The sequence below is a fragment of the Candidatus Blochmannia vicinus genome (genome assembly GCF_023586525.1).
Classification (GTDB): domain Bacteria; phylum Pseudomonadota; class Gammaproteobacteria; order Enterobacterales; family Enterobacteriaceae; genus Blochmanniella; species Blochmanniella vicinus.
Map to the genome: position 1 here is coordinate 634,385 of NZ_CP097763.1, position 115,343 is coordinate 749,727.

Sequence of the window (115,343 nt, forward strand, 5' to 3'; positions counted from 1 at the left end):
CGAAGGATTTTTATTACGCGTTACAATAACTAAAACAACAAAATATTCAACATACGTTACTCCCACACTTAAAAAGAAGCCCAATGTATTAGTATGTTGAAACTAAATTATATCGTTATGCCGATAATAGGATTTGAACCTATATCCTTCGCATTACGAATGCGCTGCTCTGCCTATTATATGAGCTATATCGGCATACATTAATTTAATTTACATAAAAAATTAACACATTTTAATATTACTGAATATTATATTTTACAATTGAGAAAAATTACCAATAAGATAATTAATTACTCCCTGCTGAGATGCTTCCAATCCCTCTTTATTTTCACTCCATTGCGCGGGACATAAAAGACCATGAATCTCATGGAACTGTAATGCATCTACCATACGAATCATCTCGTCAAAATTTCTACCAAATGGCAAATCGTTCACCACCTGATGTCGTATAACTCCTAATTTATCTATTAGAAAAGAAGCACGTAAAGCAACTCCTTTATCTAAATGTTCAATACCGTATTTTTTTATAATTTCGTGTTTTACATCAGAAACCATAGTATACTGCAACGATCCAATCCCTCCCTGGCTTATAGGGATTTTTCTCCAAGCACTGTGTACAAAAACTGAATCTATAGAAACTCCAATAACTTCTACATTCCGTTTCTGAAACTCAATATAACGTTTATCACAAGCAATTAATTCTGATGGGCAAACAAAAGTAAAATCCATAGGCCAAAAAAACACTATTGCTTCCTTTTTATCAATATAATCTAATAAATTAAAATTATCTATAATTTCACCGCTTCCTAATACTGCAGAAGCAGTGAAATCTGGGGCACCACGACTAACCAATACCATATTGACCTCTCAAACTTTTTTAAAATATTAACATATTAAATACATAAATTAATGTGATACTAATAGTCAATGTCTTATTTTACCGGCTAACCTAGCTTTATGCAAATGATATCAATAGGAAATATTATTGAATAAAAAAGCTACTATTCTTGTTAAAAAATGTAATTGTTGATAATTTTAATTATTTTTATAAATAAATTATCTTATTAAAATTAATATATACAAATATATATATTGTCGATGCAATGTATACGCTGTAAAAATAAATTTATTTTTAGTTATTAAAATAACAATTTTTTTATATATTAAACTATCTATATATAGATTATCTTAATCAATTGTTTATACATTAAATTATTAATTTAAAAATTAATAATTAGCCATAACAAATTTTGATTAAAATATATAGATCACTTTATAATGAAACTATTTAAACATTTTCAGATTTTTATTTAAATTGCTTATAAACTAAATTATTAAATATCTATATTTAAATAAAAATATAATCAATTATAATCACATCACAAAAAATAATTTAATTAAATTAATAGGTACATTAGATTGTTTCAAATATTCTAAAAATTAAGATTAAAACATTTTAATATTTAATTATATTAAAATAATACCAATTAGATTGTATAAATGTAATAATGGAAAATTAAAATTTTCATAGCAATACTGATTATATATAATCTTTCAATTAATAAAATTTATGTCTGATATGATACAGCATCATTAAATAACGAGAATATACATGCTACAATATAGAATACATATACTTAATAGTTTCTATAAAATATTTTATAAAATTTATTTATTAATAAGAACAATTAATAATCATACGCATGATATTAAATAATACCAACTATATCCACTTATCTCATTATGCCTTAATACATAAATGCAACAGATTATAAATAACAGATCAAAAGTTATGATATATAAACTAAATTTAGATGACTATTCAATAGTCAAGTGATATTTCTGATAATTTTTATTGCCCAAGTTACACAACGATATGAAAACGGTTTCGTACTCTTGTATAATCATTTTATTACGTTAATTAATACAAAAACCATATCGAGATAAAATTATGCTAATGTAATAAACATATACAGATATTCATAAACGATGGCTAACTACTATATTGAAATAAAAACATATATATCAAATAATCGATATAAATTAACTAACATAAAGTAATCGTATACTACATCAATATGTAGTATCAAATATAATATAATTACTAATTTCTTTTAATGATATATTTAAAAATTTAGTCTATTAAAATCAATAACAATTATATCAAAAAATAAAAATATCATCATATATTCACTGAGAATAGTAAACTATATCATATATAGTACAAGTATGTAATTATACAAACCAATATATTTGTTATTTACAATATATCTAGACACAAACTCATAATAAATTGTATAAGTTTATAGTCAGTTTCCATCATACCCGTATTTGATTGATAAAAATTTATTTAATTAGGATAAAAAATAGTGACATTTCAATTATTACAAACAGATGGCTACGCTCGACTTGGTAGACTTATTTGTAACCGAGGAATAGTGGATACGCCTGCCTTTATGCCCGTAGGAACCTGTGGATCTATAAAAACATTAACTTCAGAGGAAATTAAAGAAAGCGGAACACAAATTATTTTAAGTAACACTTTTCATTTATGGTTACGTCCCGGCTCAAATATCATAAAATTACATGGTAACTTACATAAATTTATGAATTGGATGGGCCCTATAATTACAGATTCAGGAGGATTTCAAATATTTAGTTTAAGTAAAATACGTATGATTACAAAAGAAGGAGTATACTTTAAGAGCCCTATCGACGGGCATCTTGTATTTTTAACTCCAGAAAAATCTATAGAAATTCAACATGATTTACAATCTGATATAGTTATGATATTTGATGAATGCACATCTTATCCTAATACTTGGGATTACATAAAAAAATCAGTAGACCTATCTTTACACTGGGCTGAACGCAGTCGTTTGCGTTTTGATGCGTTAAATAATTCAAATATGTTGTTTGCAATCATTCAAGGAGGGATGTATGAACACTTCAGAGATATATCAGCAAAAGAATTAATAAATATCGGTTTTGATGGATACGCAATAGGAGGGTTATCAGTAGGTGAACCCAAAAAAGAAATGTATCGTATTTTATCTCACATATGTAAAATAATTCCTAAAAATAAACCACGTTACTTAATGGGTGCTGGTAAGCCAGAAGACTTGCTAGAAGCTGTACGGCAGGGCATTGATATGTTCGATTGTGTTATACCAACTCGTAATGCTCGTAATGGATATTTATTTGTTTCTGATGGAATAATTAAAATTCGTAATACACAATATAAAAACGATACTACTCCGGTAGATAAGAACTGTAATTGTTATACTTGCCGATATTATAGTCGTTCGTATCTGCATCATTTAGATCGTTGTAAAGAAATCCTTGGTGTACGTTTAAACACCATTCACAACTTACGATATTACCAGAATTTAATGGAGGAATTACGCCAAGCCATAAAAATGAAATCATTAAAAAATTTTATTGATATCTTTTATCGGCGCACTAATCGTATTTAGTATTAAATTACAAAATTAGACATTTTTAAATTAAACTAATAACGCAACTATTTTATATCATAGGAAACATACATGAATATATTTATTAAAACTGCTTGGGCAAATGCCAATTCCAATTCCCAAAGCAACCCATACTCTTTAGCAATTATGGTAGCAATATTTGCTGGGATTTTCTATTTTATGATTTTTAGACCACAACAAAAACGTAATAAAATTCATAAAGAATTATTAAGTTCTATCTCCAAAGGAGATGAAATCTTAACCAATGGAGGGCTAATAGGGCGTGTAGTCAGAACCACAGAAACGGGCTATATTTTTATTATTCTCAACGAGAAAAATGATACCAGTGGTAATGAAATATTAATTAAACGCGATTGTGTTACTGCCATTTTACCTAAAGGTACGATGAAAGCATTATAATTCTTAATATTATGTACCTTGAGATAAAAATTGGTGTTAAATCATTATTCTTTATGGAAATATCTTGCAATTACACTAGTGTTTGCTACTGGTATAATCTATACATTACCTAGTTTATATGGAAATAAACCTGCAATATATATTACTCAATATATTGCAGAAAAAAATCATCAAGCACTTAATAATATCTTATTATCCCAAATAAAAAAAATACTAGAAAACGAAGGAATAACTAATAAATCCATTTCATTACACACAAATAAAATTTTAATACAATTTTTTTATGAAAAAGATCAACTAAAAGCTTATCAAAAATTATCAACTATTTTTACAAATAAATATCAAGTATTTCTTTGTACTACTCCGGCAGCACCACATTGGTTATCTGTAATAAAAGCCAAACCTATAAAATTAGGATTAGACTTATGTGGAGGAATATATTTTGTAATACATGTAAATACAGAAATTATACTAAATAAATTACAAGAACAATATATTGATACTTTAAAAGCTACTTTATTTGAAAAAAAAATTCCTTATATAAAAATGTATAAAATTAAAAATCATGGAATTGAAATTAATTTCAAAAATTCTAATTTTAGAAATAAAGCAATTGTGCCGCTATCCGAAATAAATCATGATTTAGTAATACGTAGAGTAGAAGAGAACAAACTAGAGCTTATTTTTTCTGAAAGGAAAAAATATGAAATTTGTGAACATGCAGTACAACAAAATTCTACTATTTTATATCATCGTATACGCCAATTAGGTATTACCGAACCATTAATACAACGTCATGGAATTGATCATATTATTATAGAATTACCTGGCACTCAAGATATTAAAAAAGTTAAAAAAATACTTAGCACAACAGCAAGCCTAGAGTTTCGTCTAGTTAATTCAACAATAAGTGACTTTGAAATAAATAATAATTTAATTCCAGAAGATTCTGAAATAAAACTAACTAACAATGGCTATTTAGTGCCATTATACAAAAAAATAATTTTATCTGGAAATTTTATTGTACATTCCAATACTAGTTTAGACGAATATAACCGTCCTCAGGTAAATATTACTTTAGACAAAATAGGCAGTGCTATAATTTCAAACTTTACTAAAAACAATATTGGAAAAACTATAGCTACTTTATTTGTAGAATACAAAGATAGTGGAGAAATAGATTCTAAAGGTCATCCACTTCTCATCAAATATGAAAAAATTGTTAATATCGCTACTATTCAATCCCAATTAAGTAATAGTTTCCGTATTGTTGGAATCAATAATTTAAGCGAAGCACGCCATCTGTCGCTATTATTACGTATGGGAACTCTAACAACACCTATTCATATTGAAGAAGAACGAATTCTTGGCCCTATGCTTGGTAAACAAAACATCACACAAGGATTGACTGCATGTACTTTAGGAGTATTAACTTCTATATGTTTTATGATTTTATGGTACCATTATTTCGGATTAATTGCTAGTATTGCGCTCATTGCTAATTTAATGCTTATGATAAGCACAATGTCTATAATTCCAGACATGGTATTAACTATGCCAAGCATAGCAGGGATTATATTGACTTTATCCGTGGCTGTAGATGCAAATGTATTAATTAATGAAAGGATCAAGGAGGAATTAAAACAAGGTAAACCGGTGCAATATGCCATACATACAGGGTATCGTAAAGCATTTACTAGCATTGTAGACGCAAATATTACAACTATTATTACCTCTGTTATATTATATTTAATTGGAATAGGACCAATTAAAGGCTTTGCTATTACTACGATCATTGGAGTGGGAACATCAATGTTTACTTCTATTATTGGTACTCGCGCTATTGTTAATTTAGTTTATGGAAAAAAACACATTAATAAACTATCCATTTAATTTTATTGAATTTTGAAAACTATATATTATATTATCGATATAACTTTAATTTAATCTATTAATATGAACGACACTTACTATAAAATTTATAATTTTCTCTCATGGAGACGTATAATATTTTTTTTATCAATATTTTTATTTCTTATTTCATGTTGTACTATGGTAGTACGTGGTTTTAATTGGGGATTAGATTTTACCGGGGGTATATTAATTGAAATTGTTTCAGAAAAAAATATAGATCCCATTGACATTCAAAATATTTTAGTTCAGTCAGGACTTAAAAATACTATAGTACAACATTTTGGTTCTCCCCAAGATATAGGAATACGAGTTCCATTAGATTCAAACAAAAATCAGATCAATCAAAGCACTATAAATAATGTCTTACATATTTTACAAAAGACTATTACTCAAAAATTTTTTATTAAACAAGCAAACTGGATTGGTCCAAGTATTAGTAATCAATTAATAAATACAGGGATCATGGCTTTATTAGTTGCATTAATATGTATCTTAATGTATATAACGTTTCGTTTTGAATGGAGATTAGCTACTGGAGTTGTTGTATCTTTAATATATGATATAATAATTATTTCGGGTACTTTATCTTTACTAGCTACTAAGATAGATTCAACTATTATTGCTGCTTTAATGTCAGCAATTGGTTACTCCATTAATGATAAGATTGTTATTTTTGATAGAATTAGAGAAAATTTCCGCCGCATGTCTATAGTAAAATCTATAGATATTTTTAATATATCATTAAGTCAAGTACTAAATAGGACTATTATAACTTCAGTTACAACTATTATGGTACTATTTATATTGTTGATTTTTGGGGGGACTATGTTACATGGATTTGTAACAACTTTATTGCTTGGCTCTATCATTGGGACAATATCTTCTATATACATTGCTTCAGCTTTAGCGTTTAAACTTGGTACTACACGTAGTCATTTTATTAAAAATAACTAAATAAAATAAAATATTTTACTGCTGACAATCAATATATAATTATACCTTAAGAAATTATATCTATGATAACATAGATATCATGTATATGATATCTATGTATAATTACAATTTCAACTTTCACTAAATGTTAGTAATAACACAATAAAATATTTAAATAAATGTGTTCTTATAGTATCGATGTAAATAGTTGTTGTTATTAACATAATCAAACTCATATAAAAAATTACATTTAGTTTTACAATCTCAGGATACTATGACAGATCCATATCATCATGCTACATGACAAAAAATATTTAAAACGAGCATTACAATTAGCATGGAAGGGACGCTTTACTACAATGCCTAATCCTAATGTAGGGTGTGTTATTGTTCATAATAACAAAATTGTAGGAGAAGGATATCATATACGAACTGGAGAAGCACACGCTGAAATACATGCATTACGTGTTGCTGGAAATTTATCAAAAGGAGCAACTGCCTATATTACTTTAGAACCATGTAGCCATTATGGACGCACTCCTCCCTGTACTTCTGCATTAATTAACGCAGGAATTAAACGTGTTGTAGTAGCTATGCTAGACCCGCATTTCTATGCTAGAGGTAGAGGATTGCGTTTATTAAAACAAGCAGGTATTGAAGTACGACATAATAGTCTTATGTTATCTGAAGCCGAATCAATAAATCGAGGATTTATCAAACGTATACGCACTGGGTTACCGTGGGTCAAATTAAAATTAGCCGCATCTTTAGATGGTAGAACGGCTATGTCCTCTGGAGAAAGTAAATGGATTACATCTGTGCAAGCACGTCAGGATGTGCAGCACTTTCGTGCAGAAAGTGACGTCATTCTTTCCACTGCTAACACTGTTTTAGCAGATAATCCAAAATTAAATGTACGCTGGTCATGTTTTTCAGATGAAATAAAATATATTTATGCAAATAATAAGATTAGACAACCATTACGAGTAATTATTGATAGTACAAATAGAGTACTTCCAACACATCGTGTTATACGATATGAAGGAAAAATTTTACTTGTTCGCTTAAAAAAAGATCATCGAAATTGGCCTCCAACAGTAGAACAACTATTACTACCATCGATTAATTATTGTGGCCGCCGTCGCGTGAATCTTAGAGAACTAATGCAATATCTTGCGTATCGAGAAATTAATAATGTTTGGGTAGAAGCAGGCGCTACCTTTTCGGGAATATTGTTAGATATCGGGTTGGTAGACGAACTTATTTTGTACCAAGCCATAAAATTTTTAGGATCTGATGCACGACCTTTATGTTTATTACCGAACATTAAATGTCTTAATGATATTAAATCTTTTGATCTAATTGATATAAAAAATATTGGACCAGATATTCGTTTAAGATTAATACCAAAAAATATATAATATGTTGTGCTTATCAGTTATTTTAATGTTGTGTTACAATACGCCTGTACGCAAATATAAATAATATAATTTACATAATAGATAAATAGTCAGGATCATTATGAATATTATTGAAGGCAGTACCACGGCAAATGAGGCAAAAATTGCTATCGCTGTAGTTAGATTTAATCGTTTCATTAATAATAATTTACTCGAAGGCGCTTTAGACATTTTAAAAAGAACTGGGCAAATAAAAGATGAAAATATAACTATAATATGGACTCCGGGAGCATATGAATTACCATTAATTGTAAAGGCATTAGCTATTAGCCATAAATATGATGGAATAATAGCTCTAGGAACGGTGATTCGAGGAATTACTTTGCATTTTGAATTAATTGCAAGAGAATGCAGCTCTGGTTTATCTAATATTTCAATAGAAAACACATTGCCTATTGGATTTGGATTACTTACTACAGACAATATTAGTCAAGCTATAGAACGTTCAGGTATCAAGGCCAATAATAAAGGATCAGAAGCTGCTTTAGCCGTCTTAGAAATGATTAATATATTACAAATAATTAAAAAATAATTTTTACTATATAGCTGATAAAAGGAATTATGTGAAAACAATTAGCCGAAGACGTGCTCGTGAATGTGCGTTACAAGCATTGTATTCTTGGCAACTGTCTAAAAATAATGCCAAAGAAATTGAAAATTATATTATAACAGAACGAGATATTCAAAACTTAAATGTTTCTTACTTTCATAAATTATATATTGGAGTAATTAATTTTGCTGAAGAGCTAGATAGATTAATGATACCACATTTATCCAGAAGTTTAGAAAAATTAGGATATATTGAACATGTAGTATTACGTATTGCATTATTTGAATTGATAAAATGTAATGATATACCATATAAAGTTGCTATTAATGAAGCAATTGAGCTCGTAAAAATTTTTGGGGCTGAAAAAAGTCATAAGTTTATTAATGGAGTATTAGATAAAATAGTTACTCAGATTTGTATTAAAAAAAATAATCGAACTATCGACGTATGATTTAATACTTATAAAATAAAAAATTAAATTTCAATAAAACAATAATTTATTTTATTACTTATATCTCTCTCTAAATGCGATAAAATTAATATGAAATCATATAAGATATGGTATTTATTCGCCACTGGATTCGGGTTAGGAACAATTGATTATATGCCTGTAGGAACCGTAGCATCTTTATTAGCAATACCAATATGGTGGATGCTAATGTATTTATTTCCATATCAATTTTATTTTTTGTTTCTGATTACAGGAATAGGGTTTGGTGTATTTTTTTGTGATCAAGCTACTAAAATAATTGGCATTCATGATCATAAATCGATCGTTTGGGATGAATTTATTGGTATGTGGACCATATTAACTATAATCCCTACAGACAGTTGGCTATGGATAATTGTTGCTTTTTTATTATTCAGAATATTAGATATCACAAAACCTTGGCCAATTTCCTGGTGTGATCATACGATAAAAGGTGGATTTGGAATTATTATCGATGATATATTAGCAAGTGTCATATCTGTTGGTATTATTTTATCTTTGATGAATTTATATAATTGAAATACTTTATAAAATAAAAACATCTATAATTTTGAAGGCTAGTTTATTATTTGATATATTAACATCACATCATAATTAATAATAATTTAATATATCCATGTCATAATCTTTTTATAAATTCCTATACTATCTAATCCAAGCTCAGAAAGCATTTCTGATTGCGAACCTTGAGGAACAAAAAAATCAGGTAACCCAATGTTTAAAACCGGAACTGATAATTTATTCTGCATAATAAATTCATTTACACCACTTCCTGCTCCACCTATTATTGTATTTTCTTCCAAAGTTATTAGAAATTGATGATTTTTAGCAAGAGTCTTTATCAATACCCCATCTAATGGCTTAATAAATCTCATATCTACTAATGTCGCATCTAATTCAGATGCGACATTAGTAGCTGATCGTAATAAAGTTCCGAAATTAAGAATAGCAATATAATTTCCCTGACGACGTATTACGCCTTTACTTAATGGAAGGGTATATAACTTTTTCTTATCGGCATCGCCGGGGATAGCCAATCCTTTAGGATAACGCACAACACTAGGCCCATATTGATAATTATATCCTGTATGCAACATTAGTTTGCATTCATAAGCATCACTTGGAGCCATGATTATCATATTTGGAACACAACGCAAATACGATAAATCAAAAGCACCTTGGTGAGTTTGTCCGTCTGCTCCAACAATACCTCCTCGGTCAACAGCAAATAAAACAGGTAGGCTTTGAATGGCCACATCATGAATTACTTGATCATATGCACGTTGCAAAAATGTTGAATAAATAGCAACAACTGGTTTATATCCTGCAATAGCCAATCCAGCGGCAAATGTTACAGCATGCTGCTCAGCAATCGCAACATCAAAATACTGTTTTGGATATTTCTGAGAAAACATATTCATTCCAGAACCTTCTCGCATAGCAGGTGTAATCCCTATAATTTTATTATCATGAGCTGCAACTTGACATAACCAATCACCAAAAATTTCGGAATAAGTTATACTTTTAGTATTCTCTATAGGTAATGATCCAATTTTCAGATCAAACTTTGGCACTGCGTGCCATTTGATAGGATCTTTTTCTGCAGGTTTATATCCACAACCCTTTTTAGTAATAACATGTAAAAATTGAGGTCCTTTCATATTACGTACATTTCTTAAAGTATGTACTAATTCTAATACATTATGCCCATTGATAGGTCCAATATAATTGAAACCAAGTTGTGAGAATAATGAACTTGATGTACTAAAGTGTTTAATTTTATTACCCGTATGTTCAATTAATTTTTTAGCCATAAACCTATTAGATAACATTTTATTACTATCTGATTTTAAACTAGAATATATTTTTTTTGAAAAAATATGAGCATAGTGCTTATTTAACGCTCCCACATTTTTTGAAATAGACATTTCATTATCATTTAATATAACTAATAAATCAGATTTGACAGATCCAGCATGGTTCATTGCTTCAAAAGCCATGCCAGCAGTTATTGCTCCATCTCCTATCACGCATACTGTACGACGCCCTAACATTTCTCGTTCTGCAGCAATTGCTAATCCTAATCCTGCGCTAATAGAAGTAGAAGAATGTCCTACCGATAATACATCATATTCGCTTTCATCACGACAAGGAAATGGATGTAATCCATTTCTATTTCTAATACTAAAAATGAGCTCACGACGTCCTGTCAGAATCTTATGAGGATACGCTTGATGTCCAACATCCCAAATTAAATAATCAAATGGAGTGTTATATATATAATGTAATGCTACAGTAAGTTCTATAGCTCCCAATCCAGACGCAAAATGTCCACTAGATCTACTAACACTAGTTAAAAGAAATTGACGTAATTCATTACATAATTTCATTAACTTATCTTCAGATAGTTGTCGTAATTCCTTTGGAGTATTGATTAAATCTAATACAGAGTATTTATTTAAGCTGCAGTTCATATTAAATTATTTAATATATTATTTTGAAAAAATTAATCACTACGCTTAATAATATAGCGTGAAAATGCAGATAAAGTACTGATATTATAACCTAATTTAGCAATATATTTTAAAGATGCTAATGATTCACAATATAATTCTTCAGCTTTAGAGCGAGCTGTATTTAACCCAAATATTTTTGAATAAGTATTATCATGTTTCGATCGTATACTCTTTACTCGCTCCCCTTTCTTATTATCATATGCATATGATGAAGTATCTATAATATCATCTCGTATCTGAAAAGCTAAACCTATGGTTGTAGCATAATGATCGAGAGATTCCAATGCATCACGACTTTTATTTCCTGCCGATAAAGCTCCGATACGAACTGCCGCGCGAATTAACGACCCTGTTTTATATTGGTATATAGTTTCTAACTGTGTAGCTGATATATTTTTATTATTTTTATTAATTAAATCTAAAGACTGTCCAAAACACATTCCGTTAGCGCCGCTGGCAGCAGCTAATGTGGCAATCATTTTTAAACGATCTTGGTCTGTAATTGTTGGCATATGTGCTTCTGAAAGAATAGTAAAAGCTAATGTATGTAAAGCATCGCCTGCTAAAATAGCAATAGCTTCACCAAACTTAACATGACATGTCGGATATCCTCTACGTAGTTTATCATTATCCATAACAGGTAGATCATCATGAATTAAAGAATAAGCATGCATACATTCAATAGCTGCTGCTGGAGCATTAAGCTTTGACGATTTAATACCAAATAATTTCCCCGTTTGATAAACCAAAAAAGGACGTAATCTCTTTCCACCTAATAAAACACTATAGCGTATTGCTTGCGCAAGAAGAGATATATCCCGATTAAGAAACATAACCAGATAATGTTCAATAGCACTATCTACTTGTTTGTGGCTATCATGCAACTCATTAATAAAATCAAGCATAAATATAATATTTCAATATATCATAAACCAAAACATTAACTAATCTGTTCTGACTGGAATTGGATTCATATATGTAGTTATATAATTATAATGATATTTAATATATTATTATAATTATAACTTATTTTAACAACTTTAAATATTATTTGCATATCTCCTACAATAAACTATAAAATAATATATTAAACTTCTTGTGTTCATACAAGAAGTAATTAGATTATATTAAGATAATTAATGTTTATTTAATATAATAGATTTAATATAGAATATTAATTATCATGTTCTTTTAGAATACTACAAAGCATTAATATGAAAATAATCATTAAATTTTCACCGGAAATTACAATAAAAAGTCGTGCTGTGCGAATATTTTTTATAAAAATTCTTATTGTTAATATTAAGACTATTTTAAAAAAAAATAAAGAACCAACATCAATTATACGTCATTGGGATTATCTTGAAATAAGATCTAATAATAACCAAAAAATATGTGCTATTTTAACGAATATTCCTGGTATTCATCATTTTTTATTAGTTAAAGAGAGTGTATTTAATTCTTTAAAAGACATTTACAAAAATGTTACACTTAATTTAAACTGTAATATTGAATTATCAGGAAAGGATTTTTGCGTACGAGTTAAACGTCATGGCGCACATAATTTTACTTCTCAGGAAGTCGAACATTATTTAGGAAAAAAACTGTGTCAACATATAAACAATACTAGAGTCAATTTAATAAAACCTGACAGAATTGTATATTTAGAAATTAAGAATAATCAACTTTTTATAATCCTCGAACGTTTTGAAGGATTAGGAGGATTACCAATAGGTACACAACAAGAACTTATATCATTAATTTCAGGAGGATTTGATTCAGCAGTTGCTAGTTATATGTTAATCCGACGTGGATGTAAGGTTAACTATTGCTTCTTTAATTTAGGAACACCTATGCATACTATCGAAGTATCTAGAATAATATATTATTTATGGAATAAATTTAGTAGTTCTCATAAAATAAAATTTATTTCTATTGATTTTTCAGAAGTCATTAAAGAAATCGTTTCTAAAATAAAAGATAATCAAATAGGAATAGTATTAAAACGCATGATGATACGTTCTGCATCATTAGTAGCTGATCGATGGAACATAACTGCATTAGTAACAGGAGAGGCACTAGGACAAGTATCTAGTCAAACCTTGACCAATTTAGCGCTTATTGATAGTGTATCTAATCACATAATATTTCGCCCTTTAATTTCTTATGATAAAGAAAAAATTATTAATTTAGCTAGAGAAATAGGAACAGAAACATTTTCAAAATCTGTTCCAGAGTATTGTGGTACAATATCTCAAAAATCAGCTGCAAAAACTACAAAAAAACGCATCGAACTTGAAGAAAATAATTTTGATTTTACTATATTAGACCGGGCAGTATCTCAATCTTGCATAATAGATGTGCAAAATATTCCCGATCAAATAACTAGTCAACATTTATTTGAAGTAGAAACTAAAAAAATATTAAATAATAACGATATAATATTGGATATACGTACAGAAACCGAACAGAAGAATAATCCTCTGTATTTAACTACTAACATAAAAATAAAAAAGATACCTTTTTACAAATTAATCGATCAATTTTCCAAATTAGATCCAAACAAAGTGTATGCGCTATATTGTGATCATGGAATAATGAGTCGATTACAGGCAATATATCTATATAAACAAGGCTTTCGTAATATAAAAATTTACCGACCTCCATTATCTCGTTAATTTATTAAAAGTGTAATATATACTATATGAATATATTTTATAATTCATGTGTGCATTAAGAAATTATTGATCCAGTACTTTTATACAAAAACAACTAAATTTTTCTTTTAATACTCAATACCATTAAAGGTTTAATCACAAATTTTTTACAATATATATTAAAAAATAAATTATCGTAATATGTAACTCATTATAATACACAATATTGATATGATTAATGCAGAAAATAATATTAACCATATTCCTTTTATTTCTAATAAAAATCCACCTAAAATTCCTCCACATCCTACGCCTAAAAATTGTCCAACAGAATAAATACTAATAGTAGTTCCTTTATATTTTTTCGGCGATTCTTTATTGATTAAAGTAGGCAATATTGCTTCAATTAAATTAAATGCTATAAAAAATAACTGCATACCCAACAAAAACATTCGATAATGACACATATTCGTTAACATAATTAATTCAGATAAAAATAAAATACTCATACAAATAATTAATATTTTTCTTGCATAATTTTTACCCTCACAACATATAACACACATTAATACTGTTAGTGCAGACGTTATCATAACAATACTATAAATCTTCCAATGCGCTCCAAGTGGGAATCCTAAATTTATTATCGCTTTAGGTAAAGCAATAAAGTTTAGTATTAAAATAGTATGTACGCAAAATATACTAAAATTTAGTTTTATTAATTGAGAATGAGTAAATATTTTTTTAATTTTATCAAACATAACAAATAAATTTTCATCATTTTTTATTGGACAAAAAGAAATTGGTGTGATTATAATATAAGTAAATATTATAGCTAATACAGCCAATATAGTAATAATATGAAATAACCCGTGTAATCCAAACATATCCGTAATAATCGGGCCAAAAATCATAGAAGTAGCAAAAGTGATACCAAAACTTATTCCAACTGCAGCCATGGCTTTGATATGATGTCGTTCTTGAACTGATTCTAGTAACAATGCTATAAGTGAACTGCTTATGGCTCCTGATCCTTGTAGTGCACGTCCAACAACAAGCCCCCAAATATTATTGGTGACAGCTGCTATTTCGCTACCAATAGCAAATAAAACCAACCCTCCGATAATAACAGGCTTCCGTCCAATTTTATCAGACATTAATCCAAATGGTAATTGAAATATTATTTGCATTAAGCCATATATTCCAATCGCTACACCTATTAAATATCCATTCGCTCCTGTAAGAGCAGAAACGTGAATAGTTAAGACGGGTAAAACCATAAATACACCCGACATACGAAGCGCAAATATTATTCCTAGTCCTAATATAGTATGCAGTTCTTTGTTAGTCATCAAAATAAAAATATATAAATATTCTGAACACAAATCAGTATGGTTTTTAATATCTATACATATAGATATTAAAATAAAATCTATAAATGTTTACAACATTAAACTATTTTTTAAAGTTATGTTCCAAAATATAGCCATAATTAATTTTACTAAAAATATGAATTTAATAATATACTATATGATAGTAAATCATTTATTTGTAAAATAAAATAGGATCTAGAGATAAGAGTAAATTTAAAGATACTACAATAATAATAGATAATTGAAACATTCTTTTTGCCCATAAACTATCATTGTTAATTATTTCGTACCCATATGATCCTATATATAACCACCATAAATTCATCATGCTAATTATTATTAAAAACGTATAACTAGTATATCCCATTATAGTAAATAATATAGTTGCTATAATAAATCCAATAATATATATCATCATATGATTCTTAGTTAACTTCACCCCCTTTTTAATAGGGAAAGTTGGAATTAAAGCTGCCTTATAGTCATGTAACCGTAAAATAGCAATAGAATAAGAATGTGGAATTTGCCACAAACTAAAAATCATTAATAAAATCAAAGCTCCCATATCAAATCTATTTGTAACAGCACAATATCCAATCACTGGCGGCATTGCTCCTGAAATACTCCCAACTATTATGCTATAAACAGACCTACGTTTCATCCATAAACTATATATTCCAACGTATGTGAACAAACCTATTGCCGCTAAATATACTATTAAAAAATTCTTTGTATAACTCAAACATAAAAAACCAAATACACTTAAAGTTACCGCATATAATATACTTTTATTTAAAAACAATCTACTATGTTGTACTAATACTCTATTTTTAGTTCTTTCCATAACCGAATCAATATCTCGATCAATAATGTTATTTAATAAGCAACCAGCAGCTATAACTAATGATATCCCTATAATCATTTTAATAAACAAAAGATAATGTATATGACCTCGTGATGCTATTAAAAATCCCCCTATAGCCGACATTAAGTTTCCTATAACAATCCCCGGCTTTATTAAGTTTAAATAATATTTATTCATAAAAATAAAATTGTCTTATTATTATTCAAATCATCAAATTATGATGCAAATGTGTCATAATCCATATACTTCCAAATATAAGAATAAAAACAATAAATACCGTAAACATTAAAGATATCAAATTCCATACTTTATGAGATGTGTTTCCTAAATGTAAAAAGAAAATTAAATGAACAAAAATCTGAATTACTGCACACGATATAATAATATTCATTAATATCTTTTTGTTGATTATATTATATGTAACCATAAAAAACGGAATGATTGTCAAAATCATAGATAATACAAACCCAATCAAATATGAATTATGTGTATAACCATTTTTCATAAATTACAATATTCCCAGTAAATATACTTCAGTAAATACACATATCCATATAATGTCAAGAAAATGCCAAAATAAACTTAAGCATTGCAATCGTATATAGTTAATTTTAGTCAATCCCTGGCATGTGACATGTAACATCATTACTACAATCCAAATAAGCCCAGCCATTACATGTATCCCATGGGTTCCTACCAAAGTAAAAAAAGAAGAAAGAAATGCATTTTGACGTGGATTGTGCCCTGACTTAATTAAATGAAAAAATTCATAAGTTTCTATTCCAATAAAAAATAATCCTAATAAAAAAGTCATCCCCATCCAAATATTTACTTTTTTCACATATAATTTCTCTGCATATATCATGACCTTACCATAAGTAAAACTGCTTAATAACAAGCAACAAGTCTCTATAAATATAAGAGGTAACTTAAAGATTTCCTTGCCTGAATAAAAATTTTCTGTGTTATTGCATAATACTGAGTACGTTGCGAACAAGCTTGCAAATAAAATACAATCACTCATTATATACAACCAAAAACCAAATATCGTTTTTTTATTTAAATTATTGTATTTATGCATTATTAATATGTTCAACTTCTTTAATTTTTTCTACTGATACAGTATACTCTGTATTATTATTAAATGTATAGATAATCCAAGTCGCAACAACTCCAAGTATACTAAAAATAACTAGCCACCATATATACCAAATCATACCAAATCCAAATAATAAACTGAAAAAAGATATTAAAATTCCAGCATAAGTATTCTTAGGCATATGTATTGATTTATATTGGTCAGAACAAAAATTGACCTTTTTATTATTTTTTACATACCAAAAGGCATCACGCTCATCATTTATTATAGGAATAATTGCAAAATTATAAAATGGTGGAGGAGAAAGGACAGACCACTCTAAAGTAGATCCATTCCACGGATTTCCATTCAAATCTTTGTACTTATCACGATTTAAAATACTAACTATTACTTGAATACATTGACATATAATACCCAACCCAATTAGTATAGTACCTATTGATGCTGTTATTAACATTGATGAAAATATTGGATCAATATGCTGACTTAATCGACGAGTCATACCCATAAATCCTAAAATATATAACGGCATAAATGCTACATAAAATCCAATAATCCAAAACCAAAAAGCTCTTTTTCCCCATTTTTCATTTAAAATATATCCAAAAGCTTTAGGAAACCAATAAGTAGCACCAGCAAAACAACCAAATAACACACCCCCAATTATAACATTGTGAAAATGAGCGATTAAAAATAAACTATTGTGTAATACAAAATCAGCCCCGGGTACAGCTAATAATACCCCAGTCATTCCCCCTATAGAAAATGTAATAATAAATCCAATAGTCCACAACATCGGAGAAGTAAAAATGATTTTTCCTCGATACATAGTAAACAACCAATTAAAAATTTTTACACCAGTAGGAATGGCAATTATCATAGTCATGAGACCAAAAAATGCGTTAACATTAGCACCTGCTCCCATGGTAAAAAAATGATGCAACCATACACAAAAAGATAATACAGTAATAGCGATAGTAGCCCATACTAACGAAGTATATCCGAACAATTTCTTTTGTGAGAAAGTAGAAACAACTTCTGAAAACACACCAAATACAGGCAAAACTAAAATATATACTTCTGGATGCCCCCAAGCCCAAAATAAATTAATATACATCATCATATTTCCACCCAAATCGTTAGTAAAAAAATGGGTTCCTAGATAACGATCTAGCGTTAATAATGCAATAGTAACAGTTAAAATTGGAAAAGCTGCAATAATTAACGTATTTGTACATAATGCAGTCCAAGTAAATACTGGCATCTTCATCATTGATAAACCTGGGGCTCTCATATATAAGATTGTGGTAAAAAAATTTATACCAGTTAAAGTGGTTCCTATTCCTGAAATTTGTATGCTCCATATCCAATAATCGACACCAACACCAGGGCTGTACTCTTTACTTGATAATGGTGGGTAACCTGCCCACCCTGTTTGTGCAAATTCCCCTATCCCTAAAGAAAGATTTATTAAAATTACACCTACCATAAACAACCAGAAACTCAAAGAATTCAAGAAAGGAAAAGCAACATCTCGTGCTCCAATTTGTAATGGAACTATCAGATTCATTAACCCTATTACGAAAGGAGTAGCCATAAATATAATCATGATCACACCATGAGCAGTAATTACTTGATTATAGTGATGAACTGAAAGAAATTCATACAAACCAGAAGAAGACAAAGCTTGCTGCGCTCTCATCATAATCGCATCAGCAAAACCACGTAAAAACATAACACATGCAACTACAATATACATAATCCCAATTTTTTTATGATCTACAGAGGTAATCCATTCATCCCAAATATATTGCCACTTGCTATAATACGAAATAATACCAACAAGTATTATTCCAATAAAAAAAACAATAACAATTGTAGACATAATAATTGGATCATTATATGGAATAGAATGTGTTGTTAATTTTCCAAACATTACTTTATTATCCTTATTATATTTATAATATCACTTAAAAATATATCATTCTTGTATCAAAAAATTAAATACTAAAAATGTTCTTGCTTTTGATGTTTGAATTTATTAATCACATTATAAAACAAGTTAGATTGTACATTAGAAAAATAAATTATCGGATGATGTTCACTAGGTTTAGCTAACTCTTCATAAATTGACATATTATTAATGTGATAAGATGATTTTTTAGCTTTTTGCACCCATTGTTCAAATTCTTTTTCAGTTTGTGTAACAAAGACAGTAAATTTCATATTAGAAAATCCCTGTCCACTAAAATTTGATGACATGCCTTTATATCGTCCTACTTCGTTAGCTATTAAATTTAATTCAGTATGCATTCCAGCCATAGCATAAATTTGTCCTCCTAATTGAGGAATAAAAAAAGAATTCATAACTGAATTAGAAGTAACATTAAATTTTATAGGTATACATGTTGGAAAAACAAGCTCATTAATAACTGCTATATTTTGTTTCGGATAAATAAAAAGCCATTTCCAATCTAATGATATAACATTAATAATTATCGGTTGCGCAGAGGAAGATATAATAGGTTTTTTTGGATCTAATTTATGAGTTGACTTCCAAGTTAGGACTCCTAAAAAAATAATAATTAAAATTGGAACAAACCAAATCACAAATTCTATTTTTCTAGAACTTACCCAATTAGGATTATACTGTATATTTTTAACATTAGATGCTCTATATTTTACAGTAAAAAAAATTGTCATTACAATCACTGGGACAACTATAGTGAGCATTAATCCGAACGCAGTCAATATTAGTGAACGTTCTTCTATCCCAATTTGCCCCTTAGGATACAATAATACTAAATCACTACACCCACTCAATGTTGTTATACAACTACACAGCAAGCAACAAAAAACATATTTTTTTATATTATATACACTGAATTTCATACAACAAATTTTAATGCAATTAAATATATTTATTTTTTAAACTACCTATTTTACAGCAAGCCTTTATTAATGTAAATAAATTAATACATACCTAAAAATTCTGCTATATTTGCAACTTCTTAATAACCATTAGAATATAATTCTACATGTTTATAACCGAGGTTAATTTCATTCTATAATATAAAAATTAATTAAATATTCAATCACTTAAAATGAGTCATCTAAATATTTAGATTTATAGATATAATTAATTCCAATATTACTACACTGTATAGTTTAAATTAATTCATTCAATTATAATTATATTATAGAATTTTTATATATGCTTATAACTTTACATAATTTCATATTTTCTTTATTATGTTCCATTTATAAAAGCTAATAAAAATAAATTAGATATACACGTAATTATTAAAAATATTAAAGATTTGCAAATACACTATACTGTCATTTATCTTGACATATTACTAATATAACACGCCGCGCTGGATTTAACATATCTTCCTAAAGATATATCTTTATAAATTTCATGTTAAAAATTCTTATTTCTTTTTAAAAAATTATAAAGTAATTATTTACTAGAAAGTGATACTAAAATTAGCGAATTATAATTCTATTTATTTTATTATTCAAAACACGTAACGGAACAAATACAGTTTGTATACTTGACTATATATTTAACGATGACAATAACAAAATTTATATACTATTATAATATATATACAACCATATATAAAATTAAAATTAAGAAAAATCAAAAATCATTAATAATAAAAATCTCAGAAATGAAACCAACATAATTTTTCAAATATATAAACACATTATATATTTGAAAAACAATGCTAAAAATAATCTAATTCTTTATCAACACATATTAAACCAATTTTTAATTATAGTGCACAAGACTATTTATTAATATAAATATTAATATTTTCATGAATATTATTAACAAAATCTAAATGAAAAATATTTCATCTTCCTTATTATTTTAAAGAATAAAAATCCTAAATTTTTTAGAATTTTATCGGTCTGACATTGAAGCAATCTAATTAATACAATAAAACAATATATATTTTCATATAAAAATCATAAATATATTAAATATCATTTAAAAACTATTATACACAAACAAAATATCAAAACAAAAATAATATAGCAATTTAATGCTATTAAATTGCTATATTATTAATAAATATATTTGATCATTTAAAACAACAAATTAATAAAACACATAGTATTAATAAATATTTGAAACAAAATTATTCTACACTTTTTAATAAAATTTGATTTTAAAGCCCGGGATAAATACAATATAAACCATATTATTGCTCAATAAAATTATCTAAAATATTGATGATAATTATTCATTTAATTTGTCATAAAAAAATCAGATCATTTAAAACCAACATTACAACCATGAAATTATATTTTCAATCTGTTTTTAACACAAAGAACAATTGATCTTTATTTTTAATCGGTCAAAATTTTAAAAAAGATACTACATTTAATAAATTTAAATATACGCTGCAATAATAAAAAACAACATATATATAAACTGTTCTATTATAATATCTAACAAATAGCAAGTTACTCAAAAAATTATAACACAACATAACTAATTTTAATTAATAAAAGCATAATCATAAAAAATTTAATTTGAAATTTTACACAAATTGTATTATATCAAGATTTAAAGAATACTTCTATTTTATAGACATCTAATAAAAGAGGATACAGTGCATGCCATGGAAATATTTAAACAATTTTAAAGCGCCTTATTGTTGTCGAAATATGGTAATAGTACCGACAGTAATAGAACAAACTATCCGAGGAGATCGTGTATATGATATATTTTCCTTATTACTAAAAGAAAGAATTATCTTTATGACAGGGACGATAGAAGATAACATAGCTAACTCAATCGTTGCACAGATAATGTTTTTAGAATCAGAAAACTCAAAAAAAGACATCCATTTGTATATTAATTCTCCAGGAGGATTAATAACTGCAGGAATGTCAATATATGACACCATACAATTTGTAAAACCTGACGTTAGTACATTTTGTATGGGTCAAGCTGCTTCTATGAGTGCTTTTCTATTAGCTTCCGGCACTAAAGGCAAACGATTTTGTTTACCGAACGCTCGAATAATGATTCATCAGCCATTAGGATGTTTTCAAGGCCAAGCTACTGATATTGCTATTCATACCAAAGAAATATTAAAAATTAAAAATAATATAAACGAGCTAATGGCAAAACATACAGGACAATCTGTTGATACAATCAGCAAAGATACAGAACGGGATTGCTTTTTATCTGCTGATGAAGCTATGAAATATGGATTAATAGATTGTGTATTATCCCAACGAACATAAATTCGCATCATTACTTATTTTATATTTTATTATTATCATTACCTGTAAACATAATTTATATCTGAATTTATTTTTTATTTTCAAACAGATTTGCAGTTCATGTGCATTGATTAAGAATTAAAAGTAAGGATATTAAACTGTGAACGATAATCATCAAAATCATTCAAAAAATACATTATATTGTTCATTTTGCGGAAAAGACCAAAACCAAGTATTAAAATTAATTGCTGGAGTATCAGCGCATATTTGTGATACATGTATTGGGTTATGTAAAGATATAATTAATCAAGAATTTAAAGATAAAGTAATTAACGAAAATTTGACTAAATTTCCAACACCCTATGAAATTAAAAGTCATTTGGATGATTATGTAATTGGTCAAGAACATACTAAAAAAGTACTTGCAGTAGCAGTATATAATCATTATAAACGTTTACGTAATGAAGATATATATGTGTGTGATAATGGTACAAAATTATTTAAAAGTAATATTTTATTAATCGGCCCCACAGGAAGTGGGAAAACGTTATTAGCAGAAACATTAGCTAATTTTCTTAATGTACCATTTGCTATATCAGATGCTACTACTTTAACAGAAGCAGGATATGTAGGAGAAGATGTAGAAAACGTTATACAAAAATTACTACAACGATGTAATTATGATGTAAATAAAGCACAACAAGGTATTATTTATATAGACGAGATAGATAAAATTTCTAGAAAATCAGAAAATCCTTCTATTACCCGAGATGTCTCTGGAGAAGGAGTACAACAAGCCTTATTAAAATTAATCGAAGGGACTATAGCTGCGGTACCCCCACAAGGAGGTCGTAAACATCCACAGCAAGAATTCATAAAAGTGGACACTACTAATATTCTTTTTATTTGTGGAGGTACTTTTTTTGGTTTACATCAAATTGTGCAGCAACGCACTACCAACAAACGCACAATTGGTTTTCAAATCTCAGAAAACAACGATACACTTAAAAATACTGAATATTTATTTTTAAAACAAATTGAGCCAGAAGATTTAATTAAATTTGGTCTAATTCCAGAATTCGTTGGAAGACTACCAATAATTTCTGCTTTAGATGAACTAGGAGAAAAAGAATTAATAAAAATTTTAAAAGAACCAAAAAATGCCTTAATAAAACAGTACGAAATATTATTCCACATAGATGGGGTAAAATTGGAATTTTCAGAAACATCATTAACTGCTATTGCTAACAATGCTATGAAAAGAAAAATTGGTGCCCGTGGACTGAGAGCTATTTTAGAAGACATATTACTAGACGTAATGTATGAATTACCCTCTCAAAACAATATAGATAAAGTCATAATTGACGAATCAGTAGTATTTGGAGATTCAAAACCATTATTAATCTATAACAAAGATAAATTCGTTGATCTTAAATAAAATGTTTATTTTCGATAAACGATATATAGCACATAAAAAATTAAAACAATAAATTATTTTAATATTAAATTACAAGTTAAGTAACAAAAATCCAAATGAGTATATATACTCATTTGGATTTTTGTTACTTAACTTGTAATTATAAAAAATTAATGCTACTTTTTAAAAAACAATTAAAAGGAAACTATTCAATTACTAATTCAATTAATAATTTTCGTGTCTAAAATCTTTTCCAAATAAAAAAAATTGCATTTCTCTTTCAAGTATCGCACGATCTGAAATATTCATCATATTCAATTTATTTTCATTTATTAAAATAATTTGTTTATTTTTCCATTTCAGCCATGCGTCTTTAGAAACGTGCTCATAGATATATTTTCCTAACGATCCTGGATAACACGGAGCATCTAATCCTTCGGCGTATTTTTTTAAAAAAACACAATAAATTATTTTAGACATGATTATAAATCTTTTTGTTATAATAATAACTTTTAATTTAAATTTTATTCAATATTTCTGCTATAATTATAACTACAATTTCTGTAATATATTAGAAATTGGTTTAGGCAACCCAACAATTGGAGGATCCATTAAATTATACCAGATTCCATCTTTCTGACAATTTATCTTTTTATTTATATTAAGTAATATTGGTCTAATTTCTAAATCAACATTACTTAATTTGTGTTTCAAAATAGGTAAGTCTATATATTGATCATTATGTAGATTACAATTCAATAACCATATATCCAACATATTAATATTAGAAAACTCAGGAAAACAAAATAATCCTCCCCAAATCGTCTGATATGATCTTTTTTCAAGCCATATAATTTTTACTGTACGACGTTGTAATAACAATAATAAAAACCAAATAGTTTTTTTTAATAACGTTTTAGGTGGTTCCTTCTTAGGATATTGATTAACTCTATGAGTTAAAAAAGCTTGACAATTTTCTTGAAGAGGGCAATCTTTGCAGGCTGGGCATTTATTAGTACATATTAATCTTCCCAAATCCATCATAGCTTGATTAAAAACTCCCGTTCCTGTATCAGGAAGTAATTGTTCACTTAATAACCACAGTTTATTATTTATTTTAGATTTGTTTCCTAACAAATAATCAAAAGCATAATATCTTGTTAATATTCGTTTTACGTTACCATCAAGAATAGGATGATGTTGATCTAATGTTAATGACAAAATAGCTCCTGCAGTAGATCTTCCAATACCAGGAAAAGAAATAAGCACATTAAAATCTTTTGGAAAATTACCACAATAATACTTAACAACAATTCTAGCTGTTTTATGCAAATTTCTGGCTCGTGCATAATAGCCTAATCCACTCCATAAAAATAATACTTCGTCTAATTCTGCTTCTGCCAATTGTACAATTGTTGGAAACCTTACAACAAATCGTTCATAATAAAAAATTACAGTTTTTACTTGTGTTTGTTGCAACATAATTTCAGATAGCCATGTTTTATACATTGTTTTATTCAATTGCCATGGTAAATTTGGCGTTCTATACTTTTGATACCATAGTAATATTTTTTTCGAAAAAATTAAATTTTGAGCCATATATATATTTTACAATATTAAATTTATATTACATATAACTAATATATTCTATAATCAATTTTAACTCTGCTAAAAGATATTTTACAAATTAAAAAATAAACCCAATATAGACACTCATTGATATACTTTAAAAGTAATTAAAACACTCTAATATAAATAAAATATAAAAACTCAACTTGAAAATTAATACATAATTCTACAAATATTTTATTTTTAAAAATAACAGCGCTCACGCAGAATAAATTAACTCTATAAAAACTTAATGACCGTATTTTTATAATTTATGAAACATAGTATCCGAGAATCAAAACATATTTTTTATTTTTGATAAAAAATCAATATTTACTTTTATAAAAAAATAATTAATTATTATTATAAACATTTACAAAAACTTAAACATATATTTATTAATATAATACTCATACTAATTTATATGTTAAACAAAATATACGTTTATTTTTATTTGTCATGAAGACTTCTTAATTTGATTTTTATTTACACATAAAACTCTGTAAGCAATATATATATTCGAAAAATAAATACCGCTAAACACCGTTTATTTAAGTGAAAAAGTTAATGCATAAACATATATGATTTAATCACCAATCTAAATTTGATATAGCCTTTTAACTTTGATTAAATCATAAATAACAACAGATATATGATTTCTTATAAAAATTAATAAATATTTTCACCGTAACATTAATATTCACTTCCATATAAAATAAATCTTTAAAACCATCTATATTTTCATTAAAAACATTAACTATATATACGTACTACAAATCATACTATTTATTTATAAGCGCACATATAGTAATATTATTCTTAATATTATTTATTAAAAACTCCCAAATAATAAATCACAAAATAATCATTAAATTTTAACATTATCATCATATTAAAGCTTCTAGTATTTAGTATTAACAATTCTTGTATACAAGAATAATGTTATTTCCTCATATTCGAAAAGACTGATTCAACCAACTTTTTAAAATTACTCCAGCTGCTATTGCATTTATTTTAATATCCTGTTGCGAGCGCAAATAATTGTGATGATTTTCAAAATAATTTAAGCGCGCTTCACTCGTACTAAACCGTTCATCATGCATCTCAACTACAACAGGAAACTGTTTCTTTAATTGTTTAGCAAACCTTCTTGCTAAAACAGTAATAGGCTGCTCATCTCCATTTATCTTCAAAGGTAATCCTACTATCATTACCACTGGTTTCCATATATTATAAATATCTTTAATTTTTTCCCAATTAGGTATCCCAGATTGCGATTGTAATACAGTAAGAGGCCTAACTGTACAAGTCAATTTTTGACCAATTGCCACTCCTATATTTTTAGTACCAAAATCAAAACCCATTATTATATTAACAATTAACATCAAGCATGACCTGTTTGATCAGTAATACTACGAATATCAATTCCTAATATTTTTGCAGCTTCACTCCAACGAGCAATAATAGGAGTATGAAATAAAATTGTTTCATTAGCAGGAACAGTAAGCCAAGCGTTTTCCATTAATTCATGTTCTAATTGACCTTTAGACCAACCAGAATAGCCAAGTGCGACTAATACATCTTTTGGTTGATTAGGAGTACCTAAAGTTTCTAAAATATCTCTAGATGTAGTGATCATAGCTTTTGAAGAAATATTAACACTAGATCCAAAACCTTTTTTAGGAGTATGTAAAATAAAACCCCGATCATCTAACAACGGACCTCCAGAAAATACTGGATTATCTAATCGAATAGACGGATCTCGTACAGGAGACACAACCTTCAAGTTATGTAATATAGTTTCTACTGTACATCTTTCAACTAGTTTATTGATGACAATACCCATAGCTCCCGTATCATTATGCTCACAAATATATACTACTGACTGTTTAAATAATGGATCTTGCAGAGTAGGCATAGCTATTAGAAAATAATTTTGTAAATTTGTGATCTCATGCATTAACATAAATTATTTTATAAATCTCTTTTATTAAAGATGAAAAATTTTAGACTTATTAATTAATTAATTAGCTTTTGTAAAAATGTTATAATTAATTTAAACTGTTGTATACAAAAAAATTTTAATCATTAGTAACAACTAACTATATAGATATAACCATCTCATCAATTTCTAATATAAATTTTTTTAAACAAACCACCTATCGATAATAAAACTATACATAGTTATTTCGCTAATAATAGTTTTATTTTTATTCTATAAATTCTTTATAAAAATACACTCTATAAAATTCATTCCCCTTAATCACAAAGATATATTATTACTATTTTATAGTATATAAAATATATTTATTTAACATACACATTAAAATAAACCTTTTAAACTCCACTGTATTTAAGAGAACAATTATTCAAAAACACAATAATAATTTGTTTATATTAATTTTTAATAAATATAAAAATTTATTTATATAAAATCCATTATCAACTTGTCATTGACATTGTCACAATCCCAATATTACTAATACCATTATATATTAATCAAACAATAAATATGTAAAATATTACGGAGATGTAAATTTTAACCCAGCCGCCTCACGAAGTAATTCTACTTTATCAATTTTCTCCCAAGGAAAATGCTCACGACCAAAATGCCCATATACAGCTGTATCTTTATAAATTGGTTTTAACAAATCTAACATAGTAATTAAACCATAAGGACGAAAATCAAAAAAATTATTTATTAACTTTATCAAAATATCATGTGAGGTCTTCTCTGTACCAAAAGTTTCAATACTAATAGATATTGGATTTGGTATTCCAATTGCATAGGAAACTTGAAGCTCACAACGATCTGCTAATCCAGCTGCTACAATATTTTTAGCAACATATCTTGCCCCATAAGCGGCTGAGCGATCTACTTTTGATGGATCTTTTCCAGAAAAAGATCCTCCACCATGCCGAGCCATTCCTCCATAAGTGTCCACAATAATTTTTCTTCCAGTTAAACCGCAATCACTAATAGGCCCGCCAACAACAAAACAACCGCCAGGATTAATAAAAAATTTAGTATTATCAGACAACCATTTTTTAGGTAATACTGGTTTAATAATTTCTTCCATCACAGCTTCTTGTAGATCTATTAACTTTATATCACGAGTATGTTGAATGGATAACACAACTGCTGCTATTCCAATTATCTTTCCATCTTCATAAGCAACTGTTACCTGACTCTTAGCGTCTAATCCTAACCAAGGTAACACCCCATTTTTTCTCATTTGAGATTTTCTTTTAATTAAAAGATTCGCATATGTTATCGGAGCAGGCATTAAAACATTAGTTTCATTAGTAGCATATCCAAACATTAATCCCTGATCGCCCGCCCCCTGTTTTAAAACATTACTATGATCTATGCTATGTTTAATCTCTGAAGATTGTTTATTAATCACACTTAATATCATGCAAGAATTTGCATCGAATCCCATATCTGAACGAACATAACCAATATCACGAATAGTATTTCTAGCAATTTCTTCCATATTTACCCAAGCAGTAGTGGTAATTTCCCCCCCCATTACTACTACACCTGTTTTAATAAATGTTTCACATGCAACACGCCCTCTCGGATCTTGTGCTAAGATAGAATCCAATACAGCATCAGAAATTTGATCTGCAATTTTATCCGGATGTCCTTCCGATACAGATTCAGATGTAAATAAATATTGAGCCATTCATTCTATCCTTTTAAATATAGAATATAAAAACTTATTATTAAAAAGATCTGTTATGCATATAAAAATATGTATGAAGCAAACTATACGTATAAATCCATCTATATATGAATACCGAGATAGTATAATGCATCTTATTTATTTGAAAATAATTTCAACGTTATTAAGTAATAAATTACAATCAAATATTTTCATGAAAACCCCTACCATAGATACTTTCATCTATTGTTTATATCAAAATCAAACTAATTTTTTAAAATTTACACTTATTCACTTCCATCATCAAATATGTATTTAAATTGATTTATTAAAAATGATAAATATTATCCCAACATAGCTTGTTTCATCCTGTAAATAAATCACCAAATTTTAATGAATACCCACTAACTGCTCAAATAAAAACTTATTGTATTTATCATTTTTCAAAAATATCTTTATTTTTTCTGTTTATAAAATAATTAAAATTAATAATAAAGTCGCAATGCACTTTATTTACAAATTTGATCGCCTATAAATCAATTTTTGAGTTATAGGCGATCAATATATCATATTATATAAATATAACTGCATATTTTAGTATAAATTAATTTGAATACGCCCCTAAAAATTTATAGGATATGAAACCAATATACATTACATTTATCGACAAGTTATAGAAGTTATTAAAATATTATCAATTTGTATTGATACTCTATTTAATTTTACTCAAAACTATATTTAGTATATAATAAGTTATTTATGCATTAATTAAGCAAAGGAAATAGATGCATACTTTAAATTATAAATATGATAACTCTTTGTTTTCAAATGCTTTTGGGTTTTTAAGATTTCCATTAGAATTTGATCCTTATAATAACAATAGTGATTGGGTAATTACTGGGGTCCCTTTTGATATGGCTACTTCTGGGCGATCAGGAAGTAGGTTTGGGCCAACCGCTATTCGACAAGCATCCATAAATTTAGCCTGGGAACATTGTCGTTGGCCTTGGAACTTTAATATACGAAAAAATTTACATGTAGTTGATTGTGGGGATTTAATATATAAATCTGGAAACATACAAGATTTCGTAAACTCTCTACAAAATCATGCTGAACATTTACTAATTTCTGGAAAAAAAATGCTATCACTTGGAGGTGATCATTACATCACATTACCTATATTACGTGCATATTCAAAAATTTTTGGAAAAATCGCAATCATACACTTTGATGCGCATGCAGATTACTATGACAATGATAATAAATATGACCACGGTGTTATTATATTACATGCACTAAATGAAGAATTAATTGACCCTACACATTCAATACAAATTGGTATTCGTACTGAATACAAAAATCATTTTGGATTTACAGTATTAGACGCAGAATATGTTAACGACATACATATAGATATTATTATAAATAAAATAAAATCAGTTGTTAAATCTTTCCCAATATATTTAACATTCGATATTGATTGCTTAGATCCAGCCATAGCGCCTGGCACTGGGACTCCAGTAATTGGCGGACTAACAAGTTATCGTGCTCTAAAGTTAATACGAAGTTTTACAAATTTAAACATTGTAGGCATTGATTTAGTAGAAGTAGCCCCAGCTTATGATTGCGCGCAAATCACCGCCTTAACAGCAGCTACATTGGGATTAGAAATGCTATATACTCAAGTGAAACTAAAAACTAAAAATTAATTTCATATATTATTAGTTATTTAACAGTTTTAATTGATAACCATACAAAAACAACAATATTAACTTATAAGGTTATATTACATTCTAAATTCTTAATACTGATATAACATCAATTACAGAATATTAGCTAACTACTATACTTAATCACTATATTATTAGAATACAAAATCCATAAATAATTTAAAAATTAAATTATTATTAAATAAGTCAAATATAACTATATTCCACAAAATATTTCATATTTCTGTATAAATACCAATACCATCAGTATATCATGTACTGCTTATAACACATTGATTTTTTAAGAGCTTTCATGTTATTAATTGATTAATTAATTACAATCTAAATTTATTCCAAATCATATACTATTATTAAAAATTAATTGTTAAAGAACAAACTTAATTGTTAAGTCCAATATATAGTAAAGGAAAAATATTTTTACTATTAATATATGATTCTTTTATTAATACGTTTCTTTATACATATAAAAGGTTTCCCGTCATGAATATCATAAAAATAAGTGATTTAGACCTAACAGATAAACGTGTTTTAATTCGTTCTGATTTAAACGTACCTATTAAAAATGGAGTTATTACTTCTAATAGAAAAATTAACGCATCATTACCTACTATTGAATTGGCTTTAAATAAAAGTAAATATGTTATGGTAGCGTCTCACCTGGGTCGGCCAATAGAAGGAAATTACGACGCACAACTTTCTTTACAGCCTGTAGTTGAATATTTAAAAAAACAATTAATTAGTCAAAACATAAAAAAAATCCGATTAGTTACAGATTATTTGGAAGGTACAACAAACTTTACGGAGAAAGAACTGTTAATTTTAGAAAATGTACGATTTAATAAAGGAGAAAAAAATGATGACGAGATATTATCAAAAAAATATGCTATGTTATGTGATATATTTGTCATGGATGCATTTGGAAGCGCTCATCGCACACAAGCTTCTACACACGGTATAAGCAAATTTGTTTCTTTAGCTTGTTCTGGGCTCTTACTACAAAAAGAATTAGAAGCTTTAAGTAAAGCATTATATAATCCTATGAGACCAATGGTTGCAATAGTTGGAGGATCTAAAGTATCCACTAAATTAACAGTTTTGGACTCCTTATCAAAGATTTCAGATTATCTCATAGTAGGAGGAGGTATTGCAAATACCTTTTTAGCGGCTCAAGGGAAAAAAGTAGGTAAATCTTTATATGAAGAAGAACTAATCCTTACAGCAAAACGACTTTTAGAAAATTGTGATATACCTACTCTTACTGACGTAAGAGTGAGCACAGAATTTTCAGAAACTGCTCAAGCAACTATGAAAGCCGTAATTGATATTAAAGATGATGAGCAAATTCTTGATTTAGGTGATGAGTCTATTGCTAGAATATTAGATATCTTAAAATGTGCTAAAACTATTCTTTGGAACGGTCCTATTGGAGTATTTGAATTTCCAAACTTTAGAACAGGTACAGAAATGATATCTCATGCTATTGCTAAAAGTAATGCTTTTTCTATTGTTGGAGGAGGCGATACTTTAATGGCTATTGATTTTTTTGGCGTTTCCGATCAGATTTCTTATATTTCTACCGGAGGTGGTGCTTTCTTAGAATTCATTGAAGGAAAAACATTTCCATCGGTAAAAATGCTTGAAAAACATGCTATTAAATAATTAAAGTATACATATTATGAATTAACTAGTATTATGTATGAAGATACATATAGAATGTATATAAATAATATTACATAAATATATATTTATCAAAAAAGAAGAAAATAAATGATTAAGATTATTGATTCTATAAAACCAGGGGTAGTCACTGGAAATGATGTACAGAAGATATTTGATCTTGCAAAGAAAAATAATTTTGCTTTGCCAGCAGTAAACTGTATAGGCATGGATTCAATTAATGCTGCATTAGAAGCTGCAGCTAGTGTACGGTCTCCGATTATTTTACAGTTTTCTAAAAAAGGATCTTCTTTTATGGCAGGATATGGTTTAAATAATCATAAAGACGATAATTCTACAGCAGTATTAGGAGCTATTTCTGGAAGTTTACACGTACATCATATTGCTAAACACTATGGTATCCCTGTTATTTTGCACACTGATCATTGCACTAAAAAGAATTTATCTTGGATCGATGCTCTGCTAGATTTAGGATCAAAACATTTTTATAAAACCGGTAACCCATTATTTTCATCTCATATGATAGACCTATCCGAAGAATCTTTAAAAGAAAATATAGAAATCAGTTCAAAATATTTAAGCCGTATGGACAAATTAAATATGACTTTAGAGATAGAGTTAGGCTGTACTGGAGGGGAAGAAGATGGTACTAATCATCATCATTTAAATCATGAACTATTATACACAAATCCAGAAGATATAGCTTATGCTTATGAAAAATTACATATTATCAGCCCACGATTCATTATAGCTGCATCATTTGGAAATGTACATGGTGTATACAAGCCTGGAAATGTGCGATTAGATCCAAAAATACTTCAGAAATCACAAAAATATGTTTCTAAAAAATTTGGATTGCCTAATAATTTTTTAAATTTAGTATTTCATGGAGGGTCTGGATCTACAGAAGAAGAAATTAAAGAAGCCATCAGTTATGGTATTGTAAAAATGAATATTGATACCGATATACAATGGGCTACTTGGGAAGGAATTTTAAAATACTACCAATACAACAAATATTTTCTACAAACTCAATTAGGTAACCCACATGGATACGAGCAACCAAATAAAAAATTTTATGACCCGCGGGCTTGGATTCGTACAGGGCAAAAATCAATGATTAGATACTTAGAAAAAATATTTTCTACTTTAAACGCTATTAATATTTTATAAGAATCACTTTTATTCATAAAATTTTAAATATATTAATACAGATTATACGTCGACAAAATAAAAATTGTTTCAAATTAAATTCGATAAATACTGCTAATTATACCTATAAATGGTATTTAATTTAAATGTCAGTATAAATTATAAAATCTGTTGTTCAAATCAGAAAATCACATTAAATATCATTTTTGATCTATAGTAAATAAAAGTCCTTATCAGAAATTAAGCAATAATAGATTAAAAGTAATACGCACTAAATATATAATATACGTCACGTATAGGTGCAATATGACAAAAGAAAAATTAAAAAAATCAGTAGGTTGGGCAGCTTTAAAATACATTCAGTCTAGCAAAATTATAGGGATAGGAACAGGTTCTACTATTACGTATTTTATTGAAGCATTAAATAGTATAAAAGAAAAAATAGAAGGTGTAATTTCTAGTTCAAACTATTCATCCAATCAATTAAAAAAGTTAGGTATTCCTATATACAATCTTAATAATTTAAATGGACTAGATGTATATGTTGATAGTGCAGATGAAATTGATGCTCATATGCAAATGATTAAAGGTGGAGGCGGGGCCTTAACTAAAGAAAAAATTATTGCTGCTGCAGCTAAAAAATTTATTTGTATTGTTGATAGTAGTAAACAAGTAAATATATTAGGACGTGGACCACTACCAATAGAAGTTATTCCTATGGCTCGTTCATTAGTAGCAAGAGAACTAGTACGTTTAGGTGGTTTACCAGAGTATCGACATAACGTAATTACTGAAAATGGTAATAATATTTTAGATGTATATAATATGAAAATTTCTAATGCATCATTACTAGAAACAAAAATTAACAATATCCCAGGAGTTGTAAGTGTTGGTATATTCGCGCAAAGACGAGCAGATATCGTATTAATTGGAACAAAAGAAGGTATAAAAACAATTGTCTAATTCATTTATACACTTAAAGTTTAATTTTAAATAATATATACACCATAAATAATTCTGATTTTTAGTCATGCATAACAAGTATGCATGCTCGTTAGTATGGCTAAAAATCAGAATTATTTAGAAATACACTGAATTAATTAACATTCATTATGAAAATTATAAAAATTAACTATTTATATTTAAGAAATATAACCTATTTATAGCAGTAAAATATTATAAATAATAATATACGCTGCGCAGAACAACAATATATTTAATAAACATCTGAAATTAAATGATAAGATGGGGTGACAATTTCTGGTAACGTAAGATCCCATTCATCCACAGGAAGTAATTGAGTAGGTATTCTTTGAAAGTCATATGCTAATCCTATAGGTATATAATTACTTTGATTTTTCCAATTTTGCAAGGTTCTATCATAAAAACCACCACCCATGCCTAATCGATTTCCGTAATTATCAAACGCAACTAACGGAACGAATATAATGTTTAGTTTCTCTACAGGTACAATAGAATTAACATTCCATTCAGGTTCATATATATTTAAACGATTATATATAAGAGGCGTTGAAAACGTATATCGTAAAAAAAATAAACATTGATTTTCTGAATAAGGTAAAACTGGTAAATATACCTGTTTATGCATATATAACAAATTTCGAATAAGTAAAGAGGTTCTTATTTCTCCATCAAAAGCAATAAACACTGCTATACGTTCTGATTTATGTACATAATCCATAGTCATAATCTTATTAGTAATTAGTTGAGCTGCTGTATATTGCTCTCGAAATGTCAAAGAACGTCGTACAATACGCATATACTCACGAATAGATCTTTTATATAATTTCTTATTATGACAGATGTACATATTGTCTATTGTCGTGAAATATAATAAACTTATATACTGTTTATTCTAAAACAAAATTAAATTAAAATATAACCCATGCAGCATATTTATTATTTTATTATTTAATACAACAAATATAATCTATATATGTTTAGAACATTCTAATGTTCCATCAGCTCGATCGGTAATATGAGCGTGCGTAATTAAAGCTTTTTCGATTGTTTTTTGCAATAACAAAATATGTTGCTCAATATTAGCTGCATATTCACGTGTTTTCAATTTTTCTTGAGCTAACTCATAACATATATTTAAAGCAGCTATAAATACTAATTGTTCAGCATTAGTCACTCTTGTCTTAATTTTTAAATCCTGTAAACGTTTAGTTAAATCTTCTACTGCCTTATTTAAAGCATCTTTTTTCTTAGACGGACAATTAATCCGTAATGTTCGGCCAAAAATTTGAATATCTATTGGTTTTTCAGGCATATTTCTTTCCTGGCATTATATCTTATATTTTCAATGATCGTATAATATACTAATATGTATCATATAGTTTATATACATGCAAAACTTATGTTTCATAAATCTTAAATAAAAAATAAAACCGCTTTCATTTTATCAAAAATTTTTTGAAAAAATTAACATAATTAATATTTATTTAAATATGATCTAAAAATCAAGTATTTGAAAATCTTACAAAACGTCTTATACAGACTATGCACAAATATGCAAATCACCTAATATAATCAAATTATCTTAACAGATGAATCAAGATAAATATATTAATATGTAAATTCTACAATATACTAAACAGTACCAAATAATTCGGTTATTACAAATGATCACTAATTTAACTTAAAACACAAGATCATTTTATATAAAAGATAATAACTCACAATTATATCCTGGCAATATATTATATTTTCATATATCATGTCATAATGGAGTGAATAGATTTTATCTTCTATTATAAATTGAAAATTCTGCCGAATTAAATTTAATTGATATATATTTTAAATTAAATAATTAATTTTTATCAAAATATTTTATATATATACGTTAAAATTTAAATATCATACTTAAATGAATATACTATACTATAACAAATATACTAAATATTAACAGATAAAATCTAATCATATTAATTTATATATTGTAGTGTTCAACATTAAATTTTTTTATATTTATGCGTTAAATAAATATTTTATGTCTATTATTATACATGGCGGAGGAATGACAGGCGCGATACTAGCGTTAATGTTATTTAAATTAACTAAAGGAGATTTAGAAATATCTTTAATAGAACAACATTCTCCTTACTGTTATGATACACAATTATCTTTAAATATATATCCTCCTCATGTAATAGCGTTATCACGAGGAGCTTATTATGAATTGATACGAATTAATAATATAGCTTCAATTTTGTCTTCTTGCGCTACTGTTATAAAACAAGTAGAAATTAGTGAATACCATAGACTTCATGAAGTATTCATTAATGCTCAAGATCATCAATTATCAGAATTAGGTTATGTTATTGAGTTAAATATTTTCAGAAAAAAATTATTTAACTTTTTAAAAAACAAATCAAACGTAACTATATATTGTCCCGCTACTCTAAGAAAAATTAAACGCGAAAAAAAAAAGTTATAGTTACTTTAGATAATGGTCATCAAATAGTTTCAAAATTAATAGTAGCAGCAGATGGTGCCTATTCAGCACTAGCCACTAACTGCGGTATGAAATGGTTTAGGTATAACTATCAACAAATTGCTGTAGTTTCTAAAATTACCACTGAAATACCTCATTTTGGCAGAGCTTTTGAAAAATTTACAGAACATGGGCCATTAGCTGTGTTGCCTATGTCTAATAATTTTAGTTTTTTAATTTGGTGCATATCTAACAAACAACATAAAGAAGTATCTATATGGAACAAAAAAAAATTTTCTCAAGAACTGCAAAATACATTTGGGTGGAAATTAGGAAAAATTTTAAATATAGAAACGCGATACTTTTATGATCTCTGGCTAACACGTGCGCAGAGCCACATTAGTCACAGACTGGCATTAGTTGGAAATGCTGCCCAAAATTTACATCCTATAGCTGGACAAGGATTTAATCTTGGATTACGTGATATTGTAGTTTTATCAAAAATAATTACGCAAGCATTATATCGAAATATAGATATTGGAGATTATTCCGTGTTAAATACGTATCAGAAACACAGATATTTAGATCAATATAAAACTATTAAAATCACCGATGGATTAGTACGTTTGTTCAGTAATCATTATCTACCATTAATCATTGCTCGAAACGTAGGTTTATTTTTTATTAAATATAGTACTTTTCTACAACATCTTTTAGTCACCACGATATTAAATTGGAAAACTGATTAATTTTTTATTAAGATAAACAATAATGTGGAAAATTTTGACATACTTATTATAAATCAAGGAATTTCTGGGCTAGCATTAGCGTGTGGACTAAATGATTGTTTTCGTATTGCAATCATAGAACACAGAAATCATTTGAATATTTCTGAAACAGATCAACAAAATATCAAAACTTCTTTAGTTAATATCACTAGTTTAAAAATACTTCAGTATTTAAAAATATGGAACCAAGACATAGCGAGTTTTTCTAGTTTATTATATAAATTAGAAATCCTTAAAAAAAATAATATAAAAAAAACTGTCTTTAATTCCGGTTATTTAGGCTATCCTGAACTAGGATACATTATCGATGACTGCTTAATATATCAGGCTCTAATCAATCGCGCACGACAATTAAGAAATATTATATTTATAGATTCAAGCTCACTTAATACAATAAGTTATCACGAAGATTTCGCGCTTATTACAGTAAATAATAACTATATATTCAAAGCTAAATTGGTAATAGGTGCAGATGGCATCAACTCTTTAATAAGAAAAAATACAAGTATTTCTTTGCTATTTAAAGACACAAAATATTATGGATTAACAACTATTATTTACACTGAAAAAAGTCATAAAAACACTCTTCGTTTTATTATTCATAATGATGGTTTGTTAATATTATTACCATTAAAAAACACACATCTTTCCGTTGTTTTGTGGCTATTACCACCACATACAGCCAAAAAGTATCTATACGTATCCAACCCTGATCAATATGTTAATTATGATTTAATTACAATCTGTAATATATTAGGTCACTGTATTATATATAATAATACAAAACATAAAATTTTTATACCGAGAATGCAATATGCTCATAACTTTATAAAACATCGTTTAATACTGCTAGGAAAATCTGCATATCTTGCATGTCCTTTATTTTTTCAAAATATTAATTTAGAACTTATGGATACAGCAGTTCTATTAAATTATCTAAAGACGCTAAGAAAAAATAATAAAGATATTGGGCATTATAATTATTTAAAATATTATGAACGTAGTATAAAATACAGGATAACTAAAAATCTTATAAACATTCCCTATCTTCACATGTTACTCCATGATAAAAATCATTTCTTAGAATACGCACAGTATTTTATTTTTTATCTCATCAACACCGTACCCAATTTTAAAATACGCATATTACATCATATTATGGGTTTAAATAATCTACCAAAATGGTTGCTACAGGATCATTATGATTTTTAAAAGATTTATATAAAATTTTAAAATTATTTAAATTTATTATAATCAATAATAGAAAAAATAAAACTATCATGAGTTTTCATATTTGTAATTCTTAACTCTGAAGAATTCAAAACTGACCTATTTAATACTGCTTGCAACCATACATTATTTTCTTTAATGCGACAAGATTGCAAAATAATACCAATATTTTTCCAATGTTGATTATTTAACTTTAATTCTATCCGATCACCAGCTGTAGGAAATGTTTGTTTATTCTTATAATAATCAATGACACCAATTAACCGATATAACTCTTTCTTATTGCTCCCACGATACTGAATACGTGCAATAGATTCTTGTCCAAGATAACAACCTTTGTTAAAACTAACGCCCTGTAACATATCCATGTTAACCGATTGAGGCATAAACAACTCACTAGTTGCTAATTCAATAATCGGATAACCTGCTTCTATATCTAATAATGCCCATTGACGACTATCATTAAATTGTATACAATAAAGTTTTTGTTTGCTCAGAAGATAATCTAATGTTGATTTATTATTAATAATCAATAAAAAACGTTCTGTTGGAGCATCAAAATATAGTAAAGTAACATCTTTATTATGTACTACTGTATAGTTTTTGGTTGGAATAACCGAAAAAAACATACTTAAGTACTGTCTCGCATTAATTCCAGCGATTCCAATAAGTATTACGTTATAATCAGGAGTAATAGAAACATTAGAAGATACTATATATTTTTTCATTTCTGTAATCTGTTTCTCGCATATGTTTAAACGTTCTATAAACGCCATTTCTTGATTTTTAACGTGAAAAACGTACATATTGCTGAGCATTTTCCCTTTTTGATTGCAATACGCTGAAAACTTATATTTATCTTTATCTAAATTTTTAATATCGCAAGTAAATTGGTTATGTAAATATTGTATAACATCTCGTCCGTATAATTTTACTAAGATCCATTCTTCTAAAGATATAAATGTCAGTGGTAAATCTTCTGAGGATACAGGATACTGCCTTGAAAAAAATATATTAGACAACATAATATGTCTCTTTATAAATAAAAATATCGATAAATATTATATACTATAAACTATGTTATCTTATTACATCAAATATTTACATACTTCAAAATAACAAGATTACATTTATCCCAAATATTGATTATTATGATTTTATAATTTAATTTTTATAATTAAATAAATTTATCAGTTTTCCACTTCATATAACGATTTTAAACAATAAATTATATACAAATATAATGATTAATATATATGATAATAATTGAAATAATATTTTATTGGTTATATATATAATTATTAGAAAATATTTTCTAATATAAAACAAACAAAAAATATAGACATAGCCTATGTATATTAAGACTGTAAAATAAATTTAAATAAACTATAATTAAAGATTAAACTAATCTTATATAATAAGATATCATAATATGAATACATCTATATACGTATATAAAAATTTTTATTTAACCATGTTGTATCATTCTACATATACATATGTAGAATGATACAACATGGAACCCATATCCTTTAAGGAACAAAATTTTTATGATAGATATAAAACTTATTAAACAAAATATTCAACTTATGTTAAATAGAATATTTAAGTTTAAGGATGATTTTTGACTATAATTTCAAAAAAAACCGTTTAAAAATAATTAACGCTAAATTAAAATCACATGATGTTTGGAAAAACCCTAAAAAAGCAAAAATTCTCAGTCAACAATCTTCCTCTTTAAAAATTTTTATTAACATTATTGATCAGCTTTATAAAAACTTAATGGATTTAAATGATTTACTAAAATTAACAGAAGAATGCGATGCCAACTTAATTTCTGAAATTCACAATCAATTAATTGCTTCAGAACGTACATTATCTCAATTGGAGATTAATCGTATGTTTATAGGAAAATATGATCATGCTAATTGCTATGTCGATATTCAATCAGGATCTGGAGGTATAGAGGCACAAGATTGGGCAGGTATGTTATTGCGTATGTACTTACGGTGGATGGATCACAAAGGTTTTATAACTGATATCACTGAAGAATCAACAGGAGAGATAACCGGAATAAAATCTGCTACTATTCAAGTTATTGGACCATATGCATATGGCTGGTTGCATACTGAATCTGGCGTACACAGATTAGTACGCAAAAGTCCTTTTGATTCTGCTAAAAAACGCCATACTTCATTTGCTTCAGTATTTGTATACCCAGAATTAGATGACAGTATCAATATTCACATTCGTCCAGAAGATCTGCGTTATGATGTCTACCGAGCATCTGGAGCAGGAGGTCAACATGTTAATCGCACAGAATCTGCAGTGCGCATCACACATATACCGACAAATACCGTTACTCAATGCCAAAGTGATCGTTCACAACATAAAAATAAAAATCAAGCAATGAAACAACTAAAAGCTAAATTATATGAACTTGAATTACAAAAGAAAAATTATGAAAAAAAAATGAGAGAAAATAATAAAGCAAATATTACTTGGGGCAATCAAATACGATCTTATATTTTAGACAATTCTAGAGTTAAAGATTTACGTACTGGTTTTGAAAAACGTAATATCAAAGCTGTTTTAGATGGAGAATTAGATGATTTTATACAAATTAGTATTAAAAAATATTCTAAGCGAGATGTATAATGTCTAAATACGTGCACTCAAAACATCAACTATATCAAAAGCTTAATATCGATTATGAATTAAGTATTCGTCAAAAAAAACTATCACAAATTAGAGAAAAAGGTATAGCGTTTCCAAATGATTTTCGTCGTGATTCCACTTCTAATCAATTACACAAAAAATACGAGCATACATCTAACTCAGAATTAGTACGATTAAACATTGAAGTAAATATAGCAGGTCGCATAATAAGTCAACGCATTATGGGGAAAGCATCTTTTATAACTTTACGAGACGTTGATGGTTGCATGCAGTTGTATATTACTGCTAATTCGTTAGCAACGAATGTATTGTATGAAGAGAATATAAAACAATGGGATCTAGGGGATATATTAGGAGTACGCGGTACATTATTTAGAACACGTACTGGAGAACTATCGATACATTGTAAAGAAATTAGATTATTAACTAAATCATTACGTCCATTGCCAGATAAATTTCATGGTTTGAATAATCAAGAAACAAAATATCGCCAAAGATATTTAGATTTAATTATTAATGAAGACACAAGAGAAATATTTAAAATACGTTCTCTAATTATTTACGAAATACGTCAATTTATGAAAAAAAATAATTTTATGGAAGTAGAAACACCAATGATGCACACAATTGCGGGAGGAGCCATAGCAAACCCTTTTATTACACATCATAATAAATTAGGAATAGATATATATCTACGTATTGCTCCAGAATTATATTTAAAAAAACTAGTGATAGGCGGGTTTGAGCGCATATTTGAAATCAATCGTAACTTTCGTAACGAAGGAATATCCTCATATCATAACCCTGAATTCACAATGATGGAAATATATATGGCGTATGCCGATTACCATGATATGATCGTTTTAACACAAAATTTACTACGTTCAGTAACACAGCGAGTACTAGGTAGAAATATAGTTCATTATAGAAATTATGAATTGAATTTCAATAATCCTTTTGCTCAAATGAGCATAAAAGAAGCAATTTATTATTATCTACCAGAAATTAAATCCCAAAATATAGACGATATACATACCGCTATTTCTATTGCAAAATCATTTGGAATTAAAATTAATAATTGCTGGACATTAAGTAAAATACACATGGTTATTTTTGAAGAAGTAGTAGAAAAAAAAATAATTCAACCAACCTGTGTTACTTCTTATCCAATAGAGATATCCCCATTAGCACGTCGCAACGATAATGACCCAACACTTGCTGATCGTTTTGAGCTCTTCATTGCTGGAAAAGAAATAGGAAATGGTTTTTCAGAATTAAATGATCCAGAAGATCAAAAAGAACGTTTTTTGAAACAAGCAAAAGAAAAAAAAGATAACAAAAATAATAACATTCACACAAATTATGATGAAGATTATTTAATTGCGTTAGAACACGGATTACCCCCTACAGCAGGGATTGGAATAGGAATCGACCGTTTGATAATGCTATTAACCGATAAACATACTATTCGTGATGTAATTTTGTTTCCTACACTTCGTCCAAAATAAAATCTATATGCTTTCTAGCATTAGTAAATGACAAAAAATTACTATGACACTAATCAATAAATTTGAGGTTTAGTGTGTATTAAAAACCAAACAATATTAATTAATTAATTAACATTTTAATAATACAGATCTATTATGTTCTGATTACGTTTAACTATATTCAGTGATAAAATTTTTTTTAAAATATTTCAATACTAAATCATATCTTAATAAAATAATAAATATAACATGATACATAATATCTTTACTCAAATGAATATCCTTAACTATAAAAACTTAATAAAATTGCATCAAAAATATAAAGGCCCAGTATGGGTATATGATGCATCAGTTATAATCAATCGTATTACGCAATTAAAACAATTCGACATTATACGATTTGCTCAAAAATCTTGTTCTAATATTCATATTCTACGATTAATGCATAATCATGGGGTTAAGGTAGATGCTGTTTCCTTAGGAGAAATTGAGCGAGCATTATTAGCTGGTTTTAATACTGGAAAAGAAAGTGACGAAATAATTTTTACTGCTGATATTTTAGAAGAAGAAACATTATTTAGAGTGTCAGAATTAAATATTACTGTTAATGCAGGATCAATAGATATGTTAGCGCAGTTAGGGGCTTGTTCCCCTGGACATAAAATATGGTTACGTATTAATCCTGGATTTGGACATGGACATAATCAAAAAACTAATACTGGAGGAGAAAATAGCAAACATGGTATTTGGCATGAAGATATACTAACTGCCCTTTCTTATATCTATCATTATAATCTACAACTAATTGGGCTCCACATGCACATTGGCTCTGGAGTACACTATAGTCACTTATCTAAAGTATGTAATGCTATGACCCAACAAATCCTAAAATATAAAATAAATATACAACTTATTTCTGCTGGCGGAGGGTTAACAATACCGTACCAAGATAATGATACGGTATTAAATGTAAATCATTATTTTCATTTATGGGATAACACAAGAAAACGCATTAGCCAATATTTAGGTCATACAGTAAAATTAGAAATAGAACCTGGTCGCTTTCTTGTTGCTGAATCAGGAATATTAATTACACAAATTAGAGCAGTAAAAGAAATGGGTCGTCGTCATTTCATATTAATAGATGCAGGATATAATGATCTAATGCGTCCAGTAATGTACGGTAGTTATCATCGTATCTCATTAATACCTGGAGATCATCGAAATATTACCTTAGAAGAATTACGCGATACTGTTGTTGGAGGTCCATTATGTGAATCTGGAGATGTTTTTACACAAAATATGAACGGAACAATATTAACACGTAAGCTACCTTATTCAGCAAAAGTAGGAGATTATTTAATATTTCACGATACTGGTGCATACGGTGCTTCAATGTCTTCTAACTATAATACCCGCCCATTATTACCAGAAGTTCTGCTTGAAAACGGACAAATACGGCAAATTCGCCGAAAACAAAAGTTAGAAGATTTATTAATGTTAGAAATAACAGAATAATTTTTACATAAAAAGTATTTTAATTATTAGATAATAATATTATACATTAACAAATTCAATGTCATGTAAATTTCTAATACACTAATTTAATTACTTAATCCCTTAAAACTTCAATTTAATAAATCAATATTTCACTGAACTTATTTTAAATTATATTTGAAAACAATTCTTTACTACATATTCTTTTAAATAAAAAATAATAAACTATAAAATAAAGTGTATGTATTCCATGTGTTTTGTGCTTTCTTATTTAGAAAACCATGAATCATTGCTATTAATAATTTTTTTACAAATGTATCATCCATAGATTTTATTAAATTTTTAATAACATTCATTATTTAAATAACAAATCTAAAATTGAATAATAATCAAATTTTAATTAAATATTTTTATAAAAATCATTAATTAATTAAGGCACATAAAGTTATATTCAAAATTCTTGAATTAAACGTGATTACAGGATAGCATACAATGTATGCATTTGATTATATGATGATAGTACTAGTAGATAAACAATAAATGACATACATGATTATTATATACTTTAATAATAATTTATGATATCTATTTTATTTTATATGATATAATCACACATTTTTCACAATATTTACTAAAATTAATACAATATTTCAATAAAACTGAGGAAACCTGGTGATTGACAGTGATGGTTATCGATTAAATGTCGGCATTGTACTATGTAATACTCATGAACAAGTATTATGGGCTCGAAGATATAAACAACATTATTGCTGGCAATTTCCTCAAGGCGGAATTAACGTCGGAGAAACCCCAGAGCAAGCAATGTATAGGGAACTATTTGAAGAAATAGGATTAAATTACCAAGATGTACGTATCCTATCTTCTACACAATGCTGGATACGTTATAAATTACCTAAACAATTAATCCGCTGGAAAATTAAACCAATTTGTTTTGGACAAAAACAAAAATGGTTTTTATTAAAACTTTTATCTCAGGATGCAAGAATCAACATAAAAAATAATAAAGATGATACATTTGATAGTTGGAAATGGGTTAGTTTATGGTATCCTATACGTCGCGTTGTATTTTTTAAAAGAAATGTATACAGAAAAGTCATGCAAGAATTTGTTAATAGAATAATATCCTAAAAATTAAATCAAAACATATTCTAAAAATAAGATATCATCAAGTATATTTAATAAAAAAATTAAACGATCTTTTCATTAAAAACACGTGAATATAAATTATAAATTAAATTTTTATTAATTTTAGACAATCTCAATATTACGATTGAGCGCCGACTCCAATAACAAATATGTTTCAGAACATTACACATCATCAAATATGCAGTACTTTTATTATCACTCGTGTAATCCAATAATTTTTACAATCGGGCCTGTTTCGTTACATTGGTACGGAATGATGTATGGATTAGGTTTTATTTATGCTATGTGGTCATTATTATATCGTGCGCATCATGCCAATGAAATTTCATGGACTAATAAAGATATAGAATATTTATTATGTTTATGTTTTTTTGGTGTTGTATTAGGCGGACGTATTGGATATATATTATTTTATCAGTGGTCTTTTTTCACTCAAAATTTACTGTGGATTTTTAATATATGGGAAGGAGGTATGTCTTTTCATGGCGGTCTAATGGGAGTGATTGTAGCAATAATGTGGTTTTCTTATAGAAAACATCTAACTTTTTTTCAAGTATCAGACTTTTTAATTCCAGCTGTACCGTTCGGACTAGGCCTAGGCAGATTAGGAAATTTTATTAATGGAGAATTATGGGGCCGAATAGCCACTGATATTCCTTGGGCTATGTTGTTTCCTAATGCTATATACCAAGATTTGCTAATATTACCAGATCACCCTAAATGGCAAGTACTATTTGATAGTTATGGCGCGCTACCTCGCCATCCATCTCAATTATATGAAATGTTTTTAGAGGGAATAATCTTGTTTATTATCATAAATAAATTTATTTGTAAACCACGTCCTATAGGTAGCGTATCTGGGTTATTTCTTATTTTTTATGGTTTGTTTCGTGTTATAGCAGAATTTTTTCGTCAACCTGACAGTCATTTAGGATTAATTTACAACATAGCTACTATGGGCCAAATTTTATCGTGTCCTATGATCATATCCGGAGTAATTATAATCTACCTTTCTTATAAAGGTTATCGAATATGATTAAAATTACAATAAATAAAACTAAAAATAATATGTTAGAAACATATATATAGAATATATCTTCTTTACTTTAATAATTTATAAAATAATGTTTACTATTTGTCATTCTAACCAAGCTAATTTATTCAAAAAACTATTAATCAACATCATGTCGAACAAACTATTATCTAATCCAATGCAATCTGAAATAATATTGACAGAACATAGTGTTATAGATCAATGGATACAAATTGAACTAGCTAACCACTTTGGTGTTGCATGCAATATCACATTTATGACTTTAACATCTTTTATACAGAAGAACATTGTTCATAACATAACATCTGATGATTCCATAATGAATAATTTTTCTCGTTCTATTATGTATTGGAAATTTATGAAAATATTATCTCAAACGCAAATTAAAAAAGATTGTCCGATTGTAGACAAATATCTAAATCATGATGTAAATCAGCAAAAAATCAGTCAATTTTCTGAGCAACTTGTTAACTTATTTACCCAATATTTAATATATCGTCCAGATTGGTTAAATAATTGGCAATCTCATAAAATAATAGATGATTTAGATAATACACATCAAATTTGGCAATCAAAAATATGGCGTTGTTTCTTAGAAAATACACAATATAATCAGCGAGCACCAAAGAGTAATATAAATCCTTTACAGCACTGCATCTATTTTCTTAAAAATGTAAAAAAAATAAATTGGAATCTGCCAAGTAGAATATTTATCTTTGGAATAACATCCATCCCTCCCATATATTGGAAAATTTTGAAATTTTTAAGTTATCACATCGATATTTATTTATGGTTTATAAATCCTTGTTGTCATAATCCTAATGATATATCCGACCAAAATTCATATGTTGCAAAACAACAAAAAAACCAATTATATAGCAATAATTCATTACATTCATCTTTATCTCTTCCTACGCATGTTTATAGCCACAATAATTATACTAACGTAAATCATCCTTTATTAAATTCATGGAGCAATACTGCTCGTAATACCTTGCTTCTATTTACTCAATTAAAAAACAAAATCGAACTAAAATCATTTACCATTCCTAAAAAAGATTCTGTACTTCACATTGTACAAAAAGATATTTTAGAATTTCATAATTGTAAAACAAATACACAAACTCATAATAATATTCCAACATTAAAATCTCGTCAACGATACATCTTAGCGCCGACAGATCAATCAATTACTTGTCATGTTTGTCATAGCATTCAACGAGAAATAGAAGTCTTACATAACAATTTATTGTTAATGATTACAAATGATCCATTATTGACTCCAGGAGATATCATAGTAATGGCTGCTGATATACATCGATATGCCCCAGCGATTCAAACTATATTCAATAACACACAAGGTCGGCACTTACCATTTAATATTGCAAATAACCATAAAAAAATTACACATCCGATTATATCAACTTTTCTTAATATACTTAACATACCATCTAGCAGGTTTACTTCTGAAGAAATGCTATCATTTTTAACAGTACCATCTGTCGCTGCTCGGTTTAACATAAATAAAGAAGAAATTGAATTATTAAGCCAATGGATAGTTAAATCTGGTATTAGGTGGGGTCTTGATAATTTCACCATGCACAACTTCAATTGTCCTATTACTAATCAAAATACTTGGAGTTTTGGATTAACTCGAATGCTATTAGGTTATGCTATAAAAACCCAAAATAAAACATGGGAAACAATTTCCCCATATGATGATACAACAATCAGAGAACATACTAATATTATTAGTCAATTAGGGGAGTTTTTAACAACATTAAAAAAATGGAGAGATCGATTAAATCACTCTTACACACTAAAAAAATGGAAATTTTATTTAAAAGAGATAATTGACGATTTTTTTTATTATGATCATCTAAATGCATCAAAAGATAACAAAATTTTACTTTTATTAAAAGATTGTTGTAGAAATATATTAGAATCAGGTATACAAGCAAAATATACTCAAGCTGTTAGTATAACAGCTTTACGAGAAAAATTATGTTATAAATTACATCAAAATAAAATAATACATCGATTTATTCCAAATGTGATTAATTTTTGTGATATTACTCCAGCTTTCTGTATTTCTTGTAAAGTAGTGTGTTTTTTAGGTATGAACGATAATTTATTTCCTCGCAATACAATACTTCCAGACTTTAACTTAATACCTAAAAATCCACGTAAAAATGATAATAACATGTACGAAACAGATTGTTATTCATTTTTATTAGCACTTTTAATAGCTCAAGAACGAATATATATTAGCTTCATTGAACACTCAATTTATGAGAATACCACAAATTATCCTTCTTCATTAATTAATGAACTTTTTGAATATATTGCTTTAAATTTTTGTTTAGAAGAATCTAAGAATATAGAAATAGATATTAATATAAAATACATACGTCAACGCTTATGTCAATGGCACAATCCATTTCCTTTTTCTCCCGAAAATTTCAATCCTAACAGTGACAAACAGAGTTTTGCCAAAGAATGGCTGCCCACTCTAAATACTAATACATCTAACTCTCCAGCGCTTTACCCAAATTTTAATACCTCACTTCCTCATTGCGCCATTAAAAAAATAATATTTCAAGACTTGTATAATTTCTATCGCCATCCAGTAAGGATGTGGTTTCAGAAACGTTTAAATGTGTTTTTTGATCAAAATACATTAAAATTATTAAATGATGAACCTTTTTCTGTAGATGGATTAGATCGCTACAAACTAAATACAAGATTAATTAATTACTTAATTCATGACAAAAATATTAATGAATTATATTATAGTATATGTGCTTCTGGTATTTTACCTTATGGTGCATTTGGAGAATTATTTTGGGAGAAACAACACTCAAAAATGGCAATGTTAGCAAATCAAATAAAAGAGCACCATCGTATCGAAAAACATAATTTAGATATTTATTTGGTATTTGATACGATTGAACTAGTTGGACAATTAACTACAGTTCAAAAAAATGGATTAATACGTTGGAAAACTCAATATTTATCCATGACAGACATATTATTATTATGGTTAGAGCATATAACATATTGCGCCATCGGTGGAAAAGGAGATAGTAGGTTATTTGGTATTGATGATGTGTGGCATTTTCCTAATTTCTCAGAACCGCATGCAAAAAAATTGCTACTAATTTTAATACTAGGTTACTGTACTGGGATAAACACACCAATACTATTATTATATCAGTCTGGAGGAGCTTGGATGAATCATGTATTTAACTGGGATACTAGAACGATATCTTCAAACCCTTCTCGTCAAAAAAAAGCATGTCAAAAACTAATACAAATCTGGAAGGGTACCAAATATTCTCTGTTTAGAGAGAGTCACGATCCTTATTTACGTAAAATTATCCCATTTGATTTAAATGCAGAATATATTGAAAAAATTACTAAAACTGCAGAACATTACTTTTTAAATTTTATGAAATATAGAAAATAATGTAATAACTCAGAACATTTGATGTGCCAATTAAAAATATTAAATTGCTATACATTAAATGACATTTAATACCACATAATAAACTCTATCAACAAAACATAAAAAATTTTAATTTATTACATCATATATAAGATTATTCATTTTTCTATTCTATCATACAAACCACTATAACGTTTCGTGACAAGATTGATGCTACGTATAATTACATGATCTGTTGCATATAAAAAAAGACATTGACGAGATCTAGTAACAGCAGTATATAGTAATTCTCGTGTTAATATTGGCGTGTGCTTATTGGGTAATATTATTGCAATATGGTTAAACTCAGATCCTTGTGACTTGTGTATAGTCATAGCAAAACAAGTTTCATGTTCCGGTAATTGATATAACCGCACAACCTTTAATCTATCTTCTGGTAGAATAAAATATGCAGACAATTTATTTTGATCGTTTAGTAACAACACTCCGATATCTCCATTACATAATCCTAAAGATGGTTTATTACGTAATATAATGATGGGTCTACCTATATAATTACCAGAATTATTTAATTTAATTAATCCTTTCTCACTTAAAATTTGCTCAATGAAATAATTAATTCTTATCACACCAAATGGACCATCACGTAATGCACATAATATTCGATAATGATTAAAAGATTCTAAAATATTTGTTTTAGATATCTTAGTATATTGCAATTTTTGTAAATAATTAGAATATTCCATTGCGCAATTAAGAATCATATTCATATAACTTTCTTTTTCTACAATATAAATATAATGCAAATCTTTATATATGTTTGAAGTCAATAACGATAAAACGCGGGTACAATCTCCTAAATTTATAGCAACAGCCAATTGATTAATTCCTGATCTTTCATTAAATCGATAATTTTTCTTCAGTATACACATACCATCAATAATACTGTTGTAATTATAATGTGTGGATAGCTTAGAATAAGATACAATAGGGAATTCGTAACCTGTAAGATTTACAATTTCTTGATAACGTTTATAAGAGTATTGAAAACTAGAAAATTGACATATATCTTTAAATACAGATCCAGGCTCTACTGGATATAATTGATATTGATCACCAAAAAAAATAACTCTTGTTTGAGGTGAAATTGTCAAAAATAACTGAGCAAACATAGATAAACTAACCATAGAAGCTTCATCAATAACCAAAAGATCTAAGTGCATAGGATCTAAATAGTCATATTGAATATTTTTATTATAGAATCGTGTTTCTAGTAAACTATGTAAAGTGGTAGCTCTTTCCGGTAAATTATGTAAATAAGTTTTATCTAATTGTGGGATATTATTTATATTTATTTTAAAAGATTCAGTTAGAAGGGCTGCCGCTTTTCCCGTTGGGGCAATCATTTTTATTTTTAGGTCGTCATTACGATTACTACATAGCAATAGTGCCGCTATTATTTTAGCTATAATCGATGTTTTTCCAGTACCAGGACCTCCAGAAATTAACACTCTTTGATGTGTTATTCCAATAGCAGTAGCAATTTTGTGCCAATCGATTTCTGTATAAATTATAGGAAATAATTGATTTAACACAGAAATTATTTTTTCTTTTTGAAGAATATTTGACTGACATTTATAATTAAAAAACCGCGCAACTCTGCACTCATCTTCCCACATGTGATATAAATACAAACGCTTATTTTCTAATACTAATGGGGTAATTTTCGACCCATCACTAACTGCAGGACAAGAAAGTAATAATTCTTGCCAAGCATCTATCGATAATTTTCCTAATTTTTTGTATATTGCATAAACTAATTCAGGATGATTACCTTGAAATAATTTATCAAAAGTAATTAAACACAAAGGTAAACAAACATGGCCAAATCTAACATGAGCACTTAATGTCGCACTAGCCAATATTAACGCTTCTTTTACATTATATTTATTATTATTATCAGAAATAGGCAGAGTTAACACATTGGCAAATTGCACATCTAATGTATTCCATAACCCTAATTTTAAAGCTTTTTTAGTAATATCTTTCATTCGCAAAAATTATAAAAACTCATCTTATTAGAGTTAATAACATTACATATTTACATTAATTATAAAAAATTACACACTTTTTAATTAAAAACAAACATTTATTAATATTTTAATTTCACATCGCACTTAATTTATTTATACAAAAATATACTTTTGTAATTTTTTATCAAATAAATCAAGTATTATTTATTTAGCACTATTTTGATTGTTTCCAGAAAATAAACTATCTAATTTACTAACAAATATCGATAGTGGACGGAAAAAATAAATACCATTGCTAAATGATGTTCCATCCATTCCTCGTATAAATAAATAATATACTCCTCCAAAGTCTTTTTCATAATCATAAGATACAAGTTTACTACGTAGAAACCGATGTAATGCTAAAGTATAAAGTTGATATTGCAATTCATAATGATGTTTAACCATTTCTTGTTCTATCTTAGAACAAATATAAGAATTATTATTTGTTCCTAACCAATTAGTTTTATAATCTAATAAATAATAGCGATGATTCCAATAAAAAATTAAATCAATAAAACCTTGTAACATTCCTGTTAATCCTAAAAAATCAAGCGATTCAGATCTACGTGATAAGGGATCATAACATTTACATAAACGATCTAGTTCTTGTGGCATTAAATGTGTATTAATAGGTAAATAAAATTTAAACTCAGCTTTCTTATTTTCATTAATTATCTGTGAAAGAGTGAAATTCTCATTATCAAGCGGGGTATTAAGTATTATATATATCCACTCTCGAATGACATATCTCCAAATGGGATCAATATTATATCTTTCCATATGTATGCGCAACCATTTCATATCTACAAATTTTCTAAAATCTAAAACTTCAAAAATACTATGAAAAAAACTCCCACACACTTTTCCTTTAGGAAAAGTGTGTGGGGTCAATAAAATGTTCTTCCCCCGTAATTGAATATCTTTATTTATATCTAATTGTTTCTGAAAACCCAAACATGTGTCAACGCTTGTATTTTTTAGTGCACTAAAACTTGTTATATTCCATGGAATATAATTTGCAGATGCCTCCCATTTTTTTACAGATAAAAATTGATTAGACACAATAGATGGCGCATAAGAATCCAGTTTTTGAAATTGCGGAATAACACGGAAAGAAATGTCACCATTTGAACAAATACTTAACTTTTTTAAATTTTTCTTTAATGTTTCTATATTACCAGGGCTTTTTTTTTGAATTAAATATCCCACAGCACTATGATGTAAATCATTAATACTAGATTGCTTTTTATATCTACGCACTATTGAACCAATACCTATAGAGCAATGATAAATACTGCGAGTTATTGCTACATATAATAATCTTAAATCTTCTGCTAAACGCTCTTCATCTGCTAGTATTAAATTTGATTTTGATATATTAAAATCTAAATAAGTTTCATATGATTTCCTATCATGGAAAAAATAATTTTTTTTATAATTAAAGTCCGCTGCAAACGGTAAAAATATTAATGGAAATTCTAATCCCTTAGATTTATGTATTGTACTAATTTTTATAGATTGATAGTCATTACCTAATCGTAAGGTTTGGTCAGATGCTCTCTTATTTTTTGGTTGTGTTATTTTTAATGTTAACCACTCTATAAGAGAATACTCATCTTGTAGTTGTATTGAAACATTTTGCAATAATTCACCTAAATGTAAAATATTTACTAAACTAATTTCACCTCTTTGTGTAGATAATAACTTTTCGGGAACTTTATAGGAAAAAATTATTTTTTGTATCATTAGATACACGCCTTTTTTTTTCCAAATTGAATAATATTCAAAAAATTCTTCAAGTATTTTCTCCCATTTAGATTCGCTATTATTAATTTTTTCGATTTCAGCCGAATTTAATCCAAAAAAAATAGTTGTTAAAGCGGTACAAATTATATGTCGCTTTGGAAATAAAATTGCTTTTAACAACAATAATAATTCATAAGATTCTACTGTTTCAAAAATATTTTTATGACTAGATAAAAATACTGTTGATATGTTTACTTGTGATAAAGCAGCACGAATAAACGATGCTTCTTCATGATTTCTTACTAATACAACTATATCTGATATTTTTAATTTTCTTTTATGTTTTCCGTCTTCTAACCAAGCCGTCTCATTATATATTTCGTGTAATAAATTACATAAAACAGTGGCGCATTCTCTTGCCATTGCTTTTTTGTAGTTATCTATTGTAATTAGATTATCGGGATGTACCCAAAAACACATAGCTGTTTGTAGTTGATTATTTATCACAAATCGATACATACTATTTCTACTAGCTGCTACCGAAGGAATAAAAGGAATATCTTCAAAAATAAATGGATTAGGTATAAATTGAAATAATTGATTAATCGCATTAACTATACTTGATGATGAACGCCAATTAATATTGAGATTATATCTATTGTATATAGTTCGACGTATTTTCATATATGCAAATACGTCTGCTCCACGAAAAGCATAAATCGACTGCTTGGGATCCCCTATTAAAATAAGACCGTTTTCTAAATAATTATTATATAATATATGAAAAATTTTAAATTGCTGCTGATCTGTATCTTGAAATTCATCAATGATTGTTACTGGATAACGTGCACGTATTGTATACGATAATTTATTCTCTTTATCTTTAATTAAACTAGTAACTAAAACATTAACAAGATCATTAAAAGTAATTTCTGATCTTAAATGTTGGGTATCGTTTAGATTATTACTTACTTCATTTATTGCGATATTAAATATTAGTTCTTTAAATAATGACAACTGTCTATATAATTTCTCTATAGTATGAAATAAAGAATACATATAACTGAATCTATGATCGTTATGTATTTTTAACTCTGTCTCCCTAAAACGTTTTAGCTCATTAGGTATAGTATGATTAATTGTTGGTTGCGTAGCCCATCGATTAATTATATTTATCCAACGCATTAAATTTGTTTTGTTGTATATTCTATGATTAATATTATAAGCATTGATAACAACAGCTATACTATTTTCATTTTCACACCATTTCTTTTTAACACTATTAATGTAAATTAGGATCTTTTCATAATAAGTTACAATATTTTTTTTTTCTTCATGTGCATCATAATTATTAAAATTGAGCCGAGATCCATAAATATAAGGAAAAATATCATTTAAAAGAGCATTTGGATCATTCCAATATTCTTTAATTAAGCTCACTATGTTTAATGGAAGTACATAAAAATTCTGCCTCCAAAAATCAGTACACACCTGTTGGTATAATGTTGTTTCATTATCAATGATATTTGTATTAAACAACATATTTAATTCAATCGTATTATGATGTAGAATATTTTGACAAAAACTATGAATAGTGAATATAGACGCTTGATCGATTTTTTTTTCTGCTTCGAATAATTGATTTATAGCTAAACTCATATTAGATATTTTTGACAATAATTTATAAAATAAAAAATTACTGCTATATCCACGTATGCAATCCAATCGAAATTGACGAATATTTTCTCTTATTCGATGGCGTAATTCTTGTGCTGCAGATTGAGTAAAAGTAACTACGAGAATTTCTTTCACTGTTAAAGGACGGGAAAAATCTGATTTACTTCCTAAACATAATAATAATCTAAGATAAATTATTATTAGCGTATATGTTTTACCAGTTCCTGCTGAAGCTTCAATTAAATTAACTCCATACAAAGGCAATTCTAAAACATTTAAGTTATACATAATCTATAATTCATCATATCTAAACACAACCAAAGCTTATGTAATATGATTAAAAACCGTATTGTTATAATATTTTTTATCTGAAATAATATATAAAAATAAAATGACAATAAAATCAGAAATATCATCTGCTTATAGAATAAGCAGATGATATTTCTTAATAATAAAAAACAACATATTTTTAAAAATCATTTGTGAAGTTAGTTCATCAATCAAATTATATATATAAATAAAACAAATAAAGCCAAAATTTAATCTAAATAGAAAATACAAAAACACCCACAACACAAAATCTTAAATAAATAAAAATTATTTTATTAATATATATCGCGCAATAACTCATTGATCTTAACTTTATCTTTAGTTTTATCATCAACTGTTTTTACTATTACTGCGCAGTAAATATTAACACGACCATCTTTAGACGGTAGACTTCCAGGAACTACAACTGAACCCGATGGAACACGTCCGTAGTATATATTCCCACTTGCTCGATCATATATTTTAGTACTTTGTCCTATAAATACTCCCATAGAAATTACAGCTCCTTTTTCAACAATCACACCTTCGACAATTTCAGAACGAGACCCAATAAAACAATTATCTTCAATAATAGTTGGATTAGTTTGAATTGGCTCTAACACTCCTCCAATACCGACACCTCCAGATAAATGGACATATTTTCCAATCTGTGCACAAGATCCAACTGTAGCCCAAGTATCAATCATAGTTCCCGTATCAATATAGGCACCAATATTAATGTAGGAAGGCATAATTACTGCATTATCAGCAATATAAGCTCCATAACGCACAGTAGCTGGAGGAATTACCCGCAATTTTTTACTTTGAAAACATGTAGCAGACCATCCAGAAAATTTTACAGAAAACTTATCAAAAAAACGACCATCACCCCAAGTTATCAATTTGTTATCCAAAACATAAAATGATAAAAGAATTGCCTTTTTTATCCATTGATAAGTAATCCACCTACCATTAATTTTTTCTGATGTACGTAACTTACCACTATCTAATCCATCTATAATTTCACAAATAGCATCTCTGATAGTACAGTCGATATTACTTTTTGAAAGATATTCTTTTTTATCAAAAAAGCTTTCTATTATTTTCTGTAACTGATTCATATATTTCACATCCGTGACCTATAATTTATTTAAAAATCTTATTTTTAATAATTTTAAAAATAATTTCCCTGTTTGTATAATATACTAAAATTGATACTCAACATATCTGCAAATATTAGTTACATTCTATATCAAAAATCTGTCCATATCTGATAAAATAATCCATAATTCTGATTTATAGCTTTATCACATTATCATTTATATCTATTAGATAACATACTACGTTATTAATAAATTTATTAAACAACACATAGATAAATATCTGCATATATATCTGTAATATTACACTCATTCCAATTAATTTATTCAATTATAATTTATAATAAATTCATTTAAAAATTTTAAACACAAAATATATACTATTAACTATTATGATTAATAGTAGACGGGAAAGATTCATCAGAACGTAACGTTAAAACTTCACATCCATTTTCCGTAATAACAATAGTATGTTCATATTGTGCAGATAAATTATGATCTCTTGTCCTTACTGTCCATCCATCACTTTCAGTATAAATATGATGGCTACCCGCATTTACCATAGGTTCTATTGTTAACGTCATTCCAGATTGTAATATAACGCCTTCATCGTCAGCATCATAATGTAACACATGAGGATCCTCATGGAAAAATTTTCCAATGCCATGTCCACAATATTCCCTTACTATTGAAAAGTTTTGTGTCTCCACAAATTTTTGAATAGATTGACCTATACGTTTCAAACGTATCCCTGGTTTAATCATATTAATTGCCAAATAAAGACTTTTTTGAGTAATTTGACATAAGTCGTATCCCAACTTCGTTGACTGACCAACGGCAAACATTTTAGAAGTATCAGCATATAATCCATCTTTAATTACAGTAACATCAATGTTTATGATATCGCCTTCTTTTAATTTATGTAAATCATTTGGAATTCCATGACATACTACATCATTAATGGAAGTACAAATAGATTTAGGAAACCCGTGATAACCAAGAGGAGCAGAAATAGCATGTTGTGTTTTCGTAATATAATGATGACAGATTGCATCTAATTTTCCAGTACTAATGCCAGGTTGAATATAGGAACCAATCATTTCTAATACTTCTGCAGCTAACTTTCCAGCGATTCGCATTTTTTCTATATCTTCAGATGTTTTGATAATAATCGTCATAATATATAATCACAAATTTAGTATTAATAAATATACAACATCCTAACATTCCAACCATATAGAACATGTATACGAAATAATTTGCTGAATAAAAAATAAACTACATCAAATTAAACCTCTTATTTATAACTATCAAGAGCAAATAAATACACTTTATTTCAAAATATTTATTAACTATTTTCCTGTTTTATTTTATTGTAAAAACTATTCTTCATTATTAACTTAATAGGTTTAATATAACATATATAATACAATCTATCTATGTTTATAGATCAACAATTATCAATATTATAAATAATTTAATTTAACAACCAACCGAGGTGTATAATAATGGATAAACTTTCTATACGTAACCTGCTTCAGGCCGGTGTTCATTTCGGCCACCAAACTCGTTATTGGAACCCTAAAATGAAACCCTTTATTTTTGGAGTTCGTAATAAAATACATATTATTAACTTAGAAACAACTATATTAATGTTTAAACAAGCTTTAGTTGAACTAAACAAAATTGCTTCATTAAAAGGAAAAATTTTATTTGTAGGTACCAAAAGAGCAGCCAGTGAATCCATTAAAAAAACAGCACTTGCCTGTAATCAATTTTTTGTCAATCATCGTTGGTTAGGAGGGATGTTAACCAATTGGAAAACAGTACGCCAATCTATAAAACGTTTAAAAGACCTAGAAACTCAATCTCAAGATGGTACTTTTAAAAAAGTAACTAAAAAAGAAGCATTAATATTAAATCGTGAGCTTATTAATTTAGAAAATAGTTTAGGAGGTATTAAAAACATGGGTGGGCTGCCAGATGCTATTTTTGCTATCGGAGCAACACATGAACATATTGCTATAAAAGAAGCAAATAGTTTAGGCATTCCAGTCTTTGCAATCGTTGATACGAATTCTAATCCAGATGAAATAGACTTTATTATTCCAGGCAACGATGATGCCATACGTGCGATTAATCTGTATTTAGATATAATATCTAACGTAATACATATAGATTGCGCTCAATAGTTAATAATAGATAACTGCACGCAAATTATATTGGTTATAAAGCGTGTAGAATCATATATACTCTAATATGATGATATTACTATGGAAAAAAAATTAATTAACATTAATAATGACTTAATCAAAGAATTACGCAAACGTACTAGCATTGGAGTTGTAGAATGTAAGCAGGCTTTAATTAAAGCTAATGGAAATATTGAATTGGCCATAGACAATATGAGAAAATCTGGCCTAAAAACTGCTTATAAAAAATCTGGACGCGCAACATCATCAGGCTTAATCGCAGTAGAAATTACATCTAATAAACAATATGGTATTATGATAGAAATCAATTGTGAAACTGATTTTGTAGCCAAAGATAGCACTTTTCAAGAATTCGCTAAAACTGTTAGAATTACAGCATTAAATGAAAAAATTAACAGTATTGACGTATTAAAAACTAGATTTGAAGAACAACGTTCCAATATAATTTCACAAGTTGGAGAAAATATAAATATTCGTAGGTTTATTGTGTTAATGGGTAATTTTTTAGGATGTTATGTACATGGCTCTAAAATTGGTGTAATAGTAAATGTTAGTGGCGATGCGACTGCAGATTTAGTTAAACATATCGCTATGCATATTGCAGCTAAAAACCCCAAATACATTAATGTAGATGATATCCCAAAAGATGCAATGATTCGTGAGTATCGTATTCAAATGGATATTGCCGTAAAATCTGGAAAATCATATAAAATTGCAGAAAAAATAACTGAAGGACGCATGAATAAATTTTTAAATGACATTGTATTAATAAAACAAAACTTCATAATGGATGATAACAAAACAATAGAACAATTATTAACTGAATATCATATCAGAATTAATAATTTTGTTCGTTTTGAATTGGGAGAGAATATGTAAATTAATATTTGATAATTATCAATATGAACATTTAATTACTTAAATACAGCGGATTATCATTAATTTTTGAGCAAATATATTCAATATTTTGAGAATAGAAATTGTATTAATTATATTGATTAATCAGAATAATTATTGAGATACATATTTTACTTCAATAACTTAACTAAATCAGGGCCTGCGTCTATTTATACCATTTTTTGTGAGGAATGTAATTAATGGTAACTCACACAAAGCCAATTTATCGGCGTATCGTGCTTAAAATGAGTGGAGAAGCTCTACAAGGCGCCGAAGGTTTTGGAATAGATACCACTGCATTAAATCGGATGGTTATAGAAGTTAAAGAACTAGTTAATATAGGCGTTCAAATTGGTATAGTCATGGGAGGAGGTAATTTATTTCGTGGTACTGGATTAGCTCAAGCCGGTATAAATCGAATAGTTGGAGACCATATTGGAATGTTAGCAACTATCATGAATGGGTTAGCTATGAGGAGTGCATTACATCGCGCTTATGTCCATTCCCATTTAATGTCAGCTATTCCACTAAGTGGAGTATGTGATCATTATAATTGGGTGAAAGCCATTAATTTACTATCTAATAATTGGGTAGTAATTTTTGCTGCTGGCACTGGTAATCCTTTATTCACTACTGATTCTGCAGCTTGTTTGCGCGGTATTGAAGTTAAAGCAGATGTAGTACTTAAAGCAACTAAAGTAGACGGAGTATTTTCCACTGATCCAATCCAACATCCTGATGCTACACTATATGAACATTTAAGTTACAGAGATGTATTAGAACGTGAGCTGAAAGTTATGGATTTAACCGCGTTTACATTAGCACGAGAACATAACTTACCAATACGTATATTTAATATTAATAAACTTGGAGCATTAAAAAGAATAATAATGGGATATAAAGAAGGGACTTTAATAACCAAGTAATTTAAAAATTTACTCAGATTAAATACACAATTTACATAAATTAACTTTTAATAAAAAACATAAACCAGAGATATATGATGTGATGAATACAATTAATAATATTCAAACAAATTCAGAAACTGATATGAAAAGATGCATCAAAAACTTTAAAATCAATATAAATAACATTCATATAGGTCGTATTTCTCCAAATATGTTAAATAATATCCGAATAGATTACTATGGAACACCAACTCCATTATCTCAATTAGCAAATGCTATAGCAAAAAATTCGCGTACATTAACTATTACTGTTTTTGATCAGAAAATAATTAAATCAATAGAAAAAGCCATTTTTATGTCTAATTTAGGATTAATTCCTGTTTCTTATGGTAATATTATTCAAGTTACATTGCCTTCGTTAACTGAAGAGCGCCGTCATGCTTTAATAAAAATGGTACGAACTGAGGCAGAAAAAAGTAAAATCTCCATAAGAAATGTACGTCGCCTTGCTAATGATAAAATCAAGATTTTGATTAAAAACAAAGAGATTAATGAAGATGAAGAGCATGATTTTCAAAATAAAATTCAAAAATTAACCAATATTTGGATTAAAGAAATTGATGTTATCTTGACAAAAAAAGAATCAGAATTAATGCAATTCTAAATATTAGATTATTGACTATATACATCCCCGTATATACGAGCAACAAGTATAAATTTTTTAATTTATATATTCTATAAATACTATTGGCTTACACATATGCAATCTTTAACAATTTTAGGTAGTACTGGATCTATTGGAAAGGCCACTCTTTCCGTAATACAACAACACACTGATAAATTTTTTGTATACGCATTAATAGCTAAAAATAATGTTTCCGTAATGACAGAACAATGTATAATGGTGCGCCCCAAATTTGCATGTATGATCTGTGAAGATTCTGCAAAAAAATTGAAAAAAAATTTAATTACAGCTGGCAAACATAATATTGAAGTACTATCTGGCTCAATAAACGCCTGTGAATTAGCAGCGATTGATGATGTTGATATGGTTATGTCAGCCATAGTCGGAATTGCTGGATTAAAACCTACTTTTTCTGCATTACGTGCTGGTAAAAAAATATTGTTGGCAAATAAAGAAATTTTAGTTACTTGTGGAAAATTGTTTATGCAAGAATCTAGACGATATCATTCATGTATACTACCTATAGATAGCGAACATAATGCAATTTTTCAAAATTTACCAGTAACATGTCAAAAAAATTTAGGACATTTATCCATATCTGAGTATGGTATCTCTCGTATCGTACTAACCGCATCTGGAGGAATTTTTTTTAAAATACCACAAGAAAAATTAGCCACAATAACACCAGAACAGGCTTGTGTGCATCCCAACTGGTCTATGGGGCGTAAAATATCAGTAGATTCTGCTACTATGATGAATAAAGGATTAGAATATATAGAAGCGCGCCATTTATTTAATGCCGCACCTCATGAAATAGAAATTTTATTGCATCCTCAATCTATTGTCCATGCTATGGTATACTATAAAGATGGAAATATCTTAGCACATTTAGCTCCTCCAGACATGACAATTCCTATTGCGTATGCAATGGCTTATCCTAACAGAATTAAATTGAAACCCTCATCTAATATAAGTGTGGATTGTTTCAACAAATTAAGTTTTTATCAATTAGATAACCAAAAGTACCCTTGCTTGCAATTAGCAATAGATGCTGATAATTGTAGTCAAGCAGCAACTATTATTTTAAACGCAGCAAATGAAGTTGCCGTAGAAGCATTTTTAAACAGAATGATTTCCTTCACTGCAATTCCTAATATTATTCGTCATGTACTTGATAAAATAAATTTAGATGATCCTAATAATATAGAAGATGTTTTATATATTGATCAAAAAGCTCGTGAAAAAGCAATATCAATATGTATTGAATGATAACCGGTGTTGTATGAAACAAATTATCATATTATCACACTTTTAATAATGTAAAATTATGCAGAAACGTAATTCATCTATAATTATTAGTGTTTACTTTTATAAATAATATTTTTAAATTAACATATAAGTATCTAGTTTGGAAAATAAATAAGTGTGACATTATCTCAAAATAACCAAGACCTTAGCACTGTTTCATCTGATTTATTACCACGCCATGTTGCCATTATCATGGATGGTAATGGCCGTTGGGCAAGAATACGAGGGAAATTACGTATCATTGGGCATCAAGCCGGATTTAGCGCAGTGCGACGCGCTGTTCACTTTGCTGTTAATTATAGGTTTGATGCATTAACTCTATATGCATTTAGTAGCGAAAATTGGAAACGTCCCGACAAAGAAATTAATTCCTTAATGCAATTATTCGATCAGGCACTAAATAACGAAATCGATGTTCTACATAAAAATAATATTAAACTGCAAATCATCGGAGATACTAATCGATTTACTATTGAATTACAAAAAAACATACGCCGTTCTGAAAAACTAACCTCTAAAAATAGTGGACTAAAACTTAATATTGCTGCAAATTATGGGGGACGATGGGATATTGTTCAAGGAGTAAAACAACTCGCCATACAAGTGCAAAAAGGAATATTAAATCCTAACCAAATTGACGAAGATACTTTATGTAGATATGTATGCATGCATGAATTAGCTCCAGTAGATTTAGTGATCCGAACGGGAGGAGAGCATCGTATTAGTAATTTTTTGCTTTGGCAAATAGCGTATGCTGAATTATTTTTTACGGATGTATTATGGCCTGATTTTAATGATATTACATTTAAAAGAGCACTAAATACTTTTATGAAACGAGAGCGACGATTTGGTAACAGTGTATCGATTTAATTTAAACAAAACACAAGAATAAGGGAAAATATGTGTTAAGAAATCGTTTAATTAGTATGTTTGTCTTGATTCCTATTACTATTTCTGTAGTATTTTTATTATCTATTATACAATTCTCAATTATTGTATCTATTATCTGTTTAATCAGTGCATGGGAATGGAGTAAAATAATGAACTTCCCCATTTATATACACCGAACGTGGATATGTATTATCTTTGGATTATTGTGTACTATGGTAACAATTATAACATTTCAAAATTATTTATGTTTTAGTAACTGGCGTGTTTTTTGGTATATTTTCAGTGGCATTATTATAATGTGGTGGATATTAGCATTTATATTAATATTATCTTATCCTGCTTCCGCTGTTTTCTGGAGAAGATCTAACATATTGCAGTTTTTTTTCGGAATACTAACAATTTTACCTTTTTTTTGGGGGATATTAATTTTGCATCAATTTCATCATATCAACAATAACATTACTGGGAAATGGTGTGTACTATATATCATAACATTAGTCTGGATTAATGACTCAAGTGCATATGTCATTGGGAAAACATTAGGAAAGCACAAATTATTAAAAACTATATCTCCTAAAAAAACATGGGAAGGCTTTATCGGAGGTGTGCTAATATCAATAGGTATTGCGTGGTTATTTATAACACATATACCAATAAATATTATAAACCCATCTATCATGTTTGCTTGTTCTACAATTGCAATTATAGCCTCTATCATAGGAGATTTAACCGAGAGTATGTTTAAGCGAGAATCTGGTATTAAAGATAGTGGCAACCTAATCCCTGGACATGGAGGAATATTAGATCGTATAGATAGCTTAGTTGCTGCTGTCCCAATTTTTACTTGTCTAATATTGTTAAGTCACTTTTAATAATAATTAAAATAAAGAATGTATAAAAAATAATGTTATTACATTTTTTTTGGAATTTAGCTGCATTTGTCCTTGCATTAGGAATACTTATTACAGTTCATGAATGTGGACATTTTATAGCAGCACGGGTTTTCAAAGTAAAAGTAGAAAGATTTTCTATAGGATTTGGCCCCATTTTATGGAGTCGACGTGATTCAAATGATACTGAATACGCAATTTCCGCCGTCCTTTTTGGCGGATATGTAAAATTGTATAATACGCAAGAAAAATCAATCTATTACAATCAAGGACACAATAATGCTTTTAATCACCAACACGTTTGGAAAAAAAGTATTATCGTAGCCTCAGGACCTATTTTTAATTTCATTTTCTCCATTTTATCATATGTAATAATTTTTATGATAGGAATACCTGTACATAAGCCAATAATATATTCTATCATACCCGATTCCATTATTGCTCAATCGGGTATACAGTCTGATGTAGAAATTACATCAATTAACAATATTAAAACACATAATTGGAATTCAGTCCGATTAGAAATTTTTAATAGCATAGGTAAAGAAAAACTTATTATCTCTACAACATCAATAAATGATATGTGCATTAAAACCTATACCATTAATTTATCTCATAACTGGTTTAATAATCTTGATAATCCTAAAGACCCCATAATAACATTAGGTATTCTTCCTTTTAATACAAACATTGTCCCAATCCTGTCCAGGATACAACCTGATTCTGCCGCACAACAAGCTGGCTTAAAAATTGGAGATAAGATCATATCGATTGACGATCAATTAATACATCACTGGGAATCAGTGACCACAGCTATTAAAAATAACCCAGGAAAAAATTTTAAAATTTCTGTAGAACGGGAAAATAAAATAATAAATTTAAATTTAACACCAAACAAAAAAAATCTGATCCATTCTGATAAAGTAGAAAATATTATAGGTGTTTTACCAAAGATTATTAGTGACACTCCAACAAAATATTATACAATCCATCAATATAGCTTGCATGCAGCTATACTACAGGCCTTCAAAAAAACTTGGACATTAATATGCCTAACAACTAACACATTATTAAAATTGATTATTGGAGATATTAAAATAACCCACCTTGGAGGGCCAATAGCAATAGCAAAAGGAGCGGGAGAATCAGCTCAATCCGGACTAATTTACTATCTCATGTTTTTATCATTAATCAGTATCAATTTAGGAATTGTCAATTTATTACCTTTTCCAACACTAGATGGTGGGTACCTGTTCTTTTTTATAATAGAAAAAATAAAAGGAAAAGCAATATCAAAAAAAATACAAAATTTTGGTTACATCATAGGATCTATTATGCTCATAATAATAATGTGCTTAGCATGTTTCAACGATATATCCAGATTATGGTAATAAAAAATATAATTAAATCAAAAAGATTTAAATAATAATAATGTGATGAAAAAAATACTTATAGTATTATTATTGGTGATGAGTGACATAGCGTGCAATGCTGATTGCAGCGTAAACAAAATTTATTTTGATGGATTAAAAAGAATTTCTTCAGATACAGTATTGTTTAATTTACCTTTAAAAATTGGAGCTATTATTAATGATGAAGATATTGCAAATAGTATTAAAACACTATTTTCTACAGGATATTTTGAAGAAATTAACATATCTAACGATGAAAAAGGAATGATTATAATTCGAGTAAAGGAACGCCCAATTATTAATAGCATTAATTTTTATGGAAATAAAATAATTAAAGAAGATGTAATAAAAAATATATTAAATGAAAAAAAAATACAACCAGACCAACTATTTAATGAATTTTATATCTTTGAAGTAAAAAAAGAATTGGAAAACTTATACCGTAACTTCGGTAAATTTACAGCCACAATCAAAACTGTAGCTATACCACTATCAAGAAACCGGGTTGATTTACAAATAATATTTACCGAAGGTAAAACCGCTAAAGTGCAACAAATCAATATTTTTGGTAATCATGTATTCCATACAAAACAACTGTTATCACAATTTAAGTTATATAGAAAAATTAAATGGTGGAACATATTATCTTGTCAGAGATATCAAAAACAAAAATTATTTCATGATTTAGATGCGCTATATAATTTTTATGTAAACCATGGTTACGCCAAATTTCATATCGATGAAACACAAATTGATTTTACACCAGATAAAAAAAATATTTACCTATCTTTATATATTACTGAAGGTATGCAATATTCATTTGATTCTTTAGAATTATATGGAAATATATTAGATTATTTCTATAATATTAAAGAATATATTAAAATTTCTTCTGGAGAACTATATAATCATAATCAAATTCAAGAAATAGAATATAAAATACGATATTTGCTAAGCAAAAATGGTTATATTCAACCTATCATATCAATAAATCCCAAAATCGATGACAACAATAAAAAAATAAAATTATGTATATATGTTGATGTAGGACATCATTTTTATGTGCGTGAAATACGCTGCGAAGGTAACAACATTACTAAAGATGAAGTAATTCGAAGAGAAATACATCAATTAGAACAAACGCAATTAGATTATACCCGTATCATTCAAGATCAAAACCGACTTAAACGCCTTGGTTACTTTAAAACTGTAAATACTCATATTGAGTATGTTCCGAATACATTAAATCAAATTGATATTATTTATAAAATTGAAGAACACAATACTGGTAATCTAAATTTAAGTGTCGGATTTGGAACAGAAAGCGGTATGAATTTACAGTTTGGAATGTATCAAGAAAATATATTAGGTTCGGGAAATGCTATATCTATTGCCAGTACTAAAAATCATTATCAAACTTATTTTGAAATATCAGCTTTAAAACCTTACTGTAACATTAACAATATTAGCATAGGTGGAAAAATATTTCATAATAATTTAAATACGAATCATACGGGTTTATCAGATTATAATTTAAAAAATTGTGGAATTAATATTAATTATTTATATCCAATTATTAAATACAACACATTTAATATAGGATTAAACTATGCATCTAATCATCTAAGTAAAATAGCCCCTCAAGTAGCCATATGTCGTTATCTAAAATCTACAAAAATTCATCCAAAAACTCCAACTAATAATAAAATTTTCGATAACACTATCAATTTTAATACAAATGATTTTTTATTAGCCTCAGGATGGACTTTTAACAACACTAATCACGCCTATTTTCCTACGAATGGTGCACACATTAATGTATCCAGTACGTTGGCATTACCTGGTTCTGAGAATCAATATTATAAAATTATAATTAATAGCAAAAAATATATACCTTTAGATCAAAATTGTAATTGGATATTAATGAGCTCCATACATGCTGGTTATGCGGGAAGCATGAATAGAAAAGAAAGTCCTTTCTATGATAATTTTTACGCTGGAGGTATTGGAACAATACGTGGATTTAGATTAAATAGTATAGGTCCAAAAGCTGCATATTATCATTGTAACTACCCTGAAAAAAACTATTCTATGTGCTCAATACAAAACTCTCAGGATTCTGTTGGTGGAAATGCGATGACTCTTTTTAAAACCGAGTTGATTATTCCTATTACATTTTTTGATGTACAATACTCTGATACAGCACGTATTTCTCTCTTCTTAGACACAGGTACTGTATGGGATACGTTTTGGAAAAATACAGAAGCAACACAAAGAGCTGGTATTGTAGATTATAGTATTCCAAGTAATATTCGTATGTCTGGTGGTATGGCATTGAAATGGATGTCTCCAGTTGGACCGATAATTTTTTCTTATTCAAAAGTAATAAAAAAGTACTTTGGAGATATAAAAGAACCATTTCAATTTAGTATTGGAAAAACATGGTAAATTTATATATTGTACAAACACAATAAATATTATAATCAAAATAATAAATTTTTTGTATTTTATTAAACTAAGAGGTTTACAGTGAAAAAGTGGACATATATGTTAAGTATAATTATTTGGATCATACAAATTAATCCCGTTGGTGCTGCAAATAAAATTGCGATAGTTAATATTTCCAATATCTTTCAACAATCTTCACAGCGTGCAAAAATAATTAAACAACTTGAATATGAATTCAAAGATCGTGCTACCGAATTAGAAAAGATGGAGCATGATTTGCAAATAAAAATACAAACATTACAACAAGATGGCGCTACTATGCAAGCAATTGAACGTAATGAATTAGAAAAATCATTAATAAATCAACGCGAAATATTTTCTAATAAAGCTAAAGAATTTCAACAAGAAAATCATTCGCGTCAAACAGAAGAAAGGGATAAAATTCTTAATATAATTCAGAATGTAGTATCTAATGTAGCTAAAAAAGAAAATTATGACATAGTAATAGATACTAATGCTATAGTGTATTATAACGCTCATATTACAGATATTACTAATTCCGTAATGAAACAAGTTGGGTAAATTATGATTGAAATGCGACTATCTGACTTAGCGCTACAGTTAGGGGCTAAATTATATGGTGATAAAAATATAATTATTACTGGTATTGCTTCTATAAATAATGCACAAATAGGGCATATAACTTTTTTAAAAGATCAAAGATTTTTAAATCAATTAAGTTCTTGTCGTGCTTCAGCAGTAATATTATCTAAAAATAATTTAGTTTTCTGTAGAGTTGCGGCATTAGTAGTAAAAGATCCGTATCTTGCATATATCAAAATTGCACAATTAATGGATAATGCTCCTAAACCAACTAAAAATATCGCATCCGGGGTAATTATTGCCTCGGATGCGATATTAGGAAAAAGAATAGGAATCGGCGCTAATACAGTTATAGAATCCGGAGTAATTTTAGGTGACGATGTAATAATTGGACCTGGTAGTTTTATAGGAAAAAAAACGAAAATAGGAACAGGCACACGGTTGTGGGCTAATGTTACTATATGCCACGAAGTAGAAATTGGTGAATGTTGTTCGATACAGTCTGGAACTATAATTGGTTCTGATGGATTTGGATATATTAATGACCACGGTGTTTGGGTTAAAATTCCTCATTTAGGAAAAGTTAAAATTGGAAATAATGTAGAAATAGGCGCTTGTACTACCATTGATCGCGGGACATTAGATGATACTACAATTGAAAACGGAGTGATTATCGATAACCAGTGTCAAATTGCACATAATGTTGTAATTGGTGCACATACAGCGATAGCAGGCGGTGTTATCATGGCAGGAAGTTTAACTATAGGACGATACTGTATGATAGGTGGAGCTAGTGTAATCAATGGTCATATTAATATTTGTGACAAAGTTACAGTAACTGGAATGGGTATGGTAATGAAACCAATAACACAACCTGGTATTTATTCATCAGGTATTCCTGTTCAGCCAAATACAATGTGGTGGAAAACTGCCGCATTAATCATGCGAATTAGTAGTATAAACAAACGTATAAAAACCATAGAACAAAAACTAAAAAAGCTACTGTGCCTATAATTTTTTAAGATAATTAGGGCAGTTTGTTCTTTATCCTGTTAGGATGAACAGGATAAACGTTATGAATGCGACTTTTATCTTAAACAGGAATAAAAATCTTGATCACTGATACTTGTGTTTTGCATATTGAAGAAGTTTTAGAACTTTTACCACATCGATTCCCATTTTTACTAGTTGATCGTGTACTAAATTTTGAAAAAGGAAAATTTTTAAGAGCAGTAAAAAATGTTTCTTTTAATGAACCATTTTTTCAGGGTCATTTCCCAGGAAAACCTATTTTCCCTGGAGTATTAATTTTAGAAGCCATGGCTCAAGCTACAGGTATTTTAGCCTTTAAAAGTACAGGCAAATTAGCTCCAGGAGAATTATATTATTTTGCTGCTATCGATTCAGCTCGATTTAAGCGCCCAGTACAACCCGGTGATCAAATGATCCTTGATGTTGAATTTATTAAAGAAAGACGCGGTATTGCACGATTTAAAGGAATTGCTACAGTAAACAAAGAAATGGCTTGCGAAGCATCAATGATGTGTGCTCGCAGAAAGGAAATTTAAACTGATGATTAACCAATCTGCCATTATACATCCTAGTTCTATCATAGAAAAAGGAGCAATCATCCACGATGATGTGTATATTGGGCCATTTTGTTTTATTGGAGCACAAGTTGAAATAGGAGCACGAACTGTACTAAAATCTCATATTGTAATCAACGGAATTACTCAAATTGGAGAAAACAATCAAATCTATCAATTTGCTTCTCTTGGAGAAATAAATCAAGATTTAAAATATGCAAAAGAGCCCACTCGCATAGAAATTGGTCATTATAACAAAATTAGAGAAAACGTTACTATTCACCGCGGTACTATACAAGGGAAACAGATTACTAAAATAGGAAGTGGTAATTTATTCATGATCAATGTACACATTGCCCATGATTGTATAATAGGAGATCATTGTGTCATGGCCAATAACGTTACTTTAGGCGGTCATGTAAGAGTAGATGATCATGCCATCATCGGAGGGATGACCGCAGTCCATCAATTTTGCCTTATTGGAACTCATGTTATGATTGGTGGATGTTCTGGCGTAGTTCAAGATATACCCCCATTCATAATAGCTCAAGGCAATCACGCGACGCCTTTTGGATTAAATATTGAAGGTTTAAAACGACGAGGTTTCAGCCGTTCTTCCGTACACGCTATTAGAGATGCTTATAAAATCCTATATCGTAGCAACAAAACTATTGAATCAGCCAAAATAGCTTTAAAACTATTAGCCATTGAACACCCCATCATCAATAAATTTGTAGATTTTTTAATACATTCTCAAAGAGGAATTATTCGTTAATAATGTCTATGAGCCATCGCACTATTATTATAGGTATAGTAGCAGGAGAAGTTTCTGGAGATATGTTAGGAGCAGGATTAATTCGAGCATTAAGAAAACATCTAAAAAAAGTATGTTTTTTTGGAATTGGTGGGTCTTGTATGCAATCTGCGCATATGAAATCTTGGTATAATATAGAAGAACTATCAGTTATGGGCTTCGCTGAAGTTATTATGAAACTACCACGATTAGCATATATTCGTAGAAATTTAATTCGTAGATTTATTAACTTACAACCAGATGTTTTTATCGGTATTGATTCTCCAGATTTCAATATTTCATTAGAAACTCGTTTGAAAAAACATGGAATTCATACAATTCATTATGTTAGTCCATCAGTATGGGCATGGAGAAAAAACCGTATTTTTACGCTTAAAAAAGCTACCGATAATATTTTAACTATTTTCCCATTTGAAAAAAAAATATACGATCGTTTTAATATACCATGTCAATTTATTGGACATCCATTAGCAGATCAAATACCACTCAATCCAGATAAAACTTCTGCCCGTCAAAAATTAGGCATTCCGCGCGACATATATTGTTTAGCATTATTACCAGGCAGTAGAATCAGAGAAATTAAAATGTTAACTCATGACTTTTTAGCATGTGCTGAATTGTTAAAAAATCATTTTCCTAGTCTCGAAATTTTAGTACCATTAGCTAATCAAGTATCTATCAAACAATTTATTAAGTTTGCATCAAAATCGGTTAAATATCGTATACTACATAGCAAAACAACATGGGAAATAATAATGGCAGCAGATATTTCTTTGGTAACCGCCGGGACAGCAACTTTAGAATGCATGCTAGTCAAATGTCCAATGGTTGTCGCTTATCGAATGAATCCTCTAACGTTTATGTTAGCTAAATATTTAATAAATACCCCCTGGATATCATTACCTAATTTATTAGCAGGGCATGAATTAGTAAAAGAATTTATTCAAAACGACTGTCTCCCTAAAAATTTAGCGCAAACATTAATTAATGTATTAAATTATAATGACAATCAACGTATGATGTTACTAAAAAAATTTAGACAATTACATTACAGCATTAAATATAATGCAGATGATCGAGCGGCTCATGCTGTTTTGAAATTAATTAAGTGATAAGAATATTATTAAACACATAGGTATAAAAAATTTCATGAAACATCAAAAATACTATTTATCAAAAAAATCAAAATTAATTGCAGGCGTAGATGAAGCAGGATGCGGATCATTAGCTGGATCAGTAATAGCTGCAGCCGTGATATTACACCCAACACAACCAGTTTTTGGATTAGCTGATTCTAAAAAATTAAGTAACAATAAGCGATTTAATCTATATAAAAATATTATACAAAATTCATTAGATTGGGGTATTGGATCGGCTAACGTCGCAGAAATTGATCGCTTTAACATTTTACAAGCTCGATTATTAGCAATGAAACGAGCAGTACAAAATTTATCTATCACACCAGATTTGATTCTAATAGATGGGAATCATGCTCCAAGGTTTGTAGAAACACCTTATCAGTGTTTTAAAAAAGGAGATTCTAGAATCCCAATTATAAGCGCAGCTTCTATTATAGCTAAAGTTACTCGTGACCAGGACATGGTTATGTTAGATATACAATATCCAAAATATGGATTCGCTCAAAACAAAGGATATCCTACTGCTTTTCACCTAAATCAATTAGAATTATATGGTCCTATATCACATCATCGAAAAAGTTTTGCTCCTATAAAACATAAAATTTTTTCACATCAATAAATAACTTTTATTCAGATAAATCAAATATATATTATTGATTATAATTTTCTGAACTATGATAAAACCACGCTTTATTCATTTACATGTACATAGCGATTACTCCATGATTGATGGGTTAGCTACAGTAGATAAATTGATAAAAAAAGCAGCAGTCCTTAAGATGCCTGCATTAGCTCTTACTGATTTTAATAATCTATTTGGATTTATCAAATTCTACGATTACGCTTATAAAGCAGGCATTAAACCAATTATTGGGGCTGATTTTTTAGTACAAGATGCCGTCATCGGTAACGAACCTAGCAGGTTAACATGTTTAGTAACTAATCAACAAGGTTATTACAATTTAATTATGCTCATTTCAAAAGCATATAAAAATAAAAGCAATGATATTACTCCCATGATTAAACGCCATTGGTTCATAGAATATAATAATGGTTTAATTATCCTATCTGGAGGACATAAAGGAGATATTGGCAGATATTTACTAAAAAATAAAAAATCGCAGATAGAGAAATGTATATGGTTTTATACAAAATATTTCCCAAATAGATATTATTTAGAATTGGTACGAACTGACCGTAAAAATGAAGAATCTTACTTACAATTAGCTATAGAACTATCAACGCTCAAAGGATTGCCGATAGTAGCCACAAATGATGTACGTTTTCTTAACAAAAAAGATTTTTTAGCACACGAAATTCGTGTAGCGATACATGATGGTACCACGCTAGATAAAACTAAACAATCGCACAAATATAGTACACAGCAATTTATGAAAAATGAACAAGAGATGTGTGACTTGTTTTCTGATATACCAGAATCCTTAACAAATAGTGTAGAAATTGCTTACAGATGTAATTTTACTATTAATTTAGATAAATCTTTTTTACCACAATTTCCTACTGGATCTATGTCGGCTAAAGACTTTCTTATCATGCACGCAAAAAAGGGATTAGAAGAACGCTTGATTTTTTTATTTCCAAAATCTGAAGAACGTCTTATTAATCGCAAACCATATGATTTGCGATTAATACATGAATTACAAGTAATTAATAATATGGACTTCCCCAGTTATTTTTTAATCGTTATGGAATTTATTAAATGGGCTAAAAACAATGACATTCCAGTAGGCCCCGGAAGAGGATCTGGGGCTAGTTCATTAGTAGCCTATGCTTTAAAAATTACAGAACTTGATCCGCTGAAATTTGATTTACTGTTCGAACGTTTTCTTAATCCAGAACGTATATCTATGCCTGATCTAGATATTGATTTTTGTATGGAACGCCGTGACTCAGTAATTGACCATGTCTCAAAAACTTATGGATTAGATTCTGTATCTCAAATCATTACGTTTGGGACCATGGCAGCTAAAGCAGTAGTTCGCGATGTAGGACGTGTATTGGGTCATCCTTACGCATTTATTAATCGTATTGCTAAATTAATTCCATTAGAACCCGGAATAACACTTAAAAAAGCTTTCTCTATTGAACCTCAACTTAAATTGCTTTATAAGAATAATGAAGATATCAAAACACTAATAGATATGGCTCGTCAATTAGAAGGTATTGTTAGAAACGTTAGCAAACATGCAGGAGGAGTGGTAATCGCACCAACAAAAATTACCGATTTTTCTCCTTTATATTATGACAACGACAATATGCGCTCAATGACTCAATTTGATAAAGATGACATTGAACGTATTGGTTTAATAAAATTTGATTTTCTTGGTTTGCGTACCTTAACTATTATTAATCGTGCATTAAAAATGATTAATAATACGCATCTTAAACATGGTATTCCTCCTATTGATATACATTCAATATCATTAGATGATCAAAAAAGCTTTCATATGCTTCAATCTTCAGAAACTACTGCAATATTTCAGCTAGAATCACACGGTATAAAAGAATTAATTAAACAATTAAAACCAGATTGTTTTGAAGATTTAATAGCATTAATTGCATTATTTAGACCTGGGCCATTACAATCAGGTATGGTAGATAATTTTATTAACAGAAAACACGGATATGAAACTATTTCTTATCCTGATTCTAAATGGCAACATGAATCTCTACGTCCAGTATTAGAATCAACTTACGGAATTATTCTATATCAAGAACAAGTAATGCAAATAGCACAAGTATTATCAGGCTATACGCTAGGACAAGCAGATATACTAAGACGTGCTATTGGTAAAAAAAAACCAGAAGATATGGCTAAACAACGTTCTTTTTTCAATTCAGGTGCTATAAAAAATGGAGTTGATACTACATTATCAACGAAGATTTTTGATCTTGTAGAAAAATTTGCTGGTTATGGATTTAATAAATCTCATTCTGCCGCATATGCCTTAATATCTTATCAAACATTATGGTTAAAAACACACCATCCTTCTGAATTTATGGCAGCAGCATTAAGTTCCGATATGGACAATTTAAACAAAATAGCGCATCTAATAAATGAATGTAAAAACATGGACCTCACGGTCCTACCACCAAATATCAATACTAGTCAATATTATTTTTACGTCAACGAAAATAAAAAAATTGTCTATGGATTTGGAGCTATAAAAGGAATAGGAAAAGCTTCTATAGAAGCAATAATAACATCTCGTAAGCAAGATGGTGAGTTTATAGGATTATTCGATTTCTGTATACGCGTTGATAACACAAAAATAAATCATCGTATAATTGAAAAATTAATTCTCTCTGGAGCCTTTGATTCTTTTGGAATACATCGCGCAAAACTAATAGCATCCCTTAATGATGTACTAAAAAACGTACATCAAAATATTAAAAATAAATATAGCGGACAAACAGATATATTCGAAATATATTTAGATACAAGTCCTAAGACAGTATCTGCACATAGTCAAACCATACCGCAGTGGTCTAGTCAATTGTTACTAAAAAAAGAAAAAGAAACTCTTGGGTTATATTTGACTAATCATCCTACTGTTGAATACACAAGAATGATAAAACACTGTATACCTAATTCCGTCAAAATAAAAGATGTTTTGCTAGAAAAAAATAATAAAGTTATACATGTTTTTGGTTTAATTATATCAATGAGAACAAAATTAAATAAACAAAGTAAACATATTGTATTTTGTATTATAGAAGATTATTCAGGCCGATTAGAAATAATGATATTTGACAAATTAATTAATAAATATCAATATTGTTTAAAAGAAAACAATTTTTTATTTGTTACAGGAATAACAAGTATTGATAAGATACACAACCGTTTTAAAATAATCGTACAAAGATTAAAAGATATAAATGATATTTATAAAAAACATGCGCGCAGTTTATCTATTACATTAAATGATAAACAAGTTGATGACCAATTATTAACTAATATCCGTATTTTTTTAAAAAAAAATAAATTTGGAACTTTACCAATATATTTTTTTTATCAAAAAAATGGCATACAAATAAGATTACATTGTGGGGAAACATGGTATATTACCCTAACTAATCAATTACTAAATGATCTACGTAATCTTGTTGGAGATAAACAAATCAAATTAGAATTACATTAACTTAAGAACAGGAATCTTATGGGTTTAAATTTCATTGATTTTGAAAAACCTCTTCTAGATTTAGAAGAAAAAATTAATTCTTTAGAATCTATAGCACATCCAAATAAAAAATTAGAAATAAATATTAATGAAGAGATTAACCGTCTTCGTTCAAAAAAAATTGATCTTACTCAAAAAATTTTTTCTAACTTAAATTCTTGGCAAATTGCCCAGCTAGCACGACATCCCAACCGTCCATATAGCTTAGATTACATAGAACATATATTTAATGATTTTGATGAATTATCTGGTGATAGAGTGTATGCAGATGATAAAGCTATTATAGGAGGAATAGCAAGGCTCGATTCTCGTCCCGTCATGATTATTGGACATCAAAAAGGTCGCGATACTAAAGAAAAAATTAAACGAAACTTTGGTATGCCTGCCCCAGAAGGGTATCGAAAAGCGCTACGTATTATGAAAATGGCAGAACGATTTAAAATCCCCCTCATTACTTTTATAGACACCCCAGGCGCCTATCCTGGAATAGGAGCAGAAAAACGCGGCCAGTCTGCAGCAATAGCTAAAAATTTACGTACAATGTCAATATTAAAAATACCAATTATTTGTACTGTAATCGGAGAAGGCGGGTCTGGAGGAGCTCTAGCCATCAGTATTGGAGATAAAGTAAATATGTTGCAATACAGTACATATTCTGTAATTTCCCCAGAAGGATGCGCATCGATCTTATGGAAAAATGTTAAAAAAGCCCCTATTGCTGCCGAAGCAATGGGTATTACTGCTTTCCGACTAAAAGAACTTAAACTAATCGACAGTGTGATCCCTGAACCATTAGGAGGGGCGCATAGAGATATACTAGCTACATCTATTTCATTAAAAACACAATTATTATTAGATTTAACCGAATTAGATTCTTTTAAAGAAAAAGACTTATTAAATCGACGATATGATAGATTAATGCATTACGGATATTGCTAATTTTTAAATAATAACACCGTTAAAAATGATTATACATATACATAATATATACACTATTAATCAGATATTAAATGTTTAATATATTCACATTATTAGATTTATTAAATCACCACTATTTTATATAATCTATATTAATAAAAATTATGTTTGCAATAAATATATTTCCAGAAAGTTATGAACTATATCATAAAGTAACTAATTGTCTTATAGGGCATAAAAAATTACTGTTATCTTACAGTGGAGGTCTAGATTCTACAGTACTTCTAGATATTTTAACAACATTAAAAAACAGTACTAACAACTTAACGTCGTCTCCACTAATTTTTAGAGCGATTTATGTACATCATGGTATTAGTAATTCTGCTAACAATTGGGCCAACCATTGCTCTGAACAATGTAAAAAACGAAACATACCTTTTTCTATAATTTATATTAATTGTTATAGTTCAGAAAATAAACAACGAAATATAGAAGCATTAGCACGAAATCTTCGTTATAAAAATTTATATAATCATTTAAATTCAGAAGAAACACTTTTAACTGCACATCACATGAACGATCAAGTAGAAAGTTTATTCCTTGCATTAAAAAGAGGAAGTGGTCCGGCTGGGTTAAGTGGAATAGCCAAAAATGCTGTATATGCTAATAAACATAAATTATTAAGGCCTTTATTAGGTTGTTCTCGTGAACAATTAGAAATATATGCTTATAAAAAAAACCTTACTTGGATTGAAGACGACACTAATACTGATATGCGTTTTGACCGTAATTTTTTACGTATAAAAATTTTACCATCACTATATCAACGTTGGCCTCATTTTAATCAAGTTGTTGCTCGTACAGCACAATTGTGTAGAGATCAAGAAAATTTATTAAATGAATTGTTGTCAGAATTTTTGCAGAAATTAATTGACATATCAGATTCTTCTTTATTATTTAGACCATTATTCAGATGCAGTATACCAAAAAGGCAAGCTTTACTACGTCGTTGGTTAGCTAATTTTTCTATAAACATGCCTTCTTATCAACTTATAAATCGCATTTGGAAAGAAGTAGTATTAAGCCGAAAAGATGCGACTCCAATATTACAATTAGATACATGCTTATGTCGTCGCTTTCGAGAAAAGTTATATATTTTACCAATAAGTATGAAATATTCTTTAAATAAAATTAAATTATCTTGGAAAATAATACATAACACAATACTACTACCACATAACTTAGGCACGTTAGTATATCAACCATTAGAAATTAATAAATCTTTATCTAAAAATATATTGGAGCCTCATTCAAACATAAATTTTCCATTAAATACTTCTAATACTCTTGAAAACTCTAAAAAAATATTAACACATTGTTTTGTTCAAGCTCCAAAATCTGATGAAGAAATATCAATTATTTTTGGACATATAGACGGATTATTACATATTATAGGTAGAAATCATGGTCGGTGTTTAAAAAAAATTTGGCAAGAATTAAAAATACCTCCATGGTTAAGAAGTCGCATTCCTTTATTGTTTTATAATAAAACCTTAATCACTGCCATAGGGGTATTCATTACTAAAAACGGAAATATTGCAAACAAAAATAATACTGTATTATGGAAAATATCTTGGTTACAAGAAGACATTGTTTCTTATAAAATTTTTAGGAATAGTATCAGTTACTATCTTAAATAAGATGAATTATTACTATTATAATGAAAATAATAAATCCTAAACACAGAATACTAAAACTTATTTATTTATTAAAAATATAAATTACCGGATATAACCTAAATTACCAGTATCATGTATACATGTTTCTTTAATATTGATTAAAAATTTAATTTCAACACAAATACTACTTTCTTATTAAGACTTCATAAAAAATTCATGAGCAAACAATTTTTTTAACCATATATTGTATTAATGTTTCAAGTTTAATTTTTTTAATCTCATTTTTTTTACGGTATTTATATTCTACTTCTTGATTAACTAAACAACGATCACTAATAATGATAACATGTGGTATTCCAATCAAATCTATATCAGCAAACATTGTTCCTGGATATTCTTTTCGATCATCCACTAATATATCCGCCCCTATAGCAAATAAAAGTTGCTTATAAATTTTTTCTGTAATATTTCTTACATTAACAGAACGGTGCATATCAATCGGTATAATCGCTAACCTAAATGGAGCTATAGCATCTGGCCATAAAATTCCGTTTTTATCATGATTTTGTTCAATAATCACAGCAATAATACGAGTAATCCCTATCCCATAACAACCCATTTCTACTATTAAATTATGTTTATTATTTTTTTTTATATAATTGAGACCTAATTTTGAGTATTTTTGTCCTAATTGAAAAATATGGCCTATCTCAATACAGTTATGAATCAATAACATATTATCATCATTAACATATAAATTATTAGGAGATACTACATGTAAATCTGCTACTTTTGGAAGAGGTATATCACGATTCCAATTAACTCCAAAAAAATATTTACCGCTCACGTCGGATCCAGCGACAAAATCACTCATTATAGCTACATTGTAATCTACAATATATGGTATAGATAAATTAATCGGTCCCAATAAATTGGGATGCGCCCCAGTAAGTACATGAATATCTTTTGGATCTATATAAGATAAAGGAATTGATATTTCTGGAATCATCGCAACTTTTTTAGAACTAATCTGATGATCAGCTCGAATTACTAATCCTAACAAAGAACAAGAATTATTTACATATTTATTTTTAACACGTACAATTATCGTTTTTACAACTTGATGTATAGACAAATCAAATTGATTGATTAATTCTTCTACAGATCTGACATGAGGAGCTTCTATTAACCGCATAGTTTCTATAGCTATTTTTGCTTGTATTTTAATAGGAGAAGCATTACCCTTTAGCTTAAAATCACCTGAATTGTTCAGTATTATAGGTACTGCTATATTATCTTCACCATTTTCAGAATATGCCTGAAACTCATGAGATAATCTTCCTCCGATCCTGCCAGATTCAGCTTGAACAACACAAAAACTTAATCCAATTCGATTAAAAATAGTATGATATATTTGGTACATGTTATTATATGTACTTTGAAGGGATTCTTGACTTACATGAAAAGAATATCCATCTTTCATAATAAATTCTCTAGCACGTATTATTCCAGCTCTAGGACGCGCTTCATCTCGATACTTAGTATGAATTTGATATACATTTAATGGAAACTGTTTATAAAACATTATTTCTTTACAAATAATTTCAGAAATCATTTCCTCATGAGTTGGACTTAATACAAATTCTCGGTGATTACGATTTTTAAAACGTAATAATTCTGTGCCGTACTCTATCCAACGACCGCTTTTTTTCCATAATTTTGCGGGTTGAACTATTGGCATAGATATTTCAATGGCACCAATTTTACTCATTTCTTCTCGAATAATATTTTCTATTCTTCGTAATACACGTAGTCCAGTTGGCAACCAAGTATAAAGACCAGATGACACTTGACGAATTAATCCAGCTCGTAACATTAATTGGTGACTAATTGCTTTACAACTTTTAGGTGCTTCTTTAAGAGTAGCTAATAAATATTGACTGGTACGCATTATCATTGCCTAATATGAAAGATTTTATTATCATTATTAATAACAACAAATAATAAAAAATTTAATATATTTATATATATACCATAACGTTTGGTTATAAAATTTTACTATTTTATAAGATAAATATAACAATATACTTGTAATAAAAGTAAAATATTTGTATACCATATCATGTTGCCCATCAATCTAAAGTAGAATACATGATTATACGTTAGAATTAGAATAATATAAATTTTTTAACAATATTTATTAGATACACATTTGTAACTACACAATATATATACAACATGAATATGAATAATGCTATATTTATGGACCGAGACGGTACAATTAATGTAGATAAAAGTTATGTGCATAATATTAATAATTTTTTTTTCATTGAAAATGTTATAGATGCAATGATAATTTTAAAAAAAATGAATTTTTTTTTAATTATAGTCACTAACCAATCTGGAATAGCACGGGGTTTATTTACTAAAAACGACTTCTTATTGTTGACAAAATGGATGATTTTTTATCTGAAATTATGTCATGTACATATAGACGCTATTTATTTTTGCCCGCATCATTCAAAAGGAATAGTAAAAAAGTTTAAACAGACCTGTTTATGCCGCAAGCCTAACCCAGGCATGTTATTAGATGCAAAACAACGTTTTAATATCAATATGACTAATTCTTATATGGTAGGAGACACTGAAAACGATATGTTAGCAGGACAATCAGCAGGTATTGGGACCAACGTATTGGTATGCAGCGGAAAAGAAACAAAGAAAAGACCCGAAAAAAGTATTGCAACCTGGATCATAGAGAGCTTAGCATTCCTACCTAACATAATAAGAATACATAAAAATATAAAAATAATATAACCCAGTTTATAATCCCTTTCTTAGTATTTTATTTGATTTATTTAATTATATTATCCTCTACACTCAAAGACTCAATGGATAACACACATCCTTCTTTATTTACAATTAAAACCAATATTTACTTACATAGACTATATCTTACTGATCTCATATCTATCTATATATTTAATTTATTTTCTAAATAATGAACGTTTATATTATTACCTTTTTGAAATACTTCGTCAGTCACAATTCTCAATTGTAATTCAATATTAGTATTAATACCATCAATAATTAATTCTGATAATGCATTTTTCATACGAGCAACGGCTATATCGCGCGTTTCTCCAAAGCAAATTAATTTTCCTATCATTGAATCATAATAAGACGGCACTGAGTATCCAGAATAAATATGAGATTCCCAGCGTACACCTAATCCTCCAGGCGCATGAAACCTAGTAATTCGTCCCGAACTAGGTACAAAACTATGAGAATCTTCAGCATTTATACGACATTCTATAGCATGTCCTACGGATTTAACAGTATGTTGTTTAATATCTAACGAATACCCAGAAGCAATTTTTAATTGCTCTTTAATGAGATCTATTCCAGTAACCATTTCTGTAATCGGATGTTCAACTTGAATACGAGTATTCATTTCTATGAAAAAGAATTCATCATTTTCATATAAAAACTCAAATGTACCTACTCCCCGATATCCAATATTATAACAAACCTGCACGCAACTTTCTCCTATATATTGTCGCATTTCAGAGTTAATACCTAATGCAGGAGTTTCCTCTACTATTTTTTGACATCTCCTTTGTATAGAACAATCACGTTCTGTCAAATAAATTATATTTCCTTTGCCATCAGATAAAATCTGTATCTCTATATGTCTTGGATTTTCCAAATATTTCTCTAAATAAATAGTATCATTATTAAATATATTTTTTGATTCTGATCGCATCATACGTATAGCATTCTGTAAATCTGATTCCTTTCTAACTACACACATTCCGCGGCCTCCTCCTCCATAAGCAGATTTTATAATAATTGGATAATTAATATGTAAATTCTGATATGAAAAATTAGAAACGTTATCATTTATATTCTTATTAAGTTCATAACTCCAACCTGGAACAGTCATTATTCCTGATTTTTTCATAATATCTATAGCAGATATTTTATTTCCCATTAAACGAATAGTTTCTGCACATGGCCCGATAAAAACAAAACCGGAACGCTCTACTTGTTCTGCAAAATTAGCATCTTCTGACAAAAATCCATAACCAGGATGAATTCCCGATGATCCAGTAATTTCTGCAGCTGAAATAATAGCTGGAATATTTAAATAACTATACATTGCAGGCGGAGGGCCTATACAAATAGTTTCATCTGCTAAAAGCACATGTTTTAAATCACGATCTATAGTTGAATATACAGCCACCGTCTTTATTCCTAATTCCTTACACGCACGTAAGATGCGCAGTGCTATTTCTCCTCGATTTGCAATGACAATTTTCTCTAACATTTTATTCTCGTTATTCGATGATAAGTAACGGTTCATTAAATTCAACTGGTTGACCATTGTCAAGTAAAATTGCTTTTACTATACCTGATTTATCTGATTGAATTTGATTCATAACTTTCATGGCTTCAACAATACATAAAGTATCTCCAACTTCAACTGTCTGTCCTATTGATATAAATGGATTAGAATCTGAACTAGGAGTAATATAAAAAATACCTACCATTGGAGAACGTATAACATGTCCGTTGTCTATTAATTTAATATCTTTGTTGTAGTTAGCTTCTATATCTGAAGTACATACTGATTTTTCTGAATTCTTTGCAATAGGTAAACACGTTGAAGAAGATGATATGGTAGATGCAAAACGAGTAATACGCACTATTTTGTTTCCTTCACAAATCTCTAATTTGGAAACATTAGATGATTCAACCAACGCAATTAATTTTTTAATTTTACGAATATCCATAGAAAACCTATGTTGATACGTTATTTATTAATCTTTTTAGATAAATATTTATACGCCATATGTAAAGCAAAATGATATCCATCTGCTCCAAATCCACAAATGACCCCAAGAGCAATATCAGATAAATATGAATGATATCGGAATTTTTCTCTTGTATATATGTTAGAAAGATGAATTTCTATAAAAGCGATATTTACAGACAAAAATGCATCTCGTAACGCTACGCTGGTATGAGTAAAAGCTGCAGGATTTATTATTATAAAATCTACATTATTAAAACCTTTATGTACATAATTAATCAATTCATGTTCTGCATTGGATTGAAAATGATCCATATGCATACCTAAAGAGTTAGATGTTTTATACAAACTTGCTATAATATCAGATAAAGTTTCATCTCCATATATACGTGGTTCACGTATTCCTAATAAATTTAGATTGGGTCCATTTATTAACAAAATACGAAATTTACTCACCATTACACTCACATATCCTCACTAAATATAGACATAAAATACATTATCACAACTAATGCAACCAATTATATTATACGCAACTTTGAATTAACGTTCATTCATATAATATGAAATTATTTTTCAATTATTCATAAATGGTACTATAGAAAGAATTGTTATTATATAATCAAATAATTTTTAATCTGCTGTATTACAACTACAATACTAACAACGCTAACAAACATATTAACGGATCATCAATTCTTAACTGTTTATCAAATTACAATGACATTTATCATATAATTATATGACATGAATAAAACTTATTCTTTAAAATCCCGTTGATTATAATCTTAAGCTATACTATTTTCAATATATACTAGTCGTTGTCTTATCCTAATTGCAGCTAATATATATTAAAATTAATATTAATACACTATTGTAAATATTATGCAGCATAATTTACAATACATATATATGTAATTATATTTATTATGTAGTACGTGTTCATTACATATAACATGGCACATTTCAATATAACTGATATTTATCCATAATACTTAAACAAATAAAAAATTGAATAATATGTAATACCCCTATATACGAAATCATAAAATATATTTATCAGTATTGTATGGCTATTTTGTTTTCATCATCCTTCAGGAGACTTTGTACAAATGGACAATTTAAAAAAACTTAATAACATTATTTGCAATTATTATGTTTAAAAAATTCCGTGGTATATTTTCTAGTGATCTATCTATTGATCTTGGAACTGCTAATACTCTTATCTATTTAAAAGGCCAAGGTATTGTTTTAAATGAACCCTCTGTTGTTGCTATTAGACAAGATCGTGGAGGAATGCCTAAAAGTGTAGCTGCTGTTGGATATGCAGCTAAACAGATGTTAGGACGCACCCCAGGAAACATTGCAGCTATTCGTCCTATGAAAGACGGAGTAATAGCTGACTTTTTTATTACTGAAAAAATGTTACAACATTTTATCAAACAGGTGCACAGTAATAGTTTCATGAGGCCTAGTCCTAGAGTATTGGTCTGTGTCCCGGTCGGCGCGACACAAGTTGAACGTAGAGCTATACGTGAATCTGCACAAGGAGCAGGAGCGCGTGAAGTTTTTTTAATAGAAGAACCTATGGCTGCAGCTATTGGGGCAGGATTACCGGTATCAGAAGCTACTGGATCGATGGTAGTAGATATTGGAGGAGGCACTACCGAAGTCGCAGTAATTTCACTTAACGGAGTGGTATATTCATCGTCCGTTAGGATTGGAGGTGACCGATTTGATGAAGCAATCATTAGTTATGTACGACGCCATTACGGTTCCTTAATTGGAGAAGTAACCTCAGAAAGAATAAAACATACTATAGGTTCTGCATATTTAGACGATGAACTACGTGAAATAAAAGTACGTGGACGAAATTTAGCAGAAGGTATACCACGGAGTTTTGTATTAAATAACAACGAAATTTTAGAAGCATTACAAGAACCGTTAACTGGTATTGTTAGCGCAGTTATGGCAGCATTAGAACAATGTCCGCCAGAATTAGCATCTGACATTTCTGAATACGGTATGGTATTAACTGGCGGAGGAGCATTATTAAAAAATATCGATCGTCTATTAATAAAAGAAACCAGTATTCCTGTAGTAATAGCAGAAGATCCACTTACTTGTGTTGCACGAGGCGGCGGTAAGGCTCTTGATATGATCGATGTACATGGTCGAGATTTATTTAGTGAGGAATAATTTAGCGCTATGAAAGAATTATATATTTTACGGTTGATAAAATCATATGAATGAAAAATTATATTTCTTTTGTAAATATATTTAATACATGTCGTTAGAGCTAAGGTATGAAATCTTATGTATAGAGCTATAAGTAATAAATTTCCTTATTTAGAGTTACGTTTATTTTTAGCAATCATCATGTCTATTATCATAATTATTGCTGATGGAAAATTAAATATGTTCCCTCGATTTAAAAACTACATAGAAAATTTTATTTATTTATTTTATTTCTTATGCGATAAACCACGCTATATATTTGATTATGCTTCAAAAATATTAGAAGAATCTAATAAATTAATATTAGAAAATCATACATTACGTCAAGAATTATTTTTAAAGAACAGTGAGTTATTATTAATAGATCAATACAAACAAGAAAACAAAAAATTACGTGAGTTACTTCACTCTCCGTTATGTTATAATAAACGAAAAGTAATTACCAAAATTCTTTTTGTTAACACAGATCCATATGACAATCAAATTCTTATAAGTCAAGGAACGAATGATGATGTATATATAGGACAACCAGTTATCACTGATACGGGAATAATAGGACAAGTAGTTTCTACTAATACATTTAGTAGCCGCGTTATGTTAATTTGTAATCCTGCACATGCTTTACCTGTACAAATAAAACGAAACAATATACGCTTTATTTTAATGGGTTGCGGATATAATACAGATTTACGTGCAGAATACCCAGGAAATCTCGACGTATGCATCGGAGATACATTGGTAACATCTGGATTAGATGGTCGATTCCCAGAAGGATATCCAGTAGCAATAGTATCCAATATAACGGTAAAGCCAGAGAAAGATTTTACTATCATTCGAGCGTACCCAACAGTTAAATTACAATGCTTACGTTATGCAATATTAATTTGGAAACAGTAATAAAACATTAGATCTAAAAATATTAAAATAAAAGTAATGCATAAATTTTATAGTTATAAACTATGGATGGTGTATAGTTCCTTTATAGTTGCAATTACGTTACAAATTATTCCTTTTTTCCCACAAATATGGTGGATACAACCGTCTTGGATAATGATATTATTAATTTATTGGATCACAATACTTCCAAATCAAATAAACATAGGTACTGGATTTATTTTGGGATTAATAACAGATATCGTCTTGGGATCTACTTTAGGGATACATTCTTTGTCTTTAAGCATACTTACATATTTAGCAACACGAAACATTTATTTCTTTAAATATATATCTATTTGGCAACAATCTTTTATTGTTACATTTCTTTCATTTATTAATCAAGGTATTATATTTCTGGTAAAATTTTTAATGATTAAAGTATTTAGTGCACCAGAAATATTTTGGAATTGCTTATTAGACGGTGGATCATGGCCATTTTTAGTTTTTTTGATGCGCAAAATTCATCGGAATTAATGTATCACTAATAATTTATAAAAATTAACAAAATTATCGAATTAATTATATACTTTTAAATAAAAATAGACTTTAATTACCTAAATTTTGATAAATTAACTGTTAATAAACAATAATACTAATTGAAATACTATCTTAATTATCATTAAGAGTAACTAAATACCAAATCCTTGTTATAAATAAACAGTCCTTGAAATTAATCAATATAAATTTTAAATTAACATATCAAGTTATAAATATTAATGATTTAAAACATTAATTTAAATTGATTAAATATATGCATGTATATATTTAATCATAACAAATAATATTTTTTAAAAATATTATTTAATCCAGAAAAAATACTGTATAATGAGAGCCGTGTTTCTATTTCAATAAAAAATGAGATATATCCCAATTGATATAAAACTAAAATATTTGAACATTTTAGTTGAATTCATAAAATAAATAGAAAATTTAAAATTAAAAATTCATATTTAATAAAAATTTATTCTAAAAATTGGTATAAAATTACAATAATTTAAACTTTTAATGTATAAATCAATTGTGCTTATATAAGATATTAATCCAAAAATATCAATAGGAATTATATGAATTTAGACCTTGTTAGCGAACAATTACTTATACCCAATAAACTGCAACATAATGATCTGTCATATCTATTAAATATGACAGAAAAATTTCAAGTAGACTATGCGGATCTTTATTTTCAATCGCGTCTTCACGAAACATGGACTCTTGAAGATAGTATTATAAAATCTGGATCTTATGCCATAGATCAAGGCGCCGGCATACGAGTGATTACAGGTGAGAAAACAGGATTTGCTTACACCGATCAATTAAATTTAGATGCATTGATCTGCAGCATGAAAGCTGCTACCAGCATTACCAATGAACGTCATCGTAATAACACCGTTATTGTTGCTCCTACCAAAAATAAACATATTCGTTCTACTCATCAATATTATCACCCGCTCATGTATTCTTATATAAACCCGTTATCTAACGTATCTAAAGAAGAAAAAATTGAACTATTAATGAGAATAGATAAAATAGCTCGAACTGCCGATTCTAGAGTAAAACAAGTTAGTGCCAATTTATCAGGTGTTTATGAACAAATTTTAGTGACAGCTACAGATGGTACTTTAGCCGCTGACATTCGGCCATTAGTGCGTTTATCTATATTAGTACAAGTAGAACAAAATGGAAAACGAGAACAAGGAATAAGTGGTGGTGGCGGAAGATTTGGATACGATTTTTTTAACTCTATTATAGAGGGAGAAACGAAAGCTGATCATTGGGCAAAAGATGCTGTCCGAATGGGGCTAATTAATCTTGAATCTATAGCAGCTCCAGCAGGAGTTATGACAGTAGTTTTAGGTTCAGGTTGGCCCGGTATTTTATTACATGAAGCAGTAGGACATGGTCTAGAAGGAGATTTTAATAGACGAGGCAGCTCTGTATTTACTAACAAAATTGGAAATATAGTAGCCTCTGAATTATGTACAATAGTAGATGATGCAACACTAAAAGAATTACGAGGGTCCTTAACTATTGATGATGAAGGAGTTCCTGGCCAATATAATATTTTAATTAAAAATGGTATTTTGATAGGATATATGCAAGATAAATTAAATGCTAAATTAATGGGATGCAACCCAACAGGAAACGGTAGACGTCAATCTTATGCTACTTTGCCTATGCCACGAATGACTAATACCTATATGTTAGCAGGTCAATCAACGCCTGAAGAAATTATTAACAGTGTGGATTATGGAGTATATGCTTCGAATTTCGATGGGGGACAAGTAGATATTACATCAGGTAAATTTGTATTTTCTGCATCTGAAGCTTTTTTAATTGAAAAAGGTCATATCACAAAATCTATAAAAGGGGCCACATTAATAGGATCAGGAATAGAAATAATGAAAAATATTTCTATGGTTGGAAATGATTTATCCTTAGATAAAGGAGTGGGGACATGTATAAAAAATGGACAAAGTATACCAGTTGGCGTAGGTCAACCGACAATAAAATTAAATAAAATTACTGTCGGAGGGACCAATTAGTTAATATATATTATTTAATTATTAGTGGTAACTAACGAAATATATATATACATAAAGTTTGATGTAAAATATACATTTTATTTATAATTCTATAATACCAAATCTCGTTTAATAAATTTTACATTAATCGTAAAAAAATATTGTTTTTGACGTTATTAAGGTTGCTTATGTGTTTGATTTAAAAAATAATGATATAAAATTATACCAACACTTAATATTTGTTACATAGTCTATCTTCCGTAGATCTATTGTGATGAAGAATTATTTCTACAGGGGAAAGGTATGGATATGATGAATGATATAATAAAACAACGTAGCTTTCTAGAAAACGTAGTAAATCAAGCCTTAAATATAGCGCATGCATATTCAAAAGAAGTAGAAGTATCAGTCATTAAAACCACAGGAATTACAGTTAGCACTCGTTACGAAAAACTTGAGAATGTAGAATTTAATAGTCATAACATCTTAGATATAACTATGTTTCGTCAAAAACGAAAAGGAACTGCTCTTTCCAATGATTTACATGAAAAATCAATAATCCGTACTATTGAATCTGCAGCGAATATAGCATGCTATACCTCTCCAGATCCGTATTCTGGTATTGCCGATAAAGAATTATTAGCATTCAATCCCATGAATCTTGATCTGTTTCATCCCATTAATTTAGATACTAAATTAGGCGCAGATTTAGCGTCTACAGCAGAACAAACGGCATTAAACTATGATAAACGCATTATTTCTACTGAAGGAAGTAGATTTAACAGCCATTTTACTACTAAAGTATTTGGGAATAGTCATGGTATGTTACAAAGTTATACCAGTAGCCAGCATTCTTTATGTTGTAGTGTAGTTGCGTCAAGTAATGGTATTATGGAACAAAATTACGCATATACATTAAGCCGTTCATTCAATGATTTACGGTCAGCAGAATGGGTTGGACAAGAATGTGCTCAACGAGCATTAGATCATTTAAATGCAAAAAAAATTAAAACAACAGAATCTCCAGTATTGTTTTCCGCTGAAATAGCAACGAGTCTATTTAATCATTTAGCAGAGGCTATTTGCGGAAATAATGTATATCAAAAATCCACTTTCTTATTAAATTGTTTGAAAAAAAAAATTTTCCCTTCTTGGATATCGATCAAAGAACATCCACATATCCTAAAAGGATTAGGTTCCGCTCCGTTTGACAGCGAAGGAGTACAAACGCTAGATCGCACTATCGTAGAAAATGGGGTGTTAAATAGTTGGATTTTAAATAGTTATTCTGCTCGTAGAATAGGCCTGAAAACCACTGGGCATGCTGATGGTATTTATAATTGGTATGTTAGTTATAAAAATTTAAGTTTTATAGAGTTAATAAAAAATATGCATCGTGGGCTGATTGTCACTAGTATAATGGGGCAAGGAATTAATGTTATTACCGGAAATTATTCACGAGGAGTATCTGGATTTTGGGTAGAAAACGGAAATATTCAATATCCAGTAAATGAAATTACTATCGCTGGAAATTTAAAAGAAATGTTTTATAATATTGTTGCTATTGGATGTGATACTGAAAAAAGGGGACATATTCATTGTGGGTCTGTTTTAATATCTTCCATGAAGATAGCAGGGTCTTAAAAAATAAATTATTGCACGTACGTTTTTATTATTGCACAGATCATATCATTAAACTACACACGTCAACTTTTGTACATAGGGCATCTGGAGTCCGTATGCAAATATAATATATTGTGCTTTTTATATAAAAAATATAAATAAAATCAATCTTGATTATACTATTTAATTTAAGGTGTAAATATAAATAAAATAATATTACATCAATTTAATAAATGATTACTACATCTTCTTCAAGACAAAATATCCAAGCAATTTTTCAAATTAAACATAATAGCTCTTCTGGTACTATATAAAGATAAAAAACACTATCAGTATTTATATACTCACAATTATCTATATTATAAACATGAAATATTCACATATCTTTTATTAATAAAAGATTACCAAAAATTAAGTAACACAATGACTAACATATTAAAAAATTACTTACCTCTTATAGTTATTAATTCTGTATAACTATACATCTAAGATCATTATAAATAAATATTCCTGAATAACTATTATTAGTTTCTAATTTATCTATATAAATTGAAATCATTTTTATAACAAAAATATTTTTCTTAAAATAAACATCAACCACTTTCAAAATAAAATCATCATTTTTTCTAATATATATTTCGGTTAAATTAAATTTGAAAATATATTATTAACATTATTAATTTTTAATAAATAATATTCAAATTAAAATAAACAATATTTATTATTTTACTTATTTACTCTAAAATCAAAATATAATTAATATATTTTTAGATCATTTAATTAATTCGATATTCATCTAAAATGAATATATGATAATTACCTACTATACTTTCAATAAAATAAATAATTATTTTTAATATTAAAAATAATTATTTATTTTATTGAAACATTAAAAACACTAAATATTTTTAAACAAACAAAAATTATTTAAAACCAAAAATTTAATTAAAAACAAAATTTTAAAATCACTGAAATTTTAATAAATATTAAATTATACACCAACCTTCTAATAAATAATTATTTATTCTTCTTTTCATAATGTTCAATATTGAAATATAATTAATTCGTCCCCATATCCTTTGAATATCTAGTTAATAAAGATGATACAACTAAATATTTAAAGTGTTATAATGTAGAAAGCTTTAACCAAGAGAGATGGCTCTATGAATAGTGAGCAACCTGAAAGCATTGAAATACCTGTATTACCTCTGCGCGATGTAGTGGTGTATCCACATATGGTAATTCCGTTGTTTGTTGGCCGGGACAAATCAATTCGATGTCTCGAATCTGCTATGAATGATGATAAAAAAGTTATGTTAGTAGCTCAAAAAGAAGCATCAACTGATGAACCAAACATTAATGATCTTTTTTCAGTTGGAACAATATCCATGATATTGCAGATGCTAAAACTACCAGATGGAACAGTTAAGGTATTAGTTGAAGGATTGACACGGGCTCGTATCATCGAATTAACTGATACCGGAAACCATTTTAAAGCGGATGTAAGCTCTTTACAACCTAAAACATTAAACGAACGTGAACAAGAAATACTAATGCGTGCTGTTATTAATCAATTTGAAGGATACCTTAAACTTAACAAAAAAATACCACCCGAAGTTTTAGTGTCATTAAACAACATTAATAATGCAGATCGTCTTGCTGACACTATTGCTGCTCATATGCCACTAAAATTAAATAATAAACAATCAATATTAGAAATGTCAGATGTTACAGAACGATTAGAATATTTAATAGCAATGATGGAATCAGAAATTGAATTACTGCAAATTGAAAAACGTATTCGAAATCGTGTAAAAAAACAAATGGAAAAAAGTCAACGCGAGTATTACTTAAATGAACAAATGAAAGCTATCCAAAAAGAATTAGGAGAATTAGACGATATAATTGATGAAAATGAAACTCTTAAACGTAAAATAGAAACGGCTAAAATGCCTAAAGAAGCACGAGATAAAGTAGAATCAGAGTGGCAAAAATTAAAATTAATGTCTCCTATGTCGGCTGAAGCTACTGTGGTGCGCGGATATATTGATTGGATATTATCAGTACCATGGCATGCAAGAAGTAAAATGAAAAAAAATATACTTAAAGCTCAAGAAAGTCTGGATAAAGATCATTATGGATTAGAGCGTGTTAAGGATCGCATTTTAGAATATTTAGCGGTACAAAATAGAATAAATAAAATAAAAGGACCTATTTTATGTTTAGTAGGGCCACCTGGAGTAGGGAAAACTTCACTTGGGCAATCTATTGCTAAAGCCACTGGACGTAAATATATACGTATGGCTTTAGGCGGCATGCGTGACGAAGCTGAAATTAGAGGCCATCGTCGTACTTATATTGGATCTATGCCTGGTAAACTTATACAAAAGATGTCTAAAGTTGGCGTAAGAAATCCTTTATTTCTTTTAGATGAAATAGATAAAATGTCTTTAGATATGCGCGGGGATCCAGCTGCTGCCTTACTAGAAGTGTTAGATCCCGAACAAAATACTGCTTTCAATGATCATTACTTAGAAATAGATTACGATTTATCTGACGTTATGTTTGTCGCTACTTCTAATTCAATGAATATCCCAAGTCCTTTATTAGATCGAATGGAAGTAATACGCTTATCTGGTTATACTGAAGATGAGAAATTAAATATAGCACGACAACACTTATTGACTAAACAAATACAACGTAATGCTTTAAAACCAGAAGAATTAACCATTAAAGATGACGCTTTAATAGGAATTATTCGACACTATACACGTGAAGCTGGAGTACGTAATTTAGAACGTGAAATTTCTAAATTATGTAGAAAAACAGTTAAAATGCTATTAATGAATAAAAAAATTAAATATATAACCATTGATAAAAAAAATTTAAAAAATTTCCTTGGTGTACAACGTTATGATTGCACCCAAGCAGACCTAAAAAACCGTGTTGGACAAGTAACTGGGCTGGCTTGGACTGAAGTAGGAGGAGATCTGTTAACGATTGAAACTGCTTGTGTTCCTGGAAAAGGAAAGTTAACTTACACCGGTTCATTAGGTGAAGTTATGCAAGAATCTATTCAAGCTGCATTAACTGTAGTACGAGCACGTGCAGATAAACTAGGAATTAACACTGATTTTTACGATAAAAAAGATATTCATGTACATGTTCCTGAAGGAGCGACACCAAAAGATGGACCGAGCGCAGGAATTGCTATGTGTACCGCTTTAGTTTCTTGTTTAACAGGAAATTCTGTTAAATCTAGCGTAGCTATGACGGGAGAAATAACTTTAAGAGGACAAGTGTTGCCTATCGGAGGTTTAAAAGAAAAACTACTAGCAGCACATCGAGGAGGTATTAAAACAGTATTAATACCGTATGAAAATAAAAGAGACCTAGAAGATATGCCTGCCATTGTAGTAAATAACTTAAATATTCATCCAGTAAAGCAAATAGATGAAGTTTTAATATTAGCGCTCCAAAATGCCCCATTTAATCATGAAACCACACCTAACACATCATTAACATAAAATATCTTCACAAAATATAAAAAATGAAACGTATACTTCTTATTATGTAACCGATATATATCGATAAATTTACAAAAAATTACAGATACGAATTTGAATTATTAAAATAAGATATGTTTTAAATATTAGTAAATTACCATAATTCTAATGAGAACTTTTGATTTTAATTGCTGAATTTTTAAAAGATAAAAACACTCTATTTTAATAAAACCAACGTTTTTTCATATTAAGAAGCCACAATATAACTACTTAATCATGTCTCCACCTATTCAAATTTAATCACAAACTATTTAAATATAATATTTTATTAAAATTGTATATTAAACAAGTTGTATTTTTTTAAATAAACAACAATCTTGACAGTTATCAAGATGATATACATAAAAAAATTATAAAATAACTACACTATTAACTATCGATTATAAAATATGATTAATAATTTTTATAAAACTAGTCAAATATTTTTTAACAAAAAAATTTTAAATCTTTAAACCATGATAAATGAATACACAAATCATACTATCTAAAATAACTAAAAATTAAATTTATCTCATAAAATATCTATGAACTAATTTTTAATATTCAAAATTTACTACATTACAGCATTTACGAACAAAAAATATCTTATATTTAAATTATATTTAAACTTAAATATATAATTATTTCTTGAAAAATTTAAGATTATCGCAGATAATCTTTAAAAGGGATGCTATTAAATTATGCATAATAGCTTTCGTAAAACCGGTCAGGTCTGGAAGGAAGCAGCCGTAGCGAAAATTAAAATGCTTCTTTATTAGTATCCCGATAAAATAAACGATTGTTATTATCATTGATAATATGATTTTTTATTCTCACTATAATACCTATTAATAAAAAATTATTTCTTATTTTAAACAAATAGATAATAAAAAATAAATAATTAAAATCTAATTTTATTAAACGATGATATATTTTTACTTCTTCAAAAAATTATATTACTATAGTTATACTTAACCAAAATATTAAGTATACAATTTTTTAATTATAAATTTAATAAAATATAATTATTAAATTTATAAGAACTAATAATTTTAAACCCTTAAAATATATATTTTTATAATATAAATTATAACTTACAAAAAATATTTAAATAATTAAATAATAACCAAAATTATTTAAATAGTACATTTATTTATACAAAATCATTAATTATATTGTTTATCAAAAGTATTCAAAAAATTTGATTTTATAATTAATTAAATTTAAATATACTGATGTAAATTTATTTAACTAACAAAATAATACAACTGTTTATGATATCCAATCATCTGAACATGTAATAAATATATATTTTATTATGTAATAAATTTTAATTTTTTAAATAATAAAATAACTTATATAAAATATAGAATTAATACTTATAATCACAATATTATAAAGTTTATAATACACACAATCTTTATATAGATATATAATTTACAATTTAAATTATTTTTTATATTTTGGAATCAAATATGATGCATGTTATGGATCAACAATTAGAATTAATCAAGAAAAATATTAAATTTGTACCTAATTACCCAAAACAAGGCATTCTATTTCGCGATATAACTGAATTATTAAAAAATCCACAAGCATATTCAACAAGCATTACTCTTCTAGCCCAGCATTATAAAAACTATAAATTAACTAAAGTAGTGGGCATAGAAGCAAGAGGATTTCTATTTAGCGCTCCATTGGCATTAATATTGAAGCTAGGTTTTGTTCCTGCTCGAAAATCAGGAAGATTACCGCGCGAAACTATTAGTGAGCCATATATTTTAGAATATGATAGTGGATGCCTAGAAATACACGCTGATTCTATTAAACCAGGCGATAAAGTTCTAATTATAGATGATTTATTAGCAACGGGCGGAACAATTGCAGCAGTAGTAAAACTAATCAGACGATTAGGAGGAGAAGTAAACCATGCCGGATTTATAATAAATTTAGAAAATTTAGGTGGTAAATCATTATTAAAAAAAATAGGAATAAATTCTTATAGTTTAGTAATGTTTTCTGATTATTAAAACATATTCGCTAAACCAATTAGATTTAATTCTTCCATTTATAGTATTATTATATGAGTTGTACATTATGAACTATCAAGTACTTGCCCGTAAGTGGCGTCCAAAAAAATTTGCTGACATTGTAGGACAAAACCATGTTATTAAAGCAATTACACATAGTTTTGCATTAAATAAAATTCACCAAGCTTATATATTGACCGGTACAAGAGGAGTAGGAAAAACAACTATTGCCCGATTGTTTGCAAAAGGATTAAACTGCGAACAAGGATTAACCTATAATATGTGCGGGCAATGCAGTAATTGCCAAGATATCGAATTAGGCTGTTTTATTGATCTTATTGAAATAGATGCTGCATCACGTACTAAAGTAGAAGATACCAGAGAATTCCTAAACAACGTACAATACACACCATCACGAGGTCGCTTTAAAGTATACCTCATAGATGAAGTGCACATGTTATCACGTCACAGTTTTAATGCTTTATTAAAAACATTAGAAGAACCGCCTACACATGTTAAATTTATTTTAATTACTACCGAATATCAAAAATTACCAGCAACCATATTATCTCGATGTCTACAATTTTGTTTAAAACCACTAAGTATCTCTCACATTATAACTCAACTAACACATATCCTTAATAAAGAAAACATAAAAATAGAGTCCTCTGCTTTAGAAATATTAGCTCACGCATCAAGAGGAAGCATGCGTGACGCACTTAGTTTAGTTGAACAAGCTATTGTATTAGGAAATAACGAAATAACCAATAATACCATTGATAATATGTTTGGTATATTAAATATTGAATATCCGTTATCTTTAATTGAAAACTTAATAAACGGAAGTATGCATGATGTAATGCTCCAAATTGAAAACTATGAAGTTTTAGGAATTGACTGGGATAATCTTTTAAGTGAAATGCTTACCATCTTACAAAAAATAGCTATAGATCAATTTCTATTAAATTCTATAAAAAAAGAAAATAATAATACTATAACACAATATATAAACCAACGCATACATAAACTAAGTAATCATATTACTCCAGAAAATATACAATTATATTATCAAATATTTCTATTAGGTCGCCGAGAATTACCTTATGCTCCTAACCATCGTATGGGAATAGAAATGACCATGCTGCGTGCATTTGCTTTTCGTCCAGATGAAAATATAACAAACAAAAAATATAATAATAATAATATATCTTCTAATTTTATTCATTCAAATAACAATCCTATACCCAATACAAACAATAAACAACCTACTACTACTGATGGTACTCAAACAAAAAATGATAATCAAGATAAAAATCTATTACATACAGAAGATCAAAATGAAGTAAAAGATATCTTATGTTTAAATTTAAAAAAATCTAATGATAATAATACTAAAAACACTGAATCAAAACTACCACAACCTACATCTAACATTAATAATATAGATACTACTTCCAAAATATTGGAAGCTCGTTCAAAACTATTACAATATAAAGAAAATAATAAATCAAACATAACAGAAAAAACATCAAATTTAACCTTACAATCTCAAAAAACAATAAAAGGAATATTAGAACGATTTTCCAATATTAATATGAACATTATAAAAAATAATTCTAATAGCATTAATAAAATTAATAAAGATTTATCAGATTCTTTAGAATCCAACAAGAGTGACAGTCATAACAAAGACTGTAGTAAAAATCATCCAAATATGTCTAATTTCATAAAAGAAATACTTCAACAAGCAATGAGAAACGACTCATGGACATCACAGATATATCAACTGGAATTACCAAAAACAGCAAAAAAATTAGTTATGAATTCTTGGCAAGAAAAAATTTCTTCGAATGAAATTTGTCTACACGTTCGTTCTAATTATCAACATTTAAATTCTATAAAATTACATAATACAATACAAGAATCCCTCAGCAATAATATCGGTATTCCGATTACATTGCATATAAAAAAAGATGATAATTGCGAGATAAAAACACCAATGGAACATATTTATATTTTATACAAAGAAAAAATATCAAAAATAAAACAAGAATTTTCAAACGATCCATATATTAAAATGATCAAAACTTTTTTTGACGCTAAAATCGACGAAAATGAGATTAAAATAATTTAATGCCAAGATAATACTTACTAATTAAAACGTACTATTTATCTACTTATACATACAAATTAAATCAACATTTGATTGTTTGCGTATATATAATTCGTAATTACAATTGTTTATTATCACTACAATAACGAAACCATAATCATATAATTGTTTATGTTGTGTATTTAATTATTAAAAATCAAATTTAAACCCACCACAAATATAATTTATCTTGTTAAGAACTATCTATTAAATAATTACAGTAAACAAAAATGAATTCGAAATTGTATACAAATACTTCCGAGGCATTTAAATATATTCTTTTATTTTTTAATTAATCATTAATCACTGTTTACAATAACAATAATATGTACGATTAATGTGTTTTATCACATATAAAAATGTAATAAAATACACTCTTATAGTCTATAATAATCAATTAATAAAATATAATAATCGATATTTAAATTTATGATATAATACTAACTTTAAGAATTAGTATAAAATTAACATCCTTTATATGTACATATTTAAATAATACTCTCTTTATATCTGAAAATAAATGCGGTACATTATGAATATTATTTAATAATTTTAATCGAGAATTAACCTTTATGCGTATTATATTTCTTGGGCCTCCTGGATCAGGAAAAGGGACGCAAGCTCATCTTATTTCAAATCAATATAACATCCCAAATATTTCTACAGGCACGATGTTACGTCAATCGTTTCCCAAAAATCCGTATCAACCTCATAACATTCAGAAAAATGTAATAAATGCGATGCATACCGGGAATTTAGTAAATGATGATTTTATAGTTCAATTAATTAATAGACGTATTAATAAAAATGATTGCTGTAACGGATTTTTATTAGATGGATTTCCTAGAACGATTCTACAAGCAGAATTTATGAACAAATATAAAATTTTTGTAAATTACATTATAGAATTCGTGGTATCAGACTCTATAGTCATTAATCGTATTACAGGTAGACGAATACATGTAGATTCTGGTAGAACATATCATACTCAATTTAATCCGCCTAAAATTTATGGATTAGATGACATTACCGGCGAATCTTTGACTACCCGAAAAGATGACTGTGAACAAGCTATACGTAAACGATTAAACAACTATTATCAATATACTGAACCAGTATTAGATTATTATCGAAACGAATCTAAATCTAAAAAAATAAAATATTTCTCTATTGATGGGAATCGAAAAATTACTGAAATCTATGAAGAATTAATTAGTTTATTAACTAATAAATAACTAGTTATAATTGGCCACAATTTAATTAAAATAAACATAAATAACAACAATGTTAGACTTATTATATATACGATTCTTACTAATTTATTCCCATAATTTTAAAATTAAGCACAATCCTAACTGTCATAATAAAATTTATGATTATATTTTACTTCAGCATAAAACATTAACTTAACTAAATAAAAAACCATCTATCATATCACTCAAAAATGCACACTACAATTTAAATAATAATTTATAAAAACCACCAATAAGCATTAATTTCAATAAAATATAAAATATCATGCATAACTTCTACAATTATATAGAGCCATTGATAGAAAGTTTATAATAAACTATTATAAAATTTTATCTAAAAATTCAGCACAAAATGTAATAGAAATTTTCTATTTAAACATTAACAATGTATAATATCGCAAAATTCATCTAAAAACTTTTAAATCCCCACTCAAAATATTAATCCTCTAAACAAAACCTCTTGTATAGTGTACAAACACAACGATGCGTAATTCTTCAAATATTAAATAGTAATAATATTTATGTATTATTTTCTTCACAACATAGATTTAAAATTTTTTAACCAAACACTCATTCTATAGAAAAAATTAAATCTAATGATAATAACAACCCATATTTGAGTCAAATTACTACTTATCAGAAATTTTAAAAATTAAAAAATAAAACCCACTCAAAAATATTTAAAATAATCACAATAAATAATAATACCTAAACTAAAAATCCTCATATTACATTTCTTATTTACGTTAGAAATATAATAAATTCATACGCCTTTCTTTAAAAAAATAAAAATATAATTTAACGTCTAACTGTTTTGTATATCGGAAATTCCATAAATACGATATTATCGTTCTCTTCATTTATTTCTATCATTGATCCATATTTATTCCAACATCCTAACACCATTATATTTAATATATCTTTTTTAGATCTAAAAATTTTATAAATCATTGGTTGATGAGTATGTCCATGAATCATAATCTCTGCATGATTCTTAATTAAGATATCTGTAGCCATTCTTAAATTAATATCCAATTTTTTTTTTGATTTACATTGTTTATGTCGTACACAACATGAACGTATGATACTAAAAATACGTAAACGTACAGATAACGGTAATAATAAAAATAACTTCTGTACTACAATATGGCGAAAACATTTTCTGAACAGTCGATATGAATTATCATATGAACATAAAGTATCTCCATGTAAAATAACTATCTTTCTCCCTGATTCTAATGTTAAAACTTGTTTTGAAGATAATAACGTCATTCCGCAAGCCTTAGCATACTCTTTCCCCAATAAAAAATCACGATTACCATGAATAAAATAACATGAAATTTTTTTTTGATTTAATCTTTTTAACGCTTTAGCAATATTAATATGTAATGATTTACAATCATCGTCTCCTAACCAAACTTCAAATAAATCTCCTAAAATGTAAAGGGCTCGAGCACGTATTGCACAATAATTTAAAAAATACAAAAACCCATCAGTGACATCTGGAGAATCTGAACACAAATGAATATCTGAGATAAATAAAATTGACATATTTACTAAATAGAATAATAACCCTTGTAAATTTTAATATGGAATATTAAAATTTACACAATTAAAAATATAACAAACTAAAGAAGATTTATTATATCAAATATATATAATCAATCATATAACACAATATAATCATCAGTCACAATCCTTTTAATTACACGATAAACATTAATCATATATTTTTCTAAAATAATATATATTAAATTTTTATAATAAAAGTTATGACTATCAATATTATGCTAACATAAATAATTTTATGATAATTTTTACTTAAAAAGTATATACCTTTTCCATAAGTATTTGCATACTATGAATACTAAATATACTAACATTATAGAATAAATTAAAATGCTAAAAATTTTTAATACTTTAACAAGAAAAAAAGAAAAACTTATACCTCTTGTTAATGGAAAAATTAAAATATATGTTTGTGGTGTTACAGTATACGACTTATGCCATCTTGGTCATGCTAGAACATTCCTAGCATTTGATACTATTATCCGTTATTTGCATCACTGTGGATATCAAGTCAATTACGTTCGTAATATTACAGATATAGATGACAAAATTATAAAAAGAGCCCACGAAAATAACGAAACCACTAAAAAATTAACCAATCGTATGATTAAAGAAATGCATTTAGATTTTGATGCATTAAATATATTACGTCCAAATTACGAACCAAAAGTAACTGATCATATTGATATAATTATTAAATTTATTCACCTACTAATCCAAAAAAAACACGCATATATAGCTCCTAATGGGGATGTAATGTTTTCTGTAAAAACCATGCGTAATTACGGTATCCTATCTAAGAAAAAAATACCCGACATCCACAATGTATCAAAAAACCCAAATATAAAAAATCCCTCTATAGATTTCGTGCTTTGGAAAATATCTAAGCCAGGTGAACCCTATTGGCTATCTCCATGGGGAGCAGGGCGTCCAGGATGGCATATTGAATGTTCTGCTATGAACCATTCTATTTTCGGTAATCAATTAGACATTCATGGTGGAGGATCTGATTTAATTTTCCCACATCATGACAATGAAATTGCCCAATCTGTTTGTGCTTACAATATGCCTTGCGCAAAAGTATGGATACATTCTGGTATGCTATTATTAAACCATGAAAAAATGTCGAAATCATCAAATAATTTTTTAACTATACGTGACATTTTAAGACGTTATGATCCTGAAACAATAAGATATTTTTTAATGTCTGCTCATTATCGTAACCAATTAAAATATAATGATAATAGTCTCAACAATGCGCGAGCATCTTTAAAACGACTTTATATTGCTTTAAGAGATACTAAAACTAATACCGAGATTAAACTTAGTAGTGAAGACTACTTCATATCAAAATTCATCTCTAAAATGAATGATGATTTCAATACGCCAGAAGCATACTCAGTACTATTTGATATAGCACATAAATTAAATGATTTAAAAATTAAACGTCATTCCCTCACTCCAAAAATAGCAGCTACTTTAAAATATTTAGCAAATACTATTGGATTATTGTATCAAAATCCAGAAATTTTTTTAAAAAAAATAGCATTAAAAAATAATAAAAAATTTAATTTTAAAAAAATTGAAAGATTAATTAAACGTCGTGAAGATGCTCGAAACAACAACCAATGGGAGTTATCTGATAGAATACGAAATAAACTAACTATCATGGGAATAACGTTAGAAGATAGCTCTACAGGCACAACAAGATGGCATTTTAATAATACGATACATGTAACCAAAAATAATTAAAAATAGACAATAAACTACAAACATCTATTCCTCTCTTCTATCAAAGATGATTATAGTAGGCTTGTAAAGTATTTTGAATAAGCGTAGCCACCGTCATAGGACCTACTCCGCCTGGAACAGGCGTAATATATGCAGCTCGTTCATAAGCGCTTGAAAAATGCACATCACCAACTATATCTCCATTGCTTAAACGATTGATACCAACATCTACTACTATAGCTCCTCGTTTTATCCAACTACCAGGAATAAAATTCGCCATTCCTACTGCTACAATTAATAAATCAGCATGTTCAATATACACTTTTAAATTCTGGGTAAAACGGTGAGTAATCGATACAGTACATCCCGCCAACAGTAATTCCATCGTCATAGGACGCCCAACAATATTTGATGCTCCCACTACAACTGCATGCAATACAAACATATCTATATTATACCATTCTAACAAAGTAATAATACCTCGAGAGGTACACGGGCGTAGCGTAGGAGATCGTTGACATAAACAACCAATATTATATGGATGAAACCCATCTACATCTTTATCAGGAGCAATATGTTCTAAAATACTTAATTTTTTTAATTCATTTGGTAACGGCAACTGAATTAAAATACCATCTACACGATTGTCATTATTTAGAGTTTCAATTAATTGAAAAATTTCACTTTCGGTTGTTGCAACAGGTAAAATATAAAGAAACGAAATAAAACCAACTTGTTCACATGCTTTTTTTTTGTTAGCCACATATATCTCAGAAACTGGATCATTCCCTATTAAAATCATAGCTAACCCTGGTGCACGCTTTCCAGAATTCACATTCCGGAATACTTGCTTAGCTATCTTTTGTTTTATTACTTCAGACACATATTTACCATCAATTACCTTAGCAATCATTTCAATAATATATCCAATATTTTTATATAATACAATGATGTTATTTTTTTTAAAATATATTACTATTAACTTTAAAAGTTATATATCTTCTTTTAAAGATCTCTTTCTCAAAAAGAAAATGTTTAACTCAATTAAGTAAATACTAAAACACTATTGTCTTTAAAAAATACATATAAAATACATATTAACACGCCCTTAACTCAATTGGACAGAGTAACAGCCTTCTAAGCTGTAAGTTATAGGTTCGAGTCCTATAGGGCGTATTATCATATTATATACTTATAGTATATTAATCTAAATTAATATGAATAAATAAGTCTTAATCAAATAATCATATAACACTATTTAATCAAAATGTGTATACTCAACGATATATACTTCTAATTTAATAAAATAAGATTTTCACTAAATAATAGTATCCAGTATGTTTAATTAGTATAACAAAGGTATTATGATACTAGGAATTGCTTTTGCTGTAATCTCAGGATTGTTGTGGGGATTAATCTTTATTGGTCCCTTATTAATACCAGAATATCCCAGTATATTACAAGCATCTGGTCGTTATATTGCGTTTGGATTAATTTCAATACCACTATCATGGTACGATAGAGCACGGTTACGTAAATTATTATTGCAGGATTGGTTAGAAGCAATAAAACTAGTTTTAGCGGGACACTTAGTGTACTATACATGTTTAACAAGTGCTATTCAACGCGTTGGAGCTCCGATCTCAACAGCTATTATCGGAACCCTACCTTTAATGTTAACTATAACAACACATATTATTTCTAATAATAAACAAAAATTACCATATCATACTTTACTAACATCATTATTTCTAATGGGAATAGGGTTATTATGCGTAAACGTTTCTGAATTAAAATCTGAATTCTTCATATTTAATATATGGCAATACATAAGTGGTATAATTTTAGCAATTATTTCTGTTTTGTGCTGGGCGTGGTACGCATTAAGGAATGCGCATTGGTTAAAAACACATCCATACAATAAACCTATGACTTGGGCCAACGCACAAGGAGTAGTTACATTACCGCTATCATGTCTCGTTTACTGTTTTGTATGTATCTGTTGTTCAGATTTTATTCAAGATGAATTTGTATTACCTTTTGGACCCAGACCAGTTTTTTTTGTTTTACTAATGATCTTAATTGGATTTTGTTGCTCTTGGTTAGGTACATTCTTCTGGAATGAAGCTAGTCAAAGATTACCAACAACACTAATAGGTCCACTAATTGTAGTAGAAACTATAGCAGGTTTAGTATATTCATTTATACACCGCCAATTATGGCCATCTCCATTAATTTTAATTGGAATATTTTTATTAATTTCTGGAGTGACATGTATCGTACAAATTAAAAAGACCATGCACTAAAACAGTTTTTATGAATTAAAATAATTAATTCTTAAATGAAAAATTAATAAAATCTATTTTTCAAACGTGCACTATTTTCATTGTATAAAACTAACTAATTTCATTAAGTAAACTACAATTAACTACACCAACTAAATAATATTTTCTAACATAAAATAAGTTCATTTATTATCTACCGCTATGTGACAATTTTTGTTTCCTGTATCAAAATCATATATTTTTTAACTTATAGAATTAATTTGTTTAAAAACATATTATTACATCATATATAAGTAATATTGCATACCAAAATATATATTTATATTATTTTAACATCCCTAAGATATAATTATTATATATAATATAAAGTTTGCATTAATAATATTGAAACCAGCTAGGCATTTTATATATAACAAAATACTTGTCATATATTTTAGCTTTAAAATTTTTTACCTAATATCATTAGATGTAATAACAAATATTAATTATTAATTCCATTACATTATAAATTAAACTTATTATAAAATTTTAGAAATCATTTTTCTATGTCCATTTATTGACATAACTATACCAAATCCAGCCATTAACACTAACAAAGACGAACCCCCATAACTTATTAATGGTAAAGGAATACCTACTACCGGCAACAAACCACTAACCATACCGATATTTACAAAAATATACATAAATAATACTAACATAAAACCACCAATAATTAGCCTCCCAAACATATGTTTTATTTTAACCGCAATAATAAATCCACGAAATATAATTCCTAAATACAATAACAATAATACTAATATTCCTAAAAATCCTAATTCTTCCCCTATTACCGCAAAAATAAAATCAGTATGACGTTCTGGTAAAAATTCCAATTGTGATTGTGTCCCATGTAACCATCCTTTCCCAGTTAAACCACCCGAACCAATAGCAATTTTTGATTGAATAATATGATATCCAGCGCCTAACGGGTCAATTTCTGGATGCAACAATACCGTTATTCTAGATCTCTGGTATTCGTGCATACAAAAAAACCAAAATATAGGCGTAAAAAAAACCATTAGCAATAACGTAAATATAATTAATTTCCAACTCATTCCAGATAAAAATAATACAAATAAACCAGAACTAATCGTTAAAATTGCCGTGCCCAAATCTGGTTGTGCTAACATAAGTGTAGTAGGAATCATAATTAACAATAGCGCTATGCCAACATTTTTCAAGGATGGTGGATGTCGTCCTTTATCAACATAATATGCCACCATAAGCAAAACAGAAATTTTCACTATTTCCGATGGTTGAAACCTTATTATACCAAAATCCAACCAACGTTGTGCTCCTTTGCTAATTTGTCCAATCATATTTACTGATATTAATAATATAAGACATAAAAAATATATATAAGGCGTCCAAGATTCATAAACTCTAGGTGAAATCTGCGCTAAAAACCCCATAAGCAGTAATCCTCCTATAATTTGTAATACTTTTAATCGCATTATTTCAAAATTTTGACCACACGCACTCCACATTATAAAAACTCCATATAGCAATAAAAAAATAATAAGTAGAAATAGTGTTAAGTCAATATGATATTTGTCCCATAATGAATTCTTTCGAATAATTTGATTCATGAATACATTTTAATCACTAGTCAGATTAATAAAAAATAAATAAAAATAAACCCAATCAAATATTGATTCATTGCAATAAAGCATAATCAAATATTTTTCTTGTAATTGTCCCTATTGATATTCCAGCCTTAGCGTTTTCTAAAATTACTACTACTGCTATCGTAGGATTTTCATATGGCGCAAATGCGGTCATCAATTTATGATCTCTAAGACATTCAGATATTCTATTTGGATCATAGTTTTGATTACTTTTTAAACTAAATAACTGCGCTGTACCAGACTTGGCTGCTGCTTTATATGAAGCATCGGAAAAACTTCCACTCACTGTCCCATTTGGACGATTAGCTGCTCCAAACATCCCATCTTTAGCTATTTTCCATACATCTGATTTTGGATCACCTACTTGGTCACATTCCGTTTGATGGTATGGAATATAATCTTTTTCTAATAAAATACTATCAAGCAAATGGGGAATAAGCACGTTACCATCATTGATTAAAGTAATTAAAGCCTTAGACATTTGTACAGGAGTAGCAGTCCAATATCCCTGTCCTATACCTACCGGTATAGTATCTCCTTGATACCAAGGTTTATTAAACCGTTGTATTTTCCATGCTTTGGTCGGCATAACTCCAGTTAATTCTTCAAATAAATCGATACCAGTATATCTACCATATCCAAATTTATTCATCCATTCAGATAAACTATCTATTCCCATCTTATAAGCTATTTGATAAAAAAAAGTATCAGAAGATTCTTCAAGAGCTTTTGTAATATTTAGTTCTCCATGTCCCCATCGTTTCCAGTCTCGAAAACGTTTTTCTGAACCAGGTAACTGCCACCAACCAGGATCAGAAAATAAAAAATTTTGATTAATCACTCCTAAAATCAAAGCAGATACAGAAATATAAGGTTTTACTGTAGATGCAGGAGGATACATCCCCTGAGTAGCACGATTCAGCAAAGGACAATTATTATCTTTCAATAAAATGCTATATTTTGTATTAGATATACCATCAACAAATAAATTTGGATCATAACTAGGATTCGAAATCAAAGCCTTAATTCCACCATTTCTTGGATCAATGACTATTACAGAAGATCGACTACCCAATAGCAATTTTATAATATACTGTTGTAAATTCAGATCTAATGTTAAAACAATACTTCTTCCTGGAATTGGATATCTTTTATATAATTTTCTAATAATTTTTCCACGATTGTTTATTTCTACAGCTCCATAACCTGGAGTACCATGTAAAATATTTTCATAATAACGTTCAATTCCTAATTTCCCTATATTAGGAGCGGAAATATACTTACCTAAAATACCTTGTTTATTTAATCTTTTTATTTCCTCTTCATTAATCTTAGAAACATATCCAATAACATGACTCAAATCAGATCCATAAGGATAATAACGACGTTGATAGCTTTTTATTGCTACCCCTGAAAATTTAAACCTATTAACAGCAAATCGAGCTTGTTGCTCTTCTGTTAAACCAATCTTAATAGGTAATGACACAAATTTGGAAGAATGTTTTCGAGCTTTTTCAAAACGCACTATATCATAATCACTTAAATTCAATAATAACTGCAATTCACGAATCGTTTGATTTAAATTAGTTGTATTTTCTGGTGTTATTTCTAACTGGTAAATAGTTCGATTTAATGCCAAAGCTATGCCATTACGGTCATAAATAATCCCTCTTTTAGGTGGAATGGGGATAATCTTAATACGATTTTCGTTGGAACGAGTAGTATACATATTAAAATGAACTATTTGTATCCGATATAAATGAATAAATAAAATACTAGTAGTTAATAAAATTAAAATACATGCAATAGTTACTCGACGTACAAACAACAATAACTCAGCCGAATAATTATAAAAAATTTGAGAATTATTTAACTTCATACAATTAAGGTTTACTTATATCTAACACTAATAATTGACATAAGTAATTTTATACTTATTTAATAAGTAAAACATGCGTATTTACATATAGCATGTCTCTATATACACATAAACTCTTTATTTATACTAACACCAAAGCTTTTCTAATGCATACAGGATACGAATTTCTTTTTGCATTACATGTACAACCACGTCACCCAAATCTACTAAGACCCATTCACCAAAACTCATACCTTCTATACCATAAGGTTTCACACCTATACTACGGGATTTTTTCAATATCTCTTGAGATATTGAAATTACGTGACGACTAGACATACCAGTACAGATAATCATAACATCTGTAATGTTAGTTTTTCCATACATGTCAAAACATATAATATCTTGTCCCTGTATATTATTAATAATATTAACTACAAATTCTTTTAAAATATCAGATTGCACAGTTTAATGCCTAAATATATATTTATCATTTTATAAACATACATCAACATATAATATCTATTATGTAACGCAATAATTATTTTACAAACTTATAATGTTTAAACAAATGTAAACAATTTTATACGGTAATATTAAATAAATCAGTCTATATACTCAATAAATAGGACTTTATTTATTTTAAAATATTTCATTCTACAAATCACATAATTATTTAAAAAATAAATTTTGTCAATTCTATTAAAAAAAATAATTATTTATATATATATAATATATATATCTACTGTGTTGCTATATAACGATAAATTTTTCAATATTTTGGATCGTTATCAAAATCATTATATAAAATCATACACACATATTTTTACCTATTAACGGTAAAAATCAAAATCACCTTCTATTGAAATTAATATAATCTGATCAAGATCGGAAAAATTTTTAGTTTTAATCTATTTTTTGTAATTACAATATTCATTTGTATTACATAGATAATCCACATGTTGTGGCATACCAACTATAGCACATAGTTATCACATAAAACTTTAAAAAAGCTCTTATAAGTAATACTAATATGATATTTCTTGTAGAAAAATTATATATTAAGTATCATTTTTTCATCGCAACATAATATAGCCGATAATACCTCAAAGCTAGACCATGAAAGAGAAATATAATCCTTTTTATATCTTAATTCTATTTGTACTAATAATCCAACCGATTGATATAATTTAAATAAACTTAACCGTTTCACTGCCCTAGACAACAACATACGATGATACTCTTTATATACTTTATATTGTTTTAATAAATTAAATAATGATTTTCTCTGTTCCATCCCATATTTTATATTAATTATCATTAGTACTTCAGATTTAATTTTGCACAATAAAGTTTCTAAATCAACTTCCATAGATTCCAACTGTCGTAAAATGCGGTCAGCACGTTGTTTTTTACCTATCAAAATTGCTTCTATCCAATGATTAATATTAAAACATGCGGAATCAGTAACTACTGTTTTGACACGCATAAAATTTAAATTTCCATCAGGATAAATTAAAGATAAATTTTGTAATATTTGATGTAACAAAACTAAACTGCCTTCATAATAATAACATAATAATTGACAAGCTAAATTTTCTATAACGAGTTTCATATGCTGCGCTTGATTTTCTATCCATGCTGTCATCCGCCCATATGTGAGCGTGCTACAATCAACAAATATTCCTTTTTTATTAAAATATTGTAACCCAATATTACTTTTGCTAATTTGATTCGATCCTTGAATATATATAATTAATACTAAATCGTCATGAATAAATGAAAGTAATAAAGGGATATTTTTCTTAAAATAAGAAACAGGATAATTTTGAGTGAATTTCAACGAAAATATTTTACGTTTTTCAAATAAACTTGACGTTTTAAATAAATTAAACACATCCTTCCAATCAGAATATACATCTAATTCCAGATTAACAGACGTATTAAAATTAAGTATCTTAGCTGCCTTTATAATACTAAGATAACTCTCTTGCAAAAGATAAGAATCGTTTCCCAACAATAAATAAACAGACTTAAGTTCTTTTTTTAATTCTAAAAATAATTGTTCTGGGTATATCCAAATCATGATATACTTCAACGATAAAATAAAACATTAATATTAGATACAAAAATTATTTTTGTCATATATCTCAATTAAAAATCTTCAAATCGTAACAGTAATTGATGTATAAGTTGTTGAGCTGCATCTCGATACATATCTTTACGTATATCATTTTCTTGTGTATCGTTGAATAGAGTGCGGCCAGGATTTCGTATAAAAGAACGATACACACGAATATTAATAGGGTAACAATTTTTGTTTGGTATGAATAAATTAGTTTGTATATGCAATATTAATTGATATCCAGCCTCTTTTCCATTCTGAAAAACAAAAGTAGTTACATACTTTTCTGAAGCGCCGATAATGTGTAAACAAGGAATTTGCGCTTCCCGTGCACATAAATTATTATTTAAATCATCAACCACATCAATTTGGTTAATATGCATCTCAGTCATTATAGCACGAGTTATTGGTCCAAACGGATCATAACTACATAATGATATAGAACTTATGTTATTAATTATTTCTAACTTCTTTCCCCCTATATCTGTACACAATCTATAACTACAACTTTCAACTATAATCATAATAATAATACTTACAATTATTAAAAGATAGTTCTTTATATATAAGGCATGATCAATGTTCACTGTATAATAATATTGATCACTCTATTTGGAACATAAATTATATTATTTATTTTTTTTCCAATAAAATATTTATTCAAAACATTCTCTGCTTCTAATAATTTATACACTACATTCTTATCGCTATTCAATGGTACATATATTTTATGTCTCATTTTTCCGTTAATTTGTACTATAATAAGCGTTCTGTCATTTATGATTGCTTGCGCATCTACAGTTGGCCATGTTGCATAATCAATGTCTTCCAAACCTCCTAAAGCTTTCCATAAAATAAAACTAATATGTGGGGTAAACGGGTATAGTAACCGTACTATTACTAGCAAAGCTTCTTGCAACACTACTCTATCTTGCATACTCTTTTTTGGAGCGCCATATAACTCATTCACTAATTTCATAATTGCAGCTAAAGCAGTATTAAATGATTGTCTACGATCAATATCATCAGTAACTTTTTCTATGGTTTTATGTATATTATACCGAATAAATTGTTGTTCATAATTAAGCATTAAACCATGCAATGTATGCACAGGTCCATTTTGGATATGTTGATATACTAAACTCCAAACACGCCTAAGAAAACGCTGACTGCCCTCCAATCCAGATTCTTTCCATTCTAATGCTGCTTCAACTGGAGCAGCAAACATTATAAAAAAACGCACTGCATCCGCACCATATTTTTCAATAATTATATTTGGATCAATACCATTATTTTTTGACTTAGACATTTTACACATTCCAGCATAAATTAAATCACGTCCATTTCTATCTACAGCTTTTATAATATGCCCCATTTTATCACGTTTTATTTTAACATGAGTTGGATCTACCCACATACGTTGATTATTAGCAGATAAATAATAAAATGAATCTGATAATACCATACCCTGACATAACAAGCGTATTGCAGGTTCATCAGAACAAACTAATCCTTCATCACGCATTAATTTATGATAAAAACGAAAATATAATAAATGCATGATGGCATGTTCAATCCCGCCTATATATTGATCAATCGGTAACCAATAATTAGCAGAATGTGTATCCAACATAGCTTTACTATAATGAGGACATGTATAACGAGCATAATACCAAGAAGATTCCATAAAAGTATCAAAAGTATCAGTATCACGAATAGCTGCTTGTCCTTTATAAGTAGTTAGAGTCCAATCCGAATACATCTTTAAAGAACTATCTATATGTTTAGAACTCCTATTGTTTTGAATAGATGCAATTTTTTTTGGCAGAATTACCGGTAATTGATCAAAAAGCACTGGCTTAACAACACCATTTTCTAGCGTTATCATAGGAATAGGAACTCCCCAATAACGCTGACGTGAGATACACCAATCTTTTAAACGATAATGTATCTTACGTTGAGCTATACCACGTGTAATTAACGCTGTAGCAATTATATTAGATGCCATACAAGAACTTAATCCATTAAACTCACCAGAATTAAATAATATTCCATCTCCAGTCATTGCTTTAACTATAACATTTGGTTCAGTTCCATCCAGATTCTTTATGACAGGTTTAATTGGTAAATTATATTTATAAGCAAACTCCCAATCTTGTTGATTATGAGCTGGAACTAATATAGATGCTCCTATTCCATCAGATTCAACAGGTATTACAAAATTAACAACCCAAATTGGCAATCTACTATTAGTAATTGGATGTATCGCATAAATATTATTAATAGGCATTCCCTTTTTTTCAAAAAAATGAATATTTTCTTTGCTTGATTTAATATCAAAATGATCACATTTTTGAATAAAATGAGCTAAATTTGGATCAATTTCTGCTATTTTCAATACTATTGGGTGATCTATAGATACTAATAA

87 protein-coding genes, 2 tRNA genes and 1 other RNA gene (1 of these 90 cut by a window edge) are annotated in these 115,343 nt (G+C 28.1%); 56 read left to right on the plus strand and 34 right to left on the minus strand.

Features of this window, described 5'->3' with window-relative positions; genetic code table 11:
- Positions 1-118: 118 nt before the first annotated feature.
- Positions 119-195 (minus strand) — tRNA-Thr (locus M9408_RS02735).
- A 60-nt stretch (positions 196-255) separates the two neighbouring features.
- Positions 256-858 (minus strand): peroxiredoxin C, encoded by a 603-nt coding sequence (locus M9408_RS02740; protein WP_250248358.1) that lies wholly within the window; start codon positions 856-858, stop codon positions 256-258.
- Positions 859-2,369: 1,511 nt separating this feature from the next.
- Between M9408_RS02740 and tgt the strand changes: the two genes are divergently transcribed.
- From tgt to M9408_RS02780, 8 genes are all read left to right on the plus strand, one after another.
- Positions 2,370-3,476 (plus strand): tRNA guanosine(34) transglycosylase Tgt, encoded by a 1,107-nt coding sequence (gene tgt, locus M9408_RS02745; RefSeq protein ID WP_250257103.1) that lies wholly within the window; start codon positions 2,370-2,372, stop codon positions 3,474-3,476.
- 72 nt (positions 3,477-3,548) lie between these two features.
- On the plus strand, positions 3,549-3,896 hold the full coding sequence (gene yajC / locus M9408_RS02750; protein ID WP_250236610.1) for a preprotein translocase subunit YajC: 348 nt from the start codon (positions 3,549-3,551) through the stop codon (positions 3,894-3,896).
- Positions 3,897-3,929: 33 nt separating this feature from the next.
- Positions 3,930-5,789, plus strand: coding sequence for a protein translocase subunit SecD (secD, locus tag M9408_RS02755; RefSeq protein ID WP_250257104.1), 1,860 nt, complete (start codon positions 3,930-3,932; stop codon positions 5,787-5,789).
- 63 nt (positions 5,790-5,852) lie between these two features.
- Entirely contained in the window at positions 5,853-6,764 is a 912-nt protein-coding gene (secF, locus tag M9408_RS02760; RefSeq protein ID WP_250257105.1) for a protein translocase subunit SecF, read from the plus strand.
- Positions 6,765-7,036: 272 nt separating this feature from the next.
- Positions 7,037-8,164 (plus strand): bifunctional diaminohydroxyphosphoribosylaminopyrimidine deaminase/5-amino-6-(5-phosphoribosylamino)uracil reductase RibD, encoded by a 1,128-nt coding sequence (ribD, locus tag M9408_RS02765; RefSeq protein ID WP_250257106.1) that lies wholly within the window; start codon positions 7,037-7,039, stop codon positions 8,162-8,164.
- A 100-nt stretch (positions 8,165-8,264) separates the two neighbouring features.
- Positions 8,265-8,735, plus strand: a complete 471-nt coding sequence (ribE, locus tag M9408_RS02770; RefSeq protein ID WP_250257107.1) for a 6,7-dimethyl-8-ribityllumazine synthase — start codon at positions 8,265-8,267, stop codon at positions 8,733-8,735.
- Between the two features lie 31 nt (positions 8,736-8,766).
- Positions 8,767-9,204: a transcription antitermination factor NusB gene (gene nusB / locus M9408_RS02775; protein ID WP_250257108.1), complete on the plus strand. Its 438-nt coding sequence runs from the start codon at positions 8,767-8,769 to the stop codon at positions 9,202-9,204.
- A gap of 90 nt (positions 9,205-9,294) precedes the next feature.
- The gene (locus M9408_RS02780) at positions 9,295-9,762 is read left to right on the plus strand and encodes a phosphatidylglycerophosphatase A family protein (RefSeq protein ID WP_250257109.1); all 468 of its coding nucleotides are present in this window, start codon (positions 9,295-9,297) and stop codon (positions 9,760-9,762) included.
- Positions 9,763-9,848: 86 nt separating this feature from the next.
- Here M9408_RS02780 and dxs read toward each other — a convergent pair whose 3' ends face one another.
- Positions 9,849-11,717 carry a 1-deoxy-D-xylulose-5-phosphate synthase gene (dxs, locus tag M9408_RS02785; RefSeq protein ID WP_250257110.1) on the minus strand — a complete coding sequence of 623 codons (1,869 nt, stop codon included), beginning with the start codon at positions 11,715-11,717 and terminating at the stop codon, positions 9,849-9,851.
- A 32-nt stretch (positions 11,718-11,749) separates the two neighbouring features.
- Positions 11,750-12,664 (minus strand): (2E,6E)-farnesyl diphosphate synthase, encoded by a 915-nt coding sequence (gene ispA, locus M9408_RS02790; protein WP_250257111.1) that lies wholly within the window; start codon positions 12,662-12,664, stop codon positions 11,750-11,752.
- Positions 12,665-12,973: 309 nt separating this feature from the next.
- On the opposite strand from ispA, the gene thiI reads away from it, so the two are divergent.
- Complete coding sequence (gene thiI / locus M9408_RS02795) at positions 12,974-14,437, plus strand: tRNA uracil 4-sulfurtransferase ThiI (protein WP_250257112.1); 1,464 nt, start codon at positions 12,974-12,976, stop codon at positions 14,435-14,437.
- 170 nt (positions 14,438-14,607) lie between these two features.
- On the opposite strand, the gene M9408_RS02800 is transcribed toward thiI, so the two are convergent.
- The 6 genes from M9408_RS02800 to cyoA all read right to left on the minus strand — a co-directional run bounded on the left by M9408_RS02800 (position 14,608) and on the right by cyoA (position 20,645).
- Positions 14,608-15,768 (minus strand): MFS transporter, encoded by a 1,161-nt coding sequence (locus tag M9408_RS02800; protein WP_250257113.1) that lies wholly within the window; start codon positions 15,766-15,768, stop codon positions 14,608-14,610.
- A 193-nt stretch (positions 15,769-15,961) separates the two neighbouring features.
- Positions 15,962-16,831, minus strand: coding sequence for a heme o synthase (cyoE, locus tag M9408_RS02805; protein ID WP_250257114.1), 870 nt, complete (start codon positions 16,829-16,831; stop codon positions 15,962-15,964).
- Positions 16,832-16,856: 25 nt separating this feature from the next.
- Positions 16,857-17,159, minus strand: coding sequence for a cytochrome o ubiquinol oxidase subunit IV (gene cyoD, locus M9408_RS02810; RefSeq protein ID WP_250257115.1), 303 nt, complete (start codon positions 17,157-17,159; stop codon positions 16,857-16,859).
- A gap of 3 nt (positions 17,160-17,162) precedes the next feature.
- Positions 17,163-17,735, minus strand: coding sequence for a cytochrome o ubiquinol oxidase subunit III (cyoC, locus tag M9408_RS02815; protein ID WP_250257116.1), 573 nt, complete (start codon positions 17,733-17,735; stop codon positions 17,163-17,165).
- A complete protein-coding gene (cyoB, locus tag M9408_RS02820) occupies positions 17,728-19,689 on the minus strand; it encodes a cytochrome o ubiquinol oxidase subunit I (protein ID WP_250257117.1) in 1,962 nt (653 codons plus the stop codon). Before cyoB ends, cyoC begins: the two co-directional genes overlap by 8 nt.
- A 71-nt stretch (positions 19,690-19,760) precedes the next feature.
- The gene (gene cyoA / locus M9408_RS02825; RefSeq protein WP_250257118.1) at positions 19,761-20,645 is read right to left on the minus strand and encodes a ubiquinol oxidase subunit II; all 885 of its coding nucleotides are present in this window, start codon (positions 20,643-20,645) and stop codon (positions 19,761-19,763) included.
- Positions 20,646-22,385: 1,740 nt separating this feature from the next.
- On the opposite strand from cyoA, the gene clpP reads away from it, so the two are divergent.
- Together clpP and clpX are read left to right on the plus strand one after the other, a co-directional pair.
- Positions 22,386-23,021: an ATP-dependent Clp endopeptidase proteolytic subunit ClpP gene (gene clpP, locus M9408_RS02830; RefSeq protein WP_423775066.1), complete on the plus strand. Its 636-nt coding sequence runs from the start codon at positions 22,386-22,388 to the stop codon at positions 23,019-23,021.
- 139 nt (positions 23,022-23,160) lie between these two features.
- Positions 23,161-24,438 (plus strand): ATP-dependent Clp protease ATP-binding subunit ClpX, encoded by a 1,278-nt coding sequence (clpX, locus tag M9408_RS02835; protein ID WP_250257119.1) that lies wholly within the window; start codon positions 23,161-23,163, stop codon positions 24,436-24,438.
- Between the two features lie 204 nt (positions 24,439-24,642).
- Here clpX and M9408_RS02840 read toward each other — a convergent pair whose 3' ends face one another.
- From M9408_RS02840 to metK, 5 genes are all read right to left on the minus strand, one after another.
- Complete coding sequence (locus M9408_RS02840; RefSeq protein WP_250257120.1) at positions 24,643-24,897, minus strand: oxidative damage protection protein; 255 nt, start codon at positions 24,895-24,897, stop codon at positions 24,643-24,645.
- Positions 24,898-24,969: 72 nt separating this feature from the next.
- A complete protein-coding gene (gene mutY, locus M9408_RS02845; RefSeq protein WP_250257121.1) occupies positions 24,970-26,016 on the minus strand; it encodes an A/G-specific adenine glycosylase in 1,047 nt (348 codons plus the stop codon).
- Positions 26,017-26,975: 959 nt separating this feature from the next.
- Complete coding sequence (ruvX, locus tag M9408_RS02850; protein ID WP_250257122.1) at positions 26,976-27,410, minus strand: Holliday junction resolvase RuvX; 435 nt, start codon at positions 27,408-27,410, stop codon at positions 26,976-26,978.
- Positions 27,410-27,985 (minus strand): YqgE/AlgH family protein, encoded by a 576-nt coding sequence (locus M9408_RS02855; RefSeq protein WP_250236710.1) that lies wholly within the window; start codon positions 27,983-27,985, stop codon positions 27,410-27,412. The genes ruvX and M9408_RS02855 overlap by 1 nt, the downstream gene beginning before the upstream one ends.
- 562 nt (positions 27,986-28,547) lie before the next feature.
- Complete coding sequence (gene metK / locus M9408_RS02860; RefSeq protein WP_250236629.1) at positions 28,548-29,714, minus strand: methionine adenosyltransferase; 1,167 nt, start codon at positions 29,712-29,714, stop codon at positions 28,548-28,550.
- A 764-nt stretch (positions 29,715-30,478) separates the two neighbouring features.
- Between metK and speB the strand changes: the two genes are divergently transcribed.
- From speB to rpiA, 4 genes are all read left to right on the plus strand, one after another.
- On the plus strand, positions 30,479-31,402 hold the full coding sequence (gene speB / locus M9408_RS02865; RefSeq protein WP_250257123.1) for an agmatinase: 924 nt from the start codon (positions 30,479-30,481) through the stop codon (positions 31,400-31,402).
- A 501-nt stretch (positions 31,403-31,903) separates the two neighbouring features.
- A complete protein-coding gene (locus M9408_RS02870; RefSeq protein WP_250257124.1) occupies positions 31,904-33,082 on the plus strand; it encodes a phosphoglycerate kinase in 1,179 nt (392 codons plus the stop codon).
- Positions 33,083-33,190: 108 nt separating this feature from the next.
- Positions 33,191-34,273: a class II fructose-bisphosphate aldolase gene (gene fbaA / locus M9408_RS02875; RefSeq protein ID WP_250257125.1), complete on the plus strand. Its 1,083-nt coding sequence runs from the start codon at positions 33,191-33,193 to the stop codon at positions 34,271-34,273.
- A 285-nt stretch (positions 34,274-34,558) separates the two neighbouring features.
- A complete protein-coding gene (gene rpiA, locus M9408_RS02880) occupies positions 34,559-35,215 on the plus strand; it encodes a ribose-5-phosphate isomerase RpiA (protein ID WP_250236633.1) in 657 nt (218 codons plus the stop codon).
- Positions 35,216-35,468: 253 nt separating this feature from the next.
- On the opposite strand, the gene M9408_RS02885 is transcribed toward rpiA, so the two are convergent.
- Entirely contained in the window at positions 35,469-36,083 is a 615-nt protein-coding gene (locus tag M9408_RS02885; RefSeq protein ID WP_250257126.1) for a 5-formyltetrahydrofolate cyclo-ligase, read from the minus strand.
- A gap of 120 nt (positions 36,084-36,203) precedes the next feature.
- Positions 36,204-36,548, minus strand: coding sequence for a cell division protein ZapA (zapA, locus tag M9408_RS02890; RefSeq protein WP_250236635.1), 345 nt, complete (start codon positions 36,546-36,548; stop codon positions 36,204-36,206).
- Between the two features lie 720 nt (positions 36,549-37,268).
- On the opposite strand from zapA, the gene M9408_RS02895 reads away from it, so the two are divergent.
- Genes M9408_RS02895 through M9408_RS02905 form a run of 3 tightly spaced genes read left to right on the plus strand, consistent with a single transcriptional unit; the run spans position 37,269 to position 39,712 of the window.
- The gene (locus M9408_RS02895) at positions 37,269-37,715 is read left to right on the plus strand and encodes a hypothetical protein (RefSeq protein ID WP_250257127.1); all 447 of its coding nucleotides are present in this window, start codon (positions 37,269-37,271) and stop codon (positions 37,713-37,715) included.
- A 38-nt stretch (positions 37,716-37,753) separates the two neighbouring features.
- Positions 37,754-38,461 carry an FAD-dependent monooxygenase gene (locus M9408_RS02900; protein WP_250257487.1) on the plus strand — a complete coding sequence of 236 codons (708 nt, stop codon included), beginning with the start codon at positions 37,754-37,756 and terminating at the stop codon, positions 38,459-38,461.
- A 24-nt stretch (positions 38,462-38,485) separates the two neighbouring features.
- Positions 38,486-39,712, plus strand: a complete 1,227-nt coding sequence (locus tag M9408_RS02905; RefSeq protein WP_250257128.1) for an FAD-dependent monooxygenase — start codon at positions 38,486-38,488, stop codon at positions 39,710-39,712.
- A 23-nt stretch (positions 39,713-39,735) separates the two neighbouring features.
- On the opposite strand, the gene ygfZ is transcribed toward M9408_RS02905, so the two are convergent.
- Complete coding sequence (gene ygfZ, locus M9408_RS02910; protein WP_250257129.1) at positions 39,736-40,755, minus strand: tRNA-modifying protein YgfZ; 1,020 nt, start codon at positions 40,753-40,755, stop codon at positions 39,736-39,738.
- A gap of 525 nt (positions 40,756-41,280) precedes the next feature.
- Here ygfZ and prfB point away from each other — a divergent pair.
- The 6 genes from prfB to recC all read left to right on the plus strand — a co-directional run bounded on the left by prfB (position 41,281) and on the right by recC (position 51,083).
- Positions 41,281-42,388, plus strand: a protein-coding gene (gene prfB, locus M9408_RS02915; RefSeq protein ID WP_250257130.1) for a peptide chain release factor 2 whose coding sequence is annotated in 2 segments (ribosomal slippage) — positions 41,281-41,334 and positions 41,336-42,388 — 1,107 coding nt in all. Because the reading frame shifts where the segments join, the coding sequence is not laid out codon by codon here.
- Positions 42,388-43,917 carry a lysine--tRNA ligase gene (gene lysS, locus M9408_RS02920; protein ID WP_250257131.1) on the plus strand — a complete coding sequence of 510 codons (1,530 nt, stop codon included), beginning with the start codon at positions 42,388-42,390 and terminating at the stop codon, positions 43,915-43,917. The genes prfB and lysS overlap by 1 nt, the downstream gene beginning before the upstream one ends.
- Before the next feature lie 228 nt (positions 43,918-44,145).
- Positions 44,146-45,414 (plus strand): diaminopimelate decarboxylase, encoded by a 1,269-nt coding sequence (gene lysA, locus M9408_RS02925; RefSeq protein ID WP_250257132.1) that lies wholly within the window; start codon positions 44,146-44,148, stop codon positions 45,412-45,414.
- A gap of 651 nt (positions 45,415-46,065) precedes the next feature.
- Complete coding sequence (gene rppH / locus M9408_RS02930) at positions 46,066-46,542, plus strand: RNA pyrophosphohydrolase (protein WP_250257133.1); 477 nt, start codon at positions 46,066-46,068, stop codon at positions 46,540-46,542.
- A 196-nt stretch (positions 46,543-46,738) separates the two neighbouring features.
- Entirely contained in the window at positions 46,739-47,596 is an 858-nt protein-coding gene (gene lgt / locus M9408_RS02935; RefSeq protein ID WP_250257134.1) for a prolipoprotein diacylglyceryl transferase, read from the plus strand.
- A 148-nt stretch (positions 47,597-47,744) separates the two neighbouring features.
- On the plus strand, positions 47,745-51,083 hold the full coding sequence (gene recC / locus M9408_RS02940; RefSeq protein ID WP_250257135.1) for an exodeoxyribonuclease V subunit gamma: 3,339 nt from the start codon (positions 47,745-47,747) through the stop codon (positions 51,081-51,083).
- Positions 51,084-51,220: 137 nt separating this feature from the next.
- Here the strand turns inward: recC and recD are convergent, their stop codons facing one another.
- The 4 genes from recD to map form a co-directional block, all read right to left on the minus strand.
- Positions 51,221-53,113 carry an exodeoxyribonuclease V subunit alpha gene (gene recD, locus M9408_RS02945; protein WP_250257136.1) on the minus strand — a complete coding sequence of 631 codons (1,893 nt, stop codon included), beginning with the start codon at positions 53,111-53,113 and terminating at the stop codon, positions 51,221-51,223.
- Positions 53,114-53,299: 186 nt separating this feature from the next.
- Positions 53,300-56,848, minus strand: a complete 3,549-nt coding sequence (gene recB, locus M9408_RS02950) for an exodeoxyribonuclease V subunit beta (RefSeq protein ID WP_250257137.1) — start codon at positions 56,846-56,848, stop codon at positions 53,300-53,302.
- Positions 56,849-57,165: 317 nt separating this feature from the next.
- Entirely contained in the window at positions 57,166-57,990 is an 825-nt protein-coding gene (dapD, locus tag M9408_RS02955) for a 2,3,4,5-tetrahydropyridine-2,6-dicarboxylate N-succinyltransferase (RefSeq protein ID WP_250257138.1), read from the minus strand.
- 362 nt (positions 57,991-58,352) lie between these two features.
- Positions 58,353-59,147, minus strand: a complete 795-nt coding sequence (gene map, locus M9408_RS02960) for a type I methionyl aminopeptidase (RefSeq protein ID WP_250257139.1) — start codon at positions 59,145-59,147, stop codon at positions 58,353-58,355.
- A 330-nt stretch (positions 59,148-59,477) separates the two neighbouring features.
- On the opposite strand from map, the gene rpsB reads away from it, so the two are divergent.
- The 18 genes from rpsB to tilS all read left to right on the plus strand — a co-directional run bounded on the left by rpsB (position 59,478) and on the right by tilS (position 80,583).
- Positions 59,478-60,161: a 30S ribosomal protein S2 gene (gene rpsB / locus M9408_RS02965; protein ID WP_250257140.1), complete on the plus strand. Its 684-nt coding sequence runs from the start codon at positions 59,478-59,480 to the stop codon at positions 60,159-60,161.
- An 81-nt stretch (positions 60,162-60,242) separates the two neighbouring features.
- Entirely contained in the window at positions 60,243-61,061 is an 819-nt protein-coding gene (tsf, locus tag M9408_RS02970; RefSeq protein ID WP_250257141.1) for a translation elongation factor Ts, read from the plus strand.
- A gap of 218 nt (positions 61,062-61,279) precedes the next feature.
- Entirely contained in the window at positions 61,280-62,005 is a 726-nt protein-coding gene (pyrH, locus tag M9408_RS02975) for a UMP kinase (RefSeq protein ID WP_250248292.1), read from the plus strand.
- A 79-nt stretch (positions 62,006-62,084) separates the two neighbouring features.
- Positions 62,085-62,651 carry a ribosome recycling factor gene (gene frr / locus M9408_RS02980; protein ID WP_250257142.1) on the plus strand — a complete coding sequence of 189 codons (567 nt, stop codon included), beginning with the start codon at positions 62,085-62,087 and terminating at the stop codon, positions 62,649-62,651.
- A 96-nt stretch (positions 62,652-62,747) separates the two neighbouring features.
- Entirely contained in the window at positions 62,748-63,941 is a 1,194-nt protein-coding gene (ispC, locus tag M9408_RS02985; protein ID WP_250257143.1) for a 1-deoxy-D-xylulose-5-phosphate reductoisomerase, read from the plus strand.
- Between the two features lie 231 nt (positions 63,942-64,172).
- Positions 64,173-64,850, plus strand: a complete 678-nt coding sequence (gene uppS, locus M9408_RS02990; protein WP_250257488.1) for a polyprenyl diphosphate synthase — start codon at positions 64,173-64,175, stop codon at positions 64,848-64,850.
- Positions 64,851-64,882: 32 nt separating this feature from the next.
- Entirely contained in the window at positions 64,883-65,743 is an 861-nt protein-coding gene (locus tag M9408_RS02995; RefSeq protein WP_250257144.1) for a phosphatidate cytidylyltransferase, read from the plus strand.
- Between the two features lie 32 nt (positions 65,744-65,775).
- A complete protein-coding gene (rseP, locus tag M9408_RS03000) occupies positions 65,776-67,152 on the plus strand; it encodes a sigma E protease regulator RseP (RefSeq protein WP_250257145.1) in 1,377 nt (458 codons plus the stop codon).
- Positions 67,153-67,197: 45 nt separating this feature from the next.
- On the plus strand, positions 67,198-69,621 hold the full coding sequence (gene bamA / locus M9408_RS03005) for an outer membrane protein assembly factor BamA (protein WP_250257146.1): 2,424 nt from the start codon (positions 67,198-67,200) through the stop codon (positions 69,619-69,621).
- A gap of 81 nt (positions 69,622-69,702) precedes the next feature.
- Positions 69,703-70,203, plus strand: a complete 501-nt coding sequence (locus tag M9408_RS03010; RefSeq protein ID WP_250236657.1) for an OmpH family outer membrane protein — start codon at positions 69,703-69,705, stop codon at positions 70,201-70,203.
- Between the two features lie 3 nt (positions 70,204-70,206).
- Positions 70,207-71,238: a UDP-3-O-(3-hydroxymyristoyl)glucosamine N-acyltransferase gene (lpxD, locus tag M9408_RS03015; protein WP_250257147.1), complete on the plus strand. Its 1,032-nt coding sequence runs from the start codon at positions 70,207-70,209 to the stop codon at positions 71,236-71,238.
- A gap of 98 nt (positions 71,239-71,336) precedes the next feature.
- Positions 71,337-71,792, plus strand: coding sequence for a 3-hydroxyacyl-ACP dehydratase FabZ (gene fabZ, locus M9408_RS03020; protein WP_423775054.1), 456 nt, complete (start codon positions 71,337-71,339; stop codon positions 71,790-71,792).
- Positions 71,793-71,796: 4 nt separating this feature from the next.
- Positions 71,797-72,585 (plus strand): acyl-ACP--UDP-N-acetylglucosamine O-acyltransferase, encoded by a 789-nt coding sequence (gene lpxA / locus M9408_RS03025; protein WP_250257148.1) that lies wholly within the window; start codon positions 71,797-71,799, stop codon positions 72,583-72,585.
- An 8-nt stretch (positions 72,586-72,593) separates the two neighbouring features.
- The gene (gene lpxB / locus M9408_RS03030) at positions 72,594-73,736 is read left to right on the plus strand and encodes a lipid-A-disaccharide synthase (protein WP_250257489.1); all 1,143 of its coding nucleotides are present in this window, start codon (positions 72,594-72,596) and stop codon (positions 73,734-73,736) included.
- Positions 73,737-73,773: 37 nt separating this feature from the next.
- Positions 73,774-74,382: a ribonuclease HII gene (gene rnhB / locus M9408_RS03035; RefSeq protein ID WP_250257149.1), complete on the plus strand. Its 609-nt coding sequence runs from the start codon at positions 73,774-73,776 to the stop codon at positions 74,380-74,382.
- A gap of 55 nt (positions 74,383-74,437) precedes the next feature.
- Positions 74,438-77,926 carry a DNA polymerase III subunit alpha gene (gene dnaE, locus M9408_RS03040; protein ID WP_250257150.1) on the plus strand — a complete coding sequence of 1,163 codons (3,489 nt, stop codon included), beginning with the start codon at positions 74,438-74,440 and terminating at the stop codon, positions 77,924-77,926.
- 18 nt (positions 77,927-77,944) lie between these two features.
- Positions 77,945-78,904 carry an acetyl-CoA carboxylase carboxyl transferase subunit alpha gene (gene accA, locus M9408_RS03045; protein WP_250257151.1) on the plus strand — a complete coding sequence of 320 codons (960 nt, stop codon included), beginning with the start codon at positions 77,945-77,947 and terminating at the stop codon, positions 78,902-78,904.
- Positions 78,905-79,047: 143 nt separating this feature from the next.
- Positions 79,048-80,583 carry a tRNA lysidine(34) synthetase TilS gene (tilS, locus tag M9408_RS03050; RefSeq protein ID WP_250257152.1) on the plus strand — a complete coding sequence of 512 codons (1,536 nt, stop codon included), beginning with the start codon at positions 79,048-79,050 and terminating at the stop codon, positions 80,581-80,583.
- A 193-nt stretch (positions 80,584-80,776) separates the two neighbouring features.
- Here tilS and M9408_RS03055 read toward each other — a convergent pair whose 3' ends face one another.
- Positions 80,777-82,513, minus strand: coding sequence for a proline--tRNA ligase (locus M9408_RS03055; protein WP_250257153.1), 1,737 nt, complete (start codon positions 82,511-82,513; stop codon positions 80,777-80,779).
- A gap of 293 nt (positions 82,514-82,806) precedes the next feature.
- On the opposite strand from M9408_RS03055, the gene gmhB reads away from it, so the two are divergent.
- Positions 82,807-83,379 (plus strand): D-glycero-beta-D-manno-heptose 1,7-bisphosphate 7-phosphatase, encoded by a 573-nt coding sequence (gene gmhB, locus M9408_RS03060; RefSeq protein ID WP_250236665.1) that lies wholly within the window; start codon positions 82,807-82,809, stop codon positions 83,377-83,379.
- A 157-nt stretch (positions 83,380-83,536) separates the two neighbouring features.
- On the opposite strand, the gene accC is transcribed toward gmhB, so the two are convergent.
- Genes accC through aroQ form a run of 3 tightly spaced genes read right to left on the minus strand, consistent with a single transcriptional unit; the run spans position 83,537 to position 85,837 of the window.
- Positions 83,537-84,892 carry an acetyl-CoA carboxylase biotin carboxylase subunit gene (accC, locus tag M9408_RS03065; RefSeq protein ID WP_250257154.1) on the minus strand — a complete coding sequence of 452 codons (1,356 nt, stop codon included), beginning with the start codon at positions 84,890-84,892 and terminating at the stop codon, positions 83,537-83,539.
- Positions 84,893-84,902: 10 nt separating this feature from the next.
- On the minus strand, positions 84,903-85,358 hold the full coding sequence (accB, locus tag M9408_RS03070; protein WP_250257155.1) for an acetyl-CoA carboxylase biotin carboxyl carrier protein: 456 nt from the start codon (positions 85,356-85,358) through the stop codon (positions 84,903-84,905).
- Between the two features lie 20 nt (positions 85,359-85,378).
- Complete coding sequence (gene aroQ / locus M9408_RS03075) at positions 85,379-85,837, minus strand: type II 3-dehydroquinate dehydratase (RefSeq protein ID WP_250257156.1); 459 nt, start codon at positions 85,835-85,837, stop codon at positions 85,379-85,381.
- Between the two features lie 696 nt (positions 85,838-86,533).
- On the opposite strand from aroQ, the gene M9408_RS03080 reads away from it, so the two are divergent.
- The 10 genes from M9408_RS03080 to adk all read left to right on the plus strand — a co-directional run bounded on the left by M9408_RS03080 (position 86,534) and on the right by adk (position 101,659).
- Entirely contained in the window at positions 86,534-87,577 is a 1,044-nt protein-coding gene (locus M9408_RS03080) for a rod shape-determining protein (protein ID WP_250236669.1), read from the plus strand.
- A gap of 117 nt (positions 87,578-87,694) precedes the next feature.
- Positions 87,695-88,513 (plus strand): rod shape-determining protein MreC, encoded by an 819-nt coding sequence (mreC, locus tag M9408_RS03085; protein ID WP_250257157.1) that lies wholly within the window; start codon positions 87,695-87,697, stop codon positions 88,511-88,513.
- A gap of 66 nt (positions 88,514-88,579) precedes the next feature.
- The gene (gene mreD / locus M9408_RS03090; protein ID WP_250257158.1) at positions 88,580-89,026 is read left to right on the plus strand and encodes a rod shape-determining protein MreD; all 447 of its coding nucleotides are present in this window, start codon (positions 88,580-88,582) and stop codon (positions 89,024-89,026) included.
- 590 nt (positions 89,027-89,616) lie between these two features.
- Entirely contained in the window at positions 89,617-91,095 is a 1,479-nt protein-coding gene (gene tldD / locus M9408_RS03095) for a metalloprotease TldD (RefSeq protein ID WP_250257159.1), read from the plus strand.
- Between the two features lie 282 nt (positions 91,096-91,377).
- The gene (pmbA, locus tag M9408_RS03100) at positions 91,378-92,718 is read left to right on the plus strand and encodes a metalloprotease PmbA (protein ID WP_250257160.1); all 1,341 of its coding nucleotides are present in this window, start codon (positions 91,378-91,380) and stop codon (positions 92,716-92,718) included.
- Positions 92,719-93,860: 1,142 nt separating this feature from the next.
- Positions 93,861-96,224, plus strand: coding sequence for an endopeptidase La (gene lon / locus M9408_RS03105; protein ID WP_250257161.1), 2,364 nt, complete (start codon positions 93,861-93,863; stop codon positions 96,222-96,224).
- 708 nt (positions 96,225-96,932) lie between these two features.
- Positions 96,933-97,028: signal recognition particle sRNA small type (gene ffs, locus M9408_RS03110), an RNA gene on the plus strand.
- A 689-nt stretch (positions 97,029-97,717) separates the two neighbouring features.
- Entirely contained in the window at positions 97,718-98,272 is a 555-nt protein-coding gene (apt, locus tag M9408_RS03115) for an adenine phosphoribosyltransferase (RefSeq protein WP_250257162.1), read from the plus strand.
- Between the two features lie 67 nt (positions 98,273-98,339).
- Entirely contained in the window at positions 98,340-100,406 is a 2,067-nt protein-coding gene (dnaX, locus tag M9408_RS03120) for a DNA polymerase III subunit gamma/tau (protein WP_250257163.1), read from the plus strand.
- 590 nt (positions 100,407-100,996) lie between these two features.
- Positions 100,997-101,659 (plus strand): adenylate kinase, encoded by a 663-nt coding sequence (gene adk / locus M9408_RS03125; RefSeq protein WP_250257164.1) that lies wholly within the window; start codon positions 100,997-100,999, stop codon positions 101,657-101,659.
- An 816-nt stretch (positions 101,660-102,475) separates the two neighbouring features.
- Here the strand turns inward: adk and M9408_RS03130 are convergent.
- Complete coding sequence (locus tag M9408_RS03130; RefSeq protein ID WP_250257165.1) at positions 102,476-103,228, minus strand: UDP-2,3-diacylglucosamine diphosphatase; 753 nt, start codon at positions 103,226-103,228, stop codon at positions 102,476-102,478.
- A gap of 348 nt (positions 103,229-103,576) precedes the next feature.
- Between M9408_RS03130 and cysS the strand changes: the two genes are divergently transcribed.
- On the plus strand, positions 103,577-104,998 hold the full coding sequence (gene cysS / locus M9408_RS03135) for a cysteine--tRNA ligase (RefSeq protein ID WP_250257166.1): 1,422 nt from the start codon (positions 103,577-103,579) through the stop codon (positions 104,996-104,998).
- A 40-nt stretch (positions 104,999-105,038) separates the two neighbouring features.
- Here cysS and folD read toward each other — a convergent pair whose 3' ends face one another.
- Complete coding sequence (gene folD / locus M9408_RS03140; RefSeq protein WP_250257167.1) at positions 105,039-105,890, minus strand: bifunctional methylenetetrahydrofolate dehydrogenase/methenyltetrahydrofolate cyclohydrolase FolD; 852 nt, start codon at positions 105,888-105,890, stop codon at positions 105,039-105,041.
- 189 nt (positions 105,891-106,079) lie between these two features.
- On the opposite strand from folD, the gene M9408_RS03145 reads away from it, so the two are divergent.
- Together M9408_RS03145 and M9408_RS03150 are read left to right on the plus strand one after the other, a co-directional pair.
- A tRNA-Arg gene (locus M9408_RS03145) sits at positions 106,080-106,153 on the plus strand.
- A 188-nt stretch (positions 106,154-106,341) separates the two neighbouring features.
- Entirely contained in the window at positions 106,342-107,283 is a 942-nt protein-coding gene (locus M9408_RS03150) for a DMT family transporter (protein WP_250257168.1), read from the plus strand.
- A 497-nt stretch (positions 107,284-107,780) separates the two neighbouring features.
- Here M9408_RS03150 and rodA read toward each other — a convergent pair whose 3' ends face one another.
- From rodA to leuS, 6 genes are all read right to left on the minus strand, one after another.
- Positions 107,781-108,893, minus strand: coding sequence for a rod shape-determining protein RodA (gene rodA, locus M9408_RS03155; RefSeq protein ID WP_250257169.1), 1,113 nt, complete (start codon positions 108,891-108,893; stop codon positions 107,781-107,783).
- 67 nt (positions 108,894-108,960) lie between these two features.
- On the minus strand, positions 108,961-110,811 hold the full coding sequence (gene mrdA / locus M9408_RS03160) for a peptidoglycan DD-transpeptidase MrdA (protein ID WP_250257170.1): 1,851 nt from the start codon (positions 110,809-110,811) through the stop codon (positions 108,961-108,963).
- Positions 110,812-110,937: 126 nt separating this feature from the next.
- The gene (gene rsfS / locus M9408_RS03165) at positions 110,938-111,255 is read right to left on the minus strand and encodes a ribosome silencing factor (protein WP_250236684.1); all 318 of its coding nucleotides are present in this window, start codon (positions 111,253-111,255) and stop codon (positions 110,938-110,940) included.
- A 589-nt stretch (positions 111,256-111,844) separates the two neighbouring features.
- Positions 111,845-112,876 carry a DNA polymerase III subunit delta gene (holA, locus tag M9408_RS03170; RefSeq protein ID WP_250257171.1) on the minus strand — a complete coding sequence of 344 codons (1,032 nt, stop codon included), beginning with the start codon at positions 112,874-112,876 and terminating at the stop codon, positions 111,845-111,847.
- 68 nt (positions 112,877-112,944) lie between these two features.
- Positions 112,945-113,439: an LPS assembly lipoprotein LptE gene (gene lptE / locus M9408_RS03175; protein ID WP_250257172.1), complete on the minus strand. Its 495-nt coding sequence runs from the start codon at positions 113,437-113,439 to the stop codon at positions 112,945-112,947.
- A gap of 59 nt (positions 113,440-113,498) precedes the next feature.
- Positions 113,499-115,343: the 3' portion of a leucine--tRNA ligase gene (gene leuS, locus M9408_RS03180; RefSeq protein ID WP_250257173.1), read on the minus strand. Its footprint extends 774 nt past the window's final position; only the last 1,845 of its 2,619 coding nucleotides appear in the window; the start codon falls outside the window, past its right edge; it ends in the stop codon at positions 113,499-113,501.

Coding starts and splice junctions, on each gene's coding strand:
- lon (WP_250257161.1), top strand. CDS start 93,861: ATGAATAGTGAGCAACCTGAAAGCATTGAAATACCTGTATTACCTCTG.
- M9408_RS02895 (WP_250257127.1), top strand. CDS start 37,269: ATGTCTATTATTATACATGGCGGAGGAATGACAGGCGCGATACTAGCG.
- holA (WP_250257171.1), bottom strand. CDS start 112,876: ATGATTTGGATATACCCAGAACAATTATTTTTAGAATTAAAAAAAGAA.
- M9408_RS03130 (WP_250257165.1), bottom strand. CDS start 103,228: ATGTCAATTTTATTTATCTCAGATATTCATTTGTGTTCAGATTCTCCA.
- dnaX (WP_250257163.1), top strand. CDS start 98,340: ATGAACTATCAAGTACTTGCCCGTAAGTGGCGTCCAAAAAAATTTGCT.
- rodA (WP_250257169.1), bottom strand. CDS start 108,893: ATGAATCAAATTATTCGAAAGAATTCATTATGGGACAAATATCATATT.
- accA (WP_250257151.1), top strand. CDS start 77,945: ATGGGTTTAAATTTCATTGATTTTGAAAAACCTCTTCTAGATTTAGAA.
- adk (WP_250257164.1), top strand. CDS start 100,997: ATGCGTATTATATTTCTTGGGCCTCCTGGATCAGGAAAAGGGACGCAA.
- ispC (WP_250257143.1), top strand. CDS start 62,748: ATGCAATCTTTAACAATTTTAGGTAGTACTGGATCTATTGGAAAGGCC.
- pyrH (WP_250248292.1), top strand. CDS start 61,280: ATGGTAACTCACACAAAGCCAATTTATCGGCGTATCGTGCTTAAAATG.
- mreC (WP_250257157.1), top strand. CDS start 87,695: ATGTATAGAGCTATAAGTAATAAATTTCCTTATTTAGAGTTACGTTTA.
- aroQ (WP_250257156.1), bottom strand. CDS start 85,837: ATGGTGAGTAAATTTCGTATTTTGTTAATAAATGGACCCAATCTAAAT.
- mutY (WP_250257121.1), bottom strand. CDS start 26,016: ATGGCTCAAAATTTAATTTTTTCGAAAAAAATATTACTATGGTATCAA.
- M9408_RS02840 (WP_250257120.1), bottom strand. CDS start 24,897: ATGTCTAAAATAATTTATTGTGTTTTTTTAAAAAAATACGCCGAAGGA.
- cyoB (WP_250257117.1), bottom strand. CDS start 19,689: ATGTTTGGAAAATTAACAACACATTCTATTCCATATAATGATCCAATT.
- lgt (WP_250257134.1), top strand. CDS start 46,739: ATGCAGTACTTTTATTATCACTCGTGTAATCCAATAATTTTTACAATC.
- fbaA (WP_250257125.1), top strand. CDS start 33,191: ATGATTAAGATTATTGATTCTATAAAACCAGGGGTAGTCACTGGAAAT.
- speB (WP_250257123.1), top strand. CDS start 30,479: ATGCATACTTTAAATTATAAATATGATAACTCTTTGTTTTCAAATGCT.
- secF (WP_250257105.1), top strand. CDS start 5,853: ATGAACGACACTTACTATAAAATTTATAATTTTCTCTCATGGAGACGT.
- M9408_RS03080 (WP_250236669.1), top strand. CDS start 86,534: ATGTTTAAAAAATTCCGTGGTATATTTTCTAGTGATCTATCTATTGAT.
- tsf (WP_250257141.1), top strand. CDS start 60,243: ATGGAAAAAAAATTAATTAACATTAATAATGACTTAATCAAAGAATTA.
- metK (WP_250236629.1), bottom strand. CDS start 29,714: ATGGCTCAATATTTATTTACATCTGAATCTGTATCGGAAGGACATCCG.
- M9408_RS02780 (WP_250257109.1), top strand. CDS start 9,295: ATGAAATCATATAAGATATGGTATTTATTCGCCACTGGATTCGGGTTA.
- cysS (WP_250257166.1), top strand. CDS start 103,577: ATGCTAAAAATTTTTAATACTTTAACAAGAAAAAAAGAAAAACTTATA.
- gmhB (WP_250236665.1), top strand. CDS start 82,807: ATGAATAATGCTATATTTATGGACCGAGACGGTACAATTAATGTAGAT.
- ruvX (WP_250257122.1), bottom strand. CDS start 27,410: ATGTTAATTGTTAATATAATAATGGGTTTTGATTTTGGTACTAAAAAT.
- lpxA (WP_250257148.1), top strand. CDS start 71,797: ATGATTAACCAATCTGCCATTATACATCCTAGTTCTATCATAGAAAAA.
- map (WP_250257139.1), bottom strand. CDS start 59,147: ATGACGATTATTATCAAAACATCTGAAGATATAGAAAAAATGCGAATC.
- M9408_RS03055 (WP_250257153.1), bottom strand. CDS start 82,513: ATGCGTACCAGTCAATATTTATTAGCTACTCTTAAAGAAGCACCTAAA.
- clpP (WP_423775066.1), top strand. CDS start 22,386: ATGCCATGGAAATATTTAAACAATTTTAAAGCGCCTTATTGTTGTCGA.
- yajC (WP_250236610.1), top strand. CDS start 3,549: ATGAATATATTTATTAAAACTGCTTGGGCAAATGCCAATTCCAATTCC.
- ribE (WP_250257107.1), top strand. CDS start 8,265: ATGAATATTATTGAAGGCAGTACCACGGCAAATGAGGCAAAAATTGCT.
- rpsB (WP_250257140.1), top strand. CDS start 59,478: ATGGATAAACTTTCTATACGTAACCTGCTTCAGGCCGGTGTTCATTTC.
- lptE (WP_250257172.1), bottom strand. CDS start 113,439: ATGATTATAGTTGAAAGTTGTAGTTATAGATTGTGTACAGATATAGGG.
- rnhB (WP_250257149.1), top strand. CDS start 73,774: ATGAAACATCAAAAATACTATTTATCAAAAAAATCAAAATTAATTGCA.
- lpxB (WP_250257489.1), top strand. CDS start 72,594: ATGAGCCATCGCACTATTATTATAGGTATAGTAGCAGGAGAAGTTTCT.
- ribD (WP_250257106.1), top strand. CDS start 7,037: ATGCTACATGACAAAAAATATTTAAAACGAGCATTACAATTAGCATGG.
- ygfZ (WP_250257129.1), bottom strand. CDS start 40,755: ATGTTGTCTAATATATTTTTTTCAAGGCAGTATCCTGTATCCTCAGAA.
- recD (WP_250257136.1), bottom strand. CDS start 53,113: ATGAAAGATATTACTAAAAAAGCTTTAAAATTAGGGTTATGGAATACA.
- cyoD (WP_250257115.1), bottom strand. CDS start 17,159: ATGAAAAATGGTTATACACATAATTCATATTTGATTGGGTTTGTATTA.
- bamA (WP_250257146.1), top strand. CDS start 67,198: ATGAAAAAAATACTTATAGTATTATTATTGGTGATGAGTGACATAGCG.
- mrdA (WP_250257170.1), bottom strand. CDS start 110,811: ATGAAGTTAAATAATTCTCAAATTTTTTATAATTATTCGGCTGAGTTA.
- M9408_RS02870 (WP_250257124.1), top strand. CDS start 31,904: ATGAATATCATAAAAATAAGTGATTTAGACCTAACAGATAAACGTGTT.
- M9408_RS03150 (WP_250257168.1), top strand. CDS start 106,342: ATGATACTAGGAATTGCTTTTGCTGTAATCTCAGGATTGTTGTGGGGA.
- thiI (WP_250257112.1), top strand. CDS start 12,974: ATGAAAATAATCATTAAATTTTCACCGGAAATTACAATAAAAAGTCGT.
- pmbA (WP_250257160.1), top strand. CDS start 91,378: ATGGATATGATGAATGATATAATAAAACAACGTAGCTTTCTAGAAAAC.
- apt (WP_250257162.1), top strand. CDS start 97,718: ATGATGCATGTTATGGATCAACAATTAGAATTAATCAAGAAAAATATT.
- tilS (WP_250257152.1), top strand. CDS start 79,048: ATGTTTGCAATAAATATATTTCCAGAAAGTTATGAACTATATCATAAA.
- dnaE (WP_250257150.1), top strand. CDS start 74,438: ATGATAAAACCACGCTTTATTCATTTACATGTACATAGCGATTACTCC.
- M9408_RS02740 (WP_250248358.1), bottom strand. CDS start 858: ATGGTATTGGTTAGTCGTGGTGCCCCAGATTTCACTGCTTCTGCAGTA.
- rseP (WP_250257145.1), top strand. CDS start 65,776: ATGTTATTACATTTTTTTTGGAATTTAGCTGCATTTGTCCTTGCATTA.
- accC (WP_250257154.1), bottom strand. CDS start 84,892: ATGTTAGAGAAAATTGTCATTGCAAATCGAGGAGAAATAGCACTGCGC.
- lpxD (WP_250257147.1), top strand. CDS start 70,207: ATGATTGAAATGCGACTATCTGACTTAGCGCTACAGTTAGGGGCTAAA.
- dxs (WP_250257110.1), bottom strand. CDS start 11,717: ATGAACTGCAGCTTAAATAAATACTCTGTATTAGATTTAATCAATACT.
- M9408_RS02800 (WP_250257113.1), bottom strand. CDS start 15,768: ATGACTAACAAAGAACTGCATACTATATTAGGACTAGGAATAATATTT.
- dapD (WP_250257138.1), bottom strand. CDS start 57,990: ATGAATCAGTTACAGAAAATAATAGAAAGCTTTTTTGATAAAAAAGAA.
- zapA (WP_250236635.1), bottom strand. CDS start 36,548: ATGCCTGAAAAACCAATAGATATTCAAATTTTTGGCCGAACATTACGG.
- mreD (WP_250257158.1), top strand. CDS start 88,580: ATGGTGTATAGTTCCTTTATAGTTGCAATTACGTTACAAATTATTCCT.
- folD (WP_250257167.1), bottom strand. CDS start 105,890: ATGATTGCTAAGGTAATTGATGGTAAATATGTGTCTGAAGTAATAAAA.
- cyoA (WP_250257118.1), bottom strand. CDS start 20,645: ATGAAATTCAGTGTATATAATATAAAAAAATATGTTTTTTGTTGCTTG.
- M9408_RS02885 (WP_250257126.1), bottom strand. CDS start 36,083: ATGTACATCTGTCATAATAAGAAATTATATAAAAGATCTATTCGTGAG.
- rpiA (WP_250236633.1), top strand. CDS start 34,559: ATGACAAAAGAAAAATTAAAAAAATCAGTAGGTTGGGCAGCTTTAAAA.
- accB (WP_250257155.1), bottom strand. CDS start 85,358: ATGGATATTCGTAAAATTAAAAAATTAATTGCGTTGGTTGAATCATCT.
- lysA (WP_250257132.1), top strand. CDS start 44,146: ATGATACATAATATCTTTACTCAAATGAATATCCTTAACTATAAAAAC.
- M9408_RS02855 (WP_250236710.1), bottom strand. CDS start 27,985: ATGCATGAGATCACAAATTTACAAAATTATTTTCTAATAGCTATGCCT.
- tldD (WP_250257159.1), top strand. CDS start 89,617: ATGAATTTAGACCTTGTTAGCGAACAATTACTTATACCCAATAAACTG.
- uppS (WP_250257488.1), top strand. CDS start 64,173: ATGGATGGTAATGGCCGTTGGGCAAGAATACGAGGGAAATTACGTATC.
- ispA (WP_250257111.1), bottom strand. CDS start 12,664: ATGCTTGATTTTATTAATGAGTTGCATGATAGCCACAAACAAGTAGAT.
- cyoE (WP_250257114.1), bottom strand. CDS start 16,831: ATGAATAAATATTATTTAAACTTAATAAAGCCGGGGATTGTTATAGGA.
- lysS (WP_250257131.1), top strand. CDS start 42,388: ATGTCTAAATACGTGCACTCAAAACATCAACTATATCAAAAGCTTAAT.
- cyoC (WP_250257116.1), bottom strand. CDS start 17,735: ATGCATAAATACAATAATTTAAATAAAAAAACGATATTTGGTTTTTGG.
- recB (WP_250257137.1), bottom strand. CDS start 56,848: ATGTATAACTTAAATGTTTTAGAATTGCCTTTGTATGGAGTTAATTTA.
- recC (WP_250257135.1), top strand. CDS start 47,745: ATGTCGAACAAACTATTATCTAATCCAATGCAATCTGAAATAATATTG.